The sequence below is a fragment of the Armatimonadota bacterium genome (genome assembly GCA_039679645.1).
In the GTDB taxonomy this organism is placed as follows: domain Bacteria; phylum Armatimonadota; class UBA5829; order UBA5829; family UBA5829; genus UBA5829.
Window position 1 is genome coordinate 1 of the sequence record JBDKUO010000049.1, and the last position, 115,343, is coordinate 115,343.

A 115,343-nucleotide genomic window follows, 5' to 3' on the forward strand; every position below is an offset into this window, starting at 1 on the left:
CCATATCTGCTTCGGGTCCTGTGGCATTTCCTTGAATCGCGGCATTACATCAATCCTCCCATATAGGAGTTCGACAACTATACCGCAAATTCATGTCTCTTCGCTTATTCTTTTTGAGACAGCTTCCCCTTCTCCCGAAACGTGCCTTGTGTTAAGACAGGTATCGGGACAGGGGTGTCCCGATATACAATTCAAAGATGAGTATCTGTTCCACATAACCGATTACGAAGTGCAGCGTTATTGGTTACTACGGTTTGGGGGCGTCTACTACTTTCCAGTCGACCAGATGGTCGGGGAATAATATACCAAGGCGCTGCTTCTTTGGCATATATCCAAGGTCTCGCTTTTCCAGGATCATCTCTACTTCCTTCCTAACATTAATATCTAAGCAAGACAGGATGTACTGAGTGAAGTTATCAACGACCTTCACTTCGTCATCCAGTTCCTCAAGCCCAGATGCCTGTACTCCGACGCCGATAGATCGCTGCCACATAGAGCGGTATTCCTCGAAGATAGGAACAGTGCCTTGAAAAAAGACATTACTGAACTTCAGCCTATCAATATCGATATTGCCGTGCAGCAGATCATTTCTGTTGTCGATGAATGAATGGAAGTCCTTACAAGCCTGATTGGTGTAATCCACATTCACTTTGAATCCTATACAGTTCAGGTTAAGGCTCCTTATACGGATGTCAATATGATCTCGAAATGCATGCTCCCTAAGCCGCTTATCACGCTTGACTTCCGGCTTCATAAGCATGTAGATCAGCATATTCACGAAAGCTTCTGCCATTACCGGAAGCATAGCTCGAATGCCGAAACACAACCCCAAGCCCTTGCTGTAACGCCTCCCAAGAGTATTCCACTGATCGATTTGTGAATCACGGTCGATCTCATGCAACATATCCGGTATAACATCATTCTCTACATCAAGGGCTAGAGCGCGCAGCTCATCTAATAGCTGATATATAGCTTGCTTGAGACGCTGGTAAGGATTGATGAACTCAACCCATTTTTCCAACTGGTTATTTCGAATCTGAGACATTGGTGCGCGGTAGTTTGCAAAGTCTTCTTTGATATTACTCAGAAAATCAGCTTTGTCGGATTCGTCGAATGGAAAACCTCCGAGGAAATGAATTTCTGTTCGGAAACTCATACCCATAAACGTAACCCATCCATATGTGCAGGATAGAGTCCAGTCCCAATGTATCATATTGTCAGAGTCGTTATTTCTGACCAAACTATGGATGCCGTTCGGGGCACCGAATCTGGCAAATAGGTAGCAGTAAAGATCAATAGGACGGATTTCATTCAAAACGGTCCATATCTGGCCGCCACATGGTCTGCTGCTACAGCGTAAGCTGTCGAGATAGACCCCTATATCTGCATATTCTAATGTAGATAGAAAATCTGATGGTATCTGCATGAAACCTGATCACCTTTTAATAGCAACGGTGCTTCCCATAAACACACAGAAAGACAAAGTAATTATACACAAATCTACTTTAATCATCAAATATTATCGGTATTAGGCATGAACTCTCATAGTTGCTGCTAATTGCCGTTCTTCGCAATATATAATTACATAGACTCTGTTTCGCACGCGACTTAGTATCGTGCGTACATATAAAACTTTTGACTCTCAATTCCCCGCGTTTCTGCGATGCAGTTTGTCCTGCCTTGATGTTGTCTATAACTCGTCTGTTCTGCTATACTGCTAGTGTTATGAAAGCAAACAAAGCAATCAGCGGCCCTAAGGCCGATCCGACTCTTTTTCCCAAAGTCAGCCAACTCGTTGCGACCAGCGAATCACTCGATGATATCTTGCAGTATATTATCGAGGAGGCTGTGCTTGTCTGCGACGCGAGCAGAGGTTTTCTTGCGATTGCCGATCATGAGCGCGGGGATCTTGACGTTCGCTACACGGCAGGCATCAGTTGGACAGAAGAGGTCAGGCTGGGCAGGCTAAAAGTTGCTGAGGGCACAGGCCGGGGCATCACCAGCCATGTTGCCGCTACAGGCAAGCCGTATCGCTCTGCAGATGTCCTTAAAGACCCCTATTACCGCATGTATTTCGATGATGTGCGCAGCGAAGTCGCCGTGCCTCTAGTCGACAAGCATAGTCGCACGCGCGGTGTCATCAATATTGAGAGCACACGCCTGGATGCTTTTGACGAACGTCATGAGGCCACTGTGCTGGGACTTGCTAACCTGGCAGCTATTGCGATCACAGTCGACGAACTGCGGGCGCGTGAGTCCGCGCTGATTCAGATTGGCAAGGAGCTTAACGGCCTATCTGACATGGCCGCGATACTGCAGAAAGTGATCGAAGTGGCCGCAGAGGCGCTGAAGTTCGAGGACTGTTCGCTGTTTTTGTACGACCGGGCGTCGAGCAAACTGATATTGCGAGCCTCTCGCGGTCCTCTGGGCAAGAAGATAGGCGATGCGTCTTACGATGTCGGTGAGGGTCTGACTGGCTGGACAGCGGAGCAGCAGCAGCCGATACGCGTGCAGAACCCGAAGAAAGACCCGCGCTGGCGCGGACGGTTTGAGGAACTGCCATCTAAAGAAGTCGGCGCGTTTATGGCCGTTCCGATCAATAGTCACAGTGGCATTCTCGGTGTGCTCAGGGTCCAGAGGAAGAAAAGCCCGTATAAGTGGTTTCCGAACGATTTTACGGAGGATGACGAGCGTGCTCTATCAACCATATCGGTGCAGCTTGGCATCGCATTGGACAACGCCCGGCTGCTGGATCAGCTCGTCAAGACTGAGCGTATGGCCGCGTGGGGCGAAATGTCCGCGCGTTCTGCCCATATGATCGGCAACCGTGTCTTCGCGATAAAGGGTGACGTCAACGAGCTGGAGTATATACTCCAGCAGGCGAGTATAGACGCCGGTGCGTCCCTTAAGCTCTCTGAGAGTATTAAGAAAGGCATATTCCTGCTTGAAGAGATACTTAACGAGTTCCGTGAATTCGTTAAGGCTACCCAGCTCGATCTCGAAGAGGTCGATCTCAATGTGCTGGTAACAGAGGCAATCGAAGAGGGCTTCCCCAAGAGGTCCCAAACAAAACTTAAGAAGAAGCTCGCGCAGGGCCTGCCGATAGTGATGGCAGATCCGAAGAAGCTCATTCGCTGCTTTACGGAACTGATGGAGAACTCGGTCAACTTCATGCCCGACGGCGGCGAGATAAAGATCACGACTGGTTTTGCCGATGCGAAAAGTAAAAAGTGGCTCAGACCGAACAAACAGAGCGGTAATTACGTCCAAATAACGTTTGAGGACAAGGGTCCCGGCGTCGAGACTGATCAGAAACCGAAGATATTCGACCCATTCTATACGTCCCGCGCCAAGGGGATGGGATTGGGTCTTTCGATAGTCAAAGGGATTGTGGATGCGCATGACGGTGTTATATTTGAGAACGGCAAGCCCGGCAAAGGCGCCAAATTCAGCATCCTGATACCATATGAGTCATAACAAATACTCAATCCAAATACTCAATCCAAAATATCAAATACTAAATCAAAGGGGGGGTTGCAATGTGCAAAATACTTGTAATTGACGATGAAGAGGCCGTCCGGCAGGTCGTAAAGCGCAGGCTGGAGCGTGACGGATATTCAGTGGATACCAAGGATTCTCAGGAGGTGGGTATAAACGCGATATCATCAAAGAACCCGCCGTACGACATAGTAGTGACCGATATGGTGATGGAGTCGCCGTCCAGCGGCCTTGAGGTGCTGCAGGCTGCGCTTTCGCACGATGTCTTTACGGAAGTGATCGTGCTTACGGCCTACGGCAACGTGGCGAACGCGGTCGAGTGCATGAAGCGCGGCGCGTTCGATTATGTTGAGAAAAATATACCGGGTGTGGATGTGTTCGAGATATTATCTCTCAAGGTAGCCCAGGCTCTGGAGAGGCGCAAGATGTCTCTTGCCACACTTAGAAAGATCGAGCAGTATACGAAGAGTTGAAATGAGTAGATCAATGTCCAGGAAAATTATTGTTTGTGTCCTGCTGCTGTGTATTATATATGCTACCGGAGCCTTTGCGACAGACCTGACTGTGTTTTCTGTGTCTGACACGCATTTTACAAAAAACGCGATAGCCAGCGATCTGTGCAAGGCAGGAATTCAGGCAATGAATACCCTGCCCGGCATGCCGTATCCAACGGAGTTTGGGAATACGGCGGTCTCGACACCCAGCGCCGTGCTTGCCTGTGGGGATTTGTGCGACGGTGGTTCAGCAAAATGGGGTTGGGCAACTGATACGCCGGAGTGCAACAGCAAAGTCAATTATCAGGATGAATGGAATGGCTTTGACTACTATTTTCCGCCCAAAGGGGTCTTGGGTGATTATAATCGTCTGAAATATCCCACATATGCTACCGCCGGCAATCACGACTGGTGGCGATACCGTGGCTGGGACCACGGCACTTCCTGCTATGTTGCCAATAAGCTTAAAGCCCGCTACTGCTCCAACTGCAATAGCGCGGAGGGAAATGTCTGCTATTCATTCGATCTGGACGGCATTCACTTCGCCTCTTTGGGGCGTTATCCTGACCAGCATGTTATAGATTGGCTTAAATCGGACCTGGCGGCTGTCGGTCCGTACAAGCCGGTCGTTCTTTTCCAGCATTATGACTTTAAGAGTCCAAATAAATGGTGGAAAGACTGTCAGCGTAAATCCCTTGCAGATGTGGTCGACGGCTACAAAATCATTGCAATACTGCATGGCCATAGCCACAACGCAAAACACTACACATGGAACGGCTATGATATATATGATGACGGCACTTTAAGCATGAAAGGCGACATCGGCGTGCTGCACATTACCGATTCCTATGTGGATTTCGCCGAATACAGAGTCACTTGCGACAACAACGGCAACCTGACAGGCGGCAGTTGGCAGTGGTCATATCGTAAGTCACGCTAATCGCGCCTTTGTTTGCTGATCAGAGCCAGGAATTCAGATCTTGTCGCCACGGAGTCGTGCATACTTCCCAGCACAGACGATGTTGTCATCAGCGAGTTTTGTTTTTCGACGCCGCGCATCATCATGCACAGGTGCTGAGCCTCGATCACGACGCCAACACCTTCCGCGCCTATCGAATCTTTGATGGCGCGCGCTATCTGGTTTGTCAGTCTTTCCTGTATCTGGAGTCTTCTTGCAAAGCAGTCGACTATGCGTGCAATCTTACTGACGCCTATGACGTTATTTTTTGATATGTAGCCTACATGGCAGCGGCCAAAGAACGGCAGCATGTGATGCTCACAGAGGCTGTAGACTTCTATATCCCGCACAACGACCATATTATTTGTGCTCTGAGTAAATATGGCGTCTTTTATAATTTCATCTATATCTGCGTCGTATCCCTTAAGCAGAAATTTATATGACTCGGCGACTCTTCTTGGAGTATCGAGCAGGCCCTCGCGATTGGGGTCCTCACCAAGCTCCGTAAGCAGTTCTCTGACCAGATGTTCAACTCTTTCCTGGTTCAATTGCAATTTCCTTTCTGTAACTCACGCGAAATTTCCACACTAACGTTTTTCGCGGATTTAAGCGCCACAGGCTTTGCAACGCTTACATCAACTTTTTTGACCATATCGAAACCGAGGCAGACCTCAGCGATGTCCTGCGCCAGCGCTTCGACCAGATAATGGGATGAGCCTTCGGCAAGACTTATAATTTTATGCTCCACAGCCTCATAATCGATGGTTTTACTCAGAGCGTCCGTGAGCCCGGCTTCCCTCAGGTCTGCATACAACGTTACATTAATAACGATATCCTGCTTATTATGTCTCTCTTGATCTGACGTGCCTATAATGCAGCTTACCGAAATATCTTGTATATGAATTTTATCCACATGTGGCCTCTTGTATCTGATAGCGGTCCATCAATTAATGCTTCGATGCGGGTGCTGTTTTTTCCTGCGATGGGTGAGGCTGTCGTTATGCTCCAGTGTTTTGTTGCTTTATGACATAGCGATTAGCCCCTGAACTCATTATCGAACGTGTAAGTACATGTCATTGTTGGTCAATTGTGTGACATTATTGCAATAATAGTCAATATATCACAACCGACTCGCTATTGTGGCGCACACTTAAGGAATACTTAAGGAACCTTGTGTCTGTATGTTCTTGATTTTTCATGAGCTTCTAGATATAATCTTTAACGAAGCAACCAGGCTTAATGCCTTTTGCTTCCGGTCGGAAGGTAGGCCAGACCTTCCGACCACCCTTCTGATATAGTAATTAGTAATTTGTATTTGATATTTATCCTCACAAAAAACCCTTGACAGTACCCCCGGCAGAGCATATAATTACTGAAATTGCAATATACCTTTAACTCCAGTCCCGTGAGGCTGAGAAGGTCTGTTTCAAGGCGTCAGTGTAACTTGTTCACATCAGCCTTCTTGCCAAATCACGGGCAGGAAGGCTTTTTTGGTGCCCGGAGGTGCCGGCATGACAGAGACAGTGACCAAGGTCATGGACGCCGATGAGATCAGACGCGCCCTTACACGCATCGCCCATGAGATAATTGAGCGCAATAAAGGCGCCGAGCACCTAGTGATAATCGGTGTCCAAAGCCGAGGTGTCCCCATGGCCAAGCGCTTGGCCAAGCTTTTGGGTCAGATCGAGGGGGTCGATGTTCCCACAGGCAGCCTCAATGTTGCCCTTTACCGCGATGATTATGCCACCCGCTCCGCCCGTACTATCAGCGCCAGCGAAATCCCGTTTGACGTGACAGACAAGTCAGTTATATTAGTCGATGAAGTCCTCTTTACCGGAAGAACCACCCGAGCCGCGCTTGACGCGATTATGGACCTCGGCAGGCCGTCAGTGATTCAGCTTGCTGTGTTGATTGACCGTGGTCACAAAGAGCTTCCTGTGAAGGCCGATTATGTGGGCAAGAACTTGCCGACCGCTCGTAAAGAGATCGTTGAAGTCTACTGGGTCGAGACCAAGGGCGAAGACGCCGTTATGATCTCAAAGGGGGCCTGATGGTATGACAAAGCTTACGCGTAAAGATATACTGGGCCTGCAGGATATGTTGCCCGAAGAGATCAATCTCATTCTTGAGACAGCACAGTCTCATAAATCGATCCTTGGGCGGCCCGTCAAGAAAGTGCCGATCCTGCGGGGTAAGTCGATATGCACTCTCTTCTATGAGAACAGCACCCGCACTCGGACCAGTTTTGAGCTTGCCGCAAAGATCATGAGCGCCGATACCACCAGCATTTCAGTCGCCGGATCGAGTATCAACAAGGGCGAGAGTTTTAAGGATACCCTGCTGACACTCGAGGCGATGGGCGTAGATCTGTTCGTGATCCGCCACGGAGCGGGTGGGGCTCCTCATTTTGCTTCAAGGATTGTGAAGTCGCATATAATCAACGCTGGTGACGGCATGCACGAGCACCCGACCCAGGGCCTGCTCGATATGCTCACAATTTTCGAAAACAAGGGCAAATTCGAAGGACTCAAGGTCCTCATTGTCGGCGACATAATGCACAGCCGAGTTGCCCGATCAAACCTTTGGGGTCTGAACAAAATGGGCGCAGAGGTTCGGCTCTGTGGTCCGACCACTCTGCTTCCTGCTGAAATTGAAAAGCTTCCAGTTAAAGTGTATACCGATCTGGATGAGGCGATGGACGGAGTAGATGTCGTAAATGTCCTCCGCATCCAGCTCGAACGAATGAACCGCGGGTTCTTCCCGAGTGTGATCGAATACGCCTCGATGTTCGGTGTCAACAAGACCAGGCTCCTAAAGGCGAAATCGGACGTTCTGGTGATGCACCCTGGCCCAATGAACCGTGGAATCGAGATCACGCCTGATGTGGCCGACGGCGACTTTGCTGTGATAACCGACCAGGTCACAAATGGTGTCGCAGTGCGAATGGCTCTTCTATATCTGCTTCTTGGAGGTGGCGGCAATGTGGTTTCTGATTAAAAATGGCCGGGTGATCGACCCGTCACAAAATCTGGACAAGACAGCCGACCTCCTTGTGGAGAATGGCCGCGTATCTAAGATTGGTAAAGTTTCTGCCGAAAAGTTAGACAAGAATGAGGGAAGCGTCTATGATGCCTCGGGTCTTGTTGTGACTCCTGGCCTTATCGATATGCACGTCCACCTGCGCGAGCCTGGCTTTGAGTATAAAGAGACAATCGAGACTGGCGCACAGGCCGCTGCTGCCGGAGGCTTTACGACTATAGTCGGCATGCCAAATACCAAGCCTGCCGTGGATAACAGGGCAGTGGTCGAGTATGTGCTCAACAAGGGCAAGAGCGCCGCAGTGAACGTATTGACCACCGGAGCCGCCACCAAAGCCAACGATGGCAAAGAGATGGCGGAACTCGGCGAGATGATCGCCGCTGGGGCGGTTGCGATCTCGGACGATGCGTTCCCGGTCCAGAGCGCCGACCTGATGCGGCGTGTTATGGAGTATGCTGCCATGCTTGGCGTCCCGTTCCTTGCACATTGCGAGGACAAGACGATGACCGGCGACGGCATTATGAACGAGGGGCTGACGAGCACGATTTTGGGTCTTCGACCGTGGCCGCGCCAAGCTGAAGAGATTATGATCTGGCGAAATATAATGATTGCAGACCTTGCCAAGTGCCGGTTGCACATTCAGCATGTCACGACTGCGGGCGGCGTTGAAGCTATCCGATGGGCCAAGTCGCGCGGCATTGCGATCACATGCGAGACCTGCCCACACTATTTTTCTCTGACTGATGAGGCCCTTAATGAATATGATACAAACGCAAAGGTCTGCCCGCCTCTTCGCACGCAGTCTGATGTAGATGCTCTTAAAGAGGCGCTGGCGGACGGCACTATAGACATAATCGCGACAGACCACGCTCCACATGCTCAGAATGAAAAAGAAGTCGAGCTTCAGGATGCTGCGTTTGGCGCTGTCGGCCTTGAGACTGCTCTGCCTCTTGTGCTAACGAATCTGGTGAAGACAGGCGTATTATCATTGTCTGACGCGATAGCCAAGATGACCATTGCTCCCGCCAACGCTCTCGGAATAGACTCAGGCACTCTCAAAGAGGGGGCGATTGCAGATATAACTATTATCGATCCCGAAACGAAAGTGACTGTAAAAGCTTCTGAGTTTAAGTCAAAGAGCAGGAACACGCCTTTTGATGGGATGAAGCTGACCGGCAAGGCTGTGGTTACCATTGTAGGCGGAAAAGTAATATTTGAAACTGGGCTTATGAAATCATAGGTCACGTGCTCCCTCTCCCGGGGGAGAGGGTTGGGGTGAGGGCGCAGCCTTTATAAGGAGTAATATCTGTGAATACTCTATACGAAAAAATCTTCAATGCAGGTTGTATAAAATTCGGTGAATTCAAGCTCAAAAGCGGGATAATTTCCCCTGTTTACTGCGATTTCAGGGGGCTGGTATCACACCCGGCCTTGCTCAAAGAAGTCGGTGAGGCTCTGGCAGCGAAAGCAAAACAGATAGGCTGCGACCGTATTGCAGGTATCCCGTATGCTGGTCTGCCACTGGGAGTGGCGGCGAGCATTGCGGGTGATATCCCGATGCTCTATCCTCGCAAAGAGGCCAAGAGCTATGGCACGAAGAAGCTGATTGAGGGCGCATTCAGCGAGGGCGACAAGGTCCTGGTGATCGATGATATAATCACTGATGGAGCCAGTAAAATAGAAGCCATTGCCCCGCTGAAAGAGGCGGGGCTTGTTGTAACTGATGTTTTGATCATTCTTGACCGCGAGCAGGGCGGCGACAAGATTCTTGCCAAAGCAGGCTACAAGCTGCACTCGCTCGGCAAGCTCTCAGATGTGCTTGACGCGCTTGTTGCGGCGGGAAAAGTTGATGCATGTATGCGGTCTAAGGTGGCTGAGTTTATTGCGAGCAATCAGTTCGCTTAAATATTACAAGGGAGCAGTAAGTTGAAAGCAGTCCTACTTCTTGCAGATGGAACCACATTCGAGGGTGAATCGATCGGTGCAAGCGGCACCACGATAGGTGAGGCCGTATTCGCAACCGCAATGACGGGTTATCAGGAGATGCTTACCGATCCGTCGTTTGCCGGTCAGTTGCTCACGCTTACCTATCCGCTGGTCGGCAATTATGGCGTAAATCCTCAGGATGTGGAGTCGGGCAAGATTCAAGTGGAGGGGTTCATAGTCCACGAACTCTGTGAGGAGCCTAATAACTGGCGCTCGAACATGACCCTGCGCGAATATCTCACCAGGGGCGGTATAGTCTCGATGCAGGGTATCGATACTCGCGCCCTTACCCGCCACCTGAGAGTAAGCGGCGTTATGATGGGCGCGATGTCCACCGAGTTGACGGTTGCAGAGCTTAAGAACACACTCGACAGCGCGCCAAACTACGGCGATTTGAACTTTGTTGAGCGCGTATCTACCAAGCAGGTCTACGACTGGACCGGTGACGAATGCAGCAGTCTGGACGAGTGCCCTGAGCCGAAGTGCCATGTCGCACTGATCGACCTTGGGATAAAGCGAAATATCGCACGGTGTCTGGCTAAAGAGGGCTGCAAAGTGACTGTGCTGCCGTGTAATGCGACTGCCGAAGATGTGATGCGAGTGCAGCCGGACGGAGTCGTTTTCTCACCGGGGCCCGGCGACCCGACAAGGCTTACAAATACAGTCGCGACCATGCGTGCGCTCATAGGCAAAAAGCCGATTCTGGGTATATGCCTGGGCCACCAGATGTTCGGTATGGCGATGGGCGGCGATATTATAAAGCTCAAGTTCGGTCACAGGGGAGCAAACCATCCGGTCAAGAATATTATTAACGGCAAGGTCAGCATAACTTCGCAAAATCATGGATATGCGGTCGATCCGGGCAATCTTTCGGATGATGCGGAGGTCACACGCATTAACTTAAATGACGGCACGGTCGAGGGCCTCCGCCATAAGCACCTTCCTATTTTCTCGATTCAGTATCATCCGGAGGCTTCTGCTGGGCCTATGGACGAGGGGTATTTGTTCAAAGAGTTTGTGGACAACGTGATGGGAGCGATGTGATATGAAAGCACAAGTCTATTACCTGTTGGGAATTGTTATCATCGGCTACGGCCTGCGTATAATTTCAAAAGGTTATGCGGCAAAGTCCAAGCCCAGGATGCTGCTTGGACTGGCTATCGTGCCGGTCGGGGTTTCGCAGTTTTTCAGGACCATATCGTGGCTTGCGACATCGCTTATATTGCTGGGTGTCGTAATTTTTGTAGCAAGTCTTTTTCTTTTGAGAAAGGAATCCAGGCGCATTCGTTAGTTCTAGTCTTACAATTCAATTGGAGGCAGCAAAATGAGTGGGATTGCGTTGTTTAGTGTTATTGCATGGGTTATTGCGGGACTATGTGTTTTGACAGTCGTTGTTATTTCGTTTCTACAAAAGCGTCGAACAGGCAGATGGCCTCAAATTGTTTCGAGAGGTTGCGATAATGATTCAAGTTGGTTTTCCGTATTCTATATGGTGTGGTTTATTGTACAGTTAAACACTCCACATGCATTTTTACACCGTTTACCCTTAAATATAGTAATACCTGCTATTGATCTCGCTTTATTTGTATCTTTTGCTATTTTAGCGGCATATGCGTTCAGATGGGCATTTAGATCTGAATGGCATTGGAAAACAGGACTCTGGATAAGCTATATGTCATTGTTTCCGGCACTATCTGCTATTTTAGTTGTTGGTGACATCGAAACAAATATCTCGACTCCGTGGATTTGGACATTTGTAGTATTACTAGCTATCTTCATAACGCCTCAGTTTTCGCGGCTAGCCTATGTGGAGTATTTTGCAAAAAGATTTGGTTCGATAGCTAACCGGCAACCGTCAACTGATAAATGAAAAACCGAAAGAGAGTAGTATGCCGAAACGTAAGGATCTAAAAAAAGTAATGGTAGTAGGCTCCGGGCCGATTATAATCGGTCAGGCGGCTGAGTTTGATTATGCGGGGACGCAGGCCTGCAAGGCTCTGCGCGAGGAGGGAATATCAGTAATCCTCCTCAACTCCAACCCAGCAACGATCATGACCGATGTGGATGTGGCGGACAAGGTCTATATCGAGCCGATAAACGTGGAGTTTGCGACCCGGATAATCGAGCAGGAGCGCCCGGACGGCCTTTTACCCACACTCGGCGGCCAGACCGGCTTGAACCTGGCAGTGGAACTGGCTAATGCAGGCATACTTGATAAATATAATGTTGAGCTTCTAGGCACGCCATTAAAAGCTATTATGGATGCAGAGGACCGCGAACTGTTTCGTACGCTCATGCGCAATATCAACGAGCCTGTCCCTGAGAGCTGGATCGTGGAGAGGCGTGAGCAGCTTCAGGATATAATCGACTCCAACCCTCCCTGGCCGCTTATCGTTCGACCGGCATACACACTCGGCGGCACAGGCGGAGGAGTAGCATATAATGCTGAGGAGCTTCTTGAGATAGGATCGCGCGGGCTTAAGCTCTCACTTAAGAGCCAGGTTATGATCGAGCGATGCCTGCTGGGTTGGAAAGAGGTAGAGTATGAAGTGATGCGCGATGCAAATGACACCTGTATCACCATCTGCTCTATGGAAAACTTCGACCCGATGGGCATTCACACAGGCGACTCGATTGTAGTCGCGCCCATGCAGACCCTGACCGACAAAGAGTTTCAGATGCTGCGGTCGGCCTCACTCAAGATCATACGCGCACTGAAGATTGAGGGCGGATGCAACGTTCAGCTCGCTATGAACCCGAACGGCTTTGAATATTTCGTGATTGAAGTCAACCCCAGGGTCAGCCGGTCGTCAGCGCTTGCTTCCAAGGCCACTGGTTACCCGATTGCGCGAGTTGCCGCAAAGATAGCAACCGGCCTGCACCTCGATGAGATTCCAAACGCAGTCACCGGCAAGACCAAAGCCGCGTTTGAGCCGACAATCGACTATATCGTCGCCAAAATCCCGCGCTGGCCGTTTGATAAGTTTTACCAGGCGGACCGCACAGTCGGCACTCAGATGAAAGCTACCGGCGAGGTTATGTCTATCGACCGTACCTTCGAGGCAGCCATTATGAAGGCCGTTCGGTCTCTGGAGATCGGCCTGCACTGGCTCAAACTCAAGAATGCCGATGAGATAACCGACTCGCAGATCGAACAAGGATTGATAAAAGCAACTGACGAGAGATTGTTCTTAATAGCTGAAGCTCTTCGGAGGGGTTGGAGTATCGAGAAGATTTGCGAGCTTTCAAACGTGGACCGCTGGTTCATCTCAAAACTTAAAAATATAACCGACATGGAAGCCGAGCTTGCAAGCAGGGCAGGGGAGGTCAAAGCGCTTGCATCCGGCAGAATTGCGACTGAGCCCGGCGCTCTCGATCTGCTGGGGCGCGCAAAAGCCATGCGTTTTCCCGACAAGATCATAAGCCAGCTTACCGATGCAAACGAGACTCAACTGCGCTGGATTCAAAAGAAGCAGGGCATGCTGCCGACGTATAAGATGGTCGACACCTGCGCCGCCGAGTTCGAAGCTGAGACACCGTATTTTTACTCGACTCATGAGCGGGAAGATGAGACAGGTACCGAACTAGGACTGAGAACAAACAGCTCAGTGGAGGGTTTTGCAATCCAGCACCCAACACCCGACACCCAACACCCAAAGAAGCCGAAGGCTATCGTCATAGGTTCCGGTCCGATCAGGATCGGCCAGGGTGTCGAGTTCGACTACTGCAGCGTACACTCAGCATGGGCTCTGCGGGATGCCGGCTATGAGTCGATTATTATTAACAACAACCCTGAGACTGTTTCGACTGATTTCGATACATCCGATCGCCTCTATTTCGAGCCTCTCACGCTTGAGGACGTATTGAATATTATCGAATATGAACAGCCGGATGGTGTGATACTTCAATTTGGCGGTCAGACTGCGATTAACCTCGCGAAGCCTCTCAACGCGGCTGGTATACCGATTTTGGGCAGCGATTTCAAATCAATCGACCTTGCCGAGGACCGCGACCAGTTCGAGCGCATTCTTCGCGAGCTGGACATACCAAAGCCTGCAGGCCGCGCGGTCTACGGTATTGAAGAAGCTCTGCTGGTTGCACGAGAAATCAAATTCCCTGTATTGGTCCGCCCGAGCTATGTCCTCGGCGGCAGGGCGATGGAGATAGTATATACAGAGCCGGAGCTGCGTACCTACGCTCAATACGCCATGGATATCAGCCCGGACCCCGACGCTCCAATTCTGATCGACAAATATGTGCTCGGCAAAGAGGTCGAGGTGGATGTGATCGCCGATGGTGAGGACTGCCTGATACCGGGTATTATGGAGCACATCGAGCGCGCAGGTGTCCACTCGGGTGACAGCATGGCCGTCTGCCCGCCGCAGACACTCTCACAGAATGTCATAGATCAGATCATATCGCATGCAATCAAGATTGCAAAGGCTCTTGACGTGCGCGGTCTGATGAATATCCAGTTTGTAATTGACGACGAAGAGGTCCAAATCATAGAGGTCAACCCTCGCGCCAGCCGTACAGTGCCTTATCTGTCTAAGATAACCGGCGTTCCGATGATTCATGTTGCTACCAATGTCGTTCTGGGTAAGAGCCTTGCCGAGCAGGGCTACAAAACGGGTCTATACAGGCAGCAGCCGAGCCTTGCGGTAAAGGCTCCGGTATTTAGCTTCCAGAAACTCACTGAGGTCGACGTTTCGCTCGGTCCTGAGATGAAATCGACAGGTGAGATCATGGGAATCGATATGGACTTCTCTCGCGCACTCTATAAGGCAATGGTCGCATGTAACCTCGACGCTCCGATAGCCGGTAAGATGATTGCAACCATCGCCGACCAGGACAAAGAAGAGGCTCTGCCTATCATTCGCGAGTTCGTCGATCTGGGCTATGAAGTGTATGCAACCGAGGGCACCGCGCGATATTTGAGCATGAACGGCGTTGGCTGCACAGAGGTCAGGAAGATCAATGACGAGCAGTCTTTGAACCTGATGCAGCTTATCGTACAGAACAAAGTCGATCTGCTCATCAATACTGCTTCAAAAGATAAAAAGATCGAGCAGGAAGCGGCCATGATACGAAAAGCCAGTGTCCAGCGCTCTATTCCGTGCATTACATCACTGGATACGGCCAAGGCTCTTCTCTTTGCACTGCGCTCTAAACAGCGCGGCGAAAAGGCTGCATGCTTGCCGGTGGACCAGTATTTGATGGGCGCTCGCGTATAGCTTTAGTAATGTGGTGATATAATGAAAGTGCGCGATGTCCTGAAAGTATTGGAAGAGGATGGTTGGTTTGTTGTGCGAACCCGCGGCAGTCATCGCGTGATGAAACATAATGTTAAGCAAGGAATTGTGGTAGTCCCAGGTCATATGTCTGATGAAATTGCACTTGGAACACTTAAGAGCATACGTGACCAAGCGCAACTAAGAGGAAAACTATGAAAGAATACACCGTTATATATGAGCAAGCCGGAAACAACTATTCTGCTTATGTGCCGGACCTGCCTGGCTGTGTAACGACTGGTGCTACTCTGGAAGAAACGCAGGCGAATATGCGTGAAGCCATAGAGCTATATATTGAAGCTCTTCAAGAGGATGGCAAGCCTGTTCCTGAGCCGACTACAAAAGCCGGGCCTATTTCTGTTGCTGCATAATTACTAGACCTTGGGATAATCGTGTCGAAGAATGAGATAGCGTAGCTTTGTGTGCATCCTACAGAGTGACTCCATAAGATCAGTGGAGCATTTTCGACCTCCGGGTGCTCGCTTTTTTGCGCGAATGCTTATAAGACCGCTCCGGAGCCGTGGTTGGCCTCGCAGTATCCACATGTAAAATACACGCTACAAGTGCGAAACTATGGCGCTGAGCAAACGACTGCCAGCCCCGGTCATTAGCCCATCCACGTCCATCGTGATTTATTCCGGTCCTGAACTACTTCTACAACCGGTGATTGCCTTCCTGCCAATGTGTTTTCTCAGAACTTGAGTATTGGGTAACAACTCACAAGCAGAAAGGCCTTGTATGATATGAACCCAGACCGCATCAGAAAACTCAATTCGTTCACGGCAAGACCGGGCCCTGTGGTCTACTGGATGAGCCGCGACCAGCGCGTCGCGGACAATTGGGCGCTGCTCTTTGCACAGGAGTTGGCTGAAGATCAGTCAGTTCCGGTTGCGGTCGTGTTTTGCCTGGTTCCCACATTCGGCGATGCCACAATCAGACAGTATACATTTATGCTCAAGGGTCTGAGAGAAGTTGAGTCACGCCTGGATGGGTATGGAATCCCATTTTTTCTACTCAGCGGCTCACCTAAGGATAAACTACCTGCATTTATTAAAGAAAGGGATGCCGGTGCGCTGGTGACCGACTTCGATCCGCTGCACATAAAGCGCGAATGGGAAGATCAAGTGATAAGCGCGATCGATATTCCGGCGTATGAGGTGGACGCGCACAATATTGTTCCCTGCTGGGCCGCATCTCCGAAGCAGGAATATGGCGCTTATACGTTTCGCCCAAAGGTGCAGCGTCTTCTGCCTGAGTTCCTCGACGATTTTCCACCAGTCACCCGGCATCCAATAAGATGGAATTACCCGGTAAGGCAGACAGATTGGAGGGCGGTGGAGCGCTCACTTACTGTCGGCCGCAGCGTGCCGGAGGTTAAGTGGATCGATCCGGGTGAGGATGCGGCAGCAAAAGTGCTTCGGCAGTTCATTGATTACAAGCTGGCTGATTATCCTCTGCGTAGAAATGATCCGACACAAGACGGCCAGTCTAACCTCTCGCCATATCTGCACTTTGGTCAAATCTCGGCGCAGAGAATTGTGCTGGAGATAAATCGATCGGGAATAAGCGCTGCGGAGTATTTGGAGGAGTTGATTGTGCGTCGGGAGCTTTCGGATAATTTCTGTTTCTATAACACCGCGTACGATTCTACTGGCTGCTTTCCAGACTGGGCGCGCCGAACCCTTGATGAGCACAAATACGATCCTAGACCAGAGATATACTCTATTGGTGAACTAGAGCAGGCAAAGACGCACGACCGGTTATGGAACGCATGCCAGATGGAGATGGTGAGGCGCGGCAAGATGCACGGTTATATGCGCATGTACTGGGCGAAAAAGATACTCGAGTGGACTCCAACGTACGAAGATGCAATGCGCGCATGCATTTATCTTAATGATCGGTACGAACTCGACGGCAGGGACCCAAACGGCTACACGGGAATAGCATGGAGCATCGGCGGCGTGCATGACAGGGCTTGGAAATCGAGGCCGATATTCGGCAAGGTCCGATATATGAGCTATGATGGATGCACAAGGAAATTTGATACGGCCAAATACATCCAAATAATGCGTGACGCATAGCCGCGCACACTTCAAACCATCAGGCCATCAAACTCTCTAACCAACAGTCACTTCTACCTGATGCTCGCACCCGTCGGCGAAGAAGGGCAGCATATTACCCAGCACAGGCTCTCCATCAACAATCATGGATACGCCCTTTTCGGTCTGTGTCGCCGACTGTTTTATGTGGATGTTGTAGGTGTCGCCTCTGAATCGCCTGACGACCATACACTCAAACCATGACTGAGGCAGATCAGGCTTGATGACAAGCCCTTCATATGTCGCGGTAATGCCGAATACATTTTCGACAAGTGATGAATATACGGCACGCATTGTCCCGGCATCATCCTTCTCACCGCTGGCTTGTAGTGAGCATTCCATGTCAGAGAGGGTAGGGCATATGGACTGTAGATATCGAATACGCCTGGGCAGGCTTCGTTCTTCGGGTAGTTCTTTTTGCTGTTCGTCATTTCGATCCGTAATCTTTTCGAGCAGAGCAGTAAACTCATCACTCGGCCTGATAAATGACCACAGCCTCAGCGCCTGCTCCAGAGTCTTGCGATCCTGAACGGATTCGAGAGGGCCGTTGGCGCACTTTCTCATTGCTCTTTCACAGTGTTCGCCGAGGGTCATAACCAGCCCATCCTTAAACGCCACAGTCTGCGATAGCACGCCTATATTTCCTGTCTCAGCGACATAGCTCGCCGCGCAAATCGCCAGCGAGAGCATCTCACCGGCAGATAAGTTGATCTGCGAGAAGTCATCCGGGTGATAATTGCCCGCGATTGAGAACCTTCCGGCGAAGCTGATCATTACCTGGCGGAACAAATATGCCGCGTTAGCTCCTATCGGAAGATAGCGCATCATTTCATTTGCGGGGTCAGGCGTTTGCTGCATTGCGCATTCGGTATATGTTTCATACGGCAGCCATGTGTTTACTAACGAATCGAGCGCTTTGTCCTGAGTCTCAACTATCATAGATGAGGTGAGCTTGTACCAATATTCCCGCGAGGACTTGATCGCATCCACGACCGCTTCTGTTTTGCTCAATGACCGTGCAATCTCTGCGGCCTCATCAGCGCTCTTTGCCGCGCCAAAGCAGAACCCGAATTCAGCTTCGCCCTCTATGGGGACTTCTATATCAATCGAGAGTCCTGCAACGGGCTTTACCGCGATTCCGTCTTCTGACTCATCTGTCTCTACTTCGAGCGCAATGGGGTTGGATGCCGATCTTTCGCTGCCGATGAACTCCGATTTTTCAATCGGGCACATTACGGCCGGCAGAGTGCTTGCGTGGAAGAGCACAAGGTTGGACAAGTCGCTTGAGTTCCTCGCGCGGTCTATAGACTCCAAAGGACGTCGCATCAGGATTGTCCTGTCCTGATTGAGATACCGCACCTCGAGCGGCGAAACGGCTGCAGGTTCCACATAGGTGACAAACCTGAGGTTGCGGACCTGCGCGGAGAGGTTTTCCAATCGCACATGCCATACTTCACAGGGCTGCCCTGGTGAAACGGCTATGGTGAGCGTGCATGCAATCTTGTCTTTTAGACAATAGGCCTGCACTTGTCCCGGCGAAAAGCGGACCTCATATTCATCCGTTCCCGAACATACCGGATTGTAAAAGCCCGACCAGAAGCTACCGCCCTCGGTGTCTTTGATATAGCAGGCCTTGGCGTTTGTCAGAAGAGTTTTACCGAGGTGACTTTTTTCAGCGCCGCATGGGGCTGCTTCGATGGAATAATTAGAGCCGGGGCAGCACAGCAATCCTCCGAAGGGAGTTATGCCGCCTGTCCGGCTTACCACATATGCATTATCTTCAGCGAACTTGCCGGCAGCATATACAATCTGCGCTCCGACATTTTTTCCGGGACGAATGATCATTTCAGGCATCTCACGCATTCACCACTCATACATTGATAGTATTTTAAGTATCGGTAAATACGCGCCCCTGCTTTATCCCGAATAGTAATCATCAATACATAAGATCTGGCGCGATATCTGATCGTGCCCGCATATAAATTTTGGTAACTTTATACCTCCAGGTATCCTGCCTGGAGGTATAAGCAAGACTTCAGCCAATATTTACGACTGATCTCTTTCCAAAAGGCACCCGATCCACTTCATTTGAGTTCCCGTTTTTATGGACTATGACCCTAATCGTCTTGCATTCGCTCGTATAATCGCCCCGTGCCTCTCCGATCTCGACCCGGCTCTCGGTCATGCATATAGGCACTGAGATATACTCACCCCTTTGATAATTAGTGGTAACCCCGTCATCATCGTATATAGTAATAGACCCATTACCCGGATATACATGAAGCTCAATTTCATCCACAGGCTTCTCGCCTACAAATCTCATTGCCTGCGCCATAGGAATAATGCCGCCTGCCTTTACGAAAACCGGTATTGTGTCGAGCGGAGTCTCGCGTGTGATCTTGCAATTGCCGTCATAAACTACGTCGGTCCAGAAATCGGTCCATTTGCCTTCGGGCAGATATACATCCCTGCTCGACCCGCTTTCAACCGGCGCGATCAACATGCTTTCACCGAACATGAACTGATCATCTACCTCATACGTCAAGCTGTCTGTCGGGTAATCCATTACCAGCGCTCTGACAATCGGCAGCCCGGTCATGCACATCCGGTAGAACGAGCTGTAAATATACGGCAGCAGCCTCATCCTGAGCTTAGCGAAGTCCCTGAATATCTTCTCAGGTTCCTCACCGAGCTTCCAAGGCTGCAGCGATTCGTCACCCGCCCACGCGTTTATCATCGCAAGAGGCGAGAAGAACATATTCTGCGCCCGCCTTATGAACTCTTCGTCAGACTTTGCCTCTCTGAGTTCCGGGCACCATAAGAATCCCGAGAATCCTGATGTCGCCTGTGCTCTGATATACTGATTGAGTTGATAGTAGTCGCTGTAAATGCACGATGGATGCGCCTGCCCGCCCGCGAATGTTGCTCTGAGCAGGAAGTATGTCCGCATTCCCAGCTTCTCGAACATCTCATGAAACGCCCGGCTGTATAGAAAGCCCGTAAGGTTGTGCATCCCAGAGCCGGTCAGCCCCGACGGAAACTGCGTATCGTCCGGGTAGAACCACGGCGGAGTATAGTCGGACCCGTCGCACTCATCCAGCTTATAGCCGTCTATGCCGATCTCGATATGCTCGGCTATATGCTGTTTTGCGAAGATATTACGCGTCTCTTGAAATGTAAAGTCAGGCACTGCGCCGCCCATTGCTTTCTTATCAGCAAGCAGCCCTTTCTTTTTTAGTTCATCATAGAACGGCGCGTCTTCATGCACCCACTCGTGCTCCCATAGGTTTACGTGAAAGCCATTGTCGCGCATCCATTTTACGTATTCCTTGGGGTCGGGATAATACTCCTTGTTCCAGACATAAGTGCATGGGTATGTATGAGTCTGCCATTTCGGCTCCAGCCCGATCACATCGCATGGTATATCACGGTCACGAAACTCTTTGGCGCTCTCGATTGTCTGATCAGCTTTCCATTCACTCGGCATTCTGTACCAGAATCCAAGTCCCCACTTAGCGGGCATTTTCAGCCTGCCCCTGAGCAGAGTCTGAAGCTCTGATATTCTCCTGAACGACGGCCCATAGATAAAGAAGTAATCGAGCGTCTTTTCCGGCGCGCTGAAAGTGTATTCATCGGGCCGGCTCCAGCACATATCGAAGTTCGAGTAACCATAGCTGTTGAGAAAAAGCCCATAACCGCGCGTGCTGTAGAAGAACGGATCGGGCGCATGCGCATTACCGCTGTCTGCAGGGGGATCGGCATTGGTCTTGATCGTGCGCAGCTTGCCCCGCTGATCCAGACTGTGAAACTGCAGACCAAAACCGAAAAAATGCTCATCCTCTCCCGATGCATTTTTACTGCCGCAATATTGATCGTTCCACCAGGGCGTGCTGCCGGTGAGCTTGGTTCCCTCAGCGCTACAGAACTCGATCCTGGCCGTGTCCTTATGTATTTTTACCTGAACCTTGCTCGTCGAAATCTCCGCATGATCGCTGGCCGATGTTGCGATAAGGCTCACCGGCTCCCAGTTGCGCTGCGCAATCGCATAACCCTCGGGCGCAGGGTTGGCGCGTTTCGGCCCCACCTGCACCCGTATTATGTCGTCGGTATAGGCCGTGACCTTAATCCATCCGTTATCGTAGTCCATGGCGAGCACATTGCCGCTGCACTCGGCGCTCTTGAAATTAATAAGCTGCATTCTACCCCTGCATTTTTATGTAATTGAGTCTTCCACCGGCCATTACCACGTCTATCTCTCTTTCAGACAGGTCGTGCGTGAGCTTAATGGTTGTATTCTTTGTCTTGTCTACAAGCTCAAGTTCACCGGCTCCGGCTTTGAGAGCGTTTATATTTGCAATCTCAACATCATCGAGTTGCTCGACAAGATCATAGTCTGCCGGATCAGCAAGTTTGAGAGGCAATATTCCAAAGTTGATCAGGTTCTGTCTGTGAATCCGGGCAAAAGACTTTACTATCACAGCCTTTACACCTAGATACATTGGAGCCAAAGCCGCATGCTCGCGCGATGAACCTTGACCATAGTTTTCTCCACCTAAGATAAAGCCGCCACCATATTCTTTTGCGCGTTTGGTAAATTCCGGGTCAACCGCAGTGAAGACAAACTCGGACATGGCCGGTATATTCGATCTCAGCGGCAAAACTTTTGCGCCTGCGGGCATTATATGGTCTGTCGTGATATTGTCTCCCACTTTGAGGAGGACCTTGCCTGCCAGCGTGCCCGACAGGGCAGTATTCTGCGGGAGAGGCTTGATATTAGGCCCTCTGACTACCTCCACCTTTTCCGGCTCATTACACGGTGCGATGATCATCCTGTCGTCAACCAGATACTTTTCCGGGTAGTCGAACTTAACTGGCACTCCGAGCTTCCTCGGGTCTGTAATCACGCCGTGTATCGCTGCCGCTACAGCAACTTCAGGCCCCGCCAGATATACATTTGCGCTCTTTGTTCCGCTTCTGCCCTCGAAGTTTCTGTTGAATGTCCTTATGGAGACAGCTTTTGTCTTGGGAGCCTGTCCCATTCCTATGCACGGCCCGCATGCCGACTCCAGTATGCGCGCCCCTGATGCTATCAAGTCAGCCAGCGCGCCGTTTCTCGCGATCATCTCGAAGACCTGCTTGGAGCCCGGCGATATAACCAGACTGACTCCCGGATGTACACTTTTACCCTTCAACGCCCCAGCTACGACCACCAGGTCTCTCAGGGATGAATTTGTGCAGCTTCCAATCGCCACCTGATCAACTATAGTGCCCTCAACTTGTGCAACCTTGACCACTTTGTCCGGCATGTGCGGCATAGCGATCATCGGTTCAAGATTGTCTAGGTTTATCTCGATAACTCCATCATACTCGGCATCGGCGTCGGCCTTAAGTTCACGCCACTCATTCTCGCGGCCCTGAGCAGCCATATACTCGCGTGTGATGTCATCGCTGGGGAATATCGAGGTTGTGGCACCAAGCTCAGCGCCCATATTTGTTATCGTCGCCCGATCCGTTGCCGAAAGACTCGCGACGCCTATGCCGCCATACTCGATAATTTTGCCGACGCCGCCCTTGACGCTCAATATTCTGAGCACTTCCAGGATCACATCTTTTGCCGACACCCACGGCTGCAGCTTACCGGAAAGCTTAACAAGGCAAATCTCCGGCATCGGCAGGTAAAAAGGCTGTCCTGCCATAGCCGCAGCCACATCCAGCCCGCCCGCTCCTATTGCGAGCATACCGAGCCCGCCTGCGGTCGGCGTGTGGCTGTCCGAGCCGAGCAGCGTATCTCCCGGCACGTCAAACCTCTCAAGCTGTACCTGATGACAGATCCCATTGCCCGGCCTGGAGAAATATATCCCATGCTTTGCGGCTACACTCTGCAGATACGCATGGTCGTCAGCATTCTCAAAACCCGCCTGCAGCGTATTGTGATCGACATAACTCACAGAGCGCTTGGTCCGCACTTTTTCAACACCCATAGCCTCGAACTGCAAATAGGCCATAGTTCCCGTAGCGTCCTGAGTAAGAGTATGATCTATTCGGATGGCGATTTCTTTGCCCGCCTCCATTTTGCCTTCGATCAGATGGTTCTTAATTATCTTCTTTGCTAAGCTTAGTCCCATATCAGCATCCTTCACACAATTGTTGATTCAGCGGGTATTATACCAAGTGCGCAAGCGCACGACAACCAATTTAGTATTTGAGATTTTATATTTGATATTTTTCTCCGCGGGCATTCCTGCCCGCATGTCCCAGAGCTGCCATTGCCTATTTTATGTATTTTTCACAGTTCAGAGTCGATCTATCAGAAGGAAAAGCGTTGTAAAGCAGCGTATTCTATAGGAAAGACAAACAAGCGGGACTACCTCCGCTCGAATATAGAAAGGTTGTGAATGCTATGGCCACGAAAATGGTGATGCCTCTCCTGGGACAGACAATGGAGGAGGGGACGATAATCAAGTGGTTTAAAAAAGAAGGCGATCAGATCAAAGCAGGCGAGCCGCTTCTGGAAGTAATGACCGACAAAGTCAACATGGAAGTGGAGTCGACCGAGGATGGAGTCCTTCGCAAAATCCTTGCTCAGCCGGATGATATAGTCCCTGTCAAAGAGACAATCGCAATCATCGGTTCAGCCGACGAGCCGATAGATGATCTCTTGGCCGAAAGCGCTCCCGCGAAAGAAGAAGCTGTACCGGCTCCGGCCGCTCCGACCCCGGTTCAGCAGGCTGCTGCTCAACCCGCACCTGCTCCCGCAGCCGAAGGTCCTGTATTTGCTTCACCGTCCGCAAAGCGTGCTGCAAAAGAGCATGGGATCGACATAGCTGCACTTGCCGGAAGAGGAACTGGTCCCGACGGCAGGATAGTTGAGCAGGACGTGCTTAACTTTGTCGCATTGGCTCCTAAGGCCACTCCACTGGCGGGCAGAATGGCGGCTGAGATGGGCGTTGACATCAGTTCCATCACGGGCACCGGAATTAGAGGAAAGGTTACCAGCGAGGATCTCAAGCCAGCGCCGGTTGTTGTGCCTGCAGCGCCGCCTCTTTCGATAGGCGCAAGCATTCCGTTTACGGGTATGCGCAAGGCAGTGGCTCAAAATGTAGCGGCGAGTGCTCAGACCGCTCCTCACGTTACTTTAGTGGCTGAAGTAGATATGACCGAGTGCAAACGGCTTCGCGGCCAGATTATCGACGATATTGAAAAGAACTACGGCGTGCGGATCTCGTTTACGGATATAATTGCCAAGGCGACCGCCCGTGCAATTCTCGATAAGCCGATTGTAAACGCATCACTTAAGGGCGATCAGATAATCATCAACGACCGCATCAACATCGGCATTGCAACTGCAATAGAGACCGGTCTTGTTGTTCCGGTCGTCAAAGATGCTGTCAGTAAGACTCTGCCTCAGATTTCAAAAGAGATCAAAGGCCTTGTTGCCCGCGCAAGATCGGGTCAGGCCGGTGGAGACGATTTCAGAGGCGGCACGTTCACTATCACAAATCTCGGCGCATTCGGTGTTGAAAGCTTCAACCCGATCATCACTCCGGGCCAGAGCGCGATTCTGGGTGTGTGCGCAATCAAGGACAAGCCCGTAGTCGTTGAAGGCGAGATCAAGGTCCGATCTATGATGAATATCTGTCTTTCATTCGATCACCGGGTAATGGACGGCGCGCCGGCTGCCGAGTTCCTGGCTCGCCTGAAGCAGACTCTTGAAGCTCCATATCTGATGTTCATGTAAGAAACGTCTTTCGTGTTATGCTGACTGAGCGGTGATAGGTATGGGCTTTAGCTCTCCACTCTCCGCTCTAAGCTTTTTTTGAGGTGACGAATTATGTTGAAAGTAGCGCTGGTCGGCGCTGGAAATATGGCCCGCGTGCACGCCTGTGCATATGCTCAAATGGATGAAGCCGAGTTGGTCGCTGTCTGCGATATCAATCCCGATGCAGCGAGTAAGCTTGCCGAGACATATAATATACAGGCTTTCAGTGACTTTGCTGAGATGATATCCAAAGTCGATGTGGATGTGGTGGATGTATGCACACCCACATACGCTCACCTGGAATGCATCAAAGCAGCGGCTGAAGCGGGCAAGAACGTGGCTTGTGAGAAGCCGCTTGCCAGAACGGTGAGTCAGGCGCAGGAGGCCGCCCGCATATGCGAGGAGGCAGGCGTGACGCTCTTCGTGGCGCATGTCCTGCGATGGTTCCCTGAGTATAGCAAACTCAAGAAGCTTATTGACGATGGAGCCATTGGGGATGTGGTCGAGATTCGCAATGTCAGGTCGGGCGCGCATCCGCGTGATCCCGAGAGCTGGTATTCGGACTACAAGAAGAGCGGTGGGGTCGTCCTTGACCTGATCATTCACGATTTTGACTGGCTCAGGTGGTGTTTTGGCAAGGTCCGTCGCGTTTATGCCAGAGGTCTTGTTGATTCAAAGGTTCCGCTGACTGACTATGCGCTCGTTACTATCCGGTTCGAGAGCGGTGTCATAGCCCACGTCGAAGGCGGCTGGGCGCGGCCGAGCGGGTTTATCACATCTGTCGAGGCGGCTGGGACAAAAGGACTGCTCAGCTATTCCAATTCAGACTCAGCGCCTCTCGTCATTGAACGCAAAGCCGCGGAGGGCGAGACCATGAGCATCGCAGTGCCCGAAAGCCCGACTCTTGAGAACCCATATTATCAGGAGCTTCGCCACTTTATCAACTGTCTGGAAAACGGCGAGAAGCCGGATGTCACACCGGACGACGGCATCGAGGCGGTAAAGATTGCTGAAGCGGCCTTGAGATCGATAAGTTCAGGCCAGCCTGTAGTGCTGGCTTAACCATAGCGAGGGACAAATGTCGAAAGTAAAGATCGGAATAATGAGTTTTGCCCACATGCATGCCTACGCCTATGCACAGGCGTTGGCTGCGTTGGATATAGTGGACTTTGTCGGCATTGCCGACGACGAGCACGCGCGAGCAAAATCGGCCGCAAAGCAATTTGGCGTAAAGGCATTTAAGAACTATCAGGAGATGCTCGCTTCGGATATCGATGCTGTTGTTGTCTGCAGCGAAAATATGAACCACCGCAAACATGTTGTCCTGGCCGCGCAGAGCGAAAAACACGTGCTATGCGAAAAGCCGCTCGCAGGCACACTGCAGGACGCCGAAGCGATAGTCGAAGTCGCCAAACGCAGCTCTATCAAGCTGATGACAGCGTTTCCTTGCCGCTTTCACCCGGCGTATACGCGACTAAAGAGCGCTGTAAGCTCAGGTGATCTGGGCAAGCTGCTTGCAATCAAGGCGACCAATCAGGGCAAGTGTCCGGGCGGATGGTTCACTGATTTGGCATTGTCGGGCGGCGGAGCTGTGATCGATCATACCGTGCATGTTCTCGACCTTGTTCGCGATATGACCGGAGCGGAGCCTGCGCGTGTTTATGCCGAGATAGACAATCGCATGCTGGGCAAGGATTTTGATGATACCGGTGTGCTTTCTATCGATTTCACAAACGGCATGTTTGTGACTATAGACGCGAGTTGGTCGCGCCCGAAGAGCTTTCCGACGTGGGGGAATGTCAATATGGACGTCACCGGCACAGGCGGCATGGCATCCATGCAGATGTTCGGTCAGAAGATCGATAGATATTCAGATGACGCAGGCAGCCATACCTATGAATACTGGGGAGATAATATCGACCTGGCAATGGTGGAGTCTTTTGCAAAGAGCATTCTTGAAAATACTGATGTCAAAGTAACCGGCGAAGACGGTGTAAAGGCTCTTCAGGTTGCGCTTGCCGCCTATGAGTCCGCGAAGACCGGTAAAGCTGTAGATTTACTTGAATAGTTCTGGGAGTTATAATCACGAAAGCACGAAAATTCGAAATCACGAAATTTATTTTTCGTGTTTCTTCCCTTTCGTGTTTTCGTGATAAAAGACAGTCATCTTAAGTTATGCCCCGAAGCAGTATTTTAATCCTTGGCTACTTCGCTAAACCACCTTACAAACCACTCGCACGCAGCCTCTTCCATATCTCTCTGAAATCGCGGCGCTTCGTCAAACAGATGCCCTGCGCCCTGGATTATATAAAGCTCTTTAACGCATCGCAGCGCGTCATATATTTCGTGTGCCTCGGGCAGGACTATCGAGTCAGCGCTACCCTGGATAATCAGCGTTGGGGACTGCACCATCTGCGCAAAACCCAAAATGTCGTAGTTTCTGGGGACCCTCAGGACCATCACCTGTATGCGCTGGTCTTCGGCTGCAGCGCGTATGGCGACAGTGCCTCCGGTACTTGATCCATGTATTCCCATAAAACGCGTTTGAACGAATGTCTGTGACCCCAGGTAATCGAGCGCGCTTATCAGATCGTCATATTGCTGATCCTGTGTGGACTGTTCGGGGATGCCATCACTGTCACCATGGCCGGTAAAATCAAAGAGGAATGAGCCTATACCTGCGTCAAGAAGGTGCTCGGCGATGCCGCGGTTTCTGGGGCTGGACTTGCTGCTGCCCGTGCCATGAGCGAACACGACCATATCCTTCAGCTTCTCATCGGGCGCAAGGAGCGCTCCCGAAAGCTTCAGACCCCTGGACGTCTTGAATGTGACTGTCTCCTCGATCATATTGCATCCCTCCGTCCAACTTGTGAATGATACCACATTAAGCTGTCGAGGTAAACACCGGTTGCATATGCGCCCGGGCTTCTGATACAATCTGAGTGCGGCCATATGGTCGCGGAGGTCGTATATGAAAGAACAACTACGCGCGCTCTATGATCTTCAAGCGATAGACGTGAAGATTGCTCACGCGAATGCGCAGATAACCGCACTCACAGGCTCAAAAGAGCTTCGCGCTAAATATTCCGCAGCAAAATCCGCACTTGATAAAGCAGAAAAGACGCTTGCAGCCTATGAGTCCGAAGTCCGCGACTGTGAACTTCAGCTCAAATCCATTGATGAGAAGCGCGGCAGTATGGAAAAACGGTTGTACTCCGGCTCTATAACAAATCCAAAAGAACTATCCGCCACTGAAAACGAGATTAAGACGCTAAAAGCAAAGCAGGGTGAACTGGACGTCCGCACACTTGAGCTATATGATCTGGTGGAAGCAGCGAAGGCGAAGGTCGAGTCTGTGCGCGAGATTACTCAGACTGTCGAGGCCAAGGCGCGTAAGGTAATAAAGCATGAGACCAATGAGAAAGCCCGTCTTGAGGCTGAAATAGTCGAGATGACCGCACTTCGTGAATCCACCGCAGTCGGTTTTACTGAAAAGCCTCTGCTTTCTAAGTATGAGTCGATCAGGAAGCACACCGGCGGTACCGGCATAGTGAAAGTTGTCGAAGGCAAGTGTGGAGGCTGCCATGTAGCCATAACCTCCTTTACCATAGGCTGCCTGATCAAAGACAATGCGGTCGAGACGTGTGAGAACTGCGGGCGAATCCTGCTGATGGATGTAGAATGAGCAAGGTTATTATATATACTGACGGCGCATCCAAAGGCAACCCCGGTGATGCCGGAATTGGTGTTGTGATATCATCACCCGACGGCACGGTCCTGCGCGAGATCGGCGAATATATAGGCCAAACCACCAACAATGTCGCCGAGTATCAGGCTCTGATACGTGGTCTCAGAGAGGCGGCTGATATAGGCGCAACGCAGATAGAGATCAGCACGGACAGCCAGCTTATGGCGCGGCAGCTCGCAGGCGCCTACAAGGTCAAGTCTCCAAACCTCCAACCTCTTTATGCCGAGGCAGTAAATTTGATCCGACATTTCGCAGGCGTAAGCATCTCTCATGTGGTTAGAGAGTTCAACAAGCGTGCGGACGAACTCGCAAACCTGGGTGTAAAGAAGCGAACTGAGACTTGCAAGAAACCAACCCGCGCCAAATCAGAACCTAAGCAGCGCGAACTGGAATTATAGGCAGAAAAACTGATTACAACCTGTCATTCCGAATGCAATTAGGAACCAGCTTTTGAAACGAGAGATCGCGCGCGATATCTGATCGCGTGCGAAACAGAACAGTTTATCGCGTAAACCAAACCTCGCTGCCGAAGCCGCCATGCACACAGTTTAGCAGCAGACCGCCAAAACCAACATGTGGTAAAATAAGCATAATGCTTATCAAGCATGGAGGCCACCATGACTCTACGTGAGACAATAAACCAAAAACGCCAGGATATCCTCAACACAGCAGCCATGTATGGCGCGTATAATGTCAGGCTCTTCGGCTCGGCTGCCAGGGGCGAGGATGATGCTTCTAGCGATATCGACTTCCTTGTCGATATCGAGAGCGGGCGCACACTGCTGGATCATGCCGCGCTGGTTGTTGCCCTGGAGGATCTGTTGGGTCGAAAAGTGGACGTTGCTACCGAGAGAAACCTGAAAGACAGGATCAAGCCTCGTGTGATTCAAGAGGCCATACTACTTTGAGAGACGACAGCGAAAGACTACACGATATGCTCGACGCAATCGAGCAGATAGAAAAGTATGCCGTGAAAGGGCGCGAGGCGTTTGAGCGCGACGAGCTTATTCAGTCTTGGATTGTGCGTCATATTCAGATTATTGGTGAAGCTGCTGCAGGGGTCGTTGAACATACACAGCAGATGCATCCCGAAATTCCCTGGCGGCAGATCGTAGCAATGCGCAATATTCTGGTGCATGCATACTTCCGTATAGATATTGATGAAGTATGGGGCGTAGTCGAGCGCGATATTCCCACGCTGAAGAAGCTTATCAAAGCCGCTCTTGCTGCCATGTGATTTTACATCTTGAGTCATGTCTATCGCGCAAATCAAACCTCGCTGCCGAAACCGCCGGGCATACGCTAATGTTTGCGCGCGATATCTGATCACGTGCGAAACAGAACAGTATTTTGAAAATCCTGCAATTCCATTTCGGGCGTCATCTGAAATAACGCCCGATCGGTTTTACAGGATATATCTGCTCAAATCCTCATCTTTAACCACGTCCTGCAACTTCTCGCGCACATAAGGGGCATCCACGACAATATTCTTCTCGTCGATATCCGGCGCTGCAAATGACACGTCATCGAGCAGCCGCTCCAATATAGTGTAGAGGCGTCTTGCTCCGATATTTTCCATAGATGAGTTTACTTCGGCTGCGATTTTTGCTATTTCCTGAATGCCCTCATCGGTAAACTCAACCTCGACACCTTCTGTAGCCAGCAGCGCCTTGTATTGTTTTATAAGCGCATTTTTGGGTTCGGTGAGGATGCGTACGAAGTCGGCTTCAGTTAGGCTGTCAAGTTCCACTCTTATCGGCAGGCGTCCCTGAAGCTCAGGGATCAGGTCGGACGGCTTGGATACGTGAAATGCACCCGCGGCCACAAACAGCATATGCTGAGTCGATACAGGTCCGTATTTCGTCATTACAGTCGAGCCTTCTATGATCGGGAGAATATCGCGCTGGACACCTTCGCGCGAAACTTGCGGTCCTGCCTCACTCTCTCGACCTGCTATCTTGTCCATCTCATCGACGAATATTATTCCTTCTTGCTCCGCCCGGTCGACAGCCTCACGAGTGATCGTGTCCTGATCGATCATATTGCGAGCCTCTTCGTCCGCCAAGATGCTCCGCGCCTCGGCTACGGTTACTCGCTTGCGCTTGCGCCGTTTTGGTATCAGGTTGCCGAGCATGCCGGACATGTCCATCCCCATCTCTTCGAGACCCTGCTGCCCGAAGACCTGGAAATGAGGCATGGATGTGTCCTCTACTTCGATATTGATCTCGCGGTCTTCTAGTTCGCCTGCCATAAGCTGAGCACGGAGCCGCTCGCGTATACGTTCCTTGCGCTCCATCTGGTCGCGAGTGTATTCATCAGGCGGCGCCTGTTCCTCTTCCTGCTCCTGGGGCATCTCCATGGGCGGCGGTGGGTTGCCTGTGCCGGGGAAGATATGGCCCATAGCGTTCTGAAGCGAATCGAACCACTGCTTCGGCACGACACCCTGGCCTAAGTGACGCGCGGGAGGCTCCATAATATCGAGTATCTGCTCCATAGCCCTCTGCTCGGCTATCGGGCGCACTTCTTCTATCTTTTCTGCCTCAACCATCGCCACGGCGCGCTGGACCAGATCACGGACCATCGAATCGACATCTCTGCCGACATATCCGACCTCCGTAAACTTGGTAGCCTCGACCTTAACGAACGGCGCGCCCGCCAGGTTGGCCAGCCTTCGGGCGATTTCAGTCTTCCCGACTCCGGTCGGTCCCATCATCAGAATATTCTTGGGAATCACTTCATCGCGCAGGTCTTCGCCGAGCTGACGCCTGCGAAACCTGTTCCGCAGCGCCACAGCGACAGCCTTCTTGGCATTGTCCTGACCTACTATATATTTGTCCAACTCCGCCACTATCTGTTTTGGAGTAAGCTCGGTTTTCTCTTTCAAGTTGCACCTCTTTAAGTAGCTGAGAGCGGAGAGTGGAGAGCGAAGAGCCCAGACTCCCTCTCCTGGGGGAGAAAGCTGGGGTGAGGGCGCTGCGCTGTAATAACCATTGCCGCAATCAAGACTCACATCTCATCAGTTGTTATTTCGTGATTGGTGTAGATACATATATCAGCCGCAATCTCCATGGACTTGCGCACAATATCTATTGGTGCCATATCCGTATTTCGGATAAGAGCTTTGGCAGCCGCTGTGGCATAAGCGCCGCCCGATCCGATAGCCACGACATTCTCGTCAGGCTCAATCACCTCGCCATTACCCGATATGACCAGCAGATACTCCTGATTAGCGACAATCATCATTGCCTCGAGCCTGCGCAAGACTCTATCGGTGCGCCATTCCTTGGCAAACTCAATTACCGCGCGCTTGAGGTTGCCGTGAGCTTCACGGAGCTTGGACTCGAACTTGTCGGCAAGTGTCTGCGCATCCGCAACTGACCCCGCAAAACCCATCAGGACCTTGTCGTCATATAGCCTGCGGATTTTGTGAGCTTTGGCTTTCATGATCGTGGTTTCCAACGTTACCTGGCCATCCGCGCCTATAGCGACATTGTTGTTTTTCTTAACGGCAATAACCGTAGTTGCATGCATTTCAGGCATATATTTATTTCTCCATGTGTTCGTTTCCAAGTGCGGCTCTCGGGTGAGCGCGGTCGTATACTTCCTTCAACCTTTCCCTGGAAACGTGTGTGTAAATCTGAGTCGTGGTCACATTTTCATGCCCCAACAGCTCCTGCACGCTTCGCAGATCGGCCCCATGGTCCATCATATGCGTCGCGAAGCTGTGCCTAAGTGTATGCGGGCTGACAGAAAGTGAGTCGCTTACTTTTTCGACGTGCTTTGTCAGAATCCTTCGGACCGATGACGCCACAAGTTTTGTTCCACGATAACCAAGAAACAGCGCATCGGTTGCCTCCCGGCTCTTTGCGGCAAGTTTTGGACGACCATACTCGATATACTGTCCGAGCGCTTCCATCGCAGCCGACCCGATCAGGACTACACGTTCTTTATTACGCTTGCCGATCACATTAAGTTCGCCCGTGTTATCAGAAATATCGGCTATTTTCAGAGAGAGCAGTTCGCTGAGTCGCATGCCGGTCGAGTACAGCGTTTCCAAGATTGCTTTGTCCCTCAGTCCCTCAGGTGTGGTGAGGTCTGGGGCGGAGATCAGCGCTTCGATCTGTTCTTCACGCATAACATTTGGCAGCGGACGCGATTGCTTCGGCGACCTGACACCTTCAGTCGGATTGTTTTCAAGCAGTTCGTGCTCGACAAGGTATCTAAAGAACGCCCTGAGCGCGGCGAGTTTCCTCGCGACAGAGGATTTTGCATGTCCAGTCTTTTGCAGATTAGCAAGATATCTCCGGACCAAAAGCTGATCTATCGGGGCTTCGGATTCTTTATAGAAGCGCAAAAAATCCAGCACATCCGATGAATATGCCGCCAGCGTATGCTCACTTGCCCGCTCGACAAGGCGCATGTGTTCAATAAATGCATCCAAACTTTTTTCCATGTCAACCGATTGTAGCATGTTAGTCTACCTGTATGGAATACCTAAATATGGGAGAGCGCTTTCCCGATAACATGCAGGGGGCTGGGACAGCGATGAATGAGCAAGGCTATGAAATCCGCTTGAAAAATGCCGAAGGTGTTCCTATCTTACACCTTGCCGGCGACGTCACCAAATCGGCTTTGAAAGCCGTCAGAACCACGCTGGACCACTTGGCCTCTGCAGGTCACTACAATATTGTGCTCAACATCGAACGCGCACACTTGGCCAACCTGCGCTTTTTGACCGGCCTAAGCGGCACCGTGCGCAATATTCGCGCGCACTATGGGGCAGTAGACCTTATAGTTTCGCCTGATGCCAGGAAACAGATGCCGATTACCGGTCAGATTGCACGGTTGTTTCGACTATGCGCATCTGAGAGCCAGGCCATCTCACGAATCAAGAGGCTGACCAGGCATCCCGATGTTCTAAATGAAGCCAACGCTCGAATTTGGAGAAATCATGATTAACCCGTCTAAAAGCAAGCTCAAGGTTATTAAAATACTCGATCCGCTTATGTGCGTGCGGTGCGATAACGCCTACATAGCCGACGTCGTAATGAAAGAAGGCACGCGCAAGAAGATGTTCTACTGCTCCCGCCGCGACTGTGACAACTGGTGCGCGAAAAACGCATCCGGTATTGAAGAGGACGAGATGGATCAGGCTGCCTGACCGATTCAGGACTGCCGCTTGAGCAGCCGCATGCTGTTTGCAATCACCAGCAGCGCGCTGCCTTCATGTCCCAGGACACCTGTCGCAAGGCTCACCTTCTGCCATAGTGCGCCTGTGATCAAGAGAACAATGACCCCAAGAGCGATTGCTACATTCTGCCGTATCACTTTTCTGGCTTTCCGGCTGAGAGCGACGGCATACGGCAGCATCACTATATCATCCGCCATAAGAGCGACATCCGCGGCCTCAATTGCCGCGTGACTTCCCGCTCCGCCCATCGCCACACCCACGTCGGCAGCAGCAAGAGCAGGCGCGTCATTTATACCGTCGCCTACCATCGCGACCCTGTCGCGCTTTGTGCCGAGAGCGCGGATTTTGGCGAGCTTGTCTTCAGGTAGAAGCTGCGCGTGATATTCGTCTATACCAAGGCTCTGAGCAACGCGTGCAGCAGTGCGGGAATTGTCTCCAGTGAGCATTACAGTCCGGTCAATTCCAATTTGCTTGAGAGCGGATATTGAAGGCGCGCCGCTCGGCCTGACTGTATCTGACGCGGCAATTGCTCCCCACAGCTCCTTCTCATTGCTCAGATAGACCACTGTCTTTCCCGACTCTGCAAGTTCAGCGACAGGACCGCTCTCAGGAACAGCAACGCCGAGTTCGTCCATAAGCCTGCGGCTGCCGACATAAAACAGGCCGCCGTTTACGACAGCACGCGCACCCTTGCCGGGAAATGCCTCAAAGAACGAGACAGGACGCTCAGGCAGACTCAGCTCGTGAAATTTTTCTATGATCGAGTCGGCTAGCGGGTGCTCGGACCTGGATTCGAGAGCTGCTGCAATTGAAAGCACATCATCGGCGCTGTGATCATTTGCAGGCAAAACATCAGTCACAGACGGCTTACCGATAGTGAGAGTGCCTGTCTTATCGAATGCAATAATCGTAACATCGCCCAGCATTTCCAGGTGCGCGCCGCCCTTTATAAGCGCGCCCGAGCGAGCGGCATTTCCTATCGCTGCAACAATCGCTACGGGAGTCGATATCACCAGCGCGCATGGGCATGAGACTATAAGCAGCGTCAGTGCCCTGGTGACCCAGTCTCTGTAATCGCCGCCGATGACAATCGTCCCGCCTATCCCGACAAGAGCTGCGAGAGCGATCACGACAGGCGTATATATCTGTCCAAACTTTTCACTGAACCGCTGAGACGGCGCCTTTTGAGACTGAGCCTCTTCGACAAGATGGACAATCCGCGCCAGAGTGTTGTCATCCGAGCGGGTCGTTGTCCTGACCTCTATCGCTCCCCTGCCATTTATCGAGCCGGCATAGACCCTGTCACCTTTTGCCTTAGTTACTGGGACGGATTCGCCTGTAATCGGTGACTCGTTGACTGCCGTTTCTCCATCGACAACAGTGCCGTCCACAGGGACCTTGTCACCGGGTTTGATTATGACTATATCGCCTATCTCAATATCATGCAGGTGCATATCTTCGATACGGCCGTCTCGCTTGACTGATGCCTGGGTAGGAAACGCTTCGATCAACGACTTGATCGACCTGCGGGTCTTGTCGACCGTGTGAGCTTCCAGCGTAGAGCCGAGCGAGAAGAGAAATACAACAGCCGCCGCCTCGGAGTAATCACCCAGCACGATTGCTCCCACCGCAGCGGCAGTCATGAGAAAGTTTGTGTCGAGAACGAAACTCTTTGCGCTCAGAATCCCTGTCCTGGCTGGATATATCCCACCAGCTATAGCGGAGGCAATGAAGAATGCCGGAGTCAGATTATGCCCGGCTTTAGCGAGAGTGAAAGCCAGTCCAACAGCAAGCAATGCGCCGGATATCACTGTCAACGCAATGCGCATTCCTCTAAGTGTTATTGCCTTGGGCGCGGGCGCGCCGGGCGCAGCTTCGATATCATAACCGAAGTCGTGGACTTTCTTGACGATCGCATCTATGCTTATTACATCCGGCTCGAACTCGACGATCAGCATGGAAGTAGCATAGTTCAGCGATGCCCAGGCAACGCCGCGCATTTTGCGAATAGCGGTTTCAAGCTTGAGAGTGCAATCGGGGCAGTCCAGACCTGTCACACGGAGCCTTTCGTGCGCATATCGCTCCTTGACCGTGACCCCCAGTGTTATCGCGCGTTCTTTAATATCCTCAAAAGTAACAAGGTTCTTGTCGTATGTCAGGCGGACGGTCTGAGCTTTCGTGTCTACGGCGACATCGTGCACACCGTCCATATCGTCCAGCGCTTCCTGCAGGCGCGAGATGCACAGTTCGCAGTCTTCATAATAGTTTGGCCATATGACCGGTATGTCGAGAGTCTGGGTTTCCAAAAGACCGGCTCACACCTCTAGATGTCGATTACGATTGCGTCAATGTCCGAATCCGGCACACTCTCACCGGATTCCGCTAACGATTTTAGATGAGAAGTGATCGAGTTTGCTGCAAATTGAATTGCCTGCTCCCTTGTATGTGCCTCGGCATGTATTTCAGGGACCGCCGGTATCTTAACTGATACCCATCCCTGGTTATCAGTCGTTACTTCCACTTTGTATCTTCGGATCATCTAATTTTCCTTTATCCGCGTCTCAGCGGTTCAATCCCGCTTTTCCTCAGCCAATATTCTCACTCTACCCATAAGTCCTGACTGCCTCGGGTTGGCATCTATAAAGTTAGTCATCGAGTTTGTAATCTTGATAGAAAGCGTATTCCTTCCGCCGGTCACAAGATCGGTAATATCGGCTTCCCATGGCTGCCACAGCCGCGCATCAGCGCATTTGCCGTTCACCGATATCTCGACCATATCCCTCACATCATCAACAGAAACGATTATGCGCTTGCCCTTCGCCTGCCGCGGGAGCTTGAAACTGTGCGTATATATGCCGGTGCCGGAGAAATACGGGTAACCGAGATCAGTCCACGACCCGCTCTGCGCAGCCTCGGCGGGGGCTATAATAGTCTTAGACTCACGATCACACGCAAAATTACCCAAGAGTATGGGTGCGCAGTTGAGCACCAGTGGCTGACCCGCCCATGGCGAGTGAAGAATTTCTATCTTAATCGTGTTCTCCCCGCCAATAATAGCCTCGGTGATATCCAGAGTCTTGAATCCATTATCCAGATACGAGCCGAACTTAGGCGCATCCCACGTCTTGTCATTTACATGCACTGCCATACGCATCCTACCCATCAGCGATGCGCGGTATTCAATATCGTCGAGCATGAGCATGATATTATCTGGAATATGCTCACACTGGAACCGGGCGGTGTATGAATATGATGTGCATCCGCCCAATGAAGTTATCTTGAAATCCATGTCTCCAAGTATCAGAGCGTTGGGCTGCTGTGTCTCGAATATCCACTCATCGGGCAATACGAGCAGTTCAGTCCTTTCTATCTCACGCACCGGCTTGAACTGAGTCTCGACTTCCGGGTCCACTACATAAAGCGCGGAGCCGTACGGCGGAAAATCTCGCTGGGTGCACAACCTGCCGTCTTTCCTTTCGACATTGGCTGCTGGTGATATATCGCCAGTCTCCAGGTTCCACTCTTGGATATCACCCATAATCTCCATGCTGATCACGCACTTAGTATCCTGGTCGGACGAGTTAATTACAAAATATGCATGTTTGCCGCCTATCTCACGGTGGATATACCTGACATCAGTCATCAGCTTTCCGCTGGGCGAAACAATTTTTACATCCGGCTTAACCGCCTCGCGGAGAGCATTATCCAGTGCGCGAGTAAGGCTCTCCCGGTCGATAGTGCCCGCCAGCACTGGGATCACTTTGCCTTCGCCAGACAATATTTCAGCCTGTTCGCGCAGATGATCAGGGTCTGGGTCCCTGTGGGTCATCGGAGGAAGTATCCACTTGCCGCCTGTCCGAATGAACTCGCGGACATTGTCACCGGCGGAAGTTTCAGTTATCGATATGGGCGCGATGAGAGCCTCGAACTCCTCATTGTTGATGACTATCTTTCCATTATCTATATGAGCCGATGCTATCGCCTGTTCAGGCAGGATATCGTAGTCACAATGGAGTCTAGGCAAAATGCTTGCGCACAGATCATAAGAGTCACTCAGAACGCGGTCTTTCTCGCCTTCAAGTCCGATTGTATGCCTGCCCCAAAACTCTTTTAGCGGATAAAAGAGCGCAACTTTTGCTACATGCCTGCCCTCGCGCATCACATAAGAGAGCCTGCCTATGTAATCAGCAAATTTTTTATAGTGCTGCCAGCCGGGCATGTGATTCTCGGAGGGTGGGGCGTCCGTCTTTCTGAACCCCTCTATGCTGTAAAAGAGCGCATGCGGGCAAAGCATATTGATCCCGAGGCAATATTGCCAGTCGGCGATCCACTTCATTTTCGCAGGAGTAAGTCCCCAACCGGCGCAGCCGTATGTCTCGCTGACCACTGCTTCTTTACCCGCCCAATGCCCAAGCGAGGCTATCAATTTTTCACCCTGCATATTTGTAAGCTGCCTGGGAAGGTTGTCCCAGCCATATGGAGTCTCGGTCACTTCACCCAGGTGGTCCACGCCGGGTATGTCCATTGTCGCTAGCGAAGAAACGATGTCCGCCTGGAAATCCGTGTTGATATATAATCCCTCTTCAAATAGAGCATGACCGGTGAACTTGAGGTTGTGCTCGGTGCACCATTTCTTATACGGTCCGAAGAACGCCTTCAAGTATAAGTCTTCGACACTCTGCCAAAACGTTCGGCGCACATTTACTGTGTTCTCGTCTATCTCAAAGAACAAATGCGGCAAAAACTGATCAGTGTTCATATCGAGTCGGGTCTTCATCTCACATTCGATCAGATTGTCCCAGACCACTACTCGTGTATGCGGCCTCTGCGTATACCAGCTCGCGTGATGCCATGGCATAAGTGTCGGTTCATCCGTGAAGACGCCCTTGATCATCTTGCCGAAGTACTCACCAACCGCTTTTACATACGGGTCGAACGTGTAGTCCAGGAAGAATCGCATGGCCTCAGGGTTGAGGTAATCGACGCCATAGACTATATCGTTCGGGTCTTCCAGCACGCACTTCGAATAGACCACCACGCTCCAGTCGCCTCGTGGAGCTTTCCAGGTTAGTTGATTGCCGGACACATTGGATATAAGATCGGTCTTATCATCGCCGGGTTTGTTACGACGGTATGCGTATGCGGCAACGACCTCACCCGATGGCAACTCAATCGTCACATTCTCGCCGGAGGATACATCTCGCTCAGTCAGATCAATAAACTTTGACCTATACTCTTTTACGCCGCTGACTTTGAGATTGCCTATTCCGCTCGGGAAGCCGTTCTCGTCATAGAGCCAGACATCCATCCCGAGTTCTTCTGCGGTCTTGATCGCGCACTTGACGCACTCCATCCATTCGCGCGAAAGATACTCGGTCTCCAGGCCAAACCTGGCGTGTATAAAGAAACCGCCCAGACCTTTTGAGTGGAAATCGTGTATTTGAGAGACGATCTCCTCTCTTCTTAGTTTCGAGTTCCAAAACCAGAATGGCAGCGGCCTGTATTTACTTGGCGGGTTTTTGAATGTTTCGCTGGATAACATACGGTCATTTTACTGCAGCAAGTGACGGATTGTAAACGTCTCACATCTCCTGTTACAATAATAGAGATATGCAGCGCATTACCAAACTTCCCAAACTCGATAGAAAGCTGATCGAAGAAAACACAATCGATTATTACCGCACTGCCGGAGGCACCAGGCCGGACCTGCGCGTGGTCGATATTGACGGCAAAAAAATAGCCGTAAAGGACTTCAGGCGCAGCGACTTCCTATTTAGAGCGATAGTCGGGCCGATATTGATCCGCCGTGAGTTCGGAGCCATGCGGGATTTGCTGGGCGTAAAGGGAATTCCTCAGCTTGTAGGCCGGATGGACAAATATGCCCTCGCCATGGAGCACATATCGGGCACCAGCCTTGAGCATGTGGAGCAGGGAGTCCTCACAGACGAGTTTCACACCCAACTTGCTGACGTTATAAATAACATGCACTCCCATGGCGTTGCGCACTGCGACCTTCGCAGCCGAGGCAACGTTATGCTCGGTGACGACGGCAAACCATATGTAGTCGATTTTGCCGCATGTGTATATAGAGGCCGCGGGATCAACCCGTTTACCAGGTGGCTCTTTAATCAATTTGTGCTCGCAGACAACAACGCCGTGCTGCGTATAAAGCAGCGCCTTTCACCCGAGCTGCTCACAGACAAAGACAAGATCGAACTGGCAACCCCGCTTCCATTTGAAGTGCCGGCACGTATTGTCGGTGAAAGCATCCGTAAGCTTACTCGCAGTCTTCTAACTCACCACAAGTCCTGATAATACGTAAACAAGCTGCAACACTACCGATACGTTACGTTAACTCCTGCTTAACACTCCCGAAATAACCCAACCTTATACTTAAAACAAGCATGGTGCATTACTTTGGGGCATTTTGATACCCAACTCCGGCACCAAATTTTGAGGAGGAGACTGACAAATGAGAACAAGAGGATTGCAGGCTTATCTGGCAGCGGGAGTCTGTTTGCTGTCGATGGCAGGTGGGGCGGTTTACGCTCAGGACAGTATATCGACAAATATTGATCTTGCTTATGTGAGCAAATATGTATGGCGTGGAACTGTGCCGAATTCAGACCCGGCGTTTCAGCCGTCCGTCACCATCTCACACCCCAGCGGTGCGAGCTTTAACTTCTGGGGCAGTATGGATACGACCGGCATTAATGATAATTCGGGAAATTTTACCGAGCAGGATTACACGCTAAGTTACGCATGGAAGTCGATGTCCGCAGGATATATATATTATGCATTCCCAAACACGGCGTATCCGAGCACTCAGGAGATGTTTTTCAACATCCCTCTGGTAAGCAAGCTGCCCGTTTCACTTGCTCTGAATTATGATTTCGACGAGGCAAAGGGACTCTACGGCGCGCTTAGCACCAGCTACGCCTATGCTATGAAGAGCGGCAAGGCTATGAGTCTTTCCGCCAAGCTAGGCTTTGCGTCATCGGGCTACAATGATTTTTATTTTGGCGCCGACAAGACAGGTTTGGTTGATCTTGTTTTAGGTGTTAGTATGCCTTTTGAGAGCGGCAAGATGAAGATTACACCATCCTTGACTTACTCGACTATGGTCAACAGCGATCTCAAAGATGCCCTTTCGGCGAATGGCGTTGATGAGAACAACTTCATTGCCGGACTGACTATATCATCGGCGTTCTAAACAAAGCACTTGGGGGACTGGTCTCTCGGTCCCCAAATATTAAAGCAAGGAGAAAATGTATATGTATCGAGTCAGGTTATGCGCAATCATTGTCCTAATATGCATGGCAATATCGATGATTTCATGTGTTGCTGCAATTGCCGATGCGGATGGAACCAAGACCGGGACCGCTCAGGACGTGGTCGGCGCAACAAGCGGTGCTCCCAGTGCCGATGATCTCAAGAATTCAAGTGCGTCCGAGCCTTTCGCATCAAAGTTAGCTGATGTAGTCGGTCAGAATAAAGTCGCAATTAACTTTACCTGGACGCTGGTAGCAGGCTTTTTGGTTATGTTCATGCAGGCCGGTTTTGCATTGGTCGAAACAGGTTTTACCAGAGCCAAAAACGCCGCGCACACTATGTTTATGAACTTCGCAGTATATGCGATAGGTATTATCGGGTTCTTTATATGCGGTTTTGCGTTTATGTATGGCAATGCGGGTCCGATAGGAAACCTTGGCGGAAGTCCTGCATTAGCCGGAGGGCATGAGCTTACAATACATGGTTGGGGAATAATCGGAACAGCTGGTTTCTTCCTGACAGGAAGTTATTATGATGTTGCGGTGGCTGCTTTGTTCCTCTTCCAGATGGTTTTTATGGACACTGCCTGCACGATTCCTACAGGCGCCATGGCCGAGAGGTGGAGACTGAAGTCATTTCTTGCTTACGGCTTCTTCATGTCGATGATACTCTATCCGCTCTTCGGCAACTGGGCATGGGGCGGCGGCTGGCTGATGAAGTTAGGCTACTGTGACTTTGCCGGATCTGGTGTTGTTCATGCTGTTGGTGGTCTTTGTGCTCTTGCCGGTGCGATAGTGCTTGGCCCGAGAATAGGTAAGTTTAACAGAGACGGCAGCGCAAACGCCATACCCGGTCATCACATCCCGATGGCGATTCTCGGAACATTGATTCTGGCTTTCGGATGGTTCGGTTTCAACCCGGGCAGCACACTCGGCGCATCAGGCGGCAACAATCTGAGGTTCGCAATGGTCGCCACCAATACAATGCTGGCTTCCGCATTTGGACTGGCGACCGCTGTAATCTATATGCTGTTCAAGTGCGGCAAGCCCGACCCGACAATGGGCGCAAACGGCATGCTTGCCGGTTTGGTTGCTATCACCGCACCTTGCGCGTTTGTAAACTGTGTTGACTCCTGCATCATCGGTGGAATAGCAGGTATCCTAGTATGTGTGAGTGTTGCGTTTATCGACAAGATTCATGTTGACGACCCGGTCGGAGCTGTATCAGTGCATGGAGTCTGTGGTCTATTCGGTGTTATCAGCGTGGGACTTTTTGCAGACGGCGCTTTCAATGGTATCACTGGTCTGTTTCACGGTGGTGGAATGCATCAACTAACTGTCCAGTTGATTGCAGTGGCTACACTCCTGGTATGGGCGTTCGGATTTAGCTTCATATATTTCAAGATTATGAGCTATATCATTCCGATGCGTGTAAGCAAGGAAGATGAGCTTGCCGGACTGGATATGCCTGAGACCGGCGTTCTTGCCTATCCTGAATTCGAGATGAGATAAGAGAGGATACAGACATGACAAAGATCGAAGCGATTATCAGACCGAACAAGTTGGATGAAGTCAAGGCCGCCCTGGATGACCTGGGGCTGATGGGAATCACGGTCTCGCATGTGATGGGCAGCGGCAAGCAGAGAGGTCGCACTCAGCACTATCGCGGCCAGGAATATGTAGTAAGCCTGCTGGATAAGGTTAAGATCGAGACTGTTGTTATGGACGATATGGTCGATGACGTAATGAAAGCCATAGCCGATTCAGCCGGGACAGGCGAGATCGGCGACGGTAAGATATTTGTATACAAAGTCGACAACGCAATGAGGATTCGCACCCGCGAGATGGGTGAATCCGCAGTCCGCTAGGCGTCTTGCATACTAACCTGGTGATATGGTGATATTATGTAGGGCCCATGCCATATGGTGTGGGCCTTGCATACATTACAAACCGGCCTCTTCAGGGCAAACGCATCTTAAGAAATATGTCTCCGCTTTGTTCGGGCAGATTTATAATCTGCGCCGAAAAGGGCCAAATGGCATCTCTGATGCCACTACCTAGCGCTTATATGCAGGCTTAGCGGTTAACGGGATCACAGATACCGAGATAGCCCAAAAGGGGTCAGATTGCAAATCTGCCCCAACAGAAATTAGATACGTTTGCTCTGCGGCCTATTGCTTAGTCAAGCGCATCAACGTATACTTTTTCATGCTTGGTAAATGAGAAAGGAATCTGATTGCATGCCGAAAGAGCCTCTTAAACTGTCTGCCTCGGGCTGTATAAAATCTCTGATAATCGGATCAAAACACTTTGACTTTCGCGAGAATGAATATGCCGGACCCAAGTGGTATGGCGAGTGGGACGGTAGTAAGCATAAAATAGTCCTGAGCGGTTCAGTTATGCATTTTGAAGGCGGCGAAGGCCCCATCTCTTTCTCGATAGATTATGCGCTCTTATCTGATAGACTTGTTATCACTGCCGCAATTGCCAATCATGGCAGAACGCCGTTTATACCTGTCAAAGCTGGTCTGAAGTTAGGTCTGGATACATATATGCAGAGCCGGCCTGAGTGGAACCAAAAGCTCTTCCCGACTCTACTGAGGTGCGAGAAGACACACTTCTGGGGTTATGCTATGAGTCCAGAGGGCGCAATACTCGGCATAGGCTCACCCGAGCCGGTTGCTTCCTGGAGCCTGGACTATAACAGGGCAGGGGACTCGCCGGACAGCGACTGGGGCCACAGGGTCTACACACTCAATCTTGACCTGATGAACTCTCTGCCACTGCCAGCCAGGCATCCTCAGGACTTAGGTGAACTGGCCGCGGGCGAGACGAAGTCATGGGCAATAACTCTCATCCCAGTCAGCGATTTGGCGGATATCAAGCCGGTGCTGGCGAAAGTGTGCTCCGCTCCGATGCTGGATGCGGACCGTTACATTTTGGCTGAGGGCGAGTCTACCAATATACGTGTCTATTGCGATGATCCGGTCAATTTACAAATTACCGGCCCGGATGGTGAAAGCGTAAAATTCGATACAGGTAATTTCACTGTGCCCGAGAGAGCGGGGGAATATACTCTCACCGCTGCTTCTGACTCCGGCAAGATTTCGCAGGCGAGGCTCTATGTGCGCCATCCATGGTCGTGGTATCTAAAGCAGGCGCGTGTAGCCGCAGTGGAGAAACCACAGAAAGCGTCGTGCTGCTGCGAGAGCTGGTACGGCCACTTTTCAAGTTTTCTTGCCTTGCGCCATTTCGCCGATCATGAGCTTGATGCGCAGGCAGAAGCCAACTTCAGAACCATCCTGCCGCTGATGTTCGATACCCAAAGCGGTGTTCCGACACTGCTGCCGGATCGAATCCAAAACACCTGCACCATGATCAGCATGCTCGCCGATCTTTACCAGGCCAAGGGAAATATAGCCGATCTTGAGCTTGCGGCAAAGCTTGCCGACTGGATAATAACGCATCAGCACAAAGACGGCTCATACAAAGGCCAGAACGGCGGCCACTATACATGTGTTATATACGCTGCTAAGTCCATCATCGAGCTTGCTCTGATTGAAAAAGAACTGACCGTTGATAATTCGGACTGGGAATATAAATACAAGAGGCACATGGCCTCTGCAAAGGCTGCTGTTGATAATCTCCAGAGGCTGGGAGACAACATAGGCACGGAGGGTGAGGCAACATTTGAAGACGGCATGATATCCTGTTCAGCCCTTCAGCTAGCTCTGTTCGCCCTGCTTCAGGATGACAAGAGCTGCCGCGATAAATACACGAAAGCCGCTCTCGATCTGCTAAGCAGACATCGGTGTTTGGAGCAGTCGATCGTTCCGGATGCCCGCATGACCGGCTGTACTCTGCGCTTCTGGGAGGCTCAGTATGATGTCCTCATCGACCAGAACATGATCACATCTCCGCACGGCTGGTCTTCGTGGAAAACGTATGCCACATGGTATCTCTATCTTCTCAACGGCAGTGAAGACCTGCTTAGGCAGACAATGGAGACCCTCGGCGCGTGTGTTCAGATGATCGATTCGGACTCAGGCGAGCTTCGCTGGGCGTTCGTTGTCGATCCGTATATACGGGCGAGCGTTTGGGATCAGGATGATGACAATCCGGGCTCTGGTGCCAGGCGCGAGCGTGTGATAGGCGAGCAGTATGTGGATATGATCAGCGGCTGGTGGAAAGCTCCGCCCGATACGGTCACCGGCGGCTACTGGGACCAAGGCGGCTGCTGCGATAATGACGTGCACGAGCACTTCAAGTGCCTGGAAGAAGTAGCTCTGACATCTGCATACGTGATAGAGCGCAAGGACGGCAGCTTTGGCGCATGGAACTGCCGGGTAGAGCGCGCAGGCGATAAGATTTATGTATATCCATATGAGGATATAGTTGACTCGGTGCATGTAAACCTAAAGAAATCACATTTAGTCGATGTCCACTTTTCAGATGGAGTGACGAGTATGAATGCGGCAGGGATGCAATGGATAAGAAGTTGATAATAAGTGATACTGCGCGTGCTCGTGCGAAAGAGTTTCTCGAAATTAGCGGCCAGTTCAGGCTGGGCGAGCTTGTGACTGAGTCATCTCATCCGGTTACGGCGAACCTGAGCGAAGTGGCGCAAGAGGACATTGGCGCTGCGCTCGACCTGCTCTTCCAGGTCGATGAAGATGTGGTTGCGAAGTATCGCGAATGGGTCGAGTCAGGTCGCTCGAATGAGATAGCTGATGTGGTCACAAAGTCTCTGCAATCCGGCGGACGGATCTTCTTCACAGGGTGTGGCGCAACCGGACGACTAAGCATACTAATAGACTCCATATGGCGGGATTTTTGGCAGGGCAGGGGCTCACAATGGGAAGACCGCACAGTCAGTCTTATGGCGGGCGGAGACTTCGCTCTGATCAAGTCTGTAGAGGGTTTTGAGGATATCACCGAGTTCGGCAGGCGTCAGATTGCAGACGCCGGAGTCGGACCGAATGATGTCGTTTTTGCCATAACCGAAGGCGGCGAGACTTCATGGGTCATAGGCACAGCCTGGCAAGCCCTGGAGAGCGGCGCAAAGGTATATTTCGTATACAACAATCCGGATGATATCCTGCGCGAACATGTCGAGCGTTCGCGTGAGATCATAGACGAGCCACGGATAGAGAAGATAAACCTGACGACCGGCCCGATGGCTATTACAGGTTCAACCCGCATGCAGGCTACCACAATCCAACTCTGCGTAATGGTGACTATACTTGAGATTGTAGTGAGGAATCTAGATCGGATAACAGCCATGGAAGAGGCAAATATCCCCCACCAATTCCTCAAATCATTGGAAAGCATGCTCTCAGCCCTGCGCTCCGAGCAGACGTTGCGTCAACTTGCAGACCTGGTCGAGATGGAAGAATCGGTCTATCGCTCTGGCGGCAAGGTCAACTACTTCGCCGACCAATTGGCAATAGATGTGCTTACAGATACGACCGAGCGTTCACCCACATTTTGCATCCCGCCGTTCAAGAAGTGGGATGACCCGAGCGCGTCCGATTCGTGGGCATTTCTGTTTACTCCCGGCAAGACCACAACCGACGCATGGCAAAGGCTGCTAAAGCGAAAACTGCGGGCAGTAGAATGGTCTGAAGATCAGGTCCGTGAGATGGTCGGTGATATCGACTCCTCGCACCGATATGAGGTCATCAAGCGAATATCTCTTAGCGAGATTTACAGGTTCAGGATAGGCCGGGATGGAATGGACCTGCGTCCTCTTGGTCAGGGTGACGCGGCCATATTTGTCCTTGATGACGGCGATGAGTCTTTTCAGGCGGCAGCGCAGTCTGTCCTTGAATCAGGTGCGAAGGTCGGTTTCATACAAGCATGTGACCGTCTTGCAGGTTCACCATCAGTTACTTTGCCTTCAATCGGCGATGAGTTTTTACTTTATGGGATAAAGCGGGCCGGGGTGAAGATGCTGCTAAATGCTCTCTCGACGTGCATTATGGTCCGCCTCGGGCGCGTGATGGGCAATTATATGATCTATGTTGTCCCATCCAACCTCAAACTGATCGACCGCGCTACACGTTATGTCTCTCGCCTCACCGGCTTGACCTATGAAGATGCCTGTCATCTGGTCTTTGACGTGATCGAGTATGTCGAGCCGCGAATGAAGAATGATATGGCATATCCGCCTGTAGTCGGTATGTCTGCTATCCGGGCAAAAGAGCATGTCGGCAATTGTGATGCCCAGGAGATTCTAGCCCGTCTGAATCGCTAGCTTGAAAAAGGGAATATCGTGCTTTCGGGTGCTGCCCATACAAAGAGTGCCTGTAACCGTGCGACTGAAATCACGGCCACAAAAACACGAAGTGTCCCTTCGGATACTGGAGATGCCAGTCGGCGAAGGCCGACTTTGTGTAGTTGTTGCCACGGTTTTGACCGCAGGGTGCATTACATGAAATTAACGGGCAGCACCTGCACCACAACTCAGCTTCACTTAGACTCGAATGTGTTGCACCACGCCTGATTGTTACTGAGCACAATCTCTATGTCACTGCAGGCATGACAGCTCAGGGACTGGTTATACAGGCAGTTGTCTATGTGGCATGCTCCTACTTCCGCCTGACCCTGGTGTTTCGTGTGCTGTTGAGAGGCCATAAATGTCTCGCATAAAGGTTCATTGCTGCCGATCAATATCCCGCGAGCGCAGCACTCACTGTCTTTGTTGTAGAAACACTGGTTTACGTTACACTTTCTGACTTCGGGAACCATAACCGGACCTCCTTGTGTAGTTGATCTGACTAGAGATACCCAGAAATCGGTTGGCGTATGGCGTGGATACTTATTGAGGAGAATTCTGATCGGCGGGGAAAAGATTCACCCGCCGATCTATGCAAGACAAACTTGTTACACGAAAATATAGGTCAGCACCTGGGTAAATTCGCTCACAATAAAAGCTTGTTAGGCGAACTTACCGACTCTGGTGGCCACTTCCGCCTGGAACCTGCTTATGTAGCCCTTGAGAAACTCGACGATATCCAGCGAGTCATCTTCAATAAGAGGAGTAAGGTCCATTGCAAAGTTTAGCAGCGCGCATGCGTCAGTGCCGTGTGATGCAAAGTAAGTAGCATGAGCGCGTCTGCGGCCAAGTGTAGCAAGGTCATATCTCTTGCCGCCGCAAATCTGTGAGTCATGTACACCCAGCACTGCTGCCGCGATATTCTCATGAGCTTCCACATTAAGCGGGATCTTGTCTTCGTCGGTCATCCAGTCAAGGTCGCGCCATACTTCACAGCCGAGCAATTTCTTAGGTCTTGCATCTTTAGGCAGTGAACGGATCGCTCTGACAATATGCATAGCTGTCGCTACGTGAGTGTCGTGCTTGTCACCGAGGTTGTGTGTATATACGACTTCCGGCTTTGCCTGTTCGAAAATTTTCTTGAGGTCATCAACCACGTTCTGGTTCTTGGAATCTTTCACTTCAGCGCTGGTGTAATCAAGCAGAGCCTGCGCGCTATATTCTCCGACGAACGCAGCTTTCTTCTGCTCAAGGCGTCTGACTGTCTGCATCTGCTCATCGGTATAGTCGGCATAGAGATCATCTCTTGGGCTGCCTGCGCCGTTTGTTACTACGACTCCCATAAATGCTTTATCATCCTTACCAAAGCATTCAAGAATTCCGTGGAATGCCATAATCTCGATGTCGTCCTGGTGCGCTGAGATTCCCATATGGGTTGTGCGTGCGAGAGCTTCCTGCTCGGGCTTGCCGTCCGGGACAAAAACCTCAGCCTTATCCTTATTGAGTTTCATAAAAACCCCTCCTGATTGGTACTACTCGTTAATTTTATGTCAACCCAGCACTATCGGGCAAGTGATTACCGTAATAAATTTTTCTCGGCAGTATTGACATATAATGTGAGGCAGCTAGACTAATGGTTGATATGATGCTTATAAAGAATGTGAAAGGAACTATTCTAAATATGTCCAACAGCGTACCCAGACCTGAGCATCCCAGGCCCGACTTCGAGCGCAAGGCCTGGCAGTGCCTTAACGGCAAATGGCAGTTTGCAATCGACACCGCAAAGTGCGGCATTGAAAAGAATTGGATGACCGGTGTTGATTTTTCGCTTGAGATCAACGTGCCGTTCTGTCCGGAAAGCAAACTCAGCGGCATCGCCAATACTGATTTTCTTGGCGCAGTATGGTATCGAAGAGCATTCACCGTCGATAAAGCGCTTGCAGGCCAGCGGCTCCTCCTGCATTTTGGCGCGGTAGATTATGAGTCGCGCGTATGGGTAAACGGCAGGCAGGTCGCCGTTCATCGCGGCGGTTGGACGCCATTTTATGCCGACATCACCGACGCTGTTAAGCCCGGCGAGAACGAGGTTGTTGTCTACGCGGTTGACGACGAGCGTCCGCACATGCAGCCTCTCGGCAAGCAGTCGGACAAGCTGCACTCATATAGCTGTCTCTATACAAGGTCCACAGGAATCTGGCAGAGTGTGTGGCTTGAGTCGGTGCCGGAGTCGCGAATTTCTAACTTCGTAATTCTGCCGGATGCGCCAAATGGTCGAGCCGTGATTGATGTGGATGTAATCAAGCCGTACCCCGGGTTGAGTGTGGAAGCTGCAGCGCTGGTTGACGGCAAAGTAGTAGCTTCGACCAAACTATCTCAGGCAAGCACAAGAAGCTCAGTCACACTCGATATTCCCGACCCTGTGCTGTGGGAGGTCGGCAAGCCGTTTCTATATGATCTTCAGCTTCGCCTGACTGATGGTGAAAAGACCATCGATGAGGTGTCTTCATATTTTGGCCTGCGTGAGGTCCGCATTGACGGCGACAAGATCCTAATCAACGGCAAGTCGGTCTTTCAGCGCCTGATCCTAGATCAGGGTCTCTGGCCGGACGGCATCTACACTGCTCCTTCGGATGAAGAGCTTAAGGCGGATATCGAGAGAAGCATGGCGTGCGGGTTCAATGGAGCCAGATTGCACCAGAAAGTATTTGAGCCGCGCTCGCTGTATTGGGCGGACAAACTCGGCTATATTGTCTGGGGCGAGTTTCCCGATTGGGGCTGCGCGGTAAAGTTTCATGCCCAGGCAAGAGAGAATATGCGTAGAGAGTGGGTCGATGAAGTCCTTCGCGATATTAACCATCCGTCGATTGTTGCGTGGATGCCGCTGAATGAAGCTCACTTTAATGGCGAAAGATACGAGCCGACGTTTTTTGCGGAACTCTATGATCTGACAAAGAAACTCGATCCGACACGTCCATTCCTTGACACAAGCGGTTACACTCATGCAAAGACGGACATTTGGGACCTGCACGACTATGAACAGGACCCTGCAAAATTCAATGCTAAGTATGAGCCGTTTGCCAAAAATCCAAACGATAAGACGCTTCCGAAGTGTGATCCGGGCATAGAGCCCGATTATGAAGGCCAGCCGATGATCGTCAGTGAATACGGCGGCATATGGTGGAACCCGGCTCAAATCGGCGATGAGGCTTGGGGCTATGGCGAGCGACCTAAGAGTGAGAAAGAGTTCTGTGACAGGTTCAAGGGCCTTGCTGATGTGCTTTTGGATAATCCGCACATCGCGGGTCTCTGTTACACTCAGCTCACCAACGTAGAGCAAGAGGTAAACGGCCTCTACACATATGACCGCAAGCCCAAGTTCCCGCCGGAGCTGTTCAAAAAGGTCCTGGATCGCAAGGCAGCCATTGAGGATTAAAAATAACGGCAATACTGGTAATTCGTGCAGCGTTCGCCTTTGTCCTCAAGAGGCATAATCTATGTGTAAGGGACAATTGAATAGAGAAAAGTGAATATACAACTTAATATTCAGCGCAGTTTATGGCGCGCGATAATGGCAAACTCCGGGAAACCGGAGGACGCAAAGCTAAGGGCCTAAGCGGCTTGCCCAGTGTCCAATATTGAGTTTTCATCAGCAATCATAAGAAGATTGAATCTTGGGCATTCGAGGCCGTATGGTTGCCTGGTTGCCGAAGCGTCGAGCACTTCGTAGACATCGACAAGGGCAAAGTCCGAGTGATCGGGCGGCGCAAAGTCACGGGGCTCCTGTGACGCCGGAGATAGAAACTGTGAATCGCAGAGTATGGGTTCTCAGGTCCGGGCAGTGGGGGAGTCGGCTGGGCTGCCGAAAGTCTGGTAGAGGCGTTATTTTCGACGGGTTCGCCCGTCTTGCCTGCCGGTGTCGGAAAGGGGGTACTTGGCGGGGTATAGTTTGTGAGCTTGCCGGGGTTGCTTTCGGGGCGACGTCGAGACGGGCTATGACGGACGGTTTATGCGAGTCTACGTCCGCGATGGCCAGTGGAGGCGCCGGAGGCGTCCCGGCCCTTTAGGAGTAGAAAAATGTAAGGATCAGGCGGCGGAAGGACCGGTGGTGTTCGTCCGCCGCCGCTTACTGTACCGGTCGGCTGTTGGCCGTCGGCAATCGGCCGTTCACCAACACCCGACCATCTGATAGGTAGCGATCTCCGAATCGCCACCTTAATGCCGAATTGGGGTCTCCGAACCCCGCAACCTTTGCTGGAATAGCCGGATTCGGAGATCCGGCACTGGTTCTCGGGTAAGGATTCGGAGATCCTTACCCATCATATGGACTATATGTGACCATTTTATCCCTCCAGGTATCTTGCTACCACACAAGCGACAGTTAAAAACAAAGGAAATTCTACCCAGCTTCATCAATTCTACTATGGGAACAATTCTCACATTTGTCGGAGTAATATAACCTGCCATGACAGTCAATAAAATCACAGCCGGAATAGACATTGGTTCTCTTTCTACCGACGCAGTTATCCTCAAAGACGGCGAGATCATATCCTACGCCGTAATCCCGACGCTCTCCAGCAGCGAGACAGCGGCAGCAAAGGCATATGAAACTGCTCTCGAAAGCGCCGGGATGACTAAATCGGACATATCGCGCGTGATAGCCACAGGATACGGCCGTTCGAGCACGGATCTTGCCGATAAAGCCGTTACCGAGATCACCTGCCATGCCGTCGGCGCAAGGAGACTGTATCCCGAGGCTATGAGCGTGATCGATATAGGCGGCCAGGACAGCAAAGTGATCCGCCTGACTACTGAAGGCAGGGTTGAAGACTTCGCGATGAACGATAAATGCGCAGCCGGCACGGGCAGGTTTCTTGAAGTGATGGCTCGCGCTCTGGATGCCGATCTGACCAGCCTCGGCGCTCTTTCCAAACTCTCTACTCAAGACGTTAGAATATCGAGCACGTGCACGGTCTTCGCCGAGTCAGAAGTTGTTGCGCTTGTAGCCAAGGGTCTGCCTAAGGAAGACATAATCCGCGGCCTGCATATGTCAATCGCCGAGCGTATATACGGCATGGTCGTCCGGCTCAGAGGCAAAGCCCCGTTCGTGATGACCGGCGGTGTCGCCAAGAACTCGGGCGTAGTCAGAGCCATAGAGGCCAGGCTCGATACGACACTCATTGTCCCTGATGAACCTCAGATCGTAGGTGCGTTGGGTGCGGCTGTTATTGCGGCAAAAGAATAAGCCTCTATCTCAGGGTCTACTTTATCGCCTCCTGAACCCTGCCGTCCGCATAAATATTGAATTTCCACCCGTAGCCCGAATCCAGTGTTGCGATAATCGTGTCGGCGGGAGGCGGGTTCGCAATATGATATTTATCATCCGGTTTGAAGTATGTTACAGCCATCTTGTCTGTGCCGGGCAGCAATAGTGCAGTCTTATCGCGCAGATGGTAACTTATTCTTTCGATGAAATTATCCTGAGAAGGATAGTATTCTGAATTCATGATGCTGGCCTCAATAGCATCCGATATCTGGTGCGCGTTTTCCAGTATGAGCGCCTTGGTTTCGTCGCCGGTCAATTGAATGCCGGCAGCCGCTTTTTCTCTGGGTGTAGCTTTTCGGTATTCGAGATCGGTAACAAACGCTTTTCCTTCACTGACATACGCCATTTTAAGGCCGTTCTCACTCCACGCTTCGTTTCCACTTCTATCCGCAACAGCTACGCATACCCGGTTTTGTCTTTCACCTTCGGGATACACCAACCAGCAAGAGCAGAGCTTTGTTTTTATGCCGTCAGGTTCAGCTTGCATGTCCTGCTGCGTCCAATATCTTACAAACCTGGTCTTGGGTATAACCCAGGCATAATAGTCTTTTAACCCCTTGATAGTGCAAAGAGTCTTGCCTGTCGCTATCTCTTTGATCGCTGTGCCGTTATCAGTGGAGGTTAGGTCAAATGGAATGCTGTTCTGCATATCATATTTGAGTTCTTCAGGCTTTACATCTGTTTGAGTTGGTGCTCGTCCATCCATATAGATGTTGCGATATACACGTCCGCCGTCACCGGTGTTGTCAACACAGAGTATTCTTTTGCCATTATCGGCCCACGTAACAATCATCGGTATGCGGCTTCTGCTGGTGAAAAGCGTTTGAGCCTGTTTGCTGTAAAGATCATACACAATGAGGTTATTGTCGCGTTCGCCGGTATCGCTGTCTCTGTTGCCGCGAGATACCAGCGCGACCTTGCTCGAATCCGGGCTCCATTCGCTGGGGAAGTAGTAGTAATCTTTTGGAATGTAATATGATCCGATCATGGCACCCATCGTGTCAAAGATCAGCAGGCTTTTTCTGCGCTGATATGGTTTGCCGCTATCATCTTTTCCTTCCATTTTCAGCCCGGCATCAAGAGCGAAATACTTGCTGTTTGGCGACCAATAGACATATGAAGGCAGCTTCCATTGGTAAGTGTCTGGGTAATCGTTGTCCGGCAGGCTTCCTTCCATCAGCATGATAGACTTTTCGTTGGAGAGTTTGACCAGATAAAGCCGCGCAATCCTGCTGTCGCTGTCTATATTCGGCTGAATGGTCAGATAGGCGACATATTTGCCGTCGGGAGATATGGTAATGCTTTGGACATCGCCGTCGCTGCGAAAAGTAAGCTGACGGGTCTGGACCACTTCAAGGACCTTGTCTCCAACCATCATTTTGTGAATACCGAGACCATTAGCCCCAGCGCCGGTCGAAGCAAATATCAGCGCAATGATGCCAACAACCCTTAACGACATAGAACAATCCTCCAATAATTATATGTCTTCATGATACAAGACGCCGCAATTCACATTTTTGTTCTTGCATTTTCTTTTCTTGACATGCGTCCGTATCCATGCTATAACTACTATTAGTGAACGGAGGCGATTGCCATGAGCAGAGTTTCAAGCGCATTTGGTGAAATGATAAAGTCCTTCTTGCACAGGAACGGCCTTACATTTCGTGCGGCGGCTTTCAAATCAAGCATCAGCGCCGCATATTGGAAAGATATGTCCGACGGCAGAGTGCCATCGGAAGAAGTCATTGCCAAGATCGCTGCATGCTTTGACGACCTGGATGAAAACGACCTGCGCACCGCTGCCGGTTACGCCGCCGACCCATCCAAGATGGATGCGGTTAAGGCTGTTGAGTTTGCGCTGCGTGGTCAGGAGAGCATTCCCGAAGCGGGAAAGAAGCAGATTATCGACTTCGTAAAGCAGATGGAAGAGCGCTACTCAACAAAAGGCGGCAACTAGTTGTCCAGGCTCCATTTTCAGGATGAGGCGGAGCTTTACGCATACAAGGCGTGGAAGACGCTGTCGCTTGAACCGCCTGTAGACCTGGGTCTGGTAGCGGCAAGGCTAGGCATAGATGTGCACGAGCGAGACTTCGTTGCCGAGATCGACGGCGTATATCTGCGTCTGCCCTGTGCTCCTCCTGTGATCGCAATCAACAACTCCTACACCATTTCACCGGCCCGCCGCCGCTTTACCCTAGCGCACGAGATAGGCCATCATCTCCTCGGCAGTCGAATATCCGGCGAATGCAGACTGTTCTTTCTGGATACGAACAAAACCAGGCGCACCATAATGGAGCGCGCATGTGACAGGTTCGCGGCTCTGCTGCTGATGCCTGAGGACATGGTCCGGCGTCATTATGACGAACTCGTGCACAATCCGACCTGCAGGCTGAGCATAATGGCCGAGCGGTTCGGAGTCTCGACATGGGCTATGAGACGGCGGTTAAGGGAGCTTGGATTGCCCGTTGATACCCGTCGCCGAGCTTGACCCCAAGCTCCCCGCAGTGCTATAATTTAACTGTTCAAAAAGTATAATATACCTCTTTTTTATACACCCATAGGAGCAAACATAACCGCATGGCTGATGACATGGACGAGAGAGAAAACCTCGAAGAGACTGGTAAAAAACGCCGGAAAGGTGAGCCTAAGTATAATGCCGATAATCTACAGATCTTAAAGGGTCTGGAAGCTGTCCGCATGCGACCGGCTATGTATATCGGCGACACCGGTTCGCGTGGGCTTCACCACCTGTTTACGGAAGTTGTTGATAATAGTATTGATGAACATCTGGCAGGTTACTGCACGCACATTGAAGTGATTTTGTGCGCGGACAATACGGTCAAAGTCGTTGACAACGGTAGAGGCATACCTACAGATATCCATAGTGAAGTCGGTGTATCCGGCGTTGAAGTTGCCATGACCATGCTCCACGCGGGTGGTAAGTTCGGTGGAGGCGGCTATAAGGTTTCAGGCGGGCTTCACGGCGTCGGTGTTTCGGCTGTAAACGCTCTTTCGGAATGGTGCGAAGTGAGAGTCTGCAGGAATGAGACATGTTACTTCCAGCGTTATGAGCGTGGTGTGCCCTGCGCTCCTCTTAAAGAAATCGGCAAGGCCGAGGGTACAGGCACAACGACAACTTACCTGGCCGACTCTGAGATATTCGGCGAGATCGTCTATCACCCGGATGTATTTGTGAGCCGTCTCAGAGAGCTTGCGTATCTCAACAAGGGTTTAACGATCACATTTACCAATGAGCAGGCCGAGGATGATGAGACCAGGATCAAGGTCTTCCACTACGAAAACGGTGTTGCCGAGTTCGTTGAGAACCTTAACCGCAACAAAAACCCGCTGCATAAGGTCGTCTATTTCTCCGGTGAGCGCGAGGAGGCGTCAGTCGAGGTCGCGCTTCAGTATAATGAGTCTTTCCAGGAAAATATCCTGACCTATGCAAACAACATCCATACTCAAGAGGGCGGCACGCACCTTTCCGGTTTCAAGACTGCTCTCACCAGGGTCCTCAATAACTATGCTCGCAAGAACAATATGCTCAAGGAAAAGGACCCGAACCTTACGGGTGATGATGTGCGCGAGGGTCTGGCGGCTGTTATCTCAGTGAAGCTGCTTCGGCCTCAGTTCGAGGGACAGACCAAGACCAAGCTGGGCAATGGTGAAATAGACGGCGTAGTTAATTCGATAGTCGGCGAGAAACTAGCCGAGTTTCTGGAAGAGAACCCGACAGGCGCCAGGAGGGTTATAGACAAAGCTCTTACTGCTCACCGAGCCAGAGACGCCGCACGCAGAGCTGCCGATATGGTCAAGCGCCAGTCCGCGATGGAGAACTCCTCGCTGCCGGGTAAGCTTGCCGACTGCATAGAACGTGATCCAGCGAAGTGTGAGTTGTTCATTGTCGAGGGACAAAGCGCAGGCGGCAATGCCAAGGCGGGTCGAAACAGGCATAATCAGGCGATTTTGCCCTTGAGGGGAAAGATCCTGAACGTCGAGAAAGCTCGGTTGGACAGGGCACTCGAAAATGAAGAGATAAAATCGCTTGTAGCGGCTCTGGGCACAGGTATTACGCACTCTTCAATGGACAGCGAAGATGATCAGCTCGATCTCGATGTGGTCGAGGCCGTCAGTGAAAATGGCAACGGCAAGAAAAACGGCAACGGCGCAACATTCGACAAGACAAAACTCCGCTATGACAAAATCATTATCATGACTGATGCGGATGTCGACGGCAGCCACATATGCACGCTGCTGCTTACGTTCTTCTTCAGATATATGAAGCCGATTGTGGATGATGGCCACATTTATATCGCGCAGCCTCCATTCTACCGAATAAAGGCCGGCAAGGACAAAATATTCTACGCCAAAAACGATGCGGAGCGCGATGACATACTCCGCTCTCTCTCGAATAAAAAAGACGCGATAGTCACCCGTTTCAAGGGTCTTGGAGAGATGGACGCCGAAGACCTTGCGGATACCACCATGGATGCCGATTCACGCACGCTTGCGCAGGTTAATGTAGAGGACGCAATCGAGGCGGACGAAATGTTTACGGTCCTGTTGGGCGATCAGGTGGAGCCGCGAAAAGCGTTTATCGAGGCTCACGCGAAGGAAGTCACGAACGTTGACTGGCACGCGTAATTTCGCGTTACAAGTTGTGAGTTGTGAGTTGTGCCTAAGGCTGGGAGAAGACCCCGGCCTTTTTATTTATTGCAAGTTATGGCGGAACAGGAACCCACGGTTACAGATCGCAACATCCGAATTCCGGCGATTTTAATATTTCAATGCCTAATAAGTTGCAGACTCCTAATTTTATTGATAAGCCTGCTGTTGGTAAGCCTTGGCGCGGTCCGCAGGGATTGCGCGCGTTCAAGCATCGTAACTATACGCTCTATTGGATCGGTCAGGTAATATCTTTTACCGGCACGTGGGTGCAGTCGGTTGCGCAGGGCTGGCTGGTCCTCAAACTCACCGGTTCCGCGCTGGACTTGGGTATTGTCGGCGCAGCCGGAACACTGCCGACGCTGATCATAGGCCTGCCTGCCGGAGCCATAGCGGATCGGTTCGACAAGCGTAAAATTGTCATTATTACCCAAGCCCTCGCTATGATTCAGGCTTTTATTCTGGCAGCGCTGACATATACCGGGCTGGTCCGGGTCTGGCATATAATTATCCTCGCAATCTTTATCGGCGCGGTAAATGCGCTGGATACTCCAATCAGGCAGTCCATGATCGTCGATATGGTCGAAGGCGATAAGAACGACGTCCTCAGCGCAGTCTCTCTGAGTTCAACTGCATTTAACGGCGCAAGAGTAATCGGGCCTGCGCTTGCAGGCGTAGTATTGGCGGCGGTTGGGACAGCCAACTGCTTTCTAATCAACGCCATAAGCTATGTAGCGGCCCTTGTGGCATTGATTATGATGACGGAACACGGGTTCAAGAGCAGTGCGCAGTCCGGCCCTATGGGTATACAGATTCGAGAGGGTTTATCGCATGCATATCACTCGAATCTGCTGCGCGATCTTCTGCTCATGACCGGTATATCCGGTCTCTTTGGCGGCCAGATGAGTACTATAATGCCTGTCGTCGCTGACCAGGTTTATCACATGGGACCCAAGGGACTCGGTATGCTTATGGCTGCCATGGGAGTTGGTGCGCTGTTGGGAGCCGTGGGCACCACAGCGCTCGGCCATCATTTCAGACAGCGCACACTGGTCTTATTCGGCGGCATTCTCTCTGCACTGAGCCTGCTGGCTTTCGGCAGGAGCGGTAACTATCATATAGCCCTGCTGTTTCTTCTGATGACCGGGCTCGGTTCCATGCTCTTTATGGCCGTTTCCAACAGCATAATCCAGGAAGCCGCCCCCAACGACTTGCGCGGAAGAGTTATCAGCCTGCGCATATTTGTGCTTTCCGGGCTTTCTCCAATAGGAGCGCTGTTGATCGGTTTTCTTGCCGAGCATATGGGTGTGCAAAACGCTGTAACAATCGCAGGAGCGGCGAGCCTGGTCTGCGCTCTTTACTATACCATCCACTCTAAAGCTATACGATCATTTAGATGACGTCACTGTGTCATAACGTCTGCACGTCACAACGTCAAAAAAGTCATCCCTCCAGGCATCTTTGCAGGAGGCGAGTTACGCATTTGGCATTCCCTCCAGGTAGGGATACCTGGAGGGATAAAAACGAACTCTGGACTTTCCACTTTCAGCCTTCCGCTTTCAACTCTCCGACTTAAGCACAATTACCTGATTTTACCCAGAGCAGAGGAATAACTGTAGCGGATGGGTAAATATTAAGTGTCCGACCAGTTGTGTGGTGTGGTTGGGAAAAGGCTGCTCCTCGCGGGTCAAAAACAATCGGCGAAGTCAGCAAACGATGGGGGATCCGAATGGTCCTTCTCCAACACGGGCCCGTAAATCGGGTCGGCACGGACGTTGAGCCAGGTTAATTAGGGAGTTCGGGGCAACTGCGATCCCTGTAAACTTGGCTCTTATCTTGTACGCAGGTTTTTCCGAAGCTTCCGTCGAACTAATGATTCGTGGATAAGCATAATTTTACTGTAGAAGAAACCAATAACCCCCGCCTGGACGTCTATCTTGCCGAGCGCATTGACGGCGTGTCCAGGTCTTATATTCAAAAGCTCATCACTGACGGCAATGTGCTGGTCAACGGATTACCTCATCGCGCCAACTACAAGGTCATTTACGGTGACAACATCAGCGTCGATATTCCTCCGGCTGAGCCTATGCAGGTAGCAGCCGAAAATATTCCCTTGGATATTGTTTACGAAGACGACCAGATAATGGTCATAAACAAGCCCAGGGGCATGACGGTCCATCCCGCGCCAGGCAGCAAGCATGGGACGCTTGTCAACGCTATACTGGCCCACAGCAACGATCTTTCGGGCATTGGCGGCGTTGAGAGGCCGGGGATTGTCCACCGTCTGGACAAGGACACCACCGGCCTGTTGGTCGTCGCCAAGACAGACTCTGCGCATCAGTCTCTTCAGCATCAGATCCAAAAGCGCACAGTTGAACGCAAGTATATGGCTCTGGTCTGGGGCGAGACTAAGTTCAATGACGCCGTGGTCGATGCCCCCATAGGCCGTCATCCTACAGACCGCCAGAAGATGTCGATCATCAAGGACACCAATCGGTATACTGCCCGCGAAGCTATAACCCATCTGAAAGTAGTTGGTCGCTTCAAAGGCTTTACACTCCTTGAGGCTAAGCTGGATACAGGCAGGACGCATCAGATTCGGGTTCACTGTTCGTTTATAGGCCATCCCGTCGTCGGCGACCCCACATATGGCGGATCAAAGCGCGCGATACCATCGTCATACAGCAAGCTTGAACAGGGTGAGCTGTCGAAGTTGATCGAAGCGCTGCACGGCCAGGCGCTGCATGCGTACTGCCTTTCGTTCGATCATCCGTCAAGTGGCAATCGGCTCTCATTTGAGGCGCCTATGCCTAGTGAGATGCAAAAGCTTGTGGACTGGCTGGAGAAGGCAAGATGAACGTCGGCGACATTGCGACTATGCGCAAGCCCCATGCCTGCGGGTCGTACGAATGGGAAATTGTGAGGACCGGAGCCGATATCGGAATAAAATGCCTTAAATGCGGGCATAGGGTCATGTTGGAACGCTCGTATTTCAATAAGCGGGTAAAAAGCATAAAGCAGCCGGATGATTTCAATCACGAAAACACGAAAGGCTGAAAACACGAAATCCGGTATCTTTTTCGAGTTTTCGTGCTTCCGTGATAAAAATTCAAACCTGGGTCAGGATTTCCGAATCCTGACCCTATACACCAAATTATATGACCAAGCTATACTGCGGAACCAGCGGCTGGAACTACAGCGACTGGCGAGGAAGATTCTATCCCGATGATCTGCCGCAGAGCAGGTGGTTGGAGTATTATTCGAGTGTATTCGATACTGTTGAGATAAATAACTCTTTCTATAGACTCCCCGAGGAGTCTACCTTCGAGAAATGGCGGGACCAGACTCCAGATGGCTTTACTTTTGCCGTTAAGGCCAGCCGCTATCTGACACATATAAAGCGTCTTAAGGAGCCGGAGGAGCCTCTAAACAGGCTCCTGACGCACTCGGTGGGTCTTGGCGATAAGCGCGGGCCAATTCTATATCAGTTTCCGCCCAACTGGAAAATGGACCTGGACCGCCTGGAGTATTTTCTGCAGATTTTACCTAAAGACGTCCGCCATGTCTTTGAGTTTCGAGATGAGTCATGGCATAACGATCTGCTCTGGTCCATGCTGGCCGATTATCACGTCGCGTATTGCATCATGGACGCCCCTGGCCTGCCGCAGCATATGAAGAGCACGTGCGACTTTACATATATCCGCATGCATTCAGGCGGCGAGGCGACCCACGGCAAATATACCCAGGGTCACCTTAACTCATGCGCCCGCCATATCGAAAATTTCCTCAAGAATGGTGACGTGTATATCTATTTCAATAACGACTACATGGGCTATGCGGTCGAGAATGCTCTATCGATCAAGAAGCTGCTCGATTACTGATCTGATCACTACAGCAATTTTGCTGTCAATATTACAAACTTCATTCTATCCGCATCACCACCATGGCCGGGTAAGACAACGCTCTCACCATTTTTCAAATCGACATGGCTTCTCACAGTATGTCCGGTAGTATGCATTTCACTGGTATTTACAATAGCAATTTGAGCGCTCACAGAGATTGTTTTATTTTCATTGATATGCATAATAACGTGGATTTGCGTTTCGTGTTGAATGCCCTTTTCTTGAGAGCATATATTTAGTGCCGCAGGCATGTCCGTAATTGTAGAGATGATGGGCTCATTCGCGATGCGTGCGCGTGACTCGCTGACTAGCGAACGCAGTTTAGCGACCAAACCCGGTCCGCTGCAGCCGCTGTCGACCTCGTTGGCTTCAGCATCATTCATTTCAATGATTTCAGCCTTTACCTGGACATGTTTTGGCGGAATATCCATCTGTTTGATCTTCTCTACGAGCTTGTCTACAGATGTGCTATTCCCACTGATCACCAGGATGTGTTCCTTATCCTTTGGCTCAACTGAATTGATTCCAGCCAGTTCCAGCTTTGCAGACGCTTCCTTATTTGCTTGCCAGGTCGATATTTTACCTTCCGAGTAGTCCTTAAAGCTGATTATTTCTAAACTCCACATGGCAGCGCTGGGCTGGATGTGCTTAAGTGTGATAGTAGCGCTCTTACATACTTCGGTTGCGCTGCACGGTTGACTGGTAGCACAAAGCAGCCCGGTAAAAACCGCCAAAATATACAAAATGCCGGTATAACTCTTCATTAAATACCCCCTGATATATGGATATCTGAGTTGACTATGGTTGCTCGTTATATGTTCCTTTTCAGTTGACATCCCCAAGATACGTCGTACAATCGAAAAATACATGCTAGCCCATCACGCACACCACTTTTGCCGTGCGCCCTTTCTCAATTTGCGGCAAGATATTACCATCGATTATACGGCCGTCTATTTCCAGTCTCTCTACGCCCTTCTGCACATGCTTGGGATTCTTGACCTCTATCTCATATGTCGCCCCTCTGAACTTGCGCGTCACTTTGAATCCGTCCCAAGCTTCGGGTATGCACGGGTCTATAATCAGACCGTCATATGTCGGGCGGACGCCCAAAATATAGTCCAGCGCGTCCCTAAACATCCATACTCCTGATCCTGTAAGCCATGAGTGGCTGGCCTGTCCGAAAGTGGGATGATCGTCGCTGGTGACATACTCTGCATAAACATAAGGCTCCATCTTATACACATCCGGGTCATGCGACTGCACCATTGGCAAAGTTTTTCGGTAATAGTCATACGCTCTATTGCCGTTACCCTGCACAAGGTTCCCGAGGATCGCCCAGGCAGCTACATGATTGAAGATTGAGCCGTTTTCTTTCTTGCCGGGCACGCATCTGGTGGCCAAGCCTATACCTTCGTCAAGCTGTGTATAACTTGGGGATAAAATCTTTGGCCCTCTTGAAGTTATACACAGTCTGTCAGCAGAGTCCAATGCCAGCTTACCTCTCGTCTTGTCTGCGACACCGGAAATCACCGCCCAACTCTGCGCATTCATAAATATCTTACCTTCGGGGTTTTTACTCGACCCGATGACATCTCCGTCGTCACGAATGCCACGGATATACCAGTTGCCGTCCCAGCATTTATCATTGATCGCATCTCTCACCAGGTCATACTCCCTGCGATATTTCGTGGCGGTCTCATCTACATACTCAGCGCCAGGACAACAGCTCTTTTTGCGAATAACATCGAGCATCCCGGCAGTCTCGCGCAGGATATAACACAGGAAATGTGCCACCCATACACTCTCGCCCTTGCCCCTTCGACCTACGTAGTCCAGGGTGTCGTTCCAATCACCCGGCCCAAACTTTGGAAGATGGTCTTCCGTGAGCTGGCTTAGGACATAATCGCATGCGCGGATTACATGGCCGAGGACGTCTGCTTCATCACCATCCTGGAAAGGCACCACGTTTGTCAGAAAGTCAAAGTTGCCAGTCTCTTTGAGGTAGTTTATTACTGCAAGCGGGACCCAGAGCGGAGTGTCCGAGTGACCGGTCCTCTCGCCCTGCCCGGTGAGCTTAAAATAGTTGTGCAAAGTGCTGCCGTTCTGGAACTGGTGCTTAAGCACTTCCAGGAGCCTTTCGGCGACAGCATTCGGGTCACTGATAATAGGCCCCATCATATCCTGGCACTGATCGCGCATCCCGACTCCATAGAGCAGCCCGCCATGGTAATAACCGGCGTTTCGGTTGCAGTTAAAAGTCACCCAGGACTGGCGTTTGCCCCAGATATTGATCATGCGGTTCAGGTCGACATCCGGCGTATCGGCGATAGCGGAAGATAGATAATCCTCCCAGTATGCCTTCACTTTCGCAAGAGCGGCATGTGCATCCTTAGGAGAGCGATATTTCGCCATCAGCGGAAGCGACTTCTCGCGATAGCCCTTCGCCTCCACGCACCCCATCATCACTACAAACTCGACTTCCTGGCCAGGTTCGAGCAGTATCTCGCCCTGCAGAGCCGCGCATGCGTCACCTGCGGTTATATTTGTATTGGAGAGCAGGCCGTTCTCGACACCGATGGGATTTTCCTCACTTCTCCACGGCCCTATAAAGGCATCCTTGGAGCCATCCCAGCTCTCGACGTGCAGGTCGCTGGTGAAGAATACATAACGGTCCCATGCCTCATTCGGCTGCTCGACCGAAACACCTTTGTGCGTCACCCAATAGTTTTTTGTGGCGTATATCGCGTTGTCTTCGCGATTGAAGTTCACTATATTGAAGTGCTGATCGTTTGGCTGATTTATGAGATCGACCAGTGCATGGCCCAGACACAGTTCCACATATGAAGTCACGCCAAGGCGCTTAGGTTCAACGTCTTCATTCCTTGCCTTGACCAGCCATATCTCGAGGTCATCATCAAGCGGCACGAAATATGTGACTTCGCTTCGTACCTGGCGATACAGCATCTTTATGGTTTCATATCCCATCCCGACACGGCACTCATACTCATCTGGTTTATGAGCAGTCGGCTGCCAGGAAAGGCTCCAATAATTATCTTCCAAATCTTTGAGGTAGATATATCTGCCGGGTCTGTCCCACGGCAGGCAGTTATATCGAAACCGTGTGATCCGGCTGTCTCTGGGGTCTTTCCAATAGCTGAAACCGCCGCCCGTATTAGAGATCAGCCCGAAATAGTGGCCGTTGCCCATATAGTTGACCCACGGCGCGGGGGTGTCGGGCCGAGTTATGACGAACTCTTTTTCCTTATCCGAAAAGTATCCGTATTTATCAAGAGCCATTTGTTGCCTCCAATTATTTATATGTTCCGTTGTCGCGATTGTATCACGAGGGGACGGCAATCCTCAAGTGCCCTCGGCGCAGTGTGTTTGATGCAGGAGTATGAGTGGCATGCGTATAACATATATTACGTTTGTTGAACGCTCGGAGGTATTATGAAAAATCCACTTGATATATCACATGAAGTCAGTTGTGCTCTAAATAGAAATAAGCCGGTTGTTGCGCTGGAGTCGTCAGTAATTGCGCAGGGCCTGCCTTCACCTGTCAATGTCGAGACTGCTCTTGCCATGGAACAGGCTGTAAAAGATGCCGGAGCGGTCCCCGCCACAATCGGCATAATCGATGGAAAGGTCAGGGTCGGCCTTACTGAAGATGAGATAAAAAAGCTTGCTGAGGGGAGCGCTGCCAAGCTTGCCGTTCGCGATATTCCCTACGCTCTCGCGAAAAAGATCGATGGCGGAACCACAGTCTCGGCCACCATGCGAATCGCCGCGACTGCTGGCATACCCATAATGTCCACTGGCGGAATAGGTGGGGTGCACAGAGGCGCGTCTGAGACATTCGACATATCCGCCGATCTCTGGGAACTGGCCAGAACGCCGATTATAGTCGTCTGCTCCGGAGCGAAAGCAGTGCTCGATATTTCCGCCACAGCGGAGTGGCTGGAGACCCATGGCGTGCCAGTATACGGCTATGAGACCTCCGAGATGCCTGCATTTTATTCATCTTCCACAGGCGTCTCTATTCCGAAATTAGAGAGCGCATGCGAGTTTATCAAGATATTGGAGCTTTCCGGAAGTGCGGTGGGATCTAGATGTGCTGCAATAGTCGCAGTGCCGGTACCGAAGTCGGACGAAGTATCAGTAGCTGAACACATCGAAAAAGCTGTCTCTGAAGCAGCAGAGAGGGGGATCAAAGGCAAAGAGCTTACTCCGTATCTGCTCGGCAGAGTGGGGGAGCTTACAAAGGGCGAATCCATCAAAGCTAACATTGCTCTGCTTGAGAACAACGCCAAAGTTGCTGCAGAGATTGCCGGAGAACTGAGCTCTGAGACCGGGCGAAGAGTTGGGTTTGTGGTATAAACCTCGCCTCCACAAGAAGCAAATGTACGTATTATTGGTTATTTTTGATGGTCCGGGATTTGAATCCCGGACCTTTAATGGAAAAGGTATTATTGCCTATCAGCCGGTTCAATGCTGCTGCCGGGTGCACTCGGCTGGCTTGGCGGCTGAGGCTGAGCAGGCGCACGCCTTTGGAACCTGTCGGCAAACCACTCTCTCTTGGTGCCGAAGCCGGTCATAATGACTGCGCCGAATGCCAGCAAATACAGCACGAATGCCAGCAGGCCTCCTGCAAACGGAACCAGCTTGACGATCCCCAGCAGCAATACACCTATAGCAGCGGCAAGCACAGGAGGCAGGGCTGGCTTGTTCATTGCGGATATTACCCGCTCACCGACCGCAAGTCCGGCGCATACTTGAGCAACAAGAAATGCAATGATAACCAACAGTATTTCTAAAGGCACGAGTGGGATACCGACAATGGTAAATAACAAGACCATTCCTATCGGCACTATTAGCAGCCCACCGATAATTCCATACAGTGCGGACCTTCCCGGCTGCTCTATGACAACAGCAGAAATTTGTTCCATTCTTGCTGGGAATAAAGCCACTATCAGTGCAGCCAGTGCTGCCATAATCAAGGCATAAGCTATTCTGCCCCATATTCCAAACAGCAAACCGAAGCAACTCAGTCCCCATGGAATAGCCGTGAATCCACTCCATCCTCCGACCGATGTTGTGGAGCCTCTGATAACGCCGCCATCCCTCTGGATGATTCTTCCTCCAACGGTTACCGCTGAACCGTCGACCACTCCACCGTCTTCAACTATTACATTGCCCATCACAGCCGTTGCGTCGCCCGTGACATGCCCTCTTACCGTCACAGAGCCCGTTATAGCGACTGCATCTTTGACGGTCTCACCTTTTTCCACCACGACATTGCCTTGGACCTGAACTTTGTCTTCGTCATTCTGCTGATTTACTTTGGTGTTATCAGAAGTAGCTTCATATCTGCTTGAAGTAATAGACTGAAAAGCGGATGTCATTCCTCCACTTACACCAAAATCCAGCACGCGCACCGCTATCAGGTTCGGCTGCCCAAACTTAATCAATTCTTGAGGAATTCGGTAAGACCTGAATACCAGGTAAGGGTCTTCAAACGTAGTCGTTTGACCTATCAAATTACCGTTGAAGTATGTCCAGTCCTGGTCGTCAATTTTACCCAGATTCAGAAAGAAGTTTTTGCCTTTCCATTCGTTTGGAATTATGACACTCTGTCTGTACCAGGCATAACCATCGTATGGAGTCGGTGTTCCCATAGGTTTGTAATTGGGGTTAGATTGTGTAACACCTTGATCTTCCCATGTGTTTGTGGCATTAATGTCTCGCCATTTTGACGTATCCAGCCCTGGCTTTTGCCAGCCGTTTTTCTGTCCGATATTCATCGGATCGGTGCTGAACCGCCATGTCTTGGCCAGATCGATCTTGTCCTGTGCATATACGGCATTAGCCATCAGGACGATTGCTCCCAATATCAAGATAAGCCTAGTTTTCATGCTGAATCTACCTCCGGTCAAATTAAAAACCTCAGCGTTGTTGTTTTTCTCTGCTGCCACATCAGGCAGCCTGTTATAAGTAAGCCGATATCCGTGGCTATTGCAAGCAGTATCAAAGGTTTTATTGTAATCACAAAATCACGGATTCCCGGCAGGACGGCAATTGTCATGTCAGCAATCGGTCTGATGAGAGTCCCCATAGTCGATACTATCACGAGAATAGATGATACGAGGCTCTTAGCTGATCCGTATGCTATTGTTGGCAGGGATGCAAAAGGCGTGTTTGTTGCCGTCATCAATATACTCAAGGCGGCGGCAAGTACTGCAGCTCCAGCAAACCAGCAGGCTGCGCTTAGTGCCACAAGTCTTTGTAAAGACCAGCTAACGCTTGCAGGGTGACGTTTCGGCAGACGCGTCATCACTGCGGCTGAGATATCGATATCGGGGATATCTTCGATTACCTCACTTGCCATGGCGATAACAGTGTCTATGCCCGACTTCCACTCACGACAGTCTGCGCACTCGGCTATATGTTCTTGTGCCAGTCTGGCATTAGGGCATTGGTCACCGTCCATCAAGTTCTGAATAATTTCTCTGGCATCTGTGCACTTCATATTTCGACAATCACCCCTTGCAGTTTGCGCCGCAGCGTCTCGCGGGCTATATGCAAACTCGATTTTATAGTCCCTTCGGGTTTATCAAGCATCTCTGCGATTTCTCTAAGCTTCATATCATGAAAATGGAACAGCACCAGCGGCGTTCTATGATTGATCGGCAAGCTCTGTATTGCATCCCAAAGGAGCCGGTTACCCTCGCTCCTGATTACTTCCTTTTCGGGAGAGGACTCTTCGGATTGCAATTGATCTGTCTGGTTCGGGTTATCGTCCAGCGAATCCGCTTTTGTTCGACCATTCTTTCTTAACATGTCGAAACAGGTGTTCCCCGCGATCTTTATAGTCCAGTTCAGGAAAGATGCGTCCTGCCTGAAGCTTTCCAGAGCATAATATGCCTTCACGAATGCTTCTTGCGCTGCATCGGAGGCCAGGTTGGTGTCACCAAGTATTCGATAGCAGAAGGCCGTTATTTGCCTTTGATACCGTTTTACCAGGCCGTCAAACCCTCGATTGTCGCCTCGCTGGCATTGCTTTACCAGTTCGGCGTCTGTCGGCACCAACAACAAATCTCCTCCACAATGACTACGACCGTCAAAGCATCTTGGTTGAGGATTTTTTTGAGAAAAATATACAAGATGCCTTATAGTAACATGCCAAAGCAAATTTACGCATACTATCGAAATGATGGCTGATTATGCGCATGTTTTAGTATTTCAGCAATAATACTTGACTTGTGACAAAGCATGCAGCATAATGCGTAATATGCATCAGCCAGAATGCAACAATATAGGTGAGAAGGAGAATATTATGAAGATAATCGCAGTTGTTTGCTTTGCATTGGCACTTATATGTAGTGTGGTGATAGCGAATGCTGATCCTGTTCGGTGGCAGATGAGCTTGGGAGGAAACGATCACTGGTACGATGTCATATATGCTCCGAGCACAATAACCTGGTGGGCTGCAAAAAATGCTGCAACCGGATCAGGCGGTTATCTTGCCACGACAACGACCTCAGAGGAAAATGATTTTGTGTTTAATGTTGCAAACGCTAATAGCGCTTGCTGGTTCACATATGCAGGCTGGGCTATAGGTCCCTGGCTTGGCGGTTATCAGGCTAGCGGCTCGGCCGAGCCGGATGGCGGATGGGGATGGATTACCGGAGAAACATGGAGCTATACGAACTGGGCGAGTGGCCAGCCGGGCAATGCCTTAGGTATCGAAAATGCACTGCATTTTATTGGTGCAAGCAATATTCCAAGCAGCACCTGGAATGACAATTACGAGAATTCACAAACCCGAGGATATGTCGTTGAGTGGGATGTTAACCCGATTGTTCCTGAGCCCGCATCGATCGCTGCACTTCTATTAGGCCTTAGCGGGCTAGCATTAAGGAGAAGAAAGTAGAAGTATTTAGGGTTGACAATCACCCATATCCGGGCAATAATAAGACTATACAATTGAATAGCCACTAAAGACTATGATAGAGATCAGTAAGGCGGATTGCCGGACTGCCAGAGAGCCGGGTCGCTGGAAACCGGCGTCGCAGGCGCTGCCCCAACTCCCTCTTGAGTCGCCCACCGAAATCGATCGACGCGCCGACGCATAACGCGAAGACGCATCGACGGAAAGTAGACTGGGACGGAAACTTCCACCGTTAAAAGGAAGACGCTGTCGCCTCGGACGAACGCGCCTTGGCCGCAGTGGGTGAGAGGGCCGCGTGCGTAAGCGCCGGTCAATCAGAGTGGTACCGCGAGAGCAAAGCGCTTTCGTCTCTGTAATGAGAGACGAGCGCTTTTTTTATTTTATATTGGATATTTTATATTGATTATTTGGGGATGGGGCTTGCTGTTGTTTTCGATGGTCCGGGATTTAAGTCCCCGACGATCTATGACTTTCGGCAAATAATCAATACAAAATCTAAAATACTAAATTAGAGAAGGGTGGTGGTGGTATGGATACAAGCGATCTTAGCGACCTTAGTGATCTTTATGATCTCAAGCATTGCATGTGGTTTGGTGGAAGTGGTTACGGACTCTCCACTCTCCACTCTCCACTCTCGACTATGAAAAGGAGAAAGCTATGGAACGCATGGTTCATATTCTGGATACCACCCTTCGCGACGGTGAGCAGTCACCCGGAGCGAGTTTGACCGGCCCTGAAAAGCTGGAGATAGCAAGGCAACTGCAGCGGTTGAATGTCGATATAATCGAGGCGGGTTTTCCCGCCTCATCACCAGGCGACTTTTCGGCGGTTCGTGAGATTGCTCGCAAGGTCAGGGGACCTGTTATAACCGCACTGGCGCGCGCGGTCAAATCGGACATAGACGCCGTGTGGGAGTCTATCCGCGAAGCCGAGCGCCCTAGAATTCACATTGTTTTGGGCAGTTCGGATATTCATATACAAAGCAAGTTCAAACGAAGCCGCGAGGAGATACTTCAGATCGGTGTGGAGGCGGTGAAGTATGCCCGCTCGCTGTGCCCGGATGTGCAATACTCTACAGAGGATGCCTCACGCAGCGATAGGAAATATCTGTTTCGCTTTATCGAAGCTGTAATAGATGCAGGTGCCACTGTTGTCAATATTCCTGATACGGTGGGATATGCCGTACCGGCTCAGTGGGGCAGATTGATATCGGATATAAGACGGAGAGTGCCTAATATCGACCGCGCGAAATTGAGCGTGCACTGCCATAATGATCTGGGTCTTGCCGTCGCCAACTCACTGGCGTCGATTAAGGCAGGCGCACAGCAGGTCGAGTGCGCCGTTAACGGCATAGGTGAACGTGCCGGAAATGCGTCTCTGGAAGAGGTCGTAATGGGCATTAGTGTGCGAAGCGGGTATTACGGAGCGAAGACAGGCGTAATGACATCTCAGCTCTGCCCGACGAGCAGCATGGTCAGCCGTCTGACAGGTCTTGCAATAGCTCGCAATAAGGCAGTGGTCGGAGCCAATGCCTTTGCGCATTCTTCGGGGATCCACCAGGACGGTGTTCTGAAGAGTCGCAATAACTATGAGATATTCTCGCCAGAGGATGTAGGATCGGATGGAACACAGATAGTGCTCACTGCCAGGTCGGGCCGGCACGCGCTGCGTCACAGGTTGGAATCGCTGGGTTATACGGTCTCAGCCGAGGAATTGGAACGCATTCACATCAGGTTCCTGGAGGTTGCCGATGCCAAGAAGGAAGTCGTCGATGACGATCTGCATGCGCTAATGGCCGGGCGCACTCAAGTTTGTGAGCCGGCTTGCCGATAATATAATTGACAACTAGACTCGCGTCTTGCAGTTGAAAAAGTACGCAGTGCGAGGAGGTGGTGCCGGTGGGACCTGGACCCGATGCGCTTAGCTTGGCGTCATCGCTGGCAAAGTCGGTGGAGATCGATCGGTCGCCCGGTGTTACTCAAAGAGCCAGTGATATTGCTCAAGATCAGATTACAGCGGAGGACGTTGCAGCCCTTTCGCTGAAAAAAACGGACGCCCTGGAGCAGCTTCGGCGTGACAAGATCAGGCAGGACCGTGAGCAGCGCCGCCGCGAGTTGGAACGGCACATGCTCGCATCCGATGAGGATGAGACAGTCCAGGATGATGGCGAGTCTCATCTCGACGCAGTTGCATAGAAGATTATGGATGTAATTTTTTCGATATTGGTAGTGATAGGCATCTGCTACGGCGCGTATCGCGGCGTTAAGTGGATGCTGCGCGCAGGACAGATACAGGCGCGCAAAGACCCTCCGCTTTCTCCAGCGGATCTCAAGATTCTGGAGGAAAGCGCCGCCCGACTTATGGCTGATTTGAGAGCGGTTACGGATGAATGTGTTGCGCGGATCGAAAATGCCTGCTCAGACGCGCAGCATCAGATAAAGTCGTTGGAATTGGGCGACCTTGAGCAACTAAAGCCCCGCCCCGTTACAAACGCTCAAGATCAACCTTTAACGATCAGTGAGTTCGCCGAACTCACTAATGGTGAGATCGAACTGCTTAAGGGTCTTAAGGCTATATCGGGTTAGGGAGAAGAAAGAGAGAAAGAAGTGGTCGGGGGCATTTCTGTCCCCGACCATCTCCATTTCAGGCCATTAACCATCAAACCAATATGCCATCAACCGACACGCTCATTCAAACTTGATCGAAGTTGCCGGCCCTGTCCAGTTGTAGTCTTTGTAAGCCGTAGGCGTCTTTATCGCGCAGCAGAACGGCCTCATCGTAACTTTCCCCGGCGCAAAGTAGAACTTGAAATGCTGGCTCGCGCCCGGCTTAAGTATAGTTGAGAACCTCTTATAATCGGTGCAGCAGATGTCCGTACCGGTCATATATAGCCCCTGCGGTTTGTTTGATATGTTTTTTACAGTGATATCGTATAAGCCAAACTGGGCGGTGCCGACCGTTTTATGGATCCCACTGTCAGTCAGATGGATCATAAGCGATCCCGGATTCTCCGGCCCTCTGCCGATAGGGGCGACAGTCTCAGACGGGATCGTAATGCTTTCCCTGCTGATGCTGTAGTCCGCTGCCGGCCAATAGACGTAGAAATATCCGTTCGCAAAACCAGGAACTGGGCTGACACCATCGACCAACGAGCCGGGAACGATCAGGTGAAACTCTTTCCTGGTGATATCCGCCTGCGACATTAAGCGATGGTTGTCGTCATGAATACCCTGTGTAATTGCTGCGATGGCGGGCTGATTGTCAGCAATAACATCGTTGTTTTTCATTATTGTTGCAATACCGACGACAGCGACGAATGCTGTCGTGGCAGGCAAGTCAAGACTAAAGAATCTTGTGTCGCCGAATATTGACCGTTCAAATGCAACTCCTCCAAATGGAGTGTTAAACTGTCCTGCTGAAGCAAGACTTGTAAACCTTACCGTGTAAGTCGATCCACCCGGACAACTGAATGTCGCCAAAACACTTGCCCTGTCTTTTATGGACAGCATATCCGCCGGGCCTTTGGTAGCTATGGCCTGAATTGTCCCGGAGACGGCGGTCGGCGCGCATTGTGACGGCATCGACATGTACAACCATGCGCAGTTGCCTATGCTGGATGCCGTAACTGTGGTCAGCGTAACAGTCGTTGGGCCTCTGCCCGGCATAGCGGGTGATACCCTTGCTTTCGGCGCCGGTTTAACTTTTACATGTCCGTTGGCCATGACAGCCACCGACAGCGCGCATAAGGCGGCGATCAGTAAAATAATTACGACCAGACGCGACGTACAATATTGGGATCTCATCTCATATACCCCCTCTAGTGTTGGTGCTGCGTTGCAAGCTTTAGCTCTTGACACCATACTACCCTGTGACGAATATAAGCAAACAGTTTGATGAAATGGCAACCAGCCATGCAGATAGTTAACGTGTAGTGACATTAGTGAGCCTGGCAGGATTGCAAGATATGACTTATACAGAAGAGAGCAGGGGATGGGTCAGTAGATGTTGATCTCTGCTCTTCCAAGGGGGATTGATGGGCTGCTTATGACTTTGAGGGTTACTTCATTGGGTCCGGGTTTTACCAGAGCAGTAATATCCATTTCATACGGCGGCCAGAGCCTCGCGCCAGCTGAAGCGCCATTTATAATGAACTCTACTATATCCGGCGAATCTTCCAGTTTTGCAATAACACGCTGGCTGCGCATAAACTCCGGTATAAGCGTCTTCTGGCTATAAAGCGCTGCACCTGTATTGTCAGAGGTAGTGCTCCATTCTCCGGAGAGAATAATCTGCCGACCATGTTCAAACTGCGGCGTTGGGACGGTAAGGCTCGGCTCATAATCAAAGCACAATGTTAGAGAGCCGCAGCCTTCAAATCTATGCAGGAGAATTGTGCGGCTCCCTTGCTGCGTGCAGTTGATAAGCGCTATTTGCTCTCCTGTTTCAGGGTCAAGAATATGAGGAGCCTTGTCGCATCTGATCGAGAGCTGCACTTCCCGCGCGTCAGGAGAACTGTTGGCGAAGAAGAAAATGTCATTATCCTCATATATATGGTGAACGAATGTGATTTCACGGCACTGCCTGCCTGCGGATGTGATCGATACGTCGGGTTTGATTGCCATGGAGATGCAATCCCTGAGGGTAGGGGCTAATTCGCTCGGTTCTTGCGTCTGAACGAGGATCGCTCCATTGTCCAGTTCGATCACGGGTCCGTTTTTGCCGGATCCTGCGCCAAAGATCTCGTGAAATATGGATCGGACTTCCGAGTCTTTCTTGCCGTGAGAGTCTTTAGTGGGTATCGGCATTGTCGCCATGACCCGTCCGCCGTCATCTACGAACTCTTGTATTTTGAGGGCTGTTTCATATCGGACGGCGTCTATCGGTGGCAGTATCAGCATTTCGTATCGGTTCGATGGGCATATCAAGCTCTGGTCCACAGATGTGGCGCTGATGATAGCGTCTTCGTCTATTACATCGTGCGAGACATGTTCCAACGGCAGGTTCGCATTATAGAACTCGAAGAAATCTGAGCTTGAGCCCATCGAGGGCATCAACAAGGCGACCTGTGCCCTCCGCTGTCCATGCGAAAGAGCATATCTAACGCGCGCTGCATAGTCGATATAGAACCTGAAATACGGGCTGTCGGACCGGATTGCTTTAGGCAAACGCATAAATGGGAGAGTATCAATGCCCGCCGCCCGGCGGTCGAACTCCATCTTTAACTCACGTATAAGAATCTGTGGAGAGTCCGCAGTATTGTCGAACTCTATTGTTCGATACTGGGCAGGCGGGTTTTTGAACTGATCCAGCATATTTATCCCTGCAGGAGCCTGAGGATCTCAGTAGGCGACGCGGTTCGCAGATTAGCGCCGCTGGTCACCATTCGCAGTTTCTTGGCACTTGCCAGCCGTCCGATTCGCGTATAGAAACTGTTTTTGCCTGGGCGGTCATCTCCGAAGTGCGAGCGTGCCCATTCGCTCGCAAAACCCATTCCTGCTGCGCGAGCAAGGAATGTGTGACCCCACAGGAAATACGCTCCGTCAAGGAAGTCATTTATATAAGGAGCCAGTTCAGGGGCGGAGAAATCGTCCACAAACGGCAGCCCGATTTTATTCATTTCAGTGCCCACGCAAATCGGGAAGTTGATCTTTCTTGCCGCCCTGATCGCGCTTGCAAGATGGTCGAGTTTCGTAAGCTTTTCTGCCGGGTCTTTAATGTTCCAGTTGCGGTCCGGAATGATATTCAAAGCCACAACACCCTTCTTTTCGAGAAGTGTGAGCATTTTGAGCATATCTGACTCGCCTGGGTTTGTCCCGTCCAGCCAAGCGGCCATAGGCAGGCCCTCCATACCCTGGACCATCTCGATTACCTGCTCGATTGGCGGGAATGTATCGGCAGTGGGCGCAACATATCCCACTCCGCCGAATTTCATGAGTTTGTTTCTCATGACATCATGAAACTTTGGAGTATTTGCCAGCAGCGACTCGGTGTCTTCGTATGGCATGTCCAGAGAGGTCGCCCAGAACTGTGCAAGCGCAACCTTATCGTCTCCGAAGACCTGCCTTGCCTTGGCGTCATACGCAGCGAGTATATGCCGCTCGGTAGCATTACCGGAGGGTGTGAGCGGAGTCACATCCGCGTCGTAGTCTAGCGCAACGCTGCCCAAATATGAGTTGATCCGGTCGATCATCTGGACATTCCTGCGGCTTGCGAGCACTCGCATATTTTGGAGCAGCCTTGCTGTGTGTGTGCCTTCGTCCGGCAGTCTAAAACATCCGGCGCCCATAAAATATGACACGCCCGGCTCCTTGGGCGAATTGATTACTTTATCCGAATACTCTTTGATGAACACCCGGCTTTCCAGAGCGGCAGTGGTCCTGAGGTCTATAATCTCGCCCGCGGCCAGGAACTCCTCCATGCCGTCAAGCACGTCAAAATCTACTATCCCAGCCACTGCAAGACCGTATTTTTTTGCTTCCCAAGCTATTCTGCTTGGAGACCAGCCGTTTGCGTTGTATGAAAAAAACGTATGAAAGTGCAGGTTTACTTCATTCTTTGCTCCGGGTACGGTTGTCTCCCCGGCTTCTATTTGCCCGGCAATAGAGCACAGCGCATCTGCGCGTTCGGTCGGGTCAAAGCTATTAAGTTCATTTTCGAGTTGTGCTATATCAGCCACTTGAGAAATCCTCCAGTGTGTAAAACAAATGTATCATACACAGCTTATACGCAGGCGTAGAATATTCCTTCGGCGGAGGTTTAGCCATAGTCAGCAGGAATGCTAAGTGAATGCGGGTAAGCTCTGTACGGGTAACGATATGAAATTTATAGCGGACGCAATGCTTGGAAAACTGGCGAAGTGGCTGAGGATGCTCGGCTACGATACGCTCTATTACTCGGATATAGACGATGATGAGCTGGTCCGGTTCGCAATTCGGGAAGACAGAATACTGCTCACCCGTGACAGGCTTCTCTGCCGCCGCAGAATGGTCCGCGCACGGTGCGTATTTGTGGATTGGGGCACGACGGGCGAGCAGGTCCGGCAGGTTATGAAGCAACTCGACCTCAAGCTCTCCAGAGACTTGCTCTTCACCCGGTGCACGGTCTGCAATGGCGAGATTGCGCCTATAAGCAAGTCCGAGCTTTACGGCAGGGTGCCCCCGTATGTTTTTCAAACTCAAAGTGAGTTCGGCTTCTGCGCGAATTGTGATAAGATATACTGGCGCGGGACGCATGTGGAGCACGTGCTCGATGCTCTTGCGCAAAAACAGGAATAGAGGTAGTGGATGCTCGAAGCAATAAAGAATAGACGCAGTATACGGTTTTATCGAGACACATATGTAACCGATGAACAGATCCAGGAGATGCTTACAGCAGGTTTTTGCGCACCTTCAGCGCATAACAGGTGCCAGTGGCATGCAGTAGTTATCAGGGATCAGGAGACAAAAGAGAAGCTCAGCGCTGTCCATAAGTGGGCAAAGATAGTAATTAAGGCGCCGGTTGTAATTGTTGTATGTGTGGAGCGCACAGGTTTCGACCATTTCTGGATCGAAGACGGTTCGGCCTTTACTGAGAATATGCTCATTCAGGCGACCGATATGGGTCTTTCGACCTGCTGGGTAGGTGTCCAGGGTCTGGCCGATGGCGAGTATAATGCCGAAGCCATAGTCCGCGATGCGCTCGGTCTGCCTGAACAGATGGGGGTGGTCAACATGGTTACACTCGGATACGGCGCTCGCTTTCCGAAACCTCGTGAGCCGAAGATTCCCGAAGGACGCCTGCACTACGGTAAATTCGGCAATTTCAACCCATAAGTTTCTGCAAGCCTTCCCTCCCCACTACGGGGAGGGGTTGGGGGAGAGATAATCCGTCTATTTTACCAATTGCCCTGCAAGAGGTAATGAAACCACATCCAATCATCTCTGGGCACTGCGCCAATGCTCTCATAAAACTTAGTCGCGGGTGTGTTCCACTTGAGGGCATGCCACTCGACTCGTGCGCAATCTCGCTCTTTTGCAAGTTGGATCACATTCAGCAGCAGAGCCTTGCCGATTCCTTTGCCGCGCAGAGCAGGCCGGACGAAGAGGTCTTCGAGGTATATCACCTTTTTGCCCGCGAAAGTCGAGCAGTTGTGCAGAAAGAGAGCAAACCCCGCACTCTGCCCGTCAAAGTCGGCTATCACAGCTTCCGCAACTGCTCCGGCTCCAAAGAGCAGGTCGTGAATGTCCTGTTCCGTCGAGACGCATTCGTCGGTCATATGTTCATATTCAGCCAGGTCCCTGACGAGTTCTAATATCAGTAGAACGTCTGGCTCAGTTGCTGTTCGTATTACGCAGTTTGTGCTCATCTTTAATATTTCCTATGCTAGTTTATTGGCAAAACGCTTGAATGCGGCCAGATGCTCCGGTTCTTCAACATTGAGCGCCTCATGCACATCTATCCCGTCGAACCCGTGCTTTGTTACGCGCTGCGCCCAAACACTCAATTGATTATCAAGTTCCTTTGGATCATGCGAGAGCCATTCACCGAATAAGTATAACATTGTCTTACTATTGCAGTAATTCTTGTACTCTTTGGCTATCCAATCGAAGAGATCGTCACCCTCATCCGGCACAATATCCGGCTTCGCCTGCCAGTATTCATCACCTTTGTTGAATGAGACGACTTCGTAGTCACCGATTATGAAAGCATCAGCTATGCCTTTATCAACCAGATATTTCCAGTGGTTTGCGTAGCGGACAACCGCATTGCCGCCGTTATATGGGTCGGCGCACATATGCGTATATTTGCCGAGTTGCATGCCTATCCAGAACTCTTTTCCCCGGCCATGACATAGCTCGGCAAGATCGGAATAGAGTTTGTCCATCATCTCGCCTTTGATATCATGCCATGCCTCGCGGTCGAAGTCATCGGCTGTGCGAATGTCCACACCATAACGTTTGAGATACTCATCCGCGACCGGCTGCTCGTAACCGTAATAGTCGACCTCATGGACGTTGAGCATGTGGCGGCTGTGTGCGCTGGTGGAGCAGTGAATGCCGTCCGCACCCAGGTCGAGCAGCTCATTTGCCTGCTTGAGCCTGAACTCGCGAGCCTCCGGCCATGCATAGCTGATCAGACCTTTGAAATAGGTCTTGCCATCCTTTGCCGTCCACTGGCACCACGGATTCTCGTCTATAAATTTTGACCTGAAGCCTGGAAAACCATCATCATAGAGATCAATCCAGAATATTACCTTTAGGCCAAGCTCATGGCCGTATTTTAGAAAGAACTCCGGCGGATTATATGCTTCTATTACTTTCGCGTAGCGCTCAAGCCACGACTCGTTTCGCTCAATTATCTTCTCCAGATCTGATATGAACGGCTGGTCTTTGCCCCATTCACGGGCATATTGGCTGTCGAAGGCCATAGGGTAGGTAAGGCTGGTCCGGTATGGTAAGAGTCCCAGACAGCCCATTCGAACAAGAATTGTGTCGCAGCCGTTTTCTTTCAGGTTTGTCAGGAGTGTTTTGACCTCTGATTCGGTCATAGGTTCAGGTCTGATAATGACCTCATCGTTGACATCTATATCTACAATTACTCGTGAATTCTGCTTCATAACTATCCTACTTGTATATTGGACGCTGTATTGGCGCACCCGGAAAACTTATGCAGGCGCAGGATGGATACCTTCTGATAGACAGGATACCTTCTGATAGCTTGCCCACTATTAGCATTTTTGCTACGATATGGCGAGCATATACAAATGGAGGAACGATTTGAGTAAGCAAAAGATAATAATCCCTTTGGACGTTGATACACCCGAAAAAGCTATTGCGCTGGTAAAGCAGCTCAGCGGCGAGGTGGGGGCGTTCAAAGTCGGTCTGGAACTTATAAACATTGCGGGTCCTGCAATATTCGACGAAATCAAAGCAGCCGGAGCCGATAAGATATTCTACGACTGCAAACTGCACGATATCCCCAACACGGTAGCCGGGGCGTCGCGTGCTATCGCAAAGAGAGGACTGTGGCTCTTCAACGTCCACTGTGCGGGCGGATTTGATATGATGAAAGCAGCAAAAGACGCCTCAGCCGAAGCTGCCGAGCGATTTGGATTGAAACCCCCTAAAGTGATCGGAGTGACTATTCTCACAAGTATAGACCAGTTCGTTCTCAACGATCAGATGCGCGTGCCGGGCAGCGTAGCCGATCAAGTTGTTCATTTTGCGAAGCTGGCAAAAGAAGCAGGGCTGGACGGCGTAGTCGCTTCAGCCCATGAGATCGAGATAATCCGGCAGGCATGCGGCGATGACTTTATGATAGTGACTCCGGGTGTCAGGCCGGCGGGCAGCGATGTTGGTGACCAGAAGCGCGTAATGACTCCAGGCGAGGCCGTTCGCCGTGGTTCAGATTATCTGGTGATTGGCCGGCCAATAATCAGAGCTGAGGACCCTGTTGCCGCCGCGCGCGCGATTGCACTGGATATGGAAAATATTGCGTGAGTGGCTAAAGATATTCATTAAGTTTCGTTGACAAGTGTCAGATAAGGTGGTACATTGACATGCGGTGATGGAGATGCTTATTGTTCGCCAAGAAATATGAATCAGGTTTGCAGCTTCCAGCTTCTAAAAGAGGGGTGTGAGATGAGAAGAGTTAAATCAGGGTTTACATTGATTGAGCTTCTTGTGGTTATTGCGATAATAGCTATTTTGGCTGCGATCTTATTTCCTGTTATGACACGGGTAAAAGGGCAGGCACATATTACAAAGTGTGTCAACAACCTCAGGCAGTTAGGCAACGCGCTATCGCTATATATGAGCGATAGTTCCGATAAGTTTCCACCGACCCTGACTGGTTGGGGCAAGGGTTCAAGTAGTCAGCCTACTATTTTGATCTACCTGCAGAAGTATTCTAAAGCGGGTATTGCCATGAACTCAGGAAGCACCGCCGAGCCATATGCCTCAGTCGGATACTTCGCCTGCCCGTCTGACATAGGACTTCCGCTCAGTTGGGTCGCGGATCAGGGATATAAAACAGCGCCAACCCCTATGTGGAGACAGTGCGGATACAGCTACGAATATTTCAGCCAGCGGCAGACTGACTACGCCGGTGTTACAGTCGAAGGACGCAATAAAGAAGTCCCATGGAGCGAACTTGCATATTCCGTTACAAGTACTTCGACGGTTGGCGCGCCTATGTCGGCAGTAATGGCGCCGAGCAAGAAAGCTACTATAGGATGTCTTTGGAACTGGCATCAAGCTGAGTCATATGGGACGGATAACAGAGTTTCCAGGAACATAGTGTACGCCGATGGTCATGCAGGACGTATTAAGTTTGGCGATTATATTAGAGCTAGGTGCTACAAACTTGCTCAGGGCTGGCATCCATAGACCCAAAGCAGCAGCCATCGATGCCGCCTTATGTATCGGATATTTCTGAGAGCATGACTTCCCGTCCGCCCTCTTCCCGGCTCCTGATGCCTGCGATGACTATCTTCATCAGCTCGATTGTCTCTGAGAACGGGAACGGCCTGACACCTGTCATAAGATACTCGACAAACGCTTCGAGCTGCGCTTTGAACGAGTAGTATGAGTCCGATATAGCCGCAGTGGCATATCCCTTGGTGCCGCAAAGTTGCATCGCACCGAATATGCCGAGATCATATGTGGCGACCACTGTCGCATCCACGCCTTTTTCATGCTTAAGGTGTAATATGTTTCTGTCGCTGCTGCCTGTGTTTCTGACTGATACGAACCCAGGCCCGATTATCGGATAGATACTCTCAAGCGCATGGATGCCGTATCTCTCCCAGGTTTTGGTGGTCAAGATGCTTGCGTAACGTAGTTCGCCCAGGTCGTGCGTGGATATCTGATAGGGGATAAACTCTTTGCAATAGCGCATGCTGCTCGATGAGTGAATCGGTTTGCCTTCTTCGACCCACCTGCAGAATGTTTTGAGGTCAGCCTCGTTATCGACCATCGGCTTATCGACAAAGATGGGAAGCCCTGCTTCGACAAACGGCCTGCAGCGCTCCACATGCTCGTAGCCCTTGTCCGTCGCAACGATTACTGCATCAACCTCTCCGATCACATCTTCGGCCTTTGCCACTACGTTTGGCACCAGAGACGCCTTGGACACTTTTACTGCGTCTGCGGGGTCATCCGTCCAGACGTGCGTGACGTGTGCATCGGCTATGCCGAAGGTATCTTTTGGCTGTTTGTTCAGATAGGCTGGAATGCCCGGGAATGGGCATTTCGCCATTTCAGCTTTATCGTAACCATTGAAAATTGCGCTCCAGGAGTATGGATGGCCGTTTCCATCCACCATCCCGAGCATTGCAATTCTTATATGTGAGTTTTTAATCAGTGGTTTTTCCATATAACTGTTTCCTGTCACCTATTACCTGTTCCCTGTTACCTATTTTGTGGTTTGGCATCCGCCATTCGTTTCGACCAGTTTCCGGGAAAGAGTATTTTATCGGATAGATCGGGAACGGCCGCTGTAATTGCAGACTGAAGATCAGCTTCAAGCGGTCCCTTGCCGAACAGTGACACGTTCTCGCGCATCTGCTCAGCCGAATCGACCCCGATCACAAGGCTGGTGATCCCCTCGACTCCGAGCATATATCGCACAGCCAGCTCAGCCGGTGTAATGCCTGCCTGACTGGCTAGAGCGTATAGTCTGCGGCGAATAGGGATCACATCGGCAAGCTCGGGTAGAATATCCTCTTCCGGCATAAGTATGAGACCCTGGAGATATATACTGCGTACAAATAGCGCCGTGCCCCGTTTTACGGCTTCTTTGCAGACTCCTGCGCGGATAAACCTGTGGTCAAGCACGCTCGAGGGCATCTGCATAGCCTCGGCAAGGCCGGACGTGACCACCCCATATGCTCCATCAGGAGTATTGACCGATGAGCCGATATGCTTTACCAGCCCTTTTTTTTTGAGCTTTTGCAGAGATTCGGCGTATTGCAGGAAGTTGCTTTCTGTATGAAACATGCAGATGGGTATTACGTCCAAGCGCAGATTCGCCATTGACTGCCTTACCGACTTTTCGACAATTGAGTCGGCTTCAGCCGCGCTCAGATTATCGGCGATGTGGCATATCTTGGTCGCCACGGTTATCTTGTCCGATATTTTAAGCTCAGAAAGCGCCCGGCCCAGCACCGTCTCGCTCTCACCGTAGAGCGCTGCTGTGTCAAGGCAGGTGACGCCGCCTTCGTATGCGCATGCAATAATATCTCTTGCCGTTTCGTATGACGGCTGACCGGCTTTGTTGGCAATTCCATAGTTGAGCCCGAACTGGACTGTCCCCAATGTGATTGGTGATATGTTAAGACCACTTATTTTATTGTCTTGCATTACAAATCCTCTATTACTTCGCGGTGTATCCGCCGTCAACAGGTATATTTGTGCCGGTTATATATAATGATGCGTCAGATGCCAGGAAGACTATAATTCCCATAAGGTCCGTCTGATCAGCGAGCCTGCCAAGGAGAGTGCGGGCGCTATAGTTCTTTATAAACGCCTCGGGCATCTTGGGGTTCCACAGCCCGCCGGGTGAAATGCAGTTGCATCTGATCCCTTTGGAGCCATAATAGCTGGCGGTGAAGCGAGTGTAGTTGATCATTCCGCCTTTGTGGAAGAAATAGTCCGGGTAGAATCCGGTCATATTAGTGCCTTCGTAGATCGTCGGGTCGGGCCCGATCATTCCCTGCATAGAGCCGACGTTTATAATCGAACCCTTCTCGCGCTCGGCCATAAGATCACCCATAGCGCGGGTTATTATAAAAAGCCCTGTGGCATTGATCTGCATGCTTTCCGCGAATGCCGATGCGTTGTCATCATAGGCATTCTTCATAGGCCGCGCGACTGCGTTGTTTACAAGCACATCTAAAGTGCCTTCCCTTTTGACTATCTCATCTCGAACGGCCAGTATTGACGCTTCTTCCCCCAAATCCATATATAGAGCCTCAACACTCTCGCCCTTTGCCTGGTGCTCTGCTGCAACATCTTTGAGCGCATCAATAGAACGCGATGCTATATAAGTCTTGGCGCCGGCCTCCGCCAGAGCCGCCACTATCTGCCTTCCATATAGCCCGGCTCCGCCCGATACGAGCGCGACCTTGCCATCCAGAGAAAATCTATCCAGAATCAAAACATAACCCCCTTGACTTATAGTCAATTCTCCTCTTAGGCAAATTTACAAATAATCCTCTCTGGCAGGTAGATAACTGCTCATCAATTGCGTCTTTGCATATTATAGAGCTTAATCTGCAACATGGAGGATTATAGAAGAAATGTTCAATTCAAAATTTTCTGTTTTGTTGGCGCTGGTCGTAATGGCGACGGCAATTATTGCAAGCGGGTCTGCTGCCGCACCGGCATATCCCGGCTACACAGGGCTGATCTTCACACCAACCGCCGATACACTCAATATGGGAGGTGTGAATGCTGGAGCTGCATTTGTCAGCAGTGATGACGACGACATATCATTTTTCTCTGCTAACGTTGGGGTCATTGACGGCCTGGAAGTAGGCGCTGCGCTTATAGACCCGGATGAAGGTGACAGCAAGACCGCCTTAAATGCAAAGTACGCAATCTTGAAAGAGACATTCGCAACCCCCGGAGTTGCTTTCGGTGTTAGTGACCTTACTGACGAGATCGATTCCACTCCATACGTGGTCGTTACCAAGACTCTTGACATACCGAAACTGACCCTGCGCCAGCTCAAGGGAAGTATCGGCTTTGGAGACGGTTCGCTTGACGGCGTGTTCGCCGGTTTGTCCGCCGTTCTCAGCGACAAGTTGACACTTATGACCGAATACGATACCGAAAACTTAAATGTAGGCCTGCAGTTTGCTGCCAGCGGTGGTATCAGAGCCCATGTAGACCTTATTGACGGTGATAACATAGGCTTTGGCCTGAACTTCAACAAAGGATTCTGACATTTAATACTTAGTATTTTATATTGAGTGTTTGGTTTATAGCGCAGTGCTTAAAAATAAGCACTGCGCTATTGTTGTCTGTGGGCAAATAGAGGGTATAAGCAATAAAAACACGAGGCCTCACAGATGCCAAGCGGCGGAATACTTGAACTACGAAAATTTGTTGCGCCCGAATGTGTTTTTGGCGCGGACGCGCGAAACCTGGCTGCCAAATACGCGCTCAACTTGGGCGCGCGTAAAGTCTTGGTCGTAACGGACCCAGGAGTAATTGCGTGCGGATGGACGGATGATGTCATGACGGGGCTGCGAGATGCCGGGCTGCCTTATGTGGTCTTTGAGAATGTGTCTCCAAATCCTCGAGATAATGAGGTTTTGTCCGGCTCCGAAGTCTATCTGGCCGAGCAGTGCAATTCCATAATAGCAGTTGGCGGAGGAAGCCCGATTGACTGCGCTAAAGGCGTCGGAATTGTAAGCACCAACGACCGCAACATCCTGGAGTTTGAGGGCGTCGATGAGGTGCGTATTCCAATACCGCCTCTAATATGTGTGCCTACAACCGGAGGAAGTTCGGCTGATGTTTCTCAATTTGCGATCATCACAGACACAACCAGAAAAGTGAAGATTGCAATAGTCAGCAAGGCCATAGTGCCGGATGTTTCCCTGGTTGATCCTGTCACGCTGACGACACTGCCAGCCGATCTGACGGCTGATACCGGCTTTGACGCCCTCACTCATGCCTTTGAGGCATATGTCTCCAACGCTCAATCGGCAATCACCGATCTCTTTGCGCTAGAAGCTATTAGATTGGTACACAACTATCTGCCTGCGTCTATTGCTGATCCGCTCAATATTGAACTCAGAGGATGGATGGCAATAGCATGCCTGCATGCTGGTTTTGCCTTTTCAAACGCAGGCCTTGGATTGGTGCATGCTATGTCACACAGCCTGGGTGGTACGACAGACATTGCGCATGGACTGTCAAATGCAATTTTGCTGCGCCACGTAGTTGAGTTCAACTTTCCATCTGCAGCCGATAGATATCGGGCTATTGGGCAGGCTATGGGTCTACGCCTGAGTGGTAAAGGAGATGAAGAAGCTTGCACTGACATAATCAATGAACTAACCCGTTTTCAAGAATCAGTGGGCATTACAGGCACTCTTGGCAAATATGGACTGGATCGCACCATGATCCGTGAACTTGCCGGCAAAGCAATGGCCGACCCTGATATTGCGACTGCGGTTAGACAACCGAGCCAACAAGATATTGAGGATATTTATGAGCGAGCCTTCTGACCTACAGCATGAGTGGGAATCACTTCGCAAAAAAGTGATTGGTTTGGGAGAGGAGTCGATAAGAAAGAGCTATTACTCCGAACTTCAGAGGCGTCTGCGTGAGCTGCAGGAGAGCGAGACACGGTTTCGAGCGATTTACAATTCGGTCAACGATGTAATTATCGTGCACGATCCAATCGACTTCAAAATCATTGATGCCAACCAACGCGTGTTTGACTTGCTGGGCTATACACATGATGAAGTTGTTGGTCTTTACCCTGGTGACTTGAGTTCGGGTCAGCGACCGTATACGCAGGAACATGCCATTGAGCTAATGAAAGCAGCTATTTCCGGCGAGTATCAGATGTTTGAATGGCAAATGAAGCACATATCAGGGCGATTGTTTTGGATGGAATGGAACTTTCGTCTGGCCGAAATAGGCGGCAAAGAACGCCTGCTTGCCGTCGGGCGCGATATTACTGTGCGAAAGCAAGCGGAGGAAGAAAGACGCGCTTTGGAGCAGAGCTTAGAGGAACAGAAGCGTAAGTTTTACAGACAAACCATTTTGAGTGTGACCCAAGGGAAACTCGAGATTTGCGATGCCAGGGATGTTGAACCATACGTTCAGAACGCACTGGCAAGTCTGGATGTGCGTGAGGCAGTGGATGTGTCCAATGCACGACATGAAGTCGAGCGTATTATTCGAAGCTATGGTCTTAATGAAGATTCTTTGCATCCACTGATTGTCGCAGTCGGAGAGGTCATCACCAATGCATTTAAGCATGCTTCATATGGACGGGTATATGTGGGCAGGACGGATAACGAAATTTGGGTGATGGTAGCGGACAATGGTCCCGGGATAGAGTCTCTTGTTTTGCCCAGTGCAGTCCTGCGCCGGGGATTTTCGACCAAACCATCGTTGGGTATGGGGTATTCAATAATGCTTGAGGTATGCGACCGCATAATGCTGAAAACCGGTCCGGACGGCACCACAGTTGTTCTGATTAAGAATTTTGTGGAGAGAGCTCCCGAACTTTCTAAAATCCCCGATACATGGGAGACAATTTCCTCGTTTGTCTAGTTGAGATGTAGCTATTGTTGATAAATAACGATAATGCTTGCCCCTCAGATGCTTGCCAAGATCGAAGAATTAACTATTGTCTCCTGATAGGACTTTCTCTTTAACAATTTTGGTGTTGACTAACAAGCATTCAGATGGTATGTTTCATAATGATATGTGCATAATTATCTAATACACAAATATCCAGACATTCATTACTATACGCAGGCGGTAGTTTTACTTTAGCTGACGATAATGTATCTGCCTATATAGCGAGATATGGATGTGAAGATGTGACTACCGACGCAAGATCGGCTAAAAATGCAGTAGATGGAGCTTTAGTTACATGTGATGGCGATATTTCGACTGCAATATTTCCAGATGAGTTTTACATCTCTCATGTCGTCAATGGGCAGCAGGTTTCTGGAATTCGGGTTGAAAAGAGCGGTCACGATATCAGCAGCGATAAGCTTGTATCGGTAGTTGGACGTATCGCCACAGCAAAAGATGGTGAACGTTATATTGACGCTTGGTCGGCTTTGGCACATGAGTCAGCATCAATAGAGCCGCTGTTTATGAATCTGAAAAGTCTTGGCGGAGGTTCCACTTTAGGCGGTGGGCAGCGTGGAATTACCGATGCCCAAGGACTAAATAATATTGGAACCTTTGTCCGTGTGTGTGGATGTGTCACATATTGTGATGAGCATACCTTTACTCTGCAGGATGGCAGCAATGTCAATGTGATTTGTGTTACGCCGAAAGAAATAACTGTAAATCCATTATGGCGGTATGTGGTTGTCACCGGAGTAAGTTCGATTATGAAATCGAATGATACATACATAAGGTTAGTCAAAGTTACTGTAGTTGATCCTGTTATTGTGGACAACGGTGGACAGTAGTTGTCTCAGACCTCATATACTTCATTATCCGTCTTTTATTAGCCGAGTATTTATTGACATATGCCCTCTTGTGCGCTACTATAGCGAAGTTTTGCTTGATGTCTAGGGGGAAGCTTCATCTTGCCTGATTGGAAGTTATATGACCACAGATCGGTTGAATCAATCATAGAGGAACTGGGCAGTGTTCCTCGTCCCGAGTATCCAAGACCGGAGAGTGTCAGGCCCGACTGGCTTAATCTTAATGGCGTTTGGGAGTTCGCATTTGACCCCGAAGATACCGGAGCGCCCGAAAAGCCTCTGGATAACAAAATCGTCGTTCCGTTTTGCCCGGAAAGCGTGCTCAGCGGTGTGTATGATGAGGATCTGCACACAATCTGCCGATACGCCCGCTTCTTCGATCTGCCGCAGAATTTGATTGGCAGGCGTGTGCTGCTTCACTTCGGAGCGGTGGACCATGAAAGCGATGTCCGGCTCAACGGCGTCCATCTGGGTAAACACATCGGTGGGTATGACTCATTTTCATTTGACGTCACCGATATATTAAAGCCGACAGGCAATCGTCTTGCCCTGCGAGTCTATGACAATCCTGACGATATAAAGCAACGCGGCAAACAATCTCCGGCCAGATACCCGGAGGGCTGCCGCTATATGCGAATAACAGGCATTTGGCAGACTGTCTGGCTGGAGGCTGTCGGCAATACATATATCAAAGACTGGCTTCTGCAAGACAATATCGAGACAGGTGAACTCAAGATTGAAGCTGAGATAGATGGCCCAGCAAAAGATTTGATCTTTACGGCAATAGCCTATAGTAATGGAAAAGAAGTCGCGCGGCAATCGGCTGAGGTTGGTGAGCTGTCATTAACAATTCCAAATCATCTTTTATGGTCGCCGGAAAGCCCCAATCTCTATGACCTTCGACTGAGCCTGAGCGCTCCCGACGGCGGTGAGGTTGACTCGGTCGATACATATTTTGGCTTCAGAAACACATATGTCAAAAACGGAAAGATTTACTTCAACGATAAGGTCTTTTTTCTTATTTCGGCACTCGACCAGGGCTATTACCCGGATGGGCTGTATACTCCTCCGACTGATGATGCGTTGCGCGCGGACGTGGAGTGGGCAAAGAAATACGGACTCAATAACGTGCGCAAGCACCAGATAATAGCCGAGCCAAGGTTCCACTACTGGTGCGACAAGCTGGGGCTGACCATCTGGGAAGAGATGCCGGACTGGGGCACCGAGCCGGACTTTTGCACTGATGCCGACCAGCACCTGCGTGAGTGGACTGCATGCATGAAAAGAGATATTAACCATCCGTGTATAATCGCCTGGATTCCAAAAAATGAGGAACAGAAGTGGGATAATGCCGACGCGAGCGCCGTTAAAGTGCGGTTCTATGAGGCTACTAAATCTCTCGACCCGACCAGACCCGTGATTGACAACAGCGGGTTTTGCCACACTATTACCGATATGGTCGACCTGCATATACGGCCACTGCCGGGTGAGGATTGGCATATGTGGTTCGCCAGGTGGCGCAAAGAGATAAATGAGGCCGGCAACTTCCAGGCCTATGATTATGCTCCCACCTATTGCGATGGGTTCAAGTATCGAGGTGAGCCTCTGGTTATAAGCGAGACAGGCAACTGGTGGATAGAGGACCATCCTCCTATGGGCAAATGGAGACCGAACGGCACAGGACCCGCAGCCAATCTTGAGGAATATATGGAGCTATACAAGAAGTTCTTTCTGGAGTTGATGTCTGAGCCGGAATGCGCCGGTTTCTCATTTGTTCAGCTATATGATGTTGAGGGTGAAGTCAACGGCTATTTGACGTACGATCGCAAAGTGAAAGTGTCACCAGAGTTTATAGCTGACGTTCATGCTCAGGGGATCAAATTGCGTGAATCAATAGGCGAGCTTTATGATTAGGCAGGCGGGCAGGAATGCCCTCGACCATCAGAAAACCAATAAGAAGTGGCGACTAGGTATCGTATTATAACTGAGTGGCGGCAGTTCCGGGCTCTAAGCTCTCCACTCTCCGCTCTCAGTTTTTTAAGGAGAGGCAAATTGTCAGACTGGAAACTATATGATCACAGGTCTATTGAATCGATTATAGGCGAATATGGCGAGGTTCCTCGCCCTGAACACCCCAGGCCGGATAGGGTTAGGGCGAACTGGTTAAATCTCAACGGCGATTGGGACTTTGCCTTTGACCCTGATGATACCGGTTCCCCTGATAGTCCGCTTGACGGCAAGATAGTGGTCCCGTTTTGTCCGGAGAGCGTGATCAGTGGAGTATACGATGAAGAGCTGCACACAATATGCCGGTATGCGCGGTCTTTCGATGTGCCCGAGAATATGCAGGGCAAACGAATCTTGCTTCACTTCGGAGCCGTGGATTATCGCACTGATGTATGGCTAAATGGTCATCATCTGGGACAGCGTGTCGGCGGGTATGATTCATTTTCGTTTGATATTACGGATGTCGTGAAACCTACCGGCAATCGATTGGCTCTGCGCGTTCACGATGATCCTCTCGAAGCCAAGCCCAGGGGCAAGCAATCTGCTGAGAGATATCCATCCGGCTGCATATACATGCGTACCACAGGTATCTGGCAGACTGTATGGCTCGAAGCAGTCGGTGATACATATATCAAAGACTGGCGCCTGATCGATAATGCCGATAGTGGCGAGCTGACTATCAGCGCTGAGATAGACGGCACCTGCAAAGACTTGAGCCTGACTGCAGTTGCGTCCTTTAGCGGCAAAGAAGCGGCGTGTGGAAGTGTTACGGTCAATCAGGGAAAAGCGACGCTTTCTATAAGTGTGCCGGATGCACGATTGTGGTCAACTGATGAACCGAACCTTTACGATCTTCACCTGAGTCTTAATTCTGCTGATGGCGGCGCAGTCGACAGTGTGGCTACCTACTTCGGTTTCAGAAAAATAGAGATCAAAGACGGGAAGATATATCTCAATAACAAGCCTTTCTTTGTAATCTCGGCTCTAGACCAGGGCTATTATCCCGATGGTATATACACACCACCCACGGACGATGCGCTGCGAGCGGATGTAGAGTGGGCAAAGAAATACGGCCTCAATCATGTGCGCAAGCATCAGATTGTAGCCGAGCCTCGGTTCCATTACTGGTGCGACAAACTGGGCCTTACTATCTGGGCTGAAATGGCCGATTGGTCCGCGGATATCGTGGCCAATTTGGATGGTTTTCTTAAAGAGTGGACTGCATGCGTTAAGCGGGATATCAATCATCCATGCATTATAGGATGGGTGCCGTCGAATGAACGCAAAGCATACGATGATGATGCAATGAACCAGGCGAAAGTTCGGCTTTATGAGACAACTAAGGCACTCGATCCGACCAGACCGGTTGTCGATAACAGCGGCTATTGTCATACAAAGACTGATATTGTCGATCTGCATGTGAACCCTAAGGATGGAAAAGATGTCGTTAGGTGGTGGAACGACTGGCGCAAGTCCATAGCTGAAACGGACAATTTTATGGCCTGGCCGAATACTCCTACTTACTGTGACGGCTTTAAGCATGCCGGCCAGCCGGTTGTTATCAGTGAGACGGGCAACTGGTGGATCAAGGACCATATGCCGATGGGCCAGTGGAAACCCTATGGTCATGACCCGGCTGATAATGTTGATGGTTATGTCTCACTCTATAGAGACTTTTTCCTGGCTATGATGGCCGAGCCGGAATGTGCCGGGTTCTCATATGTGCAGCTATATGATGTGGAGGGTGAGGTAAACGGTTATCTGACTTATGATCGCAAGCCAAAAGTATCACCGGAGGTTATCGCGGAAATTCATGCAGCAGGGTTAAGGTCACGCTTGTAAGGTTTTGATAAACCCGCAAAAGTACGGGGATAGGCCGGTCATTTTACGTGGAAAACTCATAGTGTGAGATAATACAACACTCGTTTGCCGCTCAGTTGTGTGGAGGACGGCCATGGGCAAAGACAGTTATACAGTCGGCTGTGAAAGACGAGCCGCTTGGGCGCAGCAGAGAATATTAGCGCTGCTTGACGCAGCCCTGCGAGACGAGTCTACACAAGTCAGCTCAAATATTGGCCTCCCGAAATCTGCCCGCTCGCGTCGGGGCGAAAAATCTTCGGGGTATCAGTACCCGGCTTGAAGATTTCGATGCGAAAAAAAACAGGTAACAGGCAACAGGTAATAGTTCTGCTGTCTGTTACCTGTTGCCTGTTTACTCGGTTACGTTCTCCACAGCAGTGATCTCAGGAACCTGGCTCTTGATTACTCTTTCGATTCCCATCTGAAGTGTCATTGCAGCCATGGGGCAGCCGTGACATGCTCCCTGGAGCCGTACTTTTGCCACTGTGCCTTCTACGTCGATAAGCTCTACATCGCCTCCGTCAGCCTGCAGCGACGGTCTGACCTGTTCTAGTGTAGCCTGCACTTTTGCGCGCAGATCGTTTGCCTGTTCAGTCAATTTGTTTGCTCCCTTCAGGTTTATGCTTCCACCGTTTCGTGATGGAGGTCCTCGTCCGCCTTGAGGTCGAGTCCCTTGCCGGTCGTTTTGACCAGATAGTCGTCTATTGCTCTGCGCACGGCCTGTTCCGCCAACACCGAGCAGTGCATTTTTATCTTTGGTAGGCCACCCAGAGCTTCGGCCACTGCGTCATTAGTGAGTTTCAACGCTTCGTCCAGGGTCTTGCCTTTTATGAGATCGGTCGCCATGCTGCTTGTAGCGATAGCAGCTCCACAGCCGAAGGTCTTGAATTTGACGTCTGTTATGACGTTGTCCTTGACCTTTATATACATGTTCATGATATCCCCACACACGGGGTTTCCAACTTTTCCGATGCCGTCCGCATCGGGTATTTCGCCTACATTATGCGGGCTGGCGAAATGCTCCATTACTTTGTTGCTATAGCCCTGGTTCATTATAGTGCCCCTTCATATCAATACTAAATATAAAATCTCAGATACTAAATTACTAAATCGTCCGCTCTGCTTTGAGTTTGTTTATTACACAGAACGAAACGTGCTCCATGCCGCACTTTACACATGCGCGGTCGATATTTTGAACGTCTGCAAGCGATGCCTTCAGGAAACTTTCGAGCCCTTCAAGAAGCGCGAGCCTTTTCTTTTCCGGCATGCTTTCTATTACGGTCTCGAACCACTTCGACTTTCTCTGCCGCATTCCTTCTACAACTCCGCGCCCGGCATCAGTCAGTTCGATGCTGGTGAGCCTGCGGTCGGTTACGTCTTCACTTCTGGTGACCAGACCCTTCTTGACGAGCCGGTCGACCAACTGGCTTGCCGCCGAGAGGCTCACTTCAAGCCCGATTGCTATTTTACGGATTGGCGAAGCTCCATGGAGAAAAACATACTGCAGGCATTCCATCAGTGATCGAGTTATCTCTTCGCCGCAGTGTTGGCAATACATTGCATCCGACGCAGCTTTCTGAACCGTCTCCACGAAAACTTCCGCTATTATCTCCGCATATTGAGCCGAGTCTCTATTTATTTCATTTCGCTCAGCAGTCATTGATTAAGCCCCTTAACTAATAAGCAACTGTATTATACCACTGCATGCGTTATTATAACCAGCCCTGCTGAAACATTTTTCATCCATCGAGCACAGTTTGGCGCATGTTGGGCAAGGGTACACCTCTATTGAGGATAGACAGGGCTTTCGAGCCTCGTAGTGAAGGAGGCCAGCAAAGCATGCAGCTTACAAAAATCGCAGCATTGTTATTAGTCGGTGTGGCTATGGCAGCCATGCATTCGGGCACTTTCGCAAACGGTGAGCAGTGTAATATCAATACGCCTGTCGGCCAAACATGGCTGGCTACAGGGACAGTCACAAAAGTAGATGGTCCGGTGTTCTACTTGCAAGGCAAGGACAACGTTACATATAAGATTGACACACATAACTCAGAGGTGATGGTAGGTAATTCCCAGGTCGAGCATTATGTGCCGAAAGTCGGTGATACTGTGAGAGTCTACGGCACAGTCGATGATGGGTGCAAGATCGATGCGGCTCGGGTGAGAGTGTTTACTGGCGAGGAACAGCCTGCAGGCGCAGCATCCGAGGGGGCAGGTCCGGCAAAGGAGGTCAGGATTATAGTCGAAAAAGATACTGCCCAGCCAGGGCAGGGGGCATGCGCTCCATGCGGCAATCAATGGCAGGGCAGGGGACTGATCACTGACATAGACTACTCAGGCAAACGGCTCAAGATACAAACACCCAGCGGTCACTTTACGATAGACGTAGGAGGTATTCCTCTGATATATGGAGCAACGACAATCGGCCTTGGTCAGTTGAATCAGGGTGACGCTGTTAAGATATCGGGCAGCCTTGTAGGAGTCAACGAAGTGCAGGCGCAGGTGATTCGTATAACCCGGACCAGGACCGAGGCTGAAAACGCGCTTCCGCTTACACCTGCAAGTGTGGCCGGGCTGATCGAGCAGGTGGACTATCCTTCGTTCACTTTCAGGATGAGGACTGAGACCTCCGAACTGGTGATTGTGGTTGACGAAGATACAATAGTGCAGTGGCAGCTTAAACGTATGTCCTTCATGGATTTGAAAGCCGGCATGAGGGTCAAGATGACCGGTTATGGCAGTCCTGGGACTGGCTATGCCGCGCAGCATATCCAGATAATAAGCGCTCCATAAAGCCACATTCAATAACCGAGCGGGCAACATATCGACCATTGGGCCTCCGGACATGTGATCTGGGGGCTTTTGAATTTACGAAAGAGGAATGGCTGGTCGGTTAGAGAACAACTATGTGGCTATTGAGGAGGTTTGATGAGCGGTGTTGTATTGAGGAAAACTGTTGACATGTCAGCTAGATACGCCACAAAGAATGCTGATCTGCTATAATAACACTCATGGAAATGGAAACAATTGATATCAACGTTATGGCTGAAGCGACGTCTTGCACACGACTAAAGCGTGCTCCAAGAAACCAGACCATAAGTCTTAACGACAAACAGATTTCAGTGTTGAAAGAACGTCTTATAACAAGGAGACCGACTGCTCGGCTTACCATGCCTCCTAATGGTACTATACTGGGCAGTTGTCTTGCTTGGGCAGAAGTACTGCCGCCTGCGTTTGTAGATCTGATGATCCTCGATCCTCCTTATAATCTTGACAAGATGTTCAATGGACGTAAATTTTCAAAAACCAGCGTTGAGGGTTATTCGTTTTGGTTCGAGAATGTGGTAAAAGCCTTGAAGCCGTTGCTCAAAGCCAACGCATCGGTTTACGTGTGCTGCGATTGGACGACTTCCCAATCAGTATACTCAATTTTGACGAAACATTTTAGTGTACAAAATCGGATTACTTGGGAGCGCGAGAAAGGACGCGGGGCAAAGCGTAACTGGAAGAATAATAGTGAAGATATTTGGTTCTGTACGACATCTGATGATTATACCTTTAATGTAAATGCTGTTAAATTAAGGCGCAAAGTAATAGCTCCGTATACGGACGATAACGGCAAACCAAAGGATTGGATGCTAACACAAGAAGGCAACTTTCGCGATACCCATCCATCAAATCTTTGGACTGATATAACCATACCGTTTTGGTCAATGCCTGAGAATACTGATCATCCTACACAAAAGAGTGAAAAACTGATCGCTAAATTGATGTTAGCCAGTTCGAACCCTGGTGACTTTGTTTTTGATCCATTTCTTGGAAGTGGCACCACTTCTGTTGTTGCAAGAAAACTGGGTCGCCGTTATTTAGGTATTGAAATTGATGAACAATATTGCCTTTGGGCAGAGTATAGAATTGATCTGGCTGAGCGAGATAATAGTATACAAGGATATAGAGATGGAGTGTTCTGGGAGAGAAACAGTGCTTTAGCTGTCAGAAAAGAGCCTGTTGATGAGCAGCCATCATTAAAGTTTTAGGAGACAACTAGATTGACCAGCATCTTGTTTGATACCGGCAGATATAAGAATGCGGAAGTGGAAATACGAGCTTTTCTGAATCAGCACGATGACTTTCTTTCCAATGTTACTGCCAAGAGTACTCGGGCGGTCGGAGATGCCATACAAGATATATTGGCTGAGCATTGCGAGGCAATCTTGGGTAGAGAAGTTTGTTCAACATATTCGGCATCTTTTGCCAGACGTGCTATGGCAGACTTGGCATTTGAAGACATTAATGGTTGTTACTATGTGGTTGATGTAAAAACTCACCGTGAGAGTACTAAATTTAACATGCCTAACCTTACGTCGGTGGAGCGCTTGGCAAGGTTTTACGAGGATGCGAAGAATTATTTCGTTGTTCTAATGGTTACTTATGATCTGTCAGGTGTTCATGCAAAAGTTTCGAAGGTCAGCTTTACACCCATAGAATTTTTCGGATGGGACTGTCTCACGATTGGTGCATTGGGTTGGGGCCAAATTCAGATTGCAAATTCCAACATTATTACTATAAACCCCGGATATTCACGGAAGAAGTGGATGCTTGAGTTATGTGATACGCTCCTTGAATTCTATCCGCGAGAGATCGGAAAGATTCATAAGCGCATAGAATACTTCGAGAGAGTTCGTGCTCGATGGCAGACAATGCAAGAATAAGGCTGTGTACAACTGCAGTAAGGAGCCAATTAATGAAACGAATAGCAGTATTAACCAGCGGCGGGGACGCGCCGGGAATGAATGCGTGCGTCAGAGCCGTTGTCAGATACGGGATGGCTGCGGGAGCCGAGGTCTACGGCATCACCCGGGGTTACGCCGGGCTGATGGCTAATGAGATCAAAGAGCTTACATCACGAGATGTAGGCGGGATAATACGTCAGGGCGGCACGATCCTTATGAGCGCCCGGTCGATGGAGTTCAAGACGCCTGAGGGCCAGGCAAGAGCGCTCGACGTGCTTCACGGCTGGAATATAGACGGCCTGGTCGTGGTCGGCGGTGACGGCTCTCTCAATGGGGCGGCATGCCTCAATGACCTTGGTTTTCCGGTCATTGGAGTTCCCGCCTCGATAGACAATGACATATCAGGCACGGAGATGGCGATAGGTGTCGATACTGCCTTGAATACGATCCTCGATGCAATGGACAAGATCAAGGACACTGCCAGCGCACACCAGCGCGCGTTCATTATAGAAGTCATGGGCAGGGAGCACGGCTATCTGGCGCTTATGTCCGGAATAGCGGGCGGCGCTGAGATGGTTGTTCTGCCCGGCACACAGGTTGATAAAGACGCCGTAATACGCGAAGTCAAATCTGCTTTCCTGCGCGGCAAACCGCATTTCATAATAGTGGCTGCCGAAGGAGCTTCAACGCCAGAAAAGTCGATAACTCAGCTACTAATCGAGTATGTGACGGAGTCCGGCCACGACGCGAGATCGACAGTCCTGGGCCATGTTCAGCGCGGAGGCAGTCCGTCCAGCTACGACAGGCTCCTCGGGACGCGATTCGGCGCGGCTGCGGTTGACAACCTGATGTCGGGAAACACTGGGGTGATGATCGGAATTAAAGGCAACACTATGGTGACGACCGACCTCGCCACAGTGCTCTCAACACGCCCGGAACTCAGCGCAGAAGCCCTCAAGCTCGCAGAACCGCTAGCACACTGAAATTTAGTATATAGTATTTGATATTGATTATTTGCTTGCTCCCTCTCCTGGGGGAGAGGGTTGGGGTGAGGGCGCAACTGGATTAGGTATTGGATATTTTTATCCCTCCAGGAATCTTTTCTGGAGGGTAAACGCATTCTCATCCAAAAACCTACCACAACGGGTTGGCAATTATAACTTCGTCTATCTTCTCTCGGATCACATTTGTCCTGATAACTGCGCTGCCCAATGGGATATTATAGCCTCCGATTGTCATCTGCGACATCTCTCCCGGGAATACTTTATTAGGCATCAGATGGACTGCGATAAGCTCCTTTGCCAGATCGACAAGCGCATCAAACACACGCGAATCACGGGTAATGGGGATGCGAGGGTAGTCCGACCTGAGAAAGTCTGCATAGCGCTTCCTGTATTGCGCGCTGTGCAAAATCGCGTATATATAGAAGAATAGCCCGTCTGGATCAGATTTGAGGTTTGATGATTTGTGCCCGTCTGTGTAGATATACTTCGGAAAAAACATCGCTCCGCCCCTGCGAAACAGATTGAGGTCTGCGGGGCAGTCTGCGCAGAACACTACATCCCACTCGTTCGATCCGGTAACCCGACCCGCACGCCCGACAGCCAGAGCGATATTGTCGTGAAGCATGTTTTCCATAAAAGGCAGCCTTGGCCGCTCCATTACCGCTTTTGACAGATATACCCATCGCCTGTCGAACGGCCTGTAGACAGCCTCTACTATTCTGCTCTCCCAATTCGCATCATTCCGGAGAATGTGTCTTGCCGCTTCTATATCAAGGTCACCCACGGCATAATGATTATGAATCTCCTCCGGCGCTATATTGCCGTCTCTAAGGGCTGCAATGCGGTCAAGCAGAGCTTGCTTGTCTTTATCGACAGCAAATGCGTCGCGCGAAGTGACAAATCCTACACTGCCTTTTTTGAACAGGTCTAGGATCGATGGGTAACTGCAATATGCTTCCTGGAGGGCATTGTCGACCGGGATGAACAGGTTGAATGGTTTTAGTGGTGTGATGTCTTCCCATGGTGTTTGGGTGAAGCTCATATTTGCCAGTGTATCGAGTTTTTGCCTGCGCGTGCCGTGCAATGGAGCGTAATATATGTGTTTGTGAGTGCAACCGGCATTTTTTAGCATAAACGATATGGCTACGCCCATCTGGATGGGGAAGACATTCTCGTCCGAGCTGATGGCATTTATCTTTGCATTACCGTTCAGGTCCAGAACGTATATGCTGTCGAATGTGCGCATCAGGCTCTCGCGCATGACTCGAAATGTGGGATTGAAGATGTAACTGTGGTTTGTAATGAACGCGACTATACCCGCGCCAGCCGAATCTATATGTTGTTGAGCCATACGTATAAACTTTACGTAATCGTCCTGCAGCCATTTATAGTTACGTTCATTGAGACCATTTTTATAGTCAGAGAGCAGGTCATCTATCTTTCCTGCGTTTGACGAATGACCGGAGTAGGGTGGGTTTCCTATTATAACGGGCATCTTGTTTCCAACCCCGAGATCTGTCTCATCAAGGCTGTTGATCTGTCTGATCTCTGACTTCTTCAAGATGCGCGAAGCAAGCTTTGCGGGTGTCGGCATAAGTTCCAGACCGATAAGCTTGCCGTGGTCGCAATTGTCTTCGATGTATTTGAGAAAAGTCCCCATACCGCAGCAGGGGTCGATAACTACGGCATCCTGCATAGTCATGCCGAATATGCCGGACAAGATAGATTCAACGCCACGGACCATGTATGAGACCACTGCCGGAGGCGAATAGTGCACACCTCGTTTTTTTGATGCCGTCCGGTCGCAAGCCCTGGTAAATTCCTCAAAGAAGTAAACTGCCGGGTCCTTGCTCTCCTTCATATATTGAGAGAAAACCTGTTGGAAATCGACTTGATTGAGGACAGCATTGACCTGTTCGGCAATCCGGGTGTTATTAGTCGATGCGGCGGATGCTTGTAGCAGATTATCTAATAAAACGCTGTAGACTTGGTATTGTATGTCCTGGCTGATGTCCTTATCTTGAGCCTGATGAACAATCTTCGTAAGCATTGCTGCCATTTTTGGTGGAGTTAATGCGTTAGCCATAAGAATAAGTTATCATCCAAAGGCCGCCGAGTCAATATCCAATCCAAATATCCAATCCAAATATAAAATACTAAATACTCACGCCTGATGCGGATTAATTTACGATTCTAGTCCCCGCAGGGGGACTTTGTGTGGTTGTAGCCGCGGTTTTAACCGCCAGGCGACTGAAGTCGCGGCAACAAAGACACGAAGTCGGCCTCCGCCGACTGAAAAATGGCGCTATTTAAGTTCGCATTACGCTTACATACTCAATTAAAAATACTCAATCTAAAATTTGAAGTGGTTTGTTTGCGTATATAAACTGTTTCCACTTATGTGCTCAAAGCATACTATGCACTCGTAAGTGAAGAAGGATATCTTTGAGCTTGTATCAAAGGAATATTGGATGGTTGACAATGGGCGAATGTCATATTTTTCTTGAGGAGAAGTAATATGTCGAATTTAAAAGGGACCAAAACAGAGAAGAACCTGATGACGGCATTTGCCGGTGAATCACAGGCGCGTAATCGTTACACTTACTTTGCCAGCCAGGCAAAGAAAGACGGCTACGAGCAGATTGCTGCCATATTCGAGGAGACTGCAAATCAGGAGAAAGAGCATGCAAAGCGCCTTTTCAAGACTCTTGAGGGCGGTGATGTTGAGATAACTGGTGCATTTCCCGCCGGAGTCATAGGTTCCACGCTCGAAAATCTTAAAGCTGCTGCCGCAGGCGAAAATCATGAATGGGGCTCGATGTATCCCGATTTTGCAAAAGAAGCAAGGGAAGAGGGTTTCGACGGTATCGCGAAAATGTTCGAGGCTATAGCTGTCGCCGAAAAGCATCACGAAGAGCGCTATAATGCTTTTGCCGCCAATATCGAGACAGGCAAAGTCTTCAAGCGAGATACCCCGATGAAGTGGCGCTGCAGAAACTGCGGCTATGTCTACGAAGGCACAGAGGCCCCCAAAGTGTGCCCAGCTTGCGCGCATCCTCAGGCTTATTTCGAACTACTGACAGAGAACTAAAAGAGGTTTTAATGGCGCTTACAGGTCTGGATATTTTCAAATTACTGCCGAAGACAAACTGCGGTGAGTGCGGCGTGCCCACCTGCATGGCTTTTGCCATGAAGATAGCGGCGAAGTCAGCCGAACTCGCCGCATGTCCGTATGCTTCCGATGAAGCCAAGGAAAAGCTGGGGGCAGCCAGCAAACCGCCTATACGGTCGGTGAAAATCGGTCCGGCAGACCATGAAGTTGTGGTCGGCGGCGAGATAGTGATGTTTCGGCATGATAAGACATTCGTGAACCGGACAGCTATAGCAGTCGCGTTTACGGATGATCAGCGGCCGGATGATCTGGCGCACCGGACGGCTATCGTACGCGATTACTGCCTGGAGAGAGTCGGCGAGCAGCTCACGCTCGATATTGTCCTGATCGAGAACGTGACAGGCGAGGTGGAACCGTTTGTCTCGGCAGTGAAAGAAGTGGTCGGCACTACAGGCCGCGCAGCCGTGCTTAAGAGGGACAAACCTGACGCTATAGAGGCGGCGCTAAAGGCTCTGGATGGTCAAAGGCCACTGATCCATGCCGCCACGGTTGATAACATTGAAGTGATGGCTAAGCTCGCTCTCGATTACAAAGCTCCGTTAGTTGCGCGCGCCAATTCTCTGGATGAGCTTGCAGAGCTTACGGCTAAACTGGCAAATCTCGGCGTGCAGGATATAGTGCTCGACCTGCCGTCCGATAACCCGGCCGCCGCGATTCAATACAACACGATAATACGTAAATCGGCATTGAAGAACACATATGAGCCTATGGGTTATCCGGTCATCAACTTCCTTAATGGCAGGGATATGCCGAATTTGGTGGCTGACGCATCCAGCCTGATCTGCAAATACGCTTCTATACTTGTAGTAGACAGCCTTGCCTATGAAGCTCTGCTGCCTATGATGATGCTGCGGCAGAATATCTTTACCGACCCGCAGAAGCCGATCCAGGTGGAGCCTAAGATCTACCCGATTGGCGATGCCGGTGAGGACTCGCCTGTGCTGGTTACCACAAACTTTTCTCTCACGTATTTCATAGTCTCCGGCGAAGTCGAAAACTCAGGCGTGCCCGCGCATCTGGCGATAGTCGACGCTGAGGGTATGAGCGTGCTCACCGCATGGGCTGCAGGCAAGTTCTCAGGCGAGAAGATTGCGGCGTTCATCAAAGAGTCGGGCTTAGCCGATAAGATCAAGAGCCGCAAACTGGTGATTCCGGGCTACGTTTCACAAATAAGCGGTGAACTGGAAGAAAACCTGCCCGGCTGGGAGATATCCGTCGGCCCGCAGGAGGCTTCCGACCTGGGGCCTTATATGAAGATGCTGGTTGCATAATGGACAAACACAATGATCAGAGCTTTCTGCTTGGCAGCCAGTATAAAGACGCTTGTGCACTGAATGCTCGCATTCAACTTCACCGGTTCAGCGTAAATAAACAGGGATTGCTAAACTGGATATTCGATCACTTTGATCTGCCGCAAGAGTGCAAAATACTGGAACTTGGATGTGGGACCGGCAGCCTGTGGAAATCAAATTCACACCGCATATCCAAGGGCTGGGCAGTCACGCTCACCGATTTCTCAAAAGGCATACTTGAGCAGGCAAAGGTAAACCTTGCAAATGTGCCGCATCATTTCGAGTATGATGTGGTAGACGCGCAGGATATCCCTTACGCTAATGCAGAGTTCGACGCAGTAATTGCTGATCACATGCTCTACCATGTCCCCGACCGGGTTAAGGCTCTCTCTGAGATCAAACGGGTGCTAGAGCCCGGCGGCAAACTCTATGCTTCCACTATAGGGTTTGGCCACATGCGCGAGCTGCAGGCAATATGCGATCAGGTTGATCCACACATCGATCTTGTACTTGATGGTGTTCAGACCGAGTTCGGTCTGGAAAACGGCGTGCAGCAGTTGCGTGAGTTTTTTGATAATGTAGGGCTTTTCATGTATGATGACTATCTCCTGGTTCCTGAGGCAAAACCGGTTGTGGACTATATATTCTCGACCAGCGACAGCACACCTCTGATGAATGAATACGGTCGCGATGTTTTTCTGAATATTGTTGAGCAAGAAATAAGCCGAAACGGATCGCTCAAAATCACAAAAAACAGCGGAATGTTTGTGGCATCGTAAAAGGGAGTAGGGAAGTGTCGAAAAGATCTTTTATCGCAATACTGTTCACTCTGATTTTCTGCCTGGCGGCAGGTGTGGCTACAGCAGCGGTTCCGATACCGAATGGTCAGGCAATCAGCCTTAATAATGGTATGATCAACATATCATTTACAACGACCGGCGACCGGCTTGTCCTGAGTGGACTATCGGATGCGGATACAAACTGGATTGTGCCGCCCGCCAAAGATACCTCGCTTTGGAGCCTGAGCTTTTCAGGCCCTGGCGGCGCAACAGTTGATGCTATAAGCGACGAAGCGACGTTGACGGCAGTGAGCTCGACTCAAAATAGCGCGGCATTTACCTGGACTGTTCCGTTAGCTAAAAGAAGAGCATCGATCATAGCTAGAGTCAGCGTCAAAAAAGATGATCCGCTGTCATACTGGTCGCTCGAAGCGCATCTACCAAAGGGCTGGAAAGCCATACGCGCAGCATATCCCGTTATACGCGGAATACGGCTGGACACAGCGACAAAGATGGCCGTGCCCAGATGCTGGGGAATGGAATACGACATGAAGCCCGGCGTCAAATACTTTGCATCGTATCCATCCGCTTCATGCTCTATGCAGTTTATCTCATTCTATGGTCAGGGCAAGGGTTTGTATATCGGCAACCATGATCCGGCGGCAAATCACAAGGACCTCTCAGTGATCGCCTCTGAGGACGGTATCGTCTATAGATGCACAAACTGGCCTGAAATCCCAAAATATAGCATCGGCGGGTATAAGGTGCCGTTTGAGACAGCAATAGGCGTCTATAATGGTGACTACTACCAGGCGGCGCAGTTTTATCGCGACTTCTCGTTTACTACAAAGTGGGGCAAAAACAGCGAGATTTCAAAGCGCCCTATTCCTCAGTGGCTCAAAGATATTGATCTTTGGTTTCAGCCTGAGAATGACCCGGTGGATAATGTAGAGCTGTGCAAGAAAGCCCAGGATTACTTTGGGGTGAATACGGCTCTGCAGTGGTACAAATGGCATGTGATCCCCTTTGACGCGCTTTATCCCGACTTTTTCCCTGCAAAGAAAAACTTTGTAGACGGGGTGAAAACGCTTCAGGGTATCGGTGACAGGGTTGTGCCTTACATCAATGGCCGTATTGTTGACCCTCAATCGAGAGCCTGGATAAACAAGCATCTTGATACTGAGACTGTTAAAGACGCCCAAGGAAAGATGCACTTTGAGTATACCCGCAATTCCAAGAGATCGCTTGCAGTTGAGTGCCCGTATGCGCCTCTGTGGCAGGACGAAATGGCGGAGATTGTTGACAAACTGGTAAACGACTGCGGCGTTGACGGCGTATACATAGACCAGATCGGAGCCGGTTACCCTTATCAATGCTTTGACCCCACACATGGTCACCCTGTAGGCGGAGGGCATTTCTGGGTTGACGGCTATCGCCAGATGCTTGAGAAGATTAGAAAAGAAATGCCCAAAGGCAAGGTCTTGACCACAGAAGAGAATATCGAATGCTTTATCGATCAGTTTGACGGACTGCTGATGATCAACTCACCAAGTGTTGGGCAGAGGCTGATTCCTTTATACCCTTCGGTGTATTCCGGAAGGACCATCTTATTCGGTATTCAGTATATCATTGATAAAGACGTAGAGCACTCATTGCCCTTCCGCGTAAAGGTGGCAAGGGAGTTTATCTGGGGCTCGCAGCTCGGGTGGTTTGGTATAAAGATTATCATGACGCCGGAGGCAGCAGTTGAGGCGGAGTTTTTGCGGAACCTGGCTCAGTGCCGCAAATACGGTCATGAGTTCTTTGTGACAGGACGTTTTCTTGGCGAGTTCAACGCATCTACAGATAATCTGCATGTTGAGATGAATAAGAATGCCGGAATAGATGTGCCGTCCGTGATGGGGAGCAAATGGCGGGCCGAAGATGGGACATACGGCATCGCATTGGTGAACATTTCTAATGAAGATCATGCCGTGGAGGTCGACTTTCCGATAAAGACAGGCGGATCATATAAGCTCAAGACCTTCGGTAAGGACGGTCTGATATCAGAGACCGACACCGATTCGCTGACTCAGAAGTTGACAGTGCCCGCGAAGGAGGCTTTGATACTCTCACTGTCGAACAAATAAGCAACTGTTATGTTTACAGTAAAATTCTTGCCTTCAAATAAGGAAATTGCAGTCCCCACGGGCACTCTCATCTCCGACGCAGCCATTAAGGCGGGCATCGGTGATCTGCACCTGCCATGTGGAGGCAAGGGCACGTGCGGCAGGTGCCTGGTGGAGCTTATCGAGGGGAGTGTCGAGCAGGACAAAGCCTCTAAGATAGACAGCGCACTGGCTGAGAAGAACCTGGTGATGGCCTGCCGCTCGCGTATTAAAGGCGACATTACTGTGCGCATAGCACCTGCGCATGAAGTCTCGATGCGGGTAGTCGGCGACAGCCACCTGCTCATAGGTGAAGACCACCTGCCGGATATGACCAGCCTTACGCCACTCGTGAGAAGCATAGAGCTTACGATCCCGCCTGCATCTATTGACGAAAACTACTCAGACTGGCAGCGCCTGACGCGCGAGCTTTCCAAACAGACCGGTCCCCAGACAGTCACTACAGATGTCCGGGTTTTGCAATCTCTTGCCTCGGCAGTCCGTGAGCAGGACGGCATGGTGACTGTGCTCTTTCACGCTTGTAATGGCGGCTTGAGGGTGGTAGAAGTCTGTCCGGGTCATGATGCAAAGAGAGTCTACGGTGTCGCGATTGATATAGGCACCACTACAGTTGCGCTTCAGCTTGTCGATCTCGCAAATGGCAAAGTCATATCGTCTAGGACGTCATATAATGCCCAGATCAGGCTAGGCTCGGATATTATCAGCCGGATAGACTATGCCCGCACTCCGAAAAAGCTGAGTGAACTCCACAGCCTGGTGATCGAGACTATAAACGGTCTCATTGCCGATGCCGTCAAGGATACCGATTTGCACGCGGATGATATCAAAGCTGCATTTATTTCCGGCAACACGACTATGATCCACCTCTTTCTGGCTCTGCCGCCCAAATATATACGTGAGACTCCTTATGTGCCGACTGTAAACTCAGTGCCTCCTTTGACTGCTGGTCAGGTCGAGCTGAACATAGCAGGCAACAGCCCGGTCGAGTTTGCGCCGGGCGTCGGCAGTTATGTCGGCGGAGATATCACAGCGGGGTTGCTGTGCACCGATATATCGACCAATTCAGATGATGTATTTCTGTTTCTGGACATCGGGACAAACGGCGAGATTGTGCTGGGGAATGCCGATTGGATGGTCTCCTGCGCGTGCTCTGCGGGCCCGGCGTTCGAGGGCTCCGGCATCAAGTGCGGCATGCGTGCTGCCGAAGGCGCCATTGAGTATGTGAAGATAAGTGATGACCTGAATCGAGTCGACTGTGATGTTATAGGGGGCGTGAAGCCTGCCGGTATCTGCGGCTCGGGACTGATCTGTCTGCTGGGAGAACTATTTATACGCGGGATAATCGATCAGATGGGCCACTTTAACACCGATCTCAAGATAGATCATTTGGTCTGCAGTGACGGTAAGCCTGTATTTGTGATCGAACGGGCCGAAAACACCGCCGATGGCCAAGATCTGGTCATAACCGAGTCGGATATAGAGAATCTGATGCGCACTAAGGCCGCGATATATGCAGCCTGCTCATTGATTCTGGACAATGTCGGGCTGGATTTCAGTGTGATATCACGTGTCTACATAGCAGGGGGGTTCGGGCGGTATATACAGGTCGAAGATGCGATCCTGATAGGCATGCTGCCCGATCTGCCATATGAAAAATTTACATATATCGGCAACTCATCTCTTACAGGATCGTACATCGCTCTGCTCTCCGGGGAGCACAGAGAGCGGCTGTCTGAGATTGCCGCTAAGATGACATATATTGACCTCAGCAGTGATAATCACTATATGGACGCATACCTGGGCGCGCTTTTCTTGCCGCACACTGATATGGACAAGTTTCCGTCGGTTTCTAAGCTGATAGGGCGTTAGCCTTTCAGCACGCTTGTTCAATCTCTGCTTGTGTGAGATAATAACTCCGGCATGAGCGCAAAGACGGCAAAAAAAGATAATCCAAGAGCGTATTTACTGCGGGGCGATGACGATTTCCAGAAAAACCGGCATCTGGGCAAGCTTCTGAAGTCCTTGGTGACGGGAGATTTCGTCGATTTCGACCTGGAGCCGATAGAGGGCGACAGCGCCACTTCCGACCGTATTATAACCGGGCTCAGTATTCCTCCATTCGGCTCGAAACAGCGTGTGGTGCTGGTCAGGCACGCCAACAAGATAAACCCCGATGAACAAAGCAAGCTGGCTGAAAAAATCAATGCCATCTCGTCAACAGGCTGCCTGATCCTGGTGAACCCCGCAGCCGAAAAAGTCGACGGCAAGCCGAAGAAAGGCTCCGAAGTGATAGGCGACCTCTCAAAGGCCGTGCGCAAGGTCGGCGAGGTAGTCGAGTTCGGAAGGATGCGGTCTGACAGCGCAATCAAATTCGCCATGACACTCTTCACCAATGCAAACAAGAAAGTTCAGCCGCAGGTTGCTGCAGCGCTGGTCCAGCGTGTCGGGCCGGACTCATCGATACTTTCAACTGAGATCCAAAAGCTGATCGACTACTCAGGCGACTCGGAGACAATAACCGCTCAGGATGTCGCCGCAGTCACAAGCGAGACAGCCGAAGAGAAGATATTCAAGCTTGTGGACGCAGTCGCGGCAAAGAACCAGGCGCTCTCCCTAAAACTCCTCGAAGAGATTTTCGAGATCAGTGACGACCCGCGCGCCGAGGCTCCAAAGACTCTTGCCGTGATAGCGCGGCAGTTCCGAATGGTCTGGCAGATGAAACTGCTTCAGGAGATGGGCGTAAGGTCATTCGCAAAAAGCGACGTGCCGGATAATATCAAAGACATGCTCCCCAACGATACCAATATACTGGATATCCTCTCCAGGCAGAGTTGGCAGGCAGATAGACTCTCGCGCCAGGCAAGACCATTCTCACGCTCCGACCTCATCAGATGCTTCAGCGCAATCGCGAAGGCCGACCAGATGCTCAAATCAATCGACAGCGACATAGAAAATCCCGAGATGGTGATGCAGCTTCTGGTTATTGAACTTGCGCGCAAATAACCAGCCTACCAGCCTACCAGCCTCTTTAAGCATCTTTGACGGCGTGCAACTATGCATAGCAATTTGGTGAATGAAATAACACCAAATGCGATATTGACTATAGCCAAAAATGATGCATACTGCTATTACAAATCACTTCATATGTGGGCGGATGTCAGCGAACTGACAGGAAAGCTCCACACTTGTTCCTGAAGAAGTCCTCTTTTCTAGTTGTTGGTAAACAGGCATAATGCAAGCTGAGATAGCAATCCCGAGTGCTTGCATTGTTTGTGAATCGGATAGGTCTCAGACGTGACCTCGCGAACATTTTTAGTTAGTGCAGAGCGCAATTTTGGGTATCCTGATATCGACTTCGTGTTTTCTGAGCCACACGCAATAGGAGGTGCCCCGATGGCAACATTTGTAGATTTTAGAACGCCTTTGAAGGTGGAAGCATATCTGGATGATATCATCTTCCCCTGTTCCCGCTATGAAATCCTGCGCTGCGCGGAGGAAAACGAAGCCCCCGACGCGATCCTCGACGCGATAGAAAGCCTGCCCGAGCGCAGATATCGGGACGTCAAAGAAATTCTCGGCAAGTTCGAAAGAATATAATATCTGAGATTTTATATTGAATATTTGTATTTATACGATGGTCTGGGATCTGAAGCTTGATCCCAGACCATTTTTTGAATGGGTGAATTCTTAGTTTGCTGTGCGGGCATACTTACGAATAAATATAATTAATATACTGCTTGACATAATCAATATAGAACGGCATAATAGCTTAACATACTTAATGCTGGAGGGTCCATTTTGGCTGAGGAATGGTATGAACTTACCAAGATGACGAATGGCGCAAAAGTGCTGGTCGAACGGGTAAGAATTGCAGACAAAGACGTTGCCATAGAAGGCAGCTTCGAGTTGCCGCCACTGGCGAACCTATCGGCAGAGGATCAAGTCTTTGTAGCGGCATTTGTCCGCTGTCATGGTTCAATCAAGCAGATGGAGCAGACGTTTGGCGTAAGCTATCCCACAATAAAATCACGTCTGAACCGTATTGGTGATGAACTAAAGTTCATTGAAGTCGCCTCACCCGTATCACAAGATGAAGTTCTCGCAAGACTCGACCGTGGTGAAATATCGGTCGAAGAGGCATTGGAGATGATGAGACGATGATACCGCCTATACTGCTCCGGCTAAAGATCGGCAAGCGGCGTATTGTTGTTCCACTATTCCTGTTATGGCCTCTGGCAATACTACTGGCACCGATAGCCATTATCATATGTATCACCCTTGCCATATGCAACCGGCAAGCGAGGTACCTGACACTCTTGCATAAGCTCTACATAATGACCTGCGCATTACGCGGTCTGGAGATCGACGTTAAAGATAAAGAAGATGTGGTTTTAATTTCTATTAAATGAGGATGATTAAAATGAATGACGAGAACAAACAGATTCTAACCATGCTTGCAGAAGGTAAGATTTCCGTTAGCGATGCTGAACGCTTGCTCGATGCGGTCGATTCTTCGAAAGATGTGCAGGCAACAATCGAACAGCCCGCGAAGGCAAAGCCAAAATACCTTTGTGTCGTAGTCGAAGGTGATGACAACGTAAATATTCGTGTGCCGCTTCAATTGCTGTATGCTGGAATGCAATTCACGTCTCTGATTCCTCGACAGGCTAAAGAAAAGATAGAGGGCGAACTGGAGAAGAAAGGTATCGATTTCGATTTATCGAATATGAAGCCGGAGGCTATCGATGAGATAATCAACGCATTCGGCGAGCTTGAGATAAACGTTGACGACAAAGATGGCGAACATGTAAGAATATTCTGCAAATAGCTCTTTATCCGGGCGCGATACCTAAGTAATATACGGCCTTGAACTTAGTCGCGCCACAGATAATCCAACAATATCAGATTTCTACACAATATATTTCATAAGGCTGCGTCTAGTATAGTATACAAACATTGTCCTCTCAACTGGCTATGACATGGGCATCATAAGGGGTGGTATTATGAACAGATATCTGATCGCACTAACCGCTCTACTTATTCCGGCAATTCCCATGTGCATTCCTGCATTTGCACAGGATACTCAATCCGATCAACCTGCGGCTTCAAGCACGGATACATCTATCAGCACTTCTACGGCGGCGACATCCACGGATACTTCTGTAGACGCTACAGCCAAAGACAAGGACCGCGAAGAGAAAGACCGAAAAGAAAAAGAAAAAAAGGAATATGAAGCACGTATTGAGGCCGAAAAACGTGAGCGTGTTGAAGACCGGGAACGCAGACATGATCATCATGATGATTACAACAATGGCGATACACACGGATCAGTCTACCAGGGTCTGGGGTTCTTTGGCGGGTCTTTTGAAAAATCGAGCGTGAGTCTGCTTGTAGCTCCATCAGGCCGCATAGACAAGTCTGCCATAGGGCTGCAATGGATTGGTAAACATAAGCTCGGAATTGCAATATGGGCTTCTGGTGATGTTGACCAAGATGACGATGTTATTGATGCCTATATTCCGCACAATGACTACTATACCGAGAGCAAGAAGGCTTGTTACTCATTCGAGGGACTTTGTTGCCTTGGATCAGATAAGTCTGCGCTGATATTTGGCGTTGGGTTCGCAGTAGAAGAGACTACGTATACTGATGTCTCGAATGTTACCGGCTGGAGATGGAAAGGTGGAGAAGACTACAATGCGAGGCCTGCTGCTCAGATCGGATACCGGGCAATTATTGCGCAGAGATTCGGCATTCAATTCGGATATGATACCAGCCAGTATGGATATTTCGGGCTGACTGCGAGTTTCTAGAATTTTTGTGTGTAATATCCGTGTGGTATAATACTCAAGGAGGATGCAGCATATGGCTATAGTCATACGAGCACATTTTGACGGAAAAGCAATTATACCGGATGAACCCGTGGATCTACCGGTCAACCAGCCTCTTGAATTCGAGTTGAAAGAGGAGCCTGCGCACCTAGCCTGGGACTCTGACAAAGCTACAAAAGCCTGGGAACAACTCAGATCTCATGCGATTCCAGGTTTGCATATTACCGATGTTTCACTTATGCGCGAAAGCTTGTATGAGGATCGCTTGTGAACTTCCTGGTGGATACAAATGTCTTGCTCAGGCTTCGGGATCAGGATAGTCCACATCATGATGGATGCGTGTCTGCATTGGAAACACTCAGAAATCGTGCTGATGTAATGTACATTTGTGCGCAGATCATTGGCAGGCAATTGTGACAAACAACAATGTAAATGGCAAGCAGGCACACGATGCGAGAATAGTTGCACTAATGTTAGCGCATGGCATTACGCATATACTCACACTAAACCCCGGAGATTTCAGTAGATATACCGGCGTCACACCTGTCACCCCTAATGAAGTAAACCTTATATAGAGGAGAGGCACTGACATGCCAAGGGAAATTGCTAAGGACACACCCGATGTCGGTCTCGACTCGCTTGACTGGGCTGTCTTGGAAAGCAAATATTCCGTAACGTTAAGAGAAAAACTCTCGTCTCTGCCCACATCGCCCGGGTGCTACCTGATGAAGAACGCATCGGGTGAGATTATATATATCGGCAAGGCAAAAGTACTGCGCAACCGCGTGCGGCAGTATTTCCAAAAGGGCACGGACCACACAAGGCGCATCCGCCGCATGGTTGGTGAGATTGCCGACCTGACGTGGATCGCGACCGATTCCGAACTCGAAGCATTCATCCTTGAATCCAACCTCATTAAGAAGCATCACCCCAGCTACAACGTCCGCCTGCGCGATGACAAGAGTTACCCTTATATCGCGATTACACTCAGCGACGAGTGGCCCAGGGTAGAGTTCAGGCGCAAACTCAGGATGAAACCAAAAGAGCAGGACAAATATTTCGGCCCATACACGGATTCTGAGGCCGTGCGCGATACGATGCGTCTGATACGGCGAGTGTTCAGGGTTCCATGCGGCTTCAAGCACCCTGAGACGTCAAAAGGCAAAGCGTGCATGTATTATCATATCAATCAATGCACAGGCGTCTGCGCGGGCAAGATTACTCACGATGAGTATATGGCCGTAATTGACGATGTAATGGAGTTTCTGGCCGGTAAGCGTGAGAATCTTGTGAAAAAGCTTCTTGCTCAGATGGAAGAGGCCGCAGAAAGACTCGAATTCGAGAGAGCTGCACGGATCAGGGACCAGGTTCAGGCGATCCAGACTCTGGTCGCGCGACAAAAAGTGATCTCGACCGCGCTTGAAGACCAGGACGTGATTGCGATGGCTGCAGACGGATGCAACACTCTGGCCGAGATGTTTTTTATCAGGGGCGGCAAGCTGATAGGTCAGGAACACTACCTGCTGGAGAACGCGTGCGAAGATGACCTGAATGAGAGCCTGCGAGAGTTTATAGACCAGCACTATACCACTGCTCCATATATTCCGCCTGAGATATTGGTTAATGTGGATATAGCCGACCTTGACATGACCGAGAGCTGGCTCAGGCAAAAGAGGGGAACCAAAGTCACTGTCCACTGCCCCAAGCGCGGCGAACGCAGGCAGCTTGTCGAGATGGCAAAGAAAAATGCCGACCTTGTCCTGAAACAGATCAAGCTCAAGATGTCGACTGACGAGTCGCGTATAAATGATGAACTCGGCACTCTGCAGAGCGCTATCGGCCTACCCACCATGCCTCACCGCATTGAGGCATACGATATTTCCAACATCCAGGGATATTATACGGTCGCGTCGTTAGTCGTGTTCGAAGACGGCCAACCGAAAAAGGCACACTATCGCAAGTTCAAGATCAAGCAGCACGATGGCAAGCCCGATGACTATGCTTCCATGAAAGAAGTGGTCGCGAGAAGGCTTACAGGTAGCCTGCGCAAAACCCAGGCATTCACTGAACTGCCTGACCTGATGCTCATTGATGGCGGCAAAGGCCAGCTTAATGCTGCGCTGGAAGTAATAAGAGAGAGTGGAGAGTGGAGAGTGGAGGGTGGAGAGCCGGATGTGCCGCCGGTGGTCGGGCTGGCGAAGCAGCACGAAGAGATATACAAATCCGGCAGGCCGGACCCGATTATTCTGCCGCGAAACTCCAAGGCGCTGCATTTGATCCAGAGAGTGCGTGACGAAGCGCACAGATTTGCCGTATCATATCATAGAAACCTTCGCGGCAAGACCATGCGCGCATCAGTCCTCAATGACATTCCGGGCATCGGGCCGAAACGTCGAAAAGAGCTGATGAAGCACTTCGGGTCGGTAGAGAAAATTATGGATGCGTCAATTGAGGATATCGCCGATGTTCCGAATATGGGAAAATCGGCTGCGGTGGCTGTATACGATTACTTTCACAGGGAGAATGAGCAGTGAAATATTATTGCGTTCTCAAAACAAAGCTGGGCTTTATAGCGCTTGCAGGAATCGACGGCAAACTCACACACTCCACTCTGCCTAAGTCGACGCGTGAATCGGCACTTGAGTCTCTTGGTGCAGGAATAGGCAGTTCGTTTGTTGAAGACTGTGATGCGTTCGGTGATTTGCCCGGCAAACTTATGGATTACGCAAACTGCAGGCAGGTTGATTTCTCGGATGTGCAGGTTGATCTGAGCGGATACGGCAAATTTCATGCGGCTGTGCTATCGGCATGCCGGAACGTGCCTTACGGTGAGTTGACGACCTACGGCGACCTCGCGGCTGCAGCGGGATCGAAGAGAGCGGCCAGGGCTGCGGGAAGCGCAATGGCCTGCAATAACATGCCGATAATAATACCGTGTCATCGTGTTATCGCTTCCGGTGGGCGTATAGGCGGGTTCTCTGCCGGTTTGGAGTGGAAAAGAACTTTACTCAGGCTTGAGGGTTGTGATGTATGTTCAAAAGATGGCTGATTGGAATCGTAGCGATACTGGTCACCGTATGGGTCTTGAAGCAGCTTCCGCCGATCTTCAACATTAGCTGGAAGTCGCTGTGGGGACCGGTTGTGTTTGTGCCTGTTTTGGCGATTACAAACGCAATATTAGGCACTATTCTGAAAATAATCTCTGCACCTGTAAGCTGCCTGACACTGGGGCTTTTCGGGTTTGTCATTAACGCTGTTGTCTTCTGGCTTGCGGGAACCGTTACGGGTGCGCATATGGGATTTGTAGCTTCGTTGGTCGGGTCGATTCTATACACTATCATATCGGCGCCGCTCAACTCTGCGCTCAAGGAGAAAGAATAATTTGGACAGCAAAAAACAACTGGTCATAGTTACCGGGATGTCAGGTGCGGGAAAGTCGCTTGCGGTCGCAACATTCGAGGATCTCAACTTTTTCTGCATAGATAATCTCCCCCCTCCACTGCTTCCGAGCGCAGTGGATCTCTGGAAATCACCGAAGAATCCTGAGAACATTGCAATAGCGATCGACGTGCGTGCGGGTCAGTTTTTTAAAGATTTCCTGCCGGTGTGCAAAGATATACCTAAGAGCCGGATCGAAGGTTTTTTGCGGCCAATCATACTCTTTCTCAACGCTAGTGATGGTGAATTGGTAAAGAGGTTCAAGGAGACGCGCAGAAAGCACCCTCTTGTGACCAATGAGAGAGGAATTCTTGAAGCAATCAAGCTGGAACGAGAGATGCTTGCCGATTTGCAGGAACAGGCCGACAAGATCATCGATACAACCAACCTGGAAGCTGAAGGCCTTCGCCGTCTGATAAGGCAGTTTTTTGGCCCGGCCACCGCTCAGGAAAGATTGATGATCGCCGTCGTATCGTTCGGGTTCAAGCATGGAGTGCCGTTGGACGCTGATGTGGTTTTCGACGTCAGGTTCCTGGCGAACCCCTTCTGGGTGCCCGAACTTCGTGACAAGGATGGTACAACTCCCGAAGCGCAGCAGTATATTCTTTCTGATCCGCTCACTGAGCCTCTGCTGGAAAAATTATTTGACCTCGTGGAGTTCAGCATACCTCAATACGTCAAAGAGGGTAAAGCGTATCTGACGATTGCCATAGGCTGCACCGGCGGCAAACAGAGGTCGGTCGTAGTCGCCAATGAACTGGCCAAATTCCTCACGAGTTCCAATTATGTAGTGAGAGTGGAGCATAGAGACCTTCATCAGGTGCGGGGGCAGACTGATGCGCGTTAAGTCTATTATGAGCAACCTGAAATGGCTCTATCCGGGCATGAAGGTCAAGCGGTGGCTGATGCTGGTGCCGGTAGGCGTGACGGCCGTCATCGCGGGTGTAGTTTTGCTGCTCAATATGCATATCGTGGACCTGCTGGGGACGGTCGGCACGGAGGCATTCCGCAGGTTCGGAGTCAGGCTAGATAAACCGGGCGTGCAACTGCCTCTCGGCAGTGGAATGATCTTTGCCGGGTTGATCCTGATCTTTGCGAGCCTGCGTCAGGTGGTCAGGTCAATTACGAGTGTCGTCAGCCCTGAGGCGCAGGGTAAGCTCGCCGATGTGATCTTCCAGAGACGGTATCTGGCGCAGGGGCATCGAATTGTAGTTATCGGAGGCGGCACCGGCCTGTCGACCATGCTGCGTGGTCTGAAGCAGTATTCGAGCAATATCGTGGCGGTGGTGACTGTGACCGACGACGGTGGCAGTTCGGGCCGTCTAAAGGAGGAGATGGGAATTCTCCCGCCTGGAGATATAAGAAACTGCCTGGTTGCGCTCGCGGATGCAGAGCCGACCATGACCAAGCTCTTCCAATACAGGTTCAGCCA

The 115,343-nt window shown here is 50.5% G+C and carries 107 protein-coding genes, 2 pseudogenes and 2 riboswitches (1 of these 111 running past the window's edge); of the genes and pseudogenes, 76 read left to right on the top strand and 33 right to left on the bottom strand.

Annotation, left to right across the window (positions count from 1 at the left end; all coding sequences use genetic code 11):
• Positions 1–247: 247 nt before the first annotated feature.
• Positions 248–1,156, bottom strand: a complete 909-nt coding sequence (locus tag ABFD83_09815; protein ID MEN6357367.1) for a hypothetical protein — start codon at positions 1,154–1,156, stop codon at positions 248–250.
• Positions 1,157–1,725: 569 nt separating this feature from the next.
• Between ABFD83_09815 and ABFD83_09820 the strand changes: the two genes are divergently transcribed.
• The 3 genes from ABFD83_09820 (at position 1,726) to ABFD83_09830 (ending at position 4,932) form a co-directional block, all read left to right on the top strand.
• A complete protein-coding gene (locus ABFD83_09820) occupies positions 1,726–3,477 on the top strand; it encodes a GAF domain-containing protein (GenBank protein ID MEN6357368.1) in 1,752 nt (583 codons plus the stop codon).
• A gap of 62 nt (positions 3,478–3,539) precedes the next feature.
• Positions 3,540–3,971 (top strand): response regulator, encoded by a 432-nt coding sequence (locus ABFD83_09825; protein MEN6357369.1) that lies wholly within the window; start codon positions 3,540–3,542, stop codon positions 3,969–3,971.
• A gap of 13 nt (positions 3,972–3,984) precedes the next feature.
• Positions 3,985–4,932 (top strand): metallophosphoesterase, encoded by a 948-nt coding sequence (locus ABFD83_09830; protein ID MEN6357370.1) that lies wholly within the window; start codon positions 3,985–3,987, stop codon positions 4,930–4,932.
• On the opposite strand, the gene folE is transcribed toward ABFD83_09830, so the two are convergent.
• Entirely contained in the window at positions 4,929–5,498 is a 570-nt protein-coding gene (gene folE, locus ABFD83_09835) for a GTP cyclohydrolase I FolE (protein MEN6357371.1), read from the bottom strand. The two genes, ABFD83_09830 and folE, sit on opposite strands and share 4 nt — an antisense overlap.
• Positions 5,495–5,863, bottom strand: a complete 369-nt coding sequence (gene folB, locus ABFD83_09840; protein ID MEN6357372.1) for a dihydroneopterin aldolase — start codon at positions 5,861–5,863, stop codon at positions 5,495–5,497. Before folB ends, folE begins: the two co-directional genes overlap by 4 nt.
• A gap of 598 nt (positions 5,864–6,461) precedes the next feature.
• Here folB and pyrR point away from each other — a divergent pair.
• The 11 genes from pyrR (at position 6,462) to ABFD83_09895 (ending at position 17,347) form a co-directional block, all read left to right on the top strand.
• Positions 6,462–7,001: a bifunctional pyr operon transcriptional regulator/uracil phosphoribosyltransferase PyrR gene (gene pyrR, locus ABFD83_09845; protein ID MEN6357373.1), complete on the top strand. Its 540-nt coding sequence runs from the start codon at positions 6,462–6,464 to the stop codon at positions 6,999–7,001.
• Between the two features lie 4 nt (positions 7,002–7,005).
• On the top strand, positions 7,006–7,947 hold the full coding sequence (locus ABFD83_09850) for an aspartate carbamoyltransferase catalytic subunit (GenBank protein MEN6357374.1): 942 nt from the start codon (positions 7,006–7,008) through the stop codon (positions 7,945–7,947).
• Entirely contained in the window at positions 7,931–9,229 is a 1,299-nt protein-coding gene (locus tag ABFD83_09855; protein ID MEN6357375.1) for a dihydroorotase, read from the top strand. Before ABFD83_09850 ends, ABFD83_09855 begins: the two co-directional genes overlap by 17 nt.
• Positions 9,230–9,297: 68 nt before the next feature.
• Positions 9,298–9,894, top strand: a complete 597-nt coding sequence (gene pyrE, locus ABFD83_09860) for an orotate phosphoribosyltransferase (GenBank protein ID MEN6357376.1) — start codon at positions 9,298–9,300, stop codon at positions 9,892–9,894.
• A 21-nt stretch (positions 9,895–9,915) separates the two neighbouring features.
• Positions 9,916–11,019, top strand: a complete 1,104-nt coding sequence (gene carA / locus ABFD83_09865; GenBank protein MEN6357377.1) for a glutamine-hydrolyzing carbamoyl-phosphate synthase small subunit — start codon at positions 9,916–9,918, stop codon at positions 11,017–11,019.
• Position 11,020: 1 nt separating this feature from the next.
• Positions 11,021–11,266 (top strand): hypothetical protein, encoded by a 246-nt coding sequence (locus ABFD83_09870; GenBank protein ID MEN6357378.1) that lies wholly within the window; start codon positions 11,021–11,023, stop codon positions 11,264–11,266.
• 33 nt (positions 11,267–11,299) lie between these two features.
• On the top strand, positions 11,300–11,845 hold the full coding sequence (locus ABFD83_09875; protein MEN6357379.1) for a hypothetical protein: 546 nt from the start codon (positions 11,300–11,302) through the stop codon (positions 11,843–11,845).
• Positions 11,846–11,864: 19 nt separating this feature from the next.
• On the top strand, positions 11,865–15,209 hold the full coding sequence (gene carB, locus ABFD83_09880; GenBank protein MEN6357380.1) for a carbamoyl-phosphate synthase large subunit: 3,345 nt from the start codon (positions 11,865–11,867) through the stop codon (positions 15,207–15,209).
• Between the two features lie 21 nt (positions 15,210–15,230).
• Complete coding sequence (locus ABFD83_09885) at positions 15,231–15,425, top strand: type II toxin-antitoxin system HicA family toxin (GenBank protein MEN6357381.1); 195 nt, start codon at positions 15,231–15,233, stop codon at positions 15,423–15,425.
• Positions 15,422–15,637: a type II toxin-antitoxin system HicB family antitoxin gene (locus tag ABFD83_09890; protein MEN6357382.1), complete on the top strand. Its 216-nt coding sequence runs from the start codon at positions 15,422–15,424 to the stop codon at positions 15,635–15,637. The genes ABFD83_09885 and ABFD83_09890 overlap by 4 nt, the downstream gene beginning before the upstream one ends.
• Before the next feature lie 372 nt (positions 15,638–16,009).
• Positions 16,010–17,347, top strand: a complete 1,338-nt coding sequence (locus ABFD83_09895) for a deoxyribodipyrimidine photo-lyase (protein MEN6357383.1) — start codon at positions 16,010–16,012, stop codon at positions 17,345–17,347.
• A 36-nt stretch (positions 17,348–17,383) separates the two neighbouring features.
• On the opposite strand, the gene ABFD83_09900 is transcribed toward ABFD83_09895, so the two are convergent.
• From ABFD83_09900 to ABFD83_09910, 3 genes are all read right to left on the bottom strand, one after another.
• The gene (locus ABFD83_09900) at positions 17,384–19,219 is read right to left on the bottom strand and encodes a hypothetical protein (GenBank protein MEN6357384.1); all 1,836 of its coding nucleotides are present in this window, start codon (positions 19,217–19,219) and stop codon (positions 17,384–17,386) included.
• A gap of 181 nt (positions 19,220–19,400) precedes the next feature.
• The gene (locus ABFD83_09905) at positions 19,401–21,563 is read right to left on the bottom strand and encodes a TIM-barrel domain-containing protein (GenBank protein ID MEN6357385.1); all 2,163 of its coding nucleotides are present in this window, start codon (positions 21,561–21,563) and stop codon (positions 19,401–19,403) included.
• Position 21,564: 1 nt separating this feature from the next.
• Positions 21,565–23,490 carry an aconitate hydratase gene (locus ABFD83_09910; GenBank protein MEN6357386.1) on the bottom strand — a complete coding sequence of 642 codons (1,926 nt, stop codon included), beginning with the start codon at positions 23,488–23,490 and terminating at the stop codon, positions 21,565–21,567.
• A 275-nt stretch (positions 23,491–23,765) separates the two neighbouring features.
• Between ABFD83_09910 and ABFD83_09915 the strand changes: the two genes are divergently transcribed.
• The 3 genes from ABFD83_09915 to ABFD83_09925 all read left to right on the top strand — a co-directional run bounded on the left by ABFD83_09915 (position 23,766) and on the right by ABFD83_09925 (position 27,192).
• On the top strand, positions 23,766–25,103 hold the full coding sequence (locus tag ABFD83_09915; protein MEN6357387.1) for a dihydrolipoamide acetyltransferase family protein: 1,338 nt from the start codon (positions 23,766–23,768) through the stop codon (positions 25,101–25,103).
• 93 nt (positions 25,104–25,196) lie between these two features.
• Entirely contained in the window at positions 25,197–26,186 is a 990-nt protein-coding gene (locus ABFD83_09920; protein ID MEN6357388.1) for a Gfo/Idh/MocA family oxidoreductase, read from the top strand.
• Between the two features lie 16 nt (positions 26,187–26,202).
• Positions 26,203–27,192 carry a Gfo/Idh/MocA family oxidoreductase gene (locus ABFD83_09925; protein ID MEN6357389.1) on the top strand — a complete coding sequence of 330 codons (990 nt, stop codon included), beginning with the start codon at positions 26,203–26,205 and terminating at the stop codon, positions 27,190–27,192.
• A 125-nt stretch (positions 27,193–27,317) separates the two neighbouring features.
• On the opposite strand, the gene ABFD83_09930 is transcribed toward ABFD83_09925, so the two are convergent.
• A complete protein-coding gene (locus ABFD83_09930; protein MEN6357390.1) occupies positions 27,318–27,971 on the bottom strand; it encodes an alpha/beta fold hydrolase in 654 nt (217 codons plus the stop codon).
• A gap of 124 nt (positions 27,972–28,095) precedes the next feature.
• Here ABFD83_09930 and ABFD83_09935 point away from each other — a divergent pair, with 124 nt between their 5' ends.
• The 4 genes from ABFD83_09935 to ABFD83_09950 all read left to right on the top strand — a co-directional run bounded on the left by ABFD83_09935 (position 28,096) and on the right by ABFD83_09950 (position 30,109).
• Positions 28,096–28,809 carry a C4-type zinc ribbon domain-containing protein gene (locus ABFD83_09935; GenBank protein ID MEN6357391.1) on the top strand — a complete coding sequence of 238 codons (714 nt, stop codon included), beginning with the start codon at positions 28,096–28,098 and terminating at the stop codon, positions 28,807–28,809.
• On the top strand, positions 28,806–29,270 hold the full coding sequence (locus ABFD83_09940) for a ribonuclease HI family protein (protein ID MEN6357392.1): 465 nt from the start codon (positions 28,806–28,808) through the stop codon (positions 29,268–29,270). The genes ABFD83_09935 and ABFD83_09940 overlap by 4 nt, the downstream gene beginning before the upstream one ends.
• Before the next feature lie 219 nt (positions 29,271–29,489).
• Entirely contained in the window at positions 29,490–29,780 is a 291-nt protein-coding gene (locus ABFD83_09945; protein ID MEN6357393.1) for a nucleotidyltransferase family protein, read from the top strand.
• Positions 29,777–30,109 carry a DUF86 domain-containing protein gene (locus ABFD83_09950; protein ID MEN6357394.1) on the top strand — a complete coding sequence of 111 codons (333 nt, stop codon included), beginning with the start codon at positions 29,777–29,779 and terminating at the stop codon, positions 30,107–30,109. The genes ABFD83_09945 and ABFD83_09950 overlap by 4 nt, the downstream gene beginning before the upstream one ends.
• 168 nt (positions 30,110–30,277) lie before the next feature.
• Here ABFD83_09950 and hslU read toward each other — a convergent pair whose 3' ends face one another.
• The 3 genes from hslU to xerC form a co-directional block, all read right to left on the bottom strand.
• Positions 30,278–31,756: an ATP-dependent protease ATPase subunit HslU gene (gene hslU, locus ABFD83_09955; protein ID MEN6357395.1), complete on the bottom strand. Its 1,479-nt coding sequence runs from the start codon at positions 31,754–31,756 to the stop codon at positions 30,278–30,280.
• A 122-nt stretch (positions 31,757–31,878) separates the two neighbouring features.
• Positions 31,879–32,412 (bottom strand): ATP-dependent protease subunit HslV, encoded by a 534-nt coding sequence (gene hslV, locus ABFD83_09960; GenBank protein ID MEN6357396.1) that lies wholly within the window; start codon positions 32,410–32,412, stop codon positions 31,879–31,881.
• 4 nt (positions 32,413–32,416) lie between these two features.
• Positions 32,417–33,313, bottom strand: a complete 897-nt coding sequence (gene xerC, locus ABFD83_09965; protein ID MEN6357397.1) for a tyrosine recombinase XerC — start codon at positions 33,311–33,313, stop codon at positions 32,417–32,419.
• A gap of 104 nt (positions 33,314–33,417) precedes the next feature.
• Between xerC and ABFD83_09970 the strand changes: the two genes are divergently transcribed.
• A complete protein-coding gene (locus ABFD83_09970; GenBank protein ID MEN6357398.1) occupies positions 33,418–33,831 on the top strand; it encodes a hypothetical protein in 414 nt (137 codons plus the stop codon).
• A complete protein-coding gene (locus ABFD83_09975; GenBank protein MEN6357399.1) occupies positions 33,824–34,033 on the top strand; it encodes a hypothetical protein in 210 nt (69 codons plus the stop codon). Before ABFD83_09970 ends, ABFD83_09975 begins: the two co-directional genes overlap by 8 nt.
• 5 nt (positions 34,034–34,038) lie before the next feature.
• Here ABFD83_09975 and ABFD83_09980 read toward each other — a convergent pair whose 3' ends face one another.
• From ABFD83_09980 to ABFD83_09990, 3 genes are read right to left on the bottom strand one after another with little or no spacing between them, the layout of a single operon-like run.
• A complete protein-coding gene (locus ABFD83_09980; GenBank protein ID MEN6357400.1) occupies positions 34,039–36,369 on the bottom strand; it encodes a cation-translocating P-type ATPase in 2,331 nt (776 codons plus the stop codon).
• A 17-nt stretch (positions 36,370–36,386) separates the two neighbouring features.
• Positions 36,387–36,602, bottom strand: a complete 216-nt coding sequence (locus tag ABFD83_09985; GenBank protein ID MEN6357401.1) for a type II toxin-antitoxin system HicB family antitoxin — start codon at positions 36,600–36,602, stop codon at positions 36,387–36,389.
• A 30-nt stretch (positions 36,603–36,632) separates the two neighbouring features.
• Positions 36,633–39,605 (bottom strand): glycosyl hydrolase, encoded by a 2,973-nt coding sequence (locus ABFD83_09990; GenBank protein ID MEN6357402.1) that lies wholly within the window; start codon positions 39,603–39,605, stop codon positions 36,633–36,635.
• 68 nt (positions 39,606–39,673) lie between these two features.
• Here ABFD83_09990 and ABFD83_09995 point away from each other — a divergent pair, with 68 nt between their 5' ends.
• From ABFD83_09995 to ABFD83_10020, 6 genes are all read left to right on the top strand, one after another.
• A complete protein-coding gene (locus ABFD83_09995; GenBank protein ID MEN6357403.1) occupies positions 39,674–40,375 on the top strand; it encodes an RIO1 family regulatory kinase/ATPase in 702 nt (233 codons plus the stop codon).
• Between the two features lie 160 nt (positions 40,376–40,535).
• A complete protein-coding gene (locus ABFD83_10000; protein ID MEN6357404.1) occupies positions 40,536–41,276 on the top strand; it encodes a TorF family putative porin in 741 nt (246 codons plus the stop codon).
• A 115-nt stretch (positions 41,277–41,391) separates the two neighbouring features.
• The gene (locus ABFD83_10005) at positions 41,392–42,846 is read left to right on the top strand and encodes an ammonium transporter (GenBank protein MEN6357405.1); all 1,455 of its coding nucleotides are present in this window, start codon (positions 41,392–41,394) and stop codon (positions 42,844–42,846) included.
• Positions 42,847–42,860: 14 nt separating this feature from the next.
• Positions 42,861–43,202: a P-II family nitrogen regulator gene (locus ABFD83_10010; protein MEN6357406.1), complete on the top strand. Its 342-nt coding sequence runs from the start codon at positions 42,861–42,863 to the stop codon at positions 43,200–43,202.
• A 351-nt stretch (positions 43,203–43,553) separates the two neighbouring features.
• Entirely contained in the window at positions 43,554–45,836 is a 2,283-nt protein-coding gene (locus ABFD83_10015) for a hypothetical protein (GenBank protein MEN6357407.1), read from the top strand.
• Positions 45,821–47,590 (top strand): hypothetical protein, encoded by a 1,770-nt coding sequence (locus tag ABFD83_10020; GenBank protein ID MEN6357408.1) that lies wholly within the window; start codon positions 45,821–45,823, stop codon positions 47,588–47,590. Before ABFD83_10015 ends, ABFD83_10020 begins: the two co-directional genes overlap by 16 nt.
• Before the next feature lie 215 nt (positions 47,591–47,805).
• Here ABFD83_10020 and ABFD83_10025 read toward each other — a convergent pair whose 3' ends face one another.
• Positions 47,806–48,084, bottom strand: coding sequence for a DUF1540 domain-containing protein (locus ABFD83_10025; GenBank protein MEN6357409.1), 279 nt, complete (start codon positions 48,082–48,084; stop codon positions 47,806–47,808).
• 189 nt (positions 48,085–48,273) lie between these two features.
• Complete coding sequence (locus ABFD83_10030; protein MEN6357410.1) at positions 48,274–49,122, bottom strand: PIG-L family deacetylase; 849 nt, start codon at positions 49,120–49,122, stop codon at positions 48,274–48,276.
• A gap of 122 nt (positions 49,123–49,244) precedes the next feature.
• Here ABFD83_10030 and ABFD83_10035 point away from each other — a divergent pair, with 122 nt between their 5' ends.
• Positions 49,245–51,044 carry a sugar-binding domain-containing protein gene (locus ABFD83_10035; protein ID MEN6357411.1) on the top strand — a complete coding sequence of 600 codons (1,800 nt, stop codon included), beginning with the start codon at positions 49,245–49,247 and terminating at the stop codon, positions 51,042–51,044.
• A 127-nt stretch (positions 51,045–51,171) separates the two neighbouring features.
• Positions 51,172–51,320, top strand: a riboswitch (cyclic di-GMP riboswitch).
• A gap of 19 nt (positions 51,321–51,339) precedes the next feature.
• A riboswitch (cyclic di-GMP riboswitch) is annotated at positions 51,340–51,475 on the top strand.
• A 598-nt stretch (positions 51,476–52,073) separates the two neighbouring features.
• Positions 52,074–52,853, top strand: coding sequence for an acyl-CoA dehydratase activase (locus ABFD83_10040; GenBank protein ID MEN6357412.1), 780 nt, complete (start codon positions 52,074–52,076; stop codon positions 52,851–52,853).
• A 16-nt stretch (positions 52,854–52,869) separates the two neighbouring features.
• On the opposite strand, the gene ABFD83_10045 is transcribed toward ABFD83_10040, so the two are convergent.
• Entirely contained in the window at positions 52,870–54,393 is a 1,524-nt protein-coding gene (locus ABFD83_10045; protein MEN6357413.1) for a hypothetical protein, read from the bottom strand.
• Between the two features lie 135 nt (positions 54,394–54,528).
• Between ABFD83_10045 and ABFD83_10050 the strand changes: the two genes are divergently transcribed.
• From ABFD83_10050 to ABFD83_10080, 7 genes are all read left to right on the top strand, one after another.
• Positions 54,529–54,891 carry a helix-turn-helix transcriptional regulator gene (locus tag ABFD83_10050; GenBank protein MEN6357414.1) on the top strand — a complete coding sequence of 121 codons (363 nt, stop codon included), beginning with the start codon at positions 54,529–54,531 and terminating at the stop codon, positions 54,889–54,891.
• A complete protein-coding gene (locus ABFD83_10055) occupies positions 54,892–55,422 on the top strand; it encodes an ImmA/IrrE family metallo-endopeptidase (protein ID MEN6357415.1) in 531 nt (176 codons plus the stop codon).
• A 101-nt stretch (positions 55,423–55,523) separates the two neighbouring features.
• Positions 55,524–57,581, top strand: a complete 2,058-nt coding sequence (locus ABFD83_10060; GenBank protein ID MEN6357416.1) for a DNA topoisomerase subunit B — start codon at positions 55,524–55,526, stop codon at positions 57,579–57,581.
• A 143-nt stretch (positions 57,582–57,724) separates the two neighbouring features.
• The gene (locus tag ABFD83_10065; GenBank protein MEN6357417.1) at positions 57,725–59,002 is read left to right on the top strand and encodes an MFS transporter; all 1,278 of its coding nucleotides are present in this window, start codon (positions 57,725–57,727) and stop codon (positions 59,000–59,002) included.
• 479 nt (positions 59,003–59,481) lie between these two features.
• A complete protein-coding gene (locus ABFD83_10070; protein ID MEN6357418.1) occupies positions 59,482–60,459 on the top strand; it encodes an RluA family pseudouridine synthase in 978 nt (325 codons plus the stop codon).
• Positions 60,456–60,659, top strand: coding sequence for a DUF951 domain-containing protein (locus ABFD83_10075; GenBank protein ID MEN6357419.1), 204 nt, complete (start codon positions 60,456–60,458; stop codon positions 60,657–60,659). Before ABFD83_10070 ends, ABFD83_10075 begins: the two co-directional genes overlap by 4 nt.
• Before the next feature lie 101 nt (positions 60,660–60,760).
• A complete protein-coding gene (locus ABFD83_10080) occupies positions 60,761–61,483 on the top strand; it encodes a DUF72 domain-containing protein (protein MEN6357420.1) in 723 nt (240 codons plus the stop codon).
• A gap of 8 nt (positions 61,484–61,491) precedes the next feature.
• Here ABFD83_10080 and ABFD83_10085 read toward each other — a convergent pair whose 3' ends face one another.
• Together ABFD83_10085 and ABFD83_10090 are read right to left on the bottom strand one after the other, a co-directional pair.
• Positions 61,492–62,268 (bottom strand): hypothetical protein, encoded by a 777-nt coding sequence (locus tag ABFD83_10085; GenBank protein ID MEN6357421.1) that lies wholly within the window; start codon positions 62,266–62,268, stop codon positions 61,492–61,494.
• A gap of 106 nt (positions 62,269–62,374) precedes the next feature.
• Positions 62,375–64,801, bottom strand: a complete 2,427-nt coding sequence (locus tag ABFD83_10090; protein ID MEN6357422.1) for a glycosyl hydrolase family 65 protein — start codon at positions 64,799–64,801, stop codon at positions 62,375–62,377.
• Between the two features lie 150 nt (positions 64,802–64,951).
• On the opposite strand from ABFD83_10090, the gene ABFD83_10095 reads away from it, so the two are divergent.
• On the top strand, positions 64,952–65,881 hold the full coding sequence (locus ABFD83_10095) for a pseudouridine-5'-phosphate glycosidase (protein ID MEN6357423.1): 930 nt from the start codon (positions 64,952–64,954) through the stop codon (positions 65,879–65,881).
• A gap of 89 nt (positions 65,882–65,970) precedes the next feature.
• Here ABFD83_10095 and ABFD83_10100 read toward each other — a convergent pair whose 3' ends face one another.
• From ABFD83_10100 to ABFD83_10110, 3 genes are read right to left on the bottom strand one after another with little or no spacing between them, the layout of a single operon-like run.
• Entirely contained in the window at positions 65,971–67,416 is a 1,446-nt protein-coding gene (locus tag ABFD83_10100; protein MEN6357424.1) for a sugar-binding domain-containing protein, read from the bottom strand.
• Between the two features lie 17 nt (positions 67,417–67,433).
• Positions 67,434–68,030, bottom strand: a complete 597-nt coding sequence (locus ABFD83_10105) for a hypothetical protein (protein MEN6357425.1) — start codon at positions 68,028–68,030, stop codon at positions 67,434–67,436.
• The gene (locus ABFD83_10110; protein MEN6357426.1) at positions 68,027–68,587 is read right to left on the bottom strand and encodes a sigma-70 family RNA polymerase sigma factor; all 561 of its coding nucleotides are present in this window, start codon (positions 68,585–68,587) and stop codon (positions 68,027–68,029) included. Before ABFD83_10110 ends, ABFD83_10105 begins: the two co-directional genes overlap by 4 nt.
• A gap of 250 nt (positions 68,588–68,837) precedes the next feature.
• Here ABFD83_10110 and ABFD83_10115 point away from each other — a divergent pair, with 250 nt between their 5' ends.
• The 4 genes from ABFD83_10115 to ABFD83_10130 all read left to right on the top strand — a co-directional run bounded on the left by ABFD83_10115 (position 68,838) and on the right by ABFD83_10130 (position 72,037).
• The gene (locus ABFD83_10115; protein ID MEN6357427.1) at positions 68,838–69,434 is read left to right on the top strand and encodes a PEP-CTERM sorting domain-containing protein; all 597 of its coding nucleotides are present in this window, start codon (positions 68,838–68,840) and stop codon (positions 69,432–69,434) included.
• A 675-nt stretch (positions 69,435–70,109) separates the two neighbouring features.
• A complete protein-coding gene (locus ABFD83_10120; protein ID MEN6357428.1) occupies positions 70,110–71,285 on the top strand; it encodes a 2-isopropylmalate synthase in 1,176 nt (391 codons plus the stop codon).
• 65 nt (positions 71,286–71,350) lie between these two features.
• Positions 71,351–71,647, top strand: a complete 297-nt coding sequence (locus ABFD83_10125) for a hypothetical protein (protein ID MEN6357429.1) — start codon at positions 71,351–71,353, stop codon at positions 71,645–71,647.
• A 6-nt stretch (positions 71,648–71,653) separates the two neighbouring features.
• Entirely contained in the window at positions 71,654–72,037 is a 384-nt protein-coding gene (locus tag ABFD83_10130; protein MEN6357430.1) for a hypothetical protein, read from the top strand.
• A 102-nt stretch (positions 72,038–72,139) separates the two neighbouring features.
• Here the strand turns inward: ABFD83_10130 and ABFD83_10135 are convergent, their stop codons facing one another.
• The 3 genes from ABFD83_10135 to ABFD83_10145 form a co-directional block, all read right to left on the bottom strand.
• Complete coding sequence (locus ABFD83_10135; GenBank protein MEN6357431.1) at positions 72,140–73,255, bottom strand: hypothetical protein; 1,116 nt, start codon at positions 73,253–73,255, stop codon at positions 72,140–72,142.
• Positions 73,256–73,447: 192 nt separating this feature from the next.
• On the bottom strand, positions 73,448–74,764 hold the full coding sequence (locus ABFD83_10140) for a glycosyl hydrolase (GenBank protein ID MEN6357432.1): 1,317 nt from the start codon (positions 74,762–74,764) through the stop codon (positions 73,448–73,450).
• Positions 74,765–74,766: 2 nt separating this feature from the next.
• Positions 74,767–76,128 (bottom strand): hypothetical protein, encoded by a 1,362-nt coding sequence (locus tag ABFD83_10145; protein ID MEN6357433.1) that lies wholly within the window; start codon positions 76,126–76,128, stop codon positions 74,767–74,769.
• 139 nt (positions 76,129–76,267) lie between these two features.
• On the opposite strand from ABFD83_10145, the gene ABFD83_10150 reads away from it, so the two are divergent.
• Positions 76,268–76,726, top strand: coding sequence for a Mut7-C RNAse domain-containing protein (locus ABFD83_10150; protein ID MEN6357434.1), 459 nt, complete (start codon positions 76,268–76,270; stop codon positions 76,724–76,726).
• Between the two features lie 9 nt (positions 76,727–76,735).
• Positions 76,736–77,263, top strand: a complete 528-nt coding sequence (locus tag ABFD83_10155; protein ID MEN6357435.1) for a nitroreductase family protein — start codon at positions 76,736–76,738, stop codon at positions 77,261–77,263.
• Between the two features lie 62 nt (positions 77,264–77,325).
• On the opposite strand, the gene ABFD83_10160 is transcribed toward ABFD83_10155, so the two are convergent.
• Both ABFD83_10160 and ABFD83_10165 read right to left on the bottom strand, forming a co-directional pair.
• Positions 77,326–77,796 (bottom strand): GNAT family N-acetyltransferase, encoded by a 471-nt coding sequence (locus ABFD83_10160; protein MEN6357436.1) that lies wholly within the window; start codon positions 77,794–77,796, stop codon positions 77,326–77,328.
• Between the two features lie 12 nt (positions 77,797–77,808).
• On the bottom strand, positions 77,809–79,047 hold the full coding sequence (locus ABFD83_10165; protein MEN6357437.1) for a hypothetical protein: 1,239 nt from the start codon (positions 79,045–79,047) through the stop codon (positions 77,809–77,811).
• Positions 79,048–79,207: 160 nt separating this feature from the next.
• Here ABFD83_10165 and pyrF point away from each other — a divergent pair, with 160 nt between their 5' ends.
• Positions 79,208–79,930 carry an orotidine-5'-phosphate decarboxylase gene (gene pyrF, locus ABFD83_10170; GenBank protein ID MEN6357438.1) on the top strand — a complete coding sequence of 241 codons (723 nt, stop codon included), beginning with the start codon at positions 79,208–79,210 and terminating at the stop codon, positions 79,928–79,930.
• A 141-nt stretch (positions 79,931–80,071) separates the two neighbouring features.
• Positions 80,072–80,818: a prepilin-type N-terminal cleavage/methylation domain-containing protein gene (locus ABFD83_10175; protein MEN6357439.1), complete on the top strand. Its 747-nt coding sequence runs from the start codon at positions 80,072–80,074 to the stop codon at positions 80,816–80,818.
• A gap of 28 nt (positions 80,819–80,846) precedes the next feature.
• Here ABFD83_10175 and ABFD83_10180 read toward each other — a convergent pair whose 3' ends face one another.
• The 3 genes from ABFD83_10180 to ABFD83_10190 are packed head-to-tail and all read right to left on the bottom strand — an operon-like array spanning position 80,847 to position 83,588.
• The gene (locus ABFD83_10180) at positions 80,847–81,806 is read right to left on the bottom strand and encodes a Gfo/Idh/MocA family oxidoreductase (protein ID MEN6357440.1); all 960 of its coding nucleotides are present in this window, start codon (positions 81,804–81,806) and stop codon (positions 80,847–80,849) included.
• A gap of 35 nt (positions 81,807–81,841) precedes the next feature.
• A complete protein-coding gene (locus ABFD83_10185) occupies positions 81,842–82,792 on the bottom strand; it encodes an aldo/keto reductase (protein MEN6357441.1) in 951 nt (316 codons plus the stop codon).
• Between the two features lie 13 nt (positions 82,793–82,805).
• Positions 82,806–83,588 carry an SDR family oxidoreductase gene (locus ABFD83_10190; protein MEN6357442.1) on the bottom strand — a complete coding sequence of 261 codons (783 nt, stop codon included), beginning with the start codon at positions 83,586–83,588 and terminating at the stop codon, positions 82,806–82,808.
• Between the two features lie 142 nt (positions 83,589–83,730).
• On the opposite strand from ABFD83_10190, the gene ABFD83_10195 reads away from it, so the two are divergent.
• From ABFD83_10195 to ABFD83_10220, 6 genes are all read left to right on the top strand, one after another.
• Positions 83,731–84,378, top strand: a complete 648-nt coding sequence (locus tag ABFD83_10195) for a YjbH domain-containing protein (GenBank protein MEN6357443.1) — start codon at positions 83,731–83,733, stop codon at positions 84,376–84,378.
• Positions 84,379–84,504: 126 nt separating this feature from the next.
• The gene (gene ercA, locus ABFD83_10200) at positions 84,505–85,671 is read left to right on the top strand and encodes an alcohol dehydrogenase-like regulatory protein ErcA (GenBank protein MEN6357444.1); all 1,167 of its coding nucleotides are present in this window, start codon (positions 84,505–84,507) and stop codon (positions 85,669–85,671) included.
• Positions 85,655–86,731 carry a PAS domain S-box protein gene (locus ABFD83_10205; protein ID MEN6357445.1) on the top strand — a complete coding sequence of 359 codons (1,077 nt, stop codon included), beginning with the start codon at positions 85,655–85,657 and terminating at the stop codon, positions 86,729–86,731. The genes ercA and ABFD83_10205 overlap by 17 nt, the downstream gene beginning before the upstream one ends.
• 272 nt (positions 86,732–87,003) lie before the next feature.
• A complete protein-coding gene (locus ABFD83_10210; protein MEN6357446.1) occupies positions 87,004–87,609 on the top strand; it encodes a hypothetical protein in 606 nt (201 codons plus the stop codon).
• Positions 87,610–87,729: 120 nt separating this feature from the next.
• On the top strand, positions 87,730–89,541 hold the full coding sequence (locus tag ABFD83_10215) for a sugar-binding domain-containing protein (protein ID MEN6357447.1): 1,812 nt from the start codon (positions 87,730–87,732) through the stop codon (positions 89,539–89,541).
• A 138-nt stretch (positions 89,542–89,679) separates the two neighbouring features.
• On the top strand, positions 89,680–91,476 hold the full coding sequence (locus ABFD83_10220) for a sugar-binding domain-containing protein (GenBank protein ID MEN6357448.1): 1,797 nt from the start codon (positions 89,680–89,682) through the stop codon (positions 91,474–91,476).
• A 370-nt stretch (positions 91,477–91,846) separates the two neighbouring features.
• On the opposite strand, the gene ABFD83_10225 is transcribed toward ABFD83_10220, so the two are convergent.
• From ABFD83_10225 to ABFD83_10235, 3 genes are read right to left on the bottom strand one after another with little or no spacing between them, the layout of a single operon-like run.
• Entirely contained in the window at positions 91,847–92,071 is a 225-nt protein-coding gene (locus ABFD83_10225; protein ID MEN6357449.1) for a NifU family protein, read from the bottom strand.
• A 41-nt stretch (positions 92,072–92,112) separates the two neighbouring features.
• On the bottom strand, positions 92,113–92,547 hold the full coding sequence (gene nifU / locus ABFD83_10230) for a Fe-S cluster assembly scaffold protein NifU (protein MEN6357450.1): 435 nt from the start codon (positions 92,545–92,547) through the stop codon (positions 92,113–92,115).
• Between the two features lie 52 nt (positions 92,548–92,599).
• The gene (locus tag ABFD83_10235) at positions 92,600–93,154 is read right to left on the bottom strand and encodes a MarR family transcriptional regulator (protein ID MEN6357451.1); all 555 of its coding nucleotides are present in this window, start codon (positions 93,152–93,154) and stop codon (positions 92,600–92,602) included.
• Positions 93,155–93,333: 179 nt separating this feature from the next.
• Between ABFD83_10235 and ABFD83_10240 the strand changes: the two genes are divergently transcribed.
• The 4 genes from ABFD83_10240 to pfkA all read left to right on the top strand — a co-directional run bounded on the left by ABFD83_10240 (position 93,334) and on the right by pfkA (position 97,210).
• Positions 93,334–94,287: a DUF5666 domain-containing protein gene (locus ABFD83_10240; GenBank protein ID MEN6357452.1), complete on the top strand. Its 954-nt coding sequence runs from the start codon at positions 93,334–93,336 to the stop codon at positions 94,285–94,287.
• A gap of 248 nt (positions 94,288–94,535) precedes the next feature.
• The gene (locus ABFD83_10245; protein MEN6357453.1) at positions 94,536–95,531 is read left to right on the top strand and encodes a site-specific DNA-methyltransferase; all 996 of its coding nucleotides are present in this window, start codon (positions 94,536–94,538) and stop codon (positions 95,529–95,531) included.
• A 12-nt stretch (positions 95,532–95,543) separates the two neighbouring features.
• A complete protein-coding gene (locus tag ABFD83_10250) occupies positions 95,544–96,206 on the top strand; it encodes a hypothetical protein (protein MEN6357454.1) in 663 nt (220 codons plus the stop codon).
• A 32-nt stretch (positions 96,207–96,238) separates the two neighbouring features.
• Positions 96,239–97,210, top strand: coding sequence for a 6-phosphofructokinase (pfkA, locus tag ABFD83_10255; protein MEN6357455.1), 972 nt, complete (start codon positions 96,239–96,241; stop codon positions 97,208–97,210).
• A 151-nt stretch (positions 97,211–97,361) separates the two neighbouring features.
• Here pfkA and ABFD83_10260 read toward each other — a convergent pair whose 3' ends face one another.
• Positions 97,362–99,317, bottom strand: a complete 1,956-nt coding sequence (locus tag ABFD83_10260; GenBank protein MEN6357456.1) for a type ISP restriction/modification enzyme — start codon at positions 99,315–99,317, stop codon at positions 97,362–97,364.
• A 432-nt stretch (positions 99,318–99,749) separates the two neighbouring features.
• On the opposite strand from ABFD83_10260, the gene rbr reads away from it, so the two are divergent.
• From rbr to ABFD83_10355, 19 genes and pseudogenes are all read left to right on the top strand, one after another.
• Positions 99,750–100,322, top strand: a complete 573-nt coding sequence (gene rbr, locus ABFD83_10265) for a rubrerythrin (protein ID MEN6357457.1) — start codon at positions 99,750–99,752, stop codon at positions 100,320–100,322.
• Positions 100,323–100,333: 11 nt separating this feature from the next.
• Positions 100,334–101,674, top strand: coding sequence for an acetyl-CoA decarbonylase/synthase complex subunit gamma (gene acsC / locus ABFD83_10270; protein MEN6357458.1), 1,341 nt, complete (start codon positions 100,334–100,336; stop codon positions 101,672–101,674).
• The gene (locus tag ABFD83_10275; GenBank protein ID MEN6357459.1) at positions 101,674–102,474 is read left to right on the top strand and encodes a class I SAM-dependent methyltransferase; all 801 of its coding nucleotides are present in this window, start codon (positions 101,674–101,676) and stop codon (positions 102,472–102,474) included. The genes acsC and ABFD83_10275 overlap by 1 nt, the downstream gene beginning before the upstream one ends.
• Before the next feature lie 14 nt (positions 102,475–102,488).
• Positions 102,489–104,603: a DUF6259 domain-containing protein gene (locus ABFD83_10280; protein ID MEN6357460.1), complete on the top strand. Its 2,115-nt coding sequence runs from the start codon at positions 102,489–102,491 to the stop codon at positions 104,601–104,603.
• Positions 104,604–104,612: 9 nt separating this feature from the next.
• Positions 104,613–106,478, top strand: a pseudogene (locus ABFD83_10285) (ASKHA domain-containing protein).
• Positions 106,468–106,566, top strand: a pseudogene (locus ABFD83_10290) (hypothetical protein). Before ABFD83_10285 ends, ABFD83_10290 begins: the two co-directional pseudogenes overlap by 11 nt.
• Positions 106,563–107,645: a DNA polymerase III subunit delta gene (holA, locus tag ABFD83_10295; protein ID MEN6357461.1), complete on the top strand. Its 1,083-nt coding sequence runs from the start codon at positions 106,563–106,565 to the stop codon at positions 107,643–107,645. The pseudogene ABFD83_10290 and the gene holA overlap by 4 nt, the downstream one beginning before the upstream one ends.
• A gap of 390 nt (positions 107,646–108,035) precedes the next feature.
• A complete protein-coding gene (locus tag ABFD83_10300) occupies positions 108,036–108,239 on the top strand; it encodes a DUF2795 domain-containing protein (GenBank protein ID MEN6357462.1) in 204 nt (67 codons plus the stop codon).
• A 201-nt stretch (positions 108,240–108,440) separates the two neighbouring features.
• The gene (locus ABFD83_10305; GenBank protein ID MEN6357463.1) at positions 108,441–108,803 is read left to right on the top strand and encodes a DUF2089 domain-containing protein; all 363 of its coding nucleotides are present in this window, start codon (positions 108,441–108,443) and stop codon (positions 108,801–108,803) included.
• On the top strand, positions 108,800–109,051 hold the full coding sequence (locus ABFD83_10310) for a hypothetical protein (protein ID MEN6357464.1): 252 nt from the start codon (positions 108,800–108,802) through the stop codon (positions 109,049–109,051). Before ABFD83_10305 ends, ABFD83_10310 begins: the two co-directional genes overlap by 4 nt.
• A gap of 11 nt (positions 109,052–109,062) precedes the next feature.
• Positions 109,063–109,470 (top strand): hypothetical protein, encoded by a 408-nt coding sequence (locus tag ABFD83_10315; GenBank protein MEN6357465.1) that lies wholly within the window; start codon positions 109,063–109,065, stop codon positions 109,468–109,470.
• 175 nt (positions 109,471–109,645) lie between these two features.
• On the top strand, positions 109,646–110,455 hold the full coding sequence (locus tag ABFD83_10320) for a hypothetical protein (protein MEN6357466.1): 810 nt from the start codon (positions 109,646–109,648) through the stop codon (positions 110,453–110,455).
• Between the two features lie 52 nt (positions 110,456–110,507).
• Positions 110,508–110,744, top strand: a complete 237-nt coding sequence (locus ABFD83_10325; protein MEN6357467.1) for a hypothetical protein — start codon at positions 110,508–110,510, stop codon at positions 110,742–110,744.
• 142 nt (positions 110,745–110,886) lie between these two features.
• Positions 110,887–111,048, top strand: coding sequence for a hypothetical protein (locus ABFD83_10330; protein ID MEN6357468.1), 162 nt, complete (start codon positions 110,887–110,889; stop codon positions 111,046–111,048).
• Positions 111,049–111,063: 15 nt separating this feature from the next.
• Positions 111,064–113,007 carry an excinuclease ABC subunit UvrC gene (uvrC, locus tag ABFD83_10335; protein ID MEN6357469.1) on the top strand — a complete coding sequence of 648 codons (1,944 nt, stop codon included), beginning with the start codon at positions 111,064–111,066 and terminating at the stop codon, positions 113,005–113,007.
• A complete protein-coding gene (locus tag ABFD83_10340) occupies positions 113,004–113,522 on the top strand; it encodes a methylated-DNA--[protein]-cysteine S-methyltransferase (GenBank protein ID MEN6357470.1) in 519 nt (172 codons plus the stop codon). Before uvrC ends, ABFD83_10340 begins: the two co-directional genes overlap by 4 nt.
• Positions 113,504–113,854 carry a phage holin family protein gene (locus tag ABFD83_10345; protein MEN6357471.1) on the top strand — a complete coding sequence of 117 codons (351 nt, stop codon included), beginning with the start codon at positions 113,504–113,506 and terminating at the stop codon, positions 113,852–113,854. The genes ABFD83_10340 and ABFD83_10345 overlap by 19 nt, the downstream gene beginning before the upstream one ends.
• A 1-nt stretch (position 113,855) precedes the next feature.
• Positions 113,856–114,758 (top strand): RNase adapter RapZ, encoded by a 903-nt coding sequence (gene rapZ / locus ABFD83_10350; GenBank protein MEN6357472.1) that lies wholly within the window; start codon positions 113,856–113,858, stop codon positions 114,756–114,758.
• Positions 114,748–115,343: the start of a gluconeogenesis factor YvcK family protein gene (locus tag ABFD83_10355; protein ID MEN6357473.1), read on the top strand. Its footprint extends 706 nt past the window's final position; 596 of the gene's 1,302 nt are visible here — the first part of the coding sequence; its start codon is at positions 114,748–114,750; its stop codon lies off the right edge, out of view. Before rapZ ends, ABFD83_10355 begins: the two co-directional genes overlap by 11 nt.

Coding starts and splice junctions, on each gene's coding strand:
- ABFD83_09825 (MEN6357369.1), top strand. CDS start 3,540: ATGTGCAAAATACTTGTAATTGACGATGAAGAGGCCGTCCGGCAGGTC.
- ABFD83_10105 (MEN6357425.1), bottom strand. CDS start 68,030: ATGAAGTGCACAGATGCCAGAGAAATTATTCAGAACTTGATGGACGGT.
- ABFD83_09875 (MEN6357379.1), top strand. CDS start 11,300: ATGAGTGGGATTGCGTTGTTTAGTGTTATTGCATGGGTTATTGCGGGA.
- ABFD83_09890 (MEN6357382.1), top strand. CDS start 15,422: ATGAAAGAATACACCGTTATATATGAGCAAGCCGGAAACAACTATTCT.
- ABFD83_10030 (MEN6357410.1), bottom strand. CDS start 49,122: ATGAAACTCAATAAGGATAAGGCTGAGGTTTTTGTCCCGGACGGCAAG.
- ABFD83_09970 (MEN6357398.1), top strand. CDS start 33,418: ATGAATGAGCAAGGCTATGAAATCCGCTTGAAAAATGCCGAAGGTGTT.
- ABFD83_10325 (MEN6357467.1), top strand. CDS start 110,508: ATGGCTATAGTCATACGAGCACATTTTGACGGAAAAGCAATTATACCG.
- ABFD83_09945 (MEN6357393.1), top strand. CDS start 29,490: ATGACTCTACGTGAGACAATAAACCAAAAACGCCAGGATATCCTCAAC.
- ABFD83_10235 (MEN6357451.1), bottom strand. CDS start 93,154: ATGACTGCTGAGCGAAATGAAATAAATAGAGACTCGGCTCAATATGCG.
- rbr (MEN6357457.1), top strand. CDS start 99,750: ATGTCGAATTTAAAAGGGACCAAAACAGAGAAGAACCTGATGACGGCA.
- nifU (MEN6357450.1), bottom strand. CDS start 92,547: ATGAACCAGGGCTATAGCAACAAAGTAATGGAGCATTTCGCCAGCCCG.
- ABFD83_09995 (MEN6357403.1), top strand. CDS start 39,674: ATGCAGCGCATTACCAAACTTCCCAAACTCGATAGAAAGCTGATCGAA.
- ABFD83_10320 (MEN6357466.1), top strand. CDS start 109,646: ATGAACAGATATCTGATCGCACTAACCGCTCTACTTATTCCGGCAATT.
- ABFD83_09925 (MEN6357389.1), top strand. CDS start 26,203: ATGTCGAAAGTAAAGATCGGAATAATGAGTTTTGCCCACATGCATGCC.
- ABFD83_10115 (MEN6357427.1), top strand. CDS start 68,838: ATGAAGATAATCGCAGTTGTTTGCTTTGCATTGGCACTTATATGTAGT.
- ABFD83_10075 (MEN6357419.1), top strand. CDS start 60,456: ATGAACGTCGGCGACATTGCGACTATGCGCAAGCCCCATGCCTGCGGG.
- acsC (MEN6357458.1), top strand. CDS start 100,334: ATGGCGCTTACAGGTCTGGATATTTTCAAATTACTGCCGAAGACAAAC.
- ABFD83_10015 (MEN6357407.1), top strand. CDS start 43,554: ATGAGAAAGGAATCTGATTGCATGCCGAAAGAGCCTCTTAAACTGTCT.
- uvrC (MEN6357469.1), top strand. CDS start 111,064: ATGCCAAGGGAAATTGCTAAGGACACACCCGATGTCGGTCTCGACTCG.
- ABFD83_09930 (MEN6357390.1), bottom strand. CDS start 27,971: ATGATCGAGGAGACAGTCACATTCAAGACGTCCAGGGGTCTGAAGCTT.
- ercA (MEN6357444.1), top strand. CDS start 84,505: ATGCCAAGCGGCGGAATACTTGAACTACGAAAATTTGTTGCGCCCGAA.
- ABFD83_09895 (MEN6357383.1), top strand. CDS start 16,010: ATGAACCCAGACCGCATCAGAAAACTCAATTCGTTCACGGCAAGACCG.
- ABFD83_10205 (MEN6357445.1), top strand. CDS start 85,655: ATGAGCGAGCCTTCTGACCTACAGCATGAGTGGGAATCACTTCGCAAA.
- ABFD83_10040 (MEN6357412.1), top strand. CDS start 52,074: ATGACAGTCAATAAAATCACAGCCGGAATAGACATTGGTTCTCTTTCT.
- ABFD83_10140 (MEN6357432.1), bottom strand. CDS start 74,764: ATGCTGGATCAGTTCAAAAACCCGCCTGCCCAGTATCGAACAATAGAG.
- ABFD83_10185 (MEN6357441.1), bottom strand. CDS start 82,792: ATGCAAGACAATAAAATAAGTGGTCTTAACATATCACCAATCACATTG.
- ABFD83_09870 (MEN6357378.1), top strand. CDS start 11,021: ATGAAAGCACAAGTCTATTACCTGTTGGGAATTGTTATCATCGGCTAC.
- carB (MEN6357380.1), top strand. CDS start 11,865: ATGCCGAAACGTAAGGATCTAAAAAAAGTAATGGTAGTAGGCTCCGGG.
- ABFD83_10120 (MEN6357428.1), top strand. CDS start 70,110: ATGGAACGCATGGTTCATATTCTGGATACCACCCTTCGCGACGGTGAG.
- hslV (MEN6357396.1), bottom strand. CDS start 32,412: ATGCCTGAAATGCATGCAACTACGGTTATTGCCGTTAAGAAAAACAAC.
- ABFD83_10065 (MEN6357417.1), top strand. CDS start 57,725: ATGCCTAATAAGTTGCAGACTCCTAATTTTATTGATAAGCCTGCTGTT.
- ABFD83_10010 (MEN6357406.1), top strand. CDS start 42,861: ATGACAAAGATCGAAGCGATTATCAGACCGAACAAGTTGGATGAAGTC.
- ABFD83_10060 (MEN6357416.1), top strand. CDS start 55,524: ATGGACGAGAGAGAAAACCTCGAAGAGACTGGTAAAAAACGCCGGAAA.
- ABFD83_10300 (MEN6357462.1), top strand. CDS start 108,036: ATGGCAACATTTGTAGATTTTAGAACGCCTTTGAAGGTGGAAGCATAT.
- pfkA (MEN6357455.1), top strand. CDS start 96,239: ATGAAACGAATAGCAGTATTAACCAGCGGCGGGGACGCGCCGGGAATG.
- ABFD83_10080 (MEN6357420.1), top strand. CDS start 60,761: ATGACCAAGCTATACTGCGGAACCAGCGGCTGGAACTACAGCGACTGG.
- ABFD83_09885 (MEN6357381.1), top strand. CDS start 15,231: ATGAAAGTGCGCGATGTCCTGAAAGTATTGGAAGAGGATGGTTGGTTT.
- ABFD83_09830 (MEN6357370.1), top strand. CDS start 3,985: ATGTCCAGGAAAATTATTGTTTGTGTCCTGCTGCTGTGTATTATATAT.
- ABFD83_10155 (MEN6357435.1), top strand. CDS start 76,736: ATGCTCGAAGCAATAAAGAATAGACGCAGTATACGGTTTTATCGAGAC.
- ABFD83_09850 (MEN6357374.1), top strand. CDS start 7,006: ATGACAAAGCTTACGCGTAAAGATATACTGGGCCTGCAGGATATGTTG.
- holA (MEN6357461.1), top strand. CDS start 106,563: ATGAGCGCAAAGACGGCAAAAAAAGATAATCCAAGAGCGTATTTACTG.
- ABFD83_09855 (MEN6357375.1), top strand. CDS start 7,931: ATGTGGTTTCTGATTAAAAATGGCCGGGTGATCGACCCGTCACAAAAT.
- ABFD83_10175 (MEN6357439.1), top strand. CDS start 80,072: ATGAGAAGAGTTAAATCAGGGTTTACATTGATTGAGCTTCTTGTGGTT.
- ABFD83_10260 (MEN6357456.1), bottom strand. CDS start 99,317: ATGGCTAACGCATTAACTCCACCAAAAATGGCAGCAATGCTTACGAAG.
- ABFD83_10315 (MEN6357465.1), top strand. CDS start 109,063: ATGAATGACGAGAACAAACAGATTCTAACCATGCTTGCAGAAGGTAAG.
- ABFD83_09910 (MEN6357386.1), bottom strand. CDS start 23,490: ATGGGACTAAGCTTAGCAAAGAAGATAATTAAGAACCATCTGATCGAA.
- ABFD83_10045 (MEN6357413.1), bottom strand. CDS start 54,393: ATGTCGTTAAGGGTTGTTGGCATCATTGCGCTGATATTTGCTTCGACC.
- ABFD83_09905 (MEN6357385.1), bottom strand. CDS start 21,563: ATGCAGCTTATTAATTTCAAGAGCGCCGAGTGCAGCGGCAATGTGCTC.
- ABFD83_10195 (MEN6357443.1), top strand. CDS start 83,731: ATGTTCAATTCAAAATTTTCTGTTTTGTTGGCGCTGGTCGTAATGGCG.
- ABFD83_09935 (MEN6357391.1), top strand. CDS start 28,096: ATGAAAGAACAACTACGCGCGCTCTATGATCTTCAAGCGATAGACGTG.
- ABFD83_09990 (MEN6357402.1), bottom strand. CDS start 39,605: ATGTTATCCAGCGAAACATTCAAAAACCCGCCAAGTAAATACAGGCCG.
- ABFD83_09985 (MEN6357401.1), bottom strand. CDS start 36,602: ATGATCCGAAGATACAAAGTGGAAGTAACGACTGATAACCAGGGATGG.
- pyrR (MEN6357373.1), top strand. CDS start 6,462: ATGACAGAGACAGTGACCAAGGTCATGGACGCCGATGAGATCAGACGC.
- ABFD83_10275 (MEN6357459.1), top strand. CDS start 101,674: ATGGACAAACACAATGATCAGAGCTTTCTGCTTGGCAGCCAGTATAAA.
- ABFD83_10005 (MEN6357405.1), top strand. CDS start 41,392: ATGATTTCATGTGTTGCTGCAATTGCCGATGCGGATGGAACCAAGACC.
- ABFD83_10085 (MEN6357421.1), bottom strand. CDS start 62,268: ATGAAGAGTTATACCGGCATTTTGTATATTTTGGCGGTTTTTACCGGG.
- ABFD83_10000 (MEN6357404.1), top strand. CDS start 40,536: ATGAGAACAAGAGGATTGCAGGCTTATCTGGCAGCGGGAGTCTGTTTG.
- ABFD83_10165 (MEN6357437.1), bottom strand. CDS start 79,047: ATGAAGCAGAATTCACGAGTAATTGTAGATATAGATGTCAACGATGAG.
- ABFD83_10135 (MEN6357431.1), bottom strand. CDS start 73,255: ATGAGATCCCAATATTGTACGTCGCGTCTGGTCGTAATTATTTTACTG.
- ABFD83_09815 (MEN6357367.1), bottom strand. CDS start 1,156: ATGAGTTTCCGAACAGAAATTCATTTCCTCGGAGGTTTTCCATTCGAC.
- ABFD83_10310 (MEN6357464.1), top strand. CDS start 108,800: ATGATACCGCCTATACTGCTCCGGCTAAAGATCGGCAAGCGGCGTATT.
- ABFD83_09920 (MEN6357388.1), top strand. CDS start 25,197: ATGTTGAAAGTAGCGCTGGTCGGCGCTGGAAATATGGCCCGCGTGCAC.
- ABFD83_10150 (MEN6357434.1), top strand. CDS start 76,268: ATGAAATTTATAGCGGACGCAATGCTTGGAAAACTGGCGAAGTGGCTG.
- ABFD83_09820 (MEN6357368.1), top strand. CDS start 1,726: ATGAAAGCAAACAAAGCAATCAGCGGCCCTAAGGCCGATCCGACTCTT.
- ABFD83_09915 (MEN6357387.1), top strand. CDS start 23,766: ATGGCCACGAAAATGGTGATGCCTCTCCTGGGACAGACAATGGAGGAG.
- ABFD83_10090 (MEN6357422.1), bottom strand. CDS start 64,801: ATGGCTCTTGATAAATACGGATACTTTTCGGATAAGGAAAAAGAGTTC.
- ABFD83_10180 (MEN6357440.1), bottom strand. CDS start 81,806: ATGGAAAAACCACTGATTAAAAACTCACATATAAGAATTGCAATGCTC.
- ABFD83_10050 (MEN6357414.1), top strand. CDS start 54,529: ATGAGCAGAGTTTCAAGCGCATTTGGTGAAATGATAAAGTCCTTCTTG.
- ABFD83_10020 (MEN6357408.1), top strand. CDS start 45,821: ATGGATAAGAAGTTGATAATAAGTGATACTGCGCGTGCTCGTGCGAAA.
- ABFD83_09975 (MEN6357399.1), top strand. CDS start 33,824: ATGATTAACCCGTCTAAAAGCAAGCTCAAGGTTATTAAAATACTCGAT.
- ABFD83_10345 (MEN6357471.1), top strand. CDS start 113,504: ATGTTCAAAAGATGGCTGATTGGAATCGTAGCGATACTGGTCACCGTA.
- ABFD83_10130 (MEN6357430.1), top strand. CDS start 71,654: ATGGATGTAATTTTTTCGATATTGGTAGTGATAGGCATCTGCTACGGC.
- ABFD83_10240 (MEN6357452.1), top strand. CDS start 93,334: ATGCAGCTTACAAAAATCGCAGCATTGTTATTAGTCGGTGTGGCTATG.
- ABFD83_10025 (MEN6357409.1), bottom strand. CDS start 48,084: ATGGTTCCCGAAGTCAGAAAGTGTAACGTAAACCAGTGTTTCTACAAC.
- ABFD83_10035 (MEN6357411.1), top strand. CDS start 49,245: ATGGTTGATATGATGCTTATAAAGAATGTGAAAGGAACTATTCTAAAT.
- ABFD83_10245 (MEN6357453.1), top strand. CDS start 94,536: ATGGCTGAAGCGACGTCTTGCACACGACTAAAGCGTGCTCCAAGAAAC.
- ABFD83_10100 (MEN6357424.1), bottom strand. CDS start 67,416: ATGAAAACTAGGCTTATCTTGATATTGGGAGCAATCGTCCTGATGGCT.
- ABFD83_09900 (MEN6357384.1), bottom strand. CDS start 19,219: ATGCCTGAAATGATCATTCGTCCCGGAAAAAATGTCGGAGCGCAGATT.
- ABFD83_09940 (MEN6357392.1), top strand. CDS start 28,806: ATGAGCAAGGTTATTATATATACTGACGGCGCATCCAAAGGCAACCCC.
- ABFD83_10160 (MEN6357436.1), bottom strand. CDS start 77,796: ATGAGCACAAACTGCGTAATACGAACAGCAACTGAGCCAGACGTTCTA.